The sequence below is a fragment of the Kitasatospora sp. NPDC089913 genome (genome assembly GCF_044748625.1).
Lineage (GTDB): Bacteria > Actinomycetota > Actinomycetes > Streptomycetales > Streptomycetaceae > Kitasatospora.
Map to the genome: position 1 here is coordinate 235,524 of NZ_JBIVGI010000007.1, position 114,940 is coordinate 350,463.

96 protein-coding genes, 2 tRNA genes and 1 pseudogene (1 of these 99 running past the window's edge) are annotated in these 114,940 nt (G+C 73.9%); 62 read left to right on the forward strand and 37 right to left on the reverse strand.

Annotation, left to right across the window (positions count from 1 at the left end):
• Positions 1-62 precede the first annotated feature (62 nt).
• The 3 genes from ACIPYS_RS14245 (at position 63) to ACIPYS_RS14255 (ending at position 5,207) form a co-directional block, all read left to right on the forward strand.
• Positions 63-1,340, forward strand: coding sequence for an HRDC domain-containing protein (locus ACIPYS_RS14245; protein WP_400746111.1), 1,278 nt, complete (start codon positions 63-65; stop codon positions 1,338-1,340).
• A gap of 517 nt (positions 1,341-1,857) precedes the next feature.
• On the forward strand, positions 1,858-3,075 hold the full coding sequence (locus ACIPYS_RS14250) for an acetyl-CoA C-acyltransferase (RefSeq protein WP_093860129.1): 1,218 nt from the start codon (positions 1,858-1,860) through the stop codon (positions 3,073-3,075).
• Between the two features lie 2 nt (positions 3,076-3,077).
• Positions 3,078-5,207 carry a 3-hydroxyacyl-CoA dehydrogenase NAD-binding domain-containing protein gene (locus tag ACIPYS_RS14255; RefSeq protein ID WP_400746113.1) on the forward strand — a complete coding sequence of 710 codons (2,130 nt, stop codon included), beginning with the start codon at positions 3,078-3,080 and terminating at the stop codon, positions 5,205-5,207.
• A gap of 138 nt (positions 5,208-5,345) precedes the next feature.
• On the opposite strand, the gene ACIPYS_RS14260 is transcribed toward ACIPYS_RS14255, so the two are convergent.
• The 3 genes from ACIPYS_RS14260 to ACIPYS_RS14270 all read right to left on the reverse strand — a co-directional run bounded on the left by ACIPYS_RS14260 (position 5,346) and on the right by ACIPYS_RS14270 (position 10,358).
• Entirely contained in the window at positions 5,346-6,863 is a 1,518-nt protein-coding gene (locus ACIPYS_RS14260) for a glycosyltransferase family 39 protein (protein ID WP_231978539.1), read from the reverse strand.
• A gap of 180 nt (positions 6,864-7,043) precedes the next feature.
• Positions 7,044-8,963, reverse strand: coding sequence for a 1-deoxy-D-xylulose-5-phosphate synthase (gene dxs / locus ACIPYS_RS14265; protein WP_093860131.1), 1,920 nt, complete (start codon positions 8,961-8,963; stop codon positions 7,044-7,046).
• A gap of 210 nt (positions 8,964-9,173) precedes the next feature.
• Complete coding sequence (locus ACIPYS_RS14270) at positions 9,174-10,358, reverse strand: ROK family transcriptional regulator (RefSeq protein WP_093860132.1); 1,185 nt, start codon at positions 10,356-10,358, stop codon at positions 9,174-9,176.
• A 515-nt stretch (positions 10,359-10,873) separates the two neighbouring features.
• On the opposite strand from ACIPYS_RS14270, the gene ACIPYS_RS14275 reads away from it, so the two are divergent.
• Positions 10,874-12,772, forward strand: a complete 1,899-nt coding sequence (locus ACIPYS_RS14275; protein ID WP_400746116.1) for a PQQ-binding-like beta-propeller repeat protein — start codon at positions 10,874-10,876, stop codon at positions 12,770-12,772.
• A gap of 136 nt (positions 12,773-12,908) precedes the next feature.
• Positions 12,909-15,488, forward strand: coding sequence for an aminopeptidase N (gene pepN / locus ACIPYS_RS14280; protein WP_400746118.1), 2,580 nt, complete (start codon positions 12,909-12,911; stop codon positions 15,486-15,488).
• 171 nt (positions 15,489-15,659) lie between these two features.
• Here pepN and ACIPYS_RS14285 read toward each other — a convergent pair whose 3' ends face one another.
• Together ACIPYS_RS14285 and malQ are read right to left on the reverse strand one after the other, a co-directional pair.
• A complete protein-coding gene (locus ACIPYS_RS14285) occupies positions 15,660-15,890 on the reverse strand; it encodes a hypothetical protein (RefSeq protein WP_030395011.1) in 231 nt (76 codons plus the stop codon).
• 20 nt (positions 15,891-15,910) lie between these two features.
• Positions 15,911-18,055, reverse strand: a complete 2,145-nt coding sequence (malQ, locus tag ACIPYS_RS14290; RefSeq protein WP_400746246.1) for a 4-alpha-glucanotransferase — start codon at positions 18,053-18,055, stop codon at positions 15,911-15,913.
• Positions 18,056-18,564: 509 nt separating this feature from the next.
• Between malQ and ACIPYS_RS14295 the strand changes: the two genes are divergently transcribed.
• Positions 18,565-22,683: a beta-N-acetylglucosaminidase domain-containing protein gene (locus tag ACIPYS_RS14295; RefSeq protein WP_400746120.1), complete on the forward strand. Its 4,119-nt coding sequence runs from the start codon at positions 18,565-18,567 to the stop codon at positions 22,681-22,683.
• A gap of 125 nt (positions 22,684-22,808) precedes the next feature.
• Here ACIPYS_RS14295 and ACIPYS_RS14300 read toward each other — a convergent pair whose 3' ends face one another.
• On the reverse strand, positions 22,809-23,453 hold the full coding sequence (locus ACIPYS_RS14300; protein WP_093860136.1) for an HNH endonuclease: 645 nt from the start codon (positions 23,451-23,453) through the stop codon (positions 22,809-22,811).
• 446 nt (positions 23,454-23,899) lie between these two features.
• Between ACIPYS_RS14300 and ACIPYS_RS14305 the strand changes: the two genes are divergently transcribed.
• From ACIPYS_RS14305 to ACIPYS_RS14345, 9 genes are all read left to right on the forward strand, one after another.
• Entirely contained in the window at positions 23,900-25,114 is a 1,215-nt protein-coding gene (locus ACIPYS_RS14305; protein ID WP_093860137.1) for a mechanosensitive ion channel family protein, read from the forward strand.
• A 227-nt stretch (positions 25,115-25,341) separates the two neighbouring features.
• A complete protein-coding gene (locus tag ACIPYS_RS14310; RefSeq protein ID WP_400746121.1) occupies positions 25,342-26,529 on the forward strand; it encodes an ROK family transcriptional regulator in 1,188 nt (395 codons plus the stop codon).
• A 152-nt stretch (positions 26,530-26,681) separates the two neighbouring features.
• Entirely contained in the window at positions 26,682-28,043 is a 1,362-nt protein-coding gene (locus ACIPYS_RS14315) for an ABC transporter substrate-binding protein (protein ID WP_400746122.1), read from the forward strand.
• A 45-nt stretch (positions 28,044-28,088) separates the two neighbouring features.
• Positions 28,089-29,087, forward strand: a complete 999-nt coding sequence (locus tag ACIPYS_RS14320) for a carbohydrate ABC transporter permease (protein ID WP_093860139.1) — start codon at positions 28,089-28,091, stop codon at positions 29,085-29,087.
• A 21-nt stretch (positions 29,088-29,108) separates the two neighbouring features.
• Positions 29,109-30,032 (forward strand): carbohydrate ABC transporter permease, encoded by a 924-nt coding sequence (locus ACIPYS_RS14325; RefSeq protein WP_093860140.1) that lies wholly within the window; start codon positions 29,109-29,111, stop codon positions 30,030-30,032.
• Entirely contained in the window at positions 30,032-31,321 is a 1,290-nt protein-coding gene (locus ACIPYS_RS14330; RefSeq protein WP_093860141.1) for a 6-phospho-beta-glucosidase, read from the forward strand. Before ACIPYS_RS14325 ends, ACIPYS_RS14330 begins: the two co-directional genes overlap by 1 nt.
• A gap of 196 nt (positions 31,322-31,517) precedes the next feature.
• Positions 31,518-32,537 carry an N-acetylglucosamine kinase gene (locus ACIPYS_RS14335; protein WP_093860142.1) on the forward strand — a complete coding sequence of 340 codons (1,020 nt, stop codon included), beginning with the start codon at positions 31,518-31,520 and terminating at the stop codon, positions 32,535-32,537.
• A gap of 258 nt (positions 32,538-32,795) precedes the next feature.
• On the forward strand, positions 32,796-33,416 hold the full coding sequence (locus ACIPYS_RS14340; RefSeq protein WP_093860143.1) for a hypothetical protein: 621 nt from the start codon (positions 32,796-32,798) through the stop codon (positions 33,414-33,416).
• 384 nt (positions 33,417-33,800) lie between these two features.
• Complete coding sequence (locus ACIPYS_RS14345; protein WP_400746126.1) at positions 33,801-34,727, forward strand: GNAT family N-acetyltransferase; 927 nt, start codon at positions 33,801-33,803, stop codon at positions 34,725-34,727.
• Positions 34,728-34,804: 77 nt separating this feature from the next.
• Here ACIPYS_RS14345 and ACIPYS_RS14350 read toward each other — a convergent pair whose 3' ends face one another.
• On the reverse strand, positions 34,805-35,668 hold the full coding sequence (locus tag ACIPYS_RS14350; RefSeq protein WP_400746128.1) for a hypothetical protein: 864 nt from the start codon (positions 35,666-35,668) through the stop codon (positions 34,805-34,807).
• Positions 35,669-35,698: 30 nt separating this feature from the next.
• Positions 35,699-36,271, reverse strand: coding sequence for a papain-like cysteine protease family protein (locus ACIPYS_RS14355; protein ID WP_093860146.1), 573 nt, complete (start codon positions 36,269-36,271; stop codon positions 35,699-35,701).
• A gap of 212 nt (positions 36,272-36,483) precedes the next feature.
• Between ACIPYS_RS14355 and ACIPYS_RS14360 the strand changes: the two genes are divergently transcribed.
• On the forward strand, positions 36,484-36,672 hold the full coding sequence (locus tag ACIPYS_RS14360; RefSeq protein ID WP_400746130.1) for a hypothetical protein: 189 nt from the start codon (positions 36,484-36,486) through the stop codon (positions 36,670-36,672).
• Between the two features lie 58 nt (positions 36,673-36,730).
• Here the strand turns inward: ACIPYS_RS14360 and ACIPYS_RS14365 are convergent, their stop codons facing one another.
• Both ACIPYS_RS14365 and ACIPYS_RS14370 read right to left on the reverse strand, forming a co-directional pair.
• Positions 36,731-38,530, reverse strand: a complete 1,800-nt coding sequence (locus ACIPYS_RS14365) for a glycoside hydrolase family 3 protein (protein WP_400746132.1) — start codon at positions 38,528-38,530, stop codon at positions 36,731-36,733.
• Positions 38,527-39,321 (reverse strand): tyrosine-protein phosphatase, encoded by a 795-nt coding sequence (locus ACIPYS_RS14370; RefSeq protein ID WP_400746134.1) that lies wholly within the window; start codon positions 39,319-39,321, stop codon positions 38,527-38,529. The genes ACIPYS_RS14365 and ACIPYS_RS14370 overlap by 4 nt, the downstream gene beginning before the upstream one ends.
• A 180-nt stretch (positions 39,322-39,501) precedes the next feature.
• On the opposite strand from ACIPYS_RS14370, the gene ACIPYS_RS14375 reads away from it, so the two are divergent.
• Positions 39,502-40,329 carry a GntR family transcriptional regulator gene (locus ACIPYS_RS14375; protein ID WP_400746135.1) on the forward strand — a complete coding sequence of 276 codons (828 nt, stop codon included), beginning with the start codon at positions 39,502-39,504 and terminating at the stop codon, positions 40,327-40,329.
• A gap of 10 nt (positions 40,330-40,339) precedes the next feature.
• Here the strand turns inward: ACIPYS_RS14375 and ACIPYS_RS14380 are convergent, their stop codons facing one another.
• Positions 40,340-41,029 (reverse strand): TetR family transcriptional regulator, encoded by a 690-nt coding sequence (locus ACIPYS_RS14380; protein ID WP_093860149.1) that lies wholly within the window; start codon positions 41,027-41,029, stop codon positions 40,340-40,342.
• 267 nt (positions 41,030-41,296) lie between these two features.
• Between ACIPYS_RS14380 and ACIPYS_RS14385 the strand changes: the two genes are divergently transcribed.
• The 8 genes from ACIPYS_RS14385 to ACIPYS_RS14420 all read left to right on the forward strand — a co-directional run bounded on the left by ACIPYS_RS14385 (position 41,297) and on the right by ACIPYS_RS14420 (position 49,381).
• Positions 41,297-42,865, forward strand: coding sequence for an ABC transporter substrate-binding protein (locus ACIPYS_RS14385; RefSeq protein ID WP_093860150.1), 1,569 nt, complete (start codon positions 41,297-41,299; stop codon positions 42,863-42,865).
• Positions 42,862-43,845, forward strand: coding sequence for an ABC transporter permease (locus ACIPYS_RS14390; RefSeq protein ID WP_400746137.1), 984 nt, complete (start codon positions 42,862-42,864; stop codon positions 43,843-43,845). Before ACIPYS_RS14385 ends, ACIPYS_RS14390 begins: the two co-directional genes overlap by 4 nt.
• Before the next feature lie 82 nt (positions 43,846-43,927).
• A complete protein-coding gene (locus tag ACIPYS_RS14395) occupies positions 43,928-44,767 on the forward strand; it encodes an ABC transporter permease (protein ID WP_093860152.1) in 840 nt (279 codons plus the stop codon).
• Positions 44,764-45,792 (forward strand): ABC transporter ATP-binding protein, encoded by a 1,029-nt coding sequence (locus tag ACIPYS_RS14400; protein ID WP_400746139.1) that lies wholly within the window; start codon positions 44,764-44,766, stop codon positions 45,790-45,792. The genes ACIPYS_RS14395 and ACIPYS_RS14400 overlap by 4 nt, the downstream gene beginning before the upstream one ends.
• The gene (locus ACIPYS_RS14405) at positions 45,789-46,841 is read left to right on the forward strand and encodes an ABC transporter ATP-binding protein (protein ID WP_400746140.1); all 1,053 of its coding nucleotides are present in this window, start codon (positions 45,789-45,791) and stop codon (positions 46,839-46,841) included. Before ACIPYS_RS14400 ends, ACIPYS_RS14405 begins: the two co-directional genes overlap by 4 nt.
• Positions 46,842-46,976: 135 nt before the next feature.
• A complete protein-coding gene (locus tag ACIPYS_RS14410) occupies positions 46,977-48,098 on the forward strand; it encodes a PucR family transcriptional regulator (protein ID WP_400746142.1) in 1,122 nt (373 codons plus the stop codon).
• Positions 48,099-48,322: 224 nt separating this feature from the next.
• Positions 48,323-48,739: a hypothetical protein gene (locus ACIPYS_RS14415; RefSeq protein ID WP_093860155.1), complete on the forward strand. Its 417-nt coding sequence runs from the start codon at positions 48,323-48,325 to the stop codon at positions 48,737-48,739.
• 126 nt (positions 48,740-48,865) lie between these two features.
• The gene (locus tag ACIPYS_RS14420; protein ID WP_400746145.1) at positions 48,866-49,381 is read left to right on the forward strand and encodes a hypothetical protein; all 516 of its coding nucleotides are present in this window, start codon (positions 48,866-48,868) and stop codon (positions 49,379-49,381) included.
• A 7-nt stretch (positions 49,382-49,388) separates the two neighbouring features.
• Here the strand turns inward: ACIPYS_RS14420 and ACIPYS_RS14425 are convergent, their stop codons facing one another.
• The gene (locus ACIPYS_RS14425) at positions 49,389-51,032 is read right to left on the reverse strand and encodes an FAD-dependent oxidoreductase (RefSeq protein ID WP_400746147.1); all 1,644 of its coding nucleotides are present in this window, start codon (positions 51,030-51,032) and stop codon (positions 49,389-49,391) included.
• A gap of 60 nt (positions 51,033-51,092) precedes the next feature.
• Positions 51,093-52,040, reverse strand: coding sequence for a diiron oxygenase (locus tag ACIPYS_RS14430; protein WP_093860158.1), 948 nt, complete (start codon positions 52,038-52,040; stop codon positions 51,093-51,095).
• Positions 52,041-52,270: 230 nt separating this feature from the next.
• Here ACIPYS_RS14430 and ACIPYS_RS14435 point away from each other — a divergent pair, with 230 nt between their 5' ends.
• The 3 genes from ACIPYS_RS14435 to ACIPYS_RS14445 all read left to right on the forward strand — a co-directional run bounded on the left by ACIPYS_RS14435 (position 52,271) and on the right by ACIPYS_RS14445 (position 56,956).
• Positions 52,271-54,853: a SpoIIE family protein phosphatase gene (locus ACIPYS_RS14435; RefSeq protein ID WP_400746149.1), complete on the forward strand. Its 2,583-nt coding sequence runs from the start codon at positions 52,271-52,273 to the stop codon at positions 54,851-54,853.
• Positions 54,854-55,117: 264 nt separating this feature from the next.
• Positions 55,118-56,464 carry an alpha/beta hydrolase fold domain-containing protein gene (locus ACIPYS_RS14440; protein WP_400746151.1) on the forward strand — a complete coding sequence of 449 codons (1,347 nt, stop codon included), beginning with the start codon at positions 55,118-55,120 and terminating at the stop codon, positions 56,462-56,464.
• 255 nt (positions 56,465-56,719) lie between these two features.
• Positions 56,720-56,956, forward strand: a complete 237-nt coding sequence (locus tag ACIPYS_RS14445; protein WP_093860160.1) for a chaplin — start codon at positions 56,720-56,722, stop codon at positions 56,954-56,956.
• A 78-nt stretch (positions 56,957-57,034) separates the two neighbouring features.
• Here ACIPYS_RS14445 and ACIPYS_RS14450 read toward each other — a convergent pair whose 3' ends face one another.
• Positions 57,035-58,384, reverse strand: a complete 1,350-nt coding sequence (locus tag ACIPYS_RS14450) for a glycoside hydrolase family 18 protein (RefSeq protein WP_400746153.1) — start codon at positions 58,382-58,384, stop codon at positions 57,035-57,037.
• 271 nt (positions 58,385-58,655) lie between these two features.
• Here ACIPYS_RS14450 and ACIPYS_RS14455 point away from each other — a divergent pair, with 271 nt between their 5' ends.
• From ACIPYS_RS14455 to ACIPYS_RS14470, 4 genes are all read left to right on the forward strand, one after another.
• Entirely contained in the window at positions 58,656-59,129 is a 474-nt protein-coding gene (locus ACIPYS_RS14455; protein WP_093860162.1) for a carboxymuconolactone decarboxylase family protein, read from the forward strand.
• A 109-nt stretch (positions 59,130-59,238) separates the two neighbouring features.
• Entirely contained in the window at positions 59,239-60,159 is a 921-nt protein-coding gene (locus ACIPYS_RS14460) for an RNA polymerase sigma-70 factor (protein ID WP_400746154.1), read from the forward strand.
• 247 nt (positions 60,160-60,406) lie between these two features.
• Positions 60,407-61,411: an SGNH/GDSL hydrolase family protein gene (locus ACIPYS_RS14465; protein WP_400746156.1), complete on the forward strand. Its 1,005-nt coding sequence runs from the start codon at positions 60,407-60,409 to the stop codon at positions 61,409-61,411.
• A 174-nt stretch (positions 61,412-61,585) separates the two neighbouring features.
• Positions 61,586-61,993 carry a hypothetical protein gene (locus ACIPYS_RS14470; protein ID WP_400746158.1) on the forward strand — a complete coding sequence of 136 codons (408 nt, stop codon included), beginning with the start codon at positions 61,586-61,588 and terminating at the stop codon, positions 61,991-61,993.
• A 47-nt stretch (positions 61,994-62,040) separates the two neighbouring features.
• On the opposite strand, the gene ACIPYS_RS14475 is transcribed toward ACIPYS_RS14470, so the two are convergent.
• Positions 62,041-63,150 carry an Lrp/AsnC family transcriptional regulator gene (locus ACIPYS_RS14475; protein WP_400746160.1) on the reverse strand — a complete coding sequence of 370 codons (1,110 nt, stop codon included), beginning with the start codon at positions 63,148-63,150 and terminating at the stop codon, positions 62,041-62,043.
• Between the two features lie 149 nt (positions 63,151-63,299).
• Here ACIPYS_RS14475 and ACIPYS_RS14480 point away from each other — a divergent pair, with 149 nt between their 5' ends.
• The 7 genes from ACIPYS_RS14480 to ACIPYS_RS14510 all read left to right on the forward strand — a co-directional run bounded on the left by ACIPYS_RS14480 (position 63,300) and on the right by ACIPYS_RS14510 (position 68,092).
• Entirely contained in the window at positions 63,300-64,484 is a 1,185-nt protein-coding gene (locus ACIPYS_RS14480; RefSeq protein WP_400746162.1) for a M20 family metallopeptidase, read from the forward strand.
• A gap of 32 nt (positions 64,485-64,516) precedes the next feature.
• Positions 64,517-64,843 (forward strand): nuclear transport factor 2 family protein, encoded by a 327-nt coding sequence (locus tag ACIPYS_RS14485; protein ID WP_400746164.1) that lies wholly within the window; start codon positions 64,517-64,519, stop codon positions 64,841-64,843.
• Positions 64,844-64,987: 144 nt separating this feature from the next.
• Positions 64,988-65,215, forward strand: coding sequence for a hypothetical protein (locus ACIPYS_RS14490; RefSeq protein WP_400746166.1), 228 nt, complete (start codon positions 64,988-64,990; stop codon positions 65,213-65,215).
• On the forward strand, positions 65,199-65,717 hold the full coding sequence (locus ACIPYS_RS14495; RefSeq protein ID WP_400746168.1) for a DUF6879 family protein: 519 nt from the start codon (positions 65,199-65,201) through the stop codon (positions 65,715-65,717). Before ACIPYS_RS14490 ends, ACIPYS_RS14495 begins: the two co-directional genes overlap by 17 nt.
• Positions 65,704-66,558, forward strand: coding sequence for a Scr1 family TA system antitoxin-like transcriptional regulator (locus ACIPYS_RS14500; RefSeq protein WP_400746170.1), 855 nt, complete (start codon positions 65,704-65,706; stop codon positions 66,556-66,558). The genes ACIPYS_RS14495 and ACIPYS_RS14500 overlap by 14 nt, the downstream gene beginning before the upstream one ends.
• 366 nt (positions 66,559-66,924) lie before the next feature.
• Entirely contained in the window at positions 66,925-67,485 is a 561-nt protein-coding gene (locus ACIPYS_RS14505) for a hypothetical protein (RefSeq protein ID WP_400746172.1), read from the forward strand.
• Positions 67,486-67,546: 61 nt separating this feature from the next.
• Complete coding sequence (locus ACIPYS_RS14510; RefSeq protein WP_400746173.1) at positions 67,547-68,092, forward strand: NUDIX domain-containing protein; 546 nt, start codon at positions 67,547-67,549, stop codon at positions 68,090-68,092.
• A 340-nt stretch (positions 68,093-68,432) separates the two neighbouring features.
• Here ACIPYS_RS14510 and ACIPYS_RS14515 read toward each other — a convergent pair whose 3' ends face one another.
• Positions 68,433-69,404 carry a DUF5937 family protein gene (locus ACIPYS_RS14515; RefSeq protein WP_400746174.1) on the reverse strand — a complete coding sequence of 324 codons (972 nt, stop codon included), beginning with the start codon at positions 69,402-69,404 and terminating at the stop codon, positions 68,433-68,435.
• A gap of 56 nt (positions 69,405-69,460) precedes the next feature.
• On the opposite strand from ACIPYS_RS14515, the gene ACIPYS_RS14520 reads away from it, so the two are divergent.
• Positions 69,461-70,258 carry a class I SAM-dependent methyltransferase gene (locus ACIPYS_RS14520; RefSeq protein ID WP_400746176.1) on the forward strand — a complete coding sequence of 266 codons (798 nt, stop codon included), beginning with the start codon at positions 69,461-69,463 and terminating at the stop codon, positions 70,256-70,258.
• A 13-nt stretch (positions 70,259-70,271) separates the two neighbouring features.
• A pseudogene (locus tag ACIPYS_RS14525) lies at positions 70,272-70,439 on the forward strand (transposase); the annotation flags it as partial.
• 181 nt (positions 70,440-70,620) lie between these two features.
• Here ACIPYS_RS14525 and ACIPYS_RS14530 read toward each other — a convergent pair.
• From ACIPYS_RS14530 to ACIPYS_RS14540, 3 genes are all read right to left on the reverse strand, one after another.
• Positions 70,621-70,704: transfer RNA gene (locus tag ACIPYS_RS14530), tRNA-Leu, on the reverse strand.
• A gap of 43 nt (positions 70,705-70,747) precedes the next feature.
• On the reverse strand, positions 70,748-70,888 hold the full coding sequence (locus ACIPYS_RS14535; RefSeq protein ID WP_400746177.1) for a DUF397 domain-containing protein: 141 nt from the start codon (positions 70,886-70,888) through the stop codon (positions 70,748-70,750).
• Positions 70,845-71,786: a Scr1 family TA system antitoxin-like transcriptional regulator gene (locus ACIPYS_RS14540; protein WP_400746179.1), complete on the reverse strand. Its 942-nt coding sequence runs from the start codon at positions 71,784-71,786 to the stop codon at positions 70,845-70,847. Before ACIPYS_RS14540 ends, ACIPYS_RS14535 begins: the two co-directional genes overlap by 44 nt.
• 184 nt (positions 71,787-71,970) lie before the next feature.
• Here ACIPYS_RS14540 and ACIPYS_RS14545 point away from each other — a divergent pair, with 184 nt between their 5' ends.
• Complete coding sequence (locus tag ACIPYS_RS14545) at positions 71,971-72,447, forward strand: ATP-binding protein (protein WP_400746180.1); 477 nt, start codon at positions 71,971-71,973, stop codon at positions 72,445-72,447.
• A gap of 3 nt (positions 72,448-72,450) precedes the next feature.
• Here ACIPYS_RS14545 and ACIPYS_RS14550 read toward each other — a convergent pair whose 3' ends face one another.
• The 3 genes from ACIPYS_RS14550 to ACIPYS_RS14560 all read right to left on the reverse strand — a co-directional run bounded on the left by ACIPYS_RS14550 (position 72,451) and on the right by ACIPYS_RS14560 (position 75,745).
• On the reverse strand, positions 72,451-72,951 hold the full coding sequence (locus ACIPYS_RS14550) for a cupin domain-containing protein (protein ID WP_400746182.1): 501 nt from the start codon (positions 72,949-72,951) through the stop codon (positions 72,451-72,453).
• A gap of 198 nt (positions 72,952-73,149) precedes the next feature.
• Positions 73,150-74,526, reverse strand: coding sequence for a glutamate--tRNA ligase (gene gltX, locus ACIPYS_RS14555; protein WP_231978749.1), 1,377 nt, complete (start codon positions 74,524-74,526; stop codon positions 73,150-73,152).
• Positions 74,527-74,629: 103 nt separating this feature from the next.
• Positions 74,630-75,745, reverse strand: coding sequence for an FAD-dependent monooxygenase (locus ACIPYS_RS14560; protein WP_400746183.1), 1,116 nt, complete (start codon positions 75,743-75,745; stop codon positions 74,630-74,632).
• A 218-nt stretch (positions 75,746-75,963) separates the two neighbouring features.
• Here ACIPYS_RS14560 and ACIPYS_RS14565 point away from each other — a divergent pair, with 218 nt between their 5' ends.
• Positions 75,964-76,908, forward strand: a complete 945-nt coding sequence (locus tag ACIPYS_RS14565) for a TetR/AcrR family transcriptional regulator C-terminal domain-containing protein (RefSeq protein WP_400746185.1) — start codon at positions 75,964-75,966, stop codon at positions 76,906-76,908.
• Between the two features lie 46 nt (positions 76,909-76,954).
• On the opposite strand, the gene ACIPYS_RS14570 is transcribed toward ACIPYS_RS14565, so the two are convergent.
• Together ACIPYS_RS14570 and ACIPYS_RS14575 are read right to left on the reverse strand one after the other, a co-directional pair.
• Positions 76,955-77,548 (reverse strand): hypothetical protein, encoded by a 594-nt coding sequence (locus ACIPYS_RS14570; protein WP_400746187.1) that lies wholly within the window; start codon positions 77,546-77,548, stop codon positions 76,955-76,957.
• 83 nt (positions 77,549-77,631) lie between these two features.
• Entirely contained in the window at positions 77,632-78,597 is a 966-nt protein-coding gene (locus ACIPYS_RS14575) for a GlxA family transcriptional regulator (protein WP_400746189.1), read from the reverse strand.
• Between the two features lie 86 nt (positions 78,598-78,683).
• Here ACIPYS_RS14575 and ACIPYS_RS14580 point away from each other — a divergent pair, with 86 nt between their 5' ends.
• Complete coding sequence (locus ACIPYS_RS14580) at positions 78,684-79,307, forward strand: cysteine hydrolase family protein (RefSeq protein ID WP_400746191.1); 624 nt, start codon at positions 78,684-78,686, stop codon at positions 79,305-79,307.
• Between the two features lie 11 nt (positions 79,308-79,318).
• On the opposite strand, the gene ACIPYS_RS14585 is transcribed toward ACIPYS_RS14580, so the two are convergent.
• Entirely contained in the window at positions 79,319-80,140 is an 822-nt protein-coding gene (locus ACIPYS_RS14585; protein ID WP_093860180.1) for an SDR family oxidoreductase, read from the reverse strand.
• 186 nt (positions 80,141-80,326) lie between these two features.
• On the opposite strand from ACIPYS_RS14585, the gene ACIPYS_RS14590 reads away from it, so the two are divergent.
• Complete coding sequence (locus ACIPYS_RS14590; RefSeq protein WP_231978750.1) at positions 80,327-81,262, forward strand: sigma-70 family RNA polymerase sigma factor; 936 nt, start codon at positions 80,327-80,329, stop codon at positions 81,260-81,262.
• A gap of 157 nt (positions 81,263-81,419) precedes the next feature.
• Here ACIPYS_RS14590 and ACIPYS_RS14595 read toward each other — a convergent pair whose 3' ends face one another.
• The 3 genes from ACIPYS_RS14595 to ACIPYS_RS14605 form a co-directional block, all read right to left on the reverse strand.
• Positions 81,420-82,997 carry a trypsin-like serine peptidase gene (locus ACIPYS_RS14595; RefSeq protein ID WP_400746194.1) on the reverse strand — a complete coding sequence of 526 codons (1,578 nt, stop codon included), beginning with the start codon at positions 82,995-82,997 and terminating at the stop codon, positions 81,420-81,422.
• A gap of 109 nt (positions 82,998-83,106) precedes the next feature.
• Positions 83,107-83,631 (reverse strand): DinB family protein, encoded by a 525-nt coding sequence (locus tag ACIPYS_RS14600; protein WP_400746196.1) that lies wholly within the window; start codon positions 83,629-83,631, stop codon positions 83,107-83,109.
• A 45-nt stretch (positions 83,632-83,676) separates the two neighbouring features.
• On the reverse strand, positions 83,677-84,255 hold the full coding sequence (locus ACIPYS_RS14605) for a nucleosidase (protein WP_093860183.1): 579 nt from the start codon (positions 84,253-84,255) through the stop codon (positions 83,677-83,679).
• Positions 84,256-84,667: 412 nt separating this feature from the next.
• On the opposite strand from ACIPYS_RS14605, the gene ACIPYS_RS14610 reads away from it, so the two are divergent.
• The 10 genes from ACIPYS_RS14610 to ACIPYS_RS14655 all read left to right on the forward strand — a co-directional run bounded on the left by ACIPYS_RS14610 (position 84,668) and on the right by ACIPYS_RS14655 (position 98,418).
• Positions 84,668-86,029, forward strand: a complete 1,362-nt coding sequence (locus ACIPYS_RS14610) for a hypothetical protein (RefSeq protein WP_159424880.1) — start codon at positions 84,668-84,670, stop codon at positions 86,027-86,029.
• 15 nt (positions 86,030-86,044) lie between these two features.
• Entirely contained in the window at positions 86,045-87,064 is a 1,020-nt protein-coding gene (locus ACIPYS_RS14615) for a glutamate ABC transporter substrate-binding protein (protein WP_093860185.1), read from the forward strand.
• Between the two features lie 217 nt (positions 87,065-87,281).
• A complete protein-coding gene (locus tag ACIPYS_RS14620; RefSeq protein ID WP_400746198.1) occupies positions 87,282-88,781 on the forward strand; it encodes a hypothetical protein in 1,500 nt (499 codons plus the stop codon).
• A gap of 5 nt (positions 88,782-88,786) precedes the next feature.
• Entirely contained in the window at positions 88,787-91,420 is a 2,634-nt protein-coding gene (locus ACIPYS_RS14625; RefSeq protein WP_400746199.1) for a tetratricopeptide repeat protein, read from the forward strand.
• Positions 91,421-91,423: 3 nt separating this feature from the next.
• Positions 91,424-92,770: a PP2C family serine/threonine-protein phosphatase gene (locus ACIPYS_RS14630; protein ID WP_107452545.1), complete on the forward strand. Its 1,347-nt coding sequence runs from the start codon at positions 91,424-91,426 to the stop codon at positions 92,768-92,770.
• Between the two features lie 243 nt (positions 92,771-93,013).
• Positions 93,014-94,369: a VWA domain-containing protein gene (locus tag ACIPYS_RS14635; protein WP_093864844.1), complete on the forward strand. Its 1,356-nt coding sequence runs from the start codon at positions 93,014-93,016 to the stop codon at positions 94,367-94,369.
• 73 nt (positions 94,370-94,442) lie between these two features.
• A complete protein-coding gene (locus ACIPYS_RS14640; protein ID WP_400746202.1) occupies positions 94,443-95,696 on the forward strand; it encodes an FHA domain-containing protein in 1,254 nt (417 codons plus the stop codon).
• Between the two features lie 157 nt (positions 95,697-95,853).
• Positions 95,854-96,771, forward strand: coding sequence for an ABC transporter ATP-binding protein (locus ACIPYS_RS14645; RefSeq protein ID WP_093860188.1), 918 nt, complete (start codon positions 95,854-95,856; stop codon positions 96,769-96,771).
• The gene (locus ACIPYS_RS14650; protein WP_093860189.1) at positions 96,768-97,910 is read left to right on the forward strand and encodes an ABC transporter permease; all 1,143 of its coding nucleotides are present in this window, start codon (positions 96,768-96,770) and stop codon (positions 97,908-97,910) included. Before ACIPYS_RS14645 ends, ACIPYS_RS14650 begins: the two co-directional genes overlap by 4 nt.
• Positions 97,911-98,013: 103 nt before the next feature.
• On the forward strand, positions 98,014-98,418 hold the full coding sequence (locus ACIPYS_RS14655) for a globin (protein ID WP_093864845.1): 405 nt from the start codon (positions 98,014-98,016) through the stop codon (positions 98,416-98,418).
• Positions 98,419-98,502: 84 nt separating this feature from the next.
• Here ACIPYS_RS14655 and ACIPYS_RS14660 read toward each other — a convergent pair whose 3' ends face one another.
• The 5 genes from ACIPYS_RS14660 to ACIPYS_RS14680 all read right to left on the reverse strand — a co-directional run bounded on the left by ACIPYS_RS14660 (position 98,503) and on the right by ACIPYS_RS14680 (position 104,352).
• Positions 98,503-99,201 carry a hypothetical protein gene (locus ACIPYS_RS14660; protein WP_093860190.1) on the reverse strand — a complete coding sequence of 233 codons (699 nt, stop codon included), beginning with the start codon at positions 99,199-99,201 and terminating at the stop codon, positions 98,503-98,505.
• A gap of 85 nt (positions 99,202-99,286) precedes the next feature.
• Positions 99,287-99,727, reverse strand: coding sequence for a thioesterase family protein (locus tag ACIPYS_RS14665; RefSeq protein ID WP_093860191.1), 441 nt, complete (start codon positions 99,725-99,727; stop codon positions 99,287-99,289).
• Positions 99,728-100,012: 285 nt separating this feature from the next.
• Entirely contained in the window at positions 100,013-101,677 is a 1,665-nt protein-coding gene (gene ettA / locus ACIPYS_RS14670) for an energy-dependent translational throttle protein EttA (protein WP_093860192.1), read from the reverse strand.
• Between the two features lie 308 nt (positions 101,678-101,985).
• Entirely contained in the window at positions 101,986-103,476 is a 1,491-nt protein-coding gene (locus tag ACIPYS_RS14675; protein WP_159424881.1) for a Cys-Gln thioester bond-forming surface protein, read from the reverse strand.
• Between the two features lie 360 nt (positions 103,477-103,836).
• Positions 103,837-104,352: a single-stranded DNA-binding protein gene (locus tag ACIPYS_RS14680; protein ID WP_231978546.1), complete on the reverse strand. Its 516-nt coding sequence runs from the start codon at positions 104,350-104,352 to the stop codon at positions 103,837-103,839.
• A gap of 647 nt (positions 104,353-104,999) precedes the next feature.
• Here ACIPYS_RS14680 and ACIPYS_RS14685 point away from each other — a divergent pair.
• Positions 105,000-105,075, forward strand: a tRNA-Arg gene (locus tag ACIPYS_RS14685).
• Between the two features lie 242 nt (positions 105,076-105,317).
• Here ACIPYS_RS14685 and ACIPYS_RS14690 read toward each other — a convergent pair.
• On the reverse strand, positions 105,318-105,932 hold the full coding sequence (locus ACIPYS_RS14690) for a TetR/AcrR family transcriptional regulator (protein ID WP_173862046.1): 615 nt from the start codon (positions 105,930-105,932) through the stop codon (positions 105,318-105,320).
• Between the two features lie 77 nt (positions 105,933-106,009).
• Between ACIPYS_RS14690 and ACIPYS_RS14695 the strand changes: the two genes are divergently transcribed.
• Positions 106,010-106,570 (forward strand): GNAT family N-acetyltransferase, encoded by a 561-nt coding sequence (locus ACIPYS_RS14695; RefSeq protein ID WP_093860196.1) that lies wholly within the window; start codon positions 106,010-106,012, stop codon positions 106,568-106,570.
• An 81-nt stretch (positions 106,571-106,651) separates the two neighbouring features.
• On the opposite strand, the gene ACIPYS_RS14700 is transcribed toward ACIPYS_RS14695, so the two are convergent.
• A complete protein-coding gene (locus ACIPYS_RS14700) occupies positions 106,652-108,115 on the reverse strand; it encodes an MFS transporter (protein ID WP_400746249.1) in 1,464 nt (487 codons plus the stop codon).
• 276 nt (positions 108,116-108,391) lie between these two features.
• On the opposite strand from ACIPYS_RS14700, the gene ACIPYS_RS14705 reads away from it, so the two are divergent.
• The 3 genes from ACIPYS_RS14705 to ACIPYS_RS14715 all read left to right on the forward strand — a co-directional run bounded on the left by ACIPYS_RS14705 (position 108,392) and on the right by ACIPYS_RS14715 (position 110,776).
• Entirely contained in the window at positions 108,392-109,072 is a 681-nt protein-coding gene (locus tag ACIPYS_RS14705) for a TetR/AcrR family transcriptional regulator (protein WP_231978547.1), read from the forward strand.
• A gap of 83 nt (positions 109,073-109,155) precedes the next feature.
• Positions 109,156-109,968: an enoyl-CoA hydratase/isomerase family protein gene (locus tag ACIPYS_RS14710; protein WP_400746207.1), complete on the forward strand. Its 813-nt coding sequence runs from the start codon at positions 109,156-109,158 to the stop codon at positions 109,966-109,968.
• A 208-nt stretch (positions 109,969-110,176) separates the two neighbouring features.
• Complete coding sequence (locus ACIPYS_RS14715) at positions 110,177-110,776, forward strand: hypothetical protein (RefSeq protein WP_400746208.1); 600 nt, start codon at positions 110,177-110,179, stop codon at positions 110,774-110,776.
• A gap of 71 nt (positions 110,777-110,847) precedes the next feature.
• Here ACIPYS_RS14715 and ACIPYS_RS14720 read toward each other — a convergent pair whose 3' ends face one another.
• On the reverse strand, positions 110,848-112,065 hold the full coding sequence (locus tag ACIPYS_RS14720; RefSeq protein WP_093860199.1) for an acyl-CoA dehydrogenase family protein: 1,218 nt from the start codon (positions 112,063-112,065) through the stop codon (positions 110,848-110,850).
• Between the two features lie 173 nt (positions 112,066-112,238).
• Between ACIPYS_RS14720 and ACIPYS_RS14725 the strand changes: the two genes are divergently transcribed.
• Both ACIPYS_RS14725 and ACIPYS_RS14730 read left to right on the forward strand, forming a co-directional pair.
• Positions 112,239-112,895: a TetR family transcriptional regulator gene (locus ACIPYS_RS14725; protein ID WP_400746211.1), complete on the forward strand. Its 657-nt coding sequence runs from the start codon at positions 112,239-112,241 to the stop codon at positions 112,893-112,895.
• Positions 112,896-113,067: 172 nt separating this feature from the next.
• Positions 113,068-114,522, forward strand: a complete 1,455-nt coding sequence (locus ACIPYS_RS14730) for a cellulase family glycosylhydrolase (protein ID WP_400746213.1) — start codon at positions 113,068-113,070, stop codon at positions 114,520-114,522.
• Positions 114,523-114,573: 51 nt separating this feature from the next.
• On the opposite strand, the gene ACIPYS_RS14735 is transcribed toward ACIPYS_RS14730, so the two are convergent.
• Positions 114,574-114,940, reverse strand: the 3' end of a protein-coding gene (locus tag ACIPYS_RS14735; RefSeq protein WP_400746215.1) for a M3 family metallopeptidase. 1,658 nt of this gene lie beyond the right edge of the window; only the last 367 of its 2,025 coding nucleotides appear in the window; the start codon falls outside the window, past its right edge; its stop codon occupies positions 114,574-114,576.

Below are 114,940 nucleotides of genomic sequence, written 5' to 3' on the forward strand. Positions count from 1 at the left end.
CTTCATCGGTCTGACCAGTCCGACAACACTCCCGGTCGCGGGGTCCGTCGTACCCTTGGTAGGTGACCGACGCCGTAGCAGCCATCCCAGAAGAAGCAGCCCCGGTCCCGCTCCTCGAGCCGAAGGAGGGGATCCCTCCGGTCGTGGCGGACGAGCGGGCGCTGGCCGAGACCGTCGCCGCCTTCGCCGCGGGATCCGGACCGGTCGCCGTCGACGCCGAGCGGGCCTCCGGCTACCGCTACGGCCAGCGGGCGTACCTCATCCAGCTACGCCGCGCGGGCGCCGGGTCCGCGCTGATCGACCCGATCGCCTGCCCCGACCTCAGCGGGCTGGGCGCGGCCCTCGCGGACACCGAATGGGTGGTGCACGCCGCCACCCAGGACCTGCCCTGCCTGGCCGAGGTCGGCATGAGACCCCAGCGACTGTTCGACACCGAGCTGGCCGGCCGGATCGCCGGTTTCGCCCGGGTCGGCCTCGGACCGATGACCGAGAACGTGCTCGGGCTGAGCCTGGCCAAGGAGCACTCGGCGGTGGACTGGTCCACCCGTCCGCTGCCCGAGCCGTGGCTGCGCTACGCCGCTCTGGACGTCGAGGTGCTGGTCGAGCTGCGTGACGCACTCGAACGGGAGCTGGACGCCCAGGGCAAGCTCGACTGGGCCCTGGAGGAGTTCGCGGCGATCGCCGCCGCCCCCCGCCCGGCCCCGCGGACCGACCCGTGGCGGCGCACCTCGCAGCTGCACAAGGTCCGCCGGCGCCGCCAGCTCGCCGTGGTGCGCGAGCTGTGGCTGGCCCGCGACCGGGCGGCCCAGGAGCGGGACGTCTCGCCGGGCCGGGTGCTGTCGGACGCCGCGATCGTCAACGCCGCGCTGGCCATGCCGCTGAACATCGCCGCGCTGCAGGGCGTCCAGGGCTTCGGGCCCCGGGTGCACCGGCGCCAGCTGGAACAGTGGCTGGCCGCCGTCCAGCGCGGGCGGGAGGTGCCGGAGAACCAGCTGCCGCCGGCCGCCGCACCGCACGACGGCCCGCCGCCGCCGCGCGCCTGGGCCGAGAAGGACCCGGTGGCGGCCGCCCGGCTGAGCGGCGCGCGCGCCGCGGTCACCGAGCTGGCCGAGCGCCATCACCTGCCGGCCGAGAACCTGATCACCCCGGACCTGGTCCGCCGGGTCTCCTGGGAGCCGCCCGCCGACGCCTCGGCCGCCAACGTGGCCGCCGCACTGCGGCGGCTCGGCGCCCGGCAGTGGCAGGTGGACCTGGTCGCGCCGGTGCTGGCCGCGGCCTTCGTCGAGGCCGCCAGGACCGGGGCCGAGACCAAGGCCGGTACGGCCGCGCAGCAGGGCTGAGCCGGTACGTACGACGAAGGGGATGCCGCCCGAAGCGGGGCGGCATCCCCTTCGTCGTACCCGGCACCACAACCACCCCGAGCCGACCACGCCTTGACCCCGGCCGGCTCCGAACCCGCCCCGAGCCGAAGGGGCGCGCCGGTGCCGAAAGGGAGAGCGGGAGGGAGCGACGAAGGAGCGAGGGAGCGCCGACCGTCGGCACCGGACCGAAGCGCCCCGGAGGCGAGCGGGCGAAAGCACCGCCCCGAGCCGAAGGGGCGCGCCGGTGCCGAAAGGGAGAGCGGGAGGGAGCGAAGCGAGGGAGCGCCGACCGTCGGCGCCGAACAAGAGCGCCCCGGAGGCGAGCGGGCGAAAATACAGAGTGGGCGACAACACATCCGGTGTTGCGGCTTCCGGGCCTGGGCAGGCTGGTTACCGGCGGGTAGCATGGCCGTGGGCGGCGCCGCCCGCGTCCATTCGTGCGACGGCTCGCGGCAGCCTGCCCACTGAACCGTTGGTCCCTGGGAGGAGAGCCCCCGTGCCTCGTACCGCGAGGGACGTCGTCTTCGTCGATGGCGTCCGCACCCCGTTCGGCAAGGCAGGCCCGAAGGGCATCTACCACGAGACCCGTGCCGACGACCTCGTCGTCAAGTGCATCCGGGAGCTCGTGCGTCGTAACCCCAACCTGCCCGTCGAGCGCATCGACGAGGTCGCCATCGCGGCCACCACGCAGATCGGCGACCAGGGTCTGACCATCGGCCGCACCGCAGCACTGCTGTCGGGCCTGCCGAAGTCCGTCCCCGGCTACGCGATCGACCGCATGTGCGCCGGCGCGCTGACCGCCGTGACCACCACCGCCGGCGGCATCGCCTTCGGCGCCTACGACGTGGTCGTGGCCGGTGGCGTCGAGCACATGGGCCGCCACCCGATGGGCGAGGGCGTCGACCCGAACCCGCGCTTCGTCTCCGAGAAGCTCGTCGACGAGTCCGCCCTGTTCATGGGGATGACCGCGGAGAACCTGCACGACCGGTTCCCGCACATCACCAAGGAGCGCTGCGACGCCTACGCCGTGCGCTCCCAGGAGAAGGCCGCCAAGGCGTACGCCAACGGCGACATCCAGCCCGACCTGGTGCCGATCTCGATCCGCAACACCAACCCCGAGGTCGGCGAGACCGGCTGGGGCCTGGCCACCGCGGACGAGCCGATGCGCCCGGGCACCACGATGGAGAGCCTGGCCGGTCTCAAGACCCCGTTCCGCCCGCACGGCAACATCACCGCGGGCAACTCGGCCGGTCTGAACGACGGCGCCACCGCCTCGCTGCTGGCCGCCGAGGACGTCGCCGAGGAGCTCGGCCTCCCGGTCCGGATGCGCCTGGTCTCGTACGCCTACGTCGGCGTCGAGCCCGAGGTCATGGGCATCGGTCCGGTGCCGGCCACCGAGAAGGCACTGGCCAAGGCCGGTCTGACCATCGACGACATCGGCGCGTTCGAGGTCAACGAGGCGTTCGCCGTGCAGGTCCTGTCGTTCCTGGACCACTACGGCATCGCCGACGACGACGAGCGCGTCAACCCGTTCGGCGGCGCGATCGCGTTCGGCCACCCGCTGGCCTCCTCGGGCGTGCGCCTGATGAACCAGCTGGCCCGCCGCTTCGAGCAGCGCCCGGACGTCCGCTACGGCCTCACCACGATGTGCATCGGCTTCGGCATGGGTGCCACCGTCATCTGGGAGAACCCCCACTTCGAGGGTGGTAAGTGAGTATGAGCACCACGACCGAGCTGCTGACCCGCGGCGCCGAGCTCTTCCCCGGCGAGGTCGTCACGACCGCGCACGTCCGCCACCTGGACCTGCCGCTGCAGGCCGGCCGGCTGGCCCTGATCACCCTCGACAACGGCTTCGACCACACCAAGCCGACCACCTTCGGCCCGGGCTCGCTGCTCAAGCTGTCCGAGGCGCTGGACCAGGTCGAGGCGGAGGCGGCCGAGGGCACGATCGTCGGCGCCGCGATCACCGGCAAGCCGTTCATCTTCGCGGTCGGCGCCGACCTCAAGGGCGTCGAGCTGCTCAAGGAGCACGCGGACGCGCTCGCCATCGGCAAGGGCGGCCACGAGGTCTTCAAGCGGATCGCCGCGCTGCCCGTCCCGACCTTCGCCTTCTACAACGGCGCGGCCATGGGCGGCGGCGTCGAGGTCGGCCTGCACTGCGACTACCGCACGGTGTCGGCGGGCGTCCCGGCGTTCTCGCTGCCCGAGGTCTTCCTCGGCCTCGTCCCCGGCTGGGGCGGCTGCAGCATCCTGCCGAACCTGATCGGCCCGGCCAAGGCCGTCAAGGTGATCATCGAGAACTCGATGGCGCAGAACAAGCAGCTCAAGGGCAAGGACGTGTTCGAGCTGGGGATCGCCGACGCGATCTTCGAGCCGGCCGACTTCCTGGAGCAGTCGCTGCTCTGGGCGGCCGGGGTCCTCAAGGGCGACGTCGCCGTCGCGCGTGAGGAGATCGACCGCGGCAAGGCCTGGGACGACGCCGTCGCCTGGGGCCGGATGGTCGCCGACGCCAAGGTGCACGGGGCGGCCCCGGCCGCGTACCGGGCGCTGGACATCATCGCCCAGGTCAAGGACCAGGATCTGCAGGCCGGCTTCGACGCCGAGGACGCGGCGCTGGCCGACCTCATCATGGGCGGCGAGCTGCGCAGCGGCATCTACGCCTTCAACCTGGTGCAGCGCCGGGCCAAGCGCCCGGTCGGCGCGCCGGACAAGTCGCTGGCCCGTCCGGTCTCCAAGGTCGGCGTCGTCGGTGCCGGTCTGATGGCCTCGCAGCTGGCGCTGCTGTTCGCGCGCCGGCTGGAGGTGCCGGTGGTCCTCACCGACATCGACCAGGAGCGCGTCGACAAGGGCGTCGGCTACGTCCACGCCGAGATCGACAAGCTGCTCGACAAGGGCCGCATCGGCAAGGACAAGGCCAACCGCCTCAAGGGCCTGGTCTCCGGCTCGCTCGACAAGGCCGCCGCCTTCGGCGACGCGGACTTCGTGATCGAGGCCGTGTTCGAGGAGATGGGCGTCAAGCAGACCGTCTTCGCGGACCTGGAGAACGTGGTCTCGCCGACCTGTGTGCTGGCGACCAACACCTCCTCGCTCTCCGTCACCGAGATGGCGTCGAAGCTGAAGCACCCCGAGCGGGTCGTCGGCTTCCACTTCTTCAACCCGGTCGCGATCCTGCCGCTGCTGGAGATCGTCCGGGGCGAGAAGACCGACGACGTCTCGCTGGCCACCGCCTTCGGCGTCTCCAAGAAGCTGAAGAAGACCGCGGTGCTCTGCAAGGACGCCCCGGCGTTCGTGGTGAACCGGATCCTGACCCGCTTCATGGGCGAGATCCAGGGCATCATCGACGAGGGCACCCCGATCGCCACGGTCGAGAAGGGCGTCGAGCCGCTCGGCCTGCCGATGTCCCCGATCGTGCTGCTGGAGCTGGTCGGCCCGGCCATCGCGCTGCACGTCTCGGAGACCCTGCACGGCGCGTTCCCGGAGCGGTTCACCGTCTCCGAGAACCTCGGCCGGGTGGTCAAGGCCGGCAAGCGCGGCTTCTACACCTGGGTGGACGGCCAGCAGGTCCTCGACCCCGAGGTGCTGGAGCTGCTCACCTTCGGCGACACCGTGCTGACCGAGGAGCAGGTGCTGGGCCGCGCCCTGGAGGCCGTCGCCCAGGAGATCGGTCTGATGCTGGAGGAGGGTGTCGTCGCCGAGGCGCAGGACATCGACCTCTGCATGATCACCGGCGCCGGCTGGCCCTTCCACCTGGGCGGGATCACCCCGTACCTGGACCGTGAGGGCATCTCGGAGCGCGTGAACGGCAAGCGCTTCCTCGCCCCGGGCCTGGCCTCCGTGCCCGCCTGAGGATGACGCGGAGGGCCCCGGTGACCTTGATCGGTCACCGGGGCCCTCTGTCGTTCGCCGCGGCCCGTACGGAGGCCGTCGCGGGCCTCCCCGGGAGCCCGGGCCGCCCGGGCCTCCCCGGCCCCGGGGAGGGTGTCGTCAGCGCTTGAGGCGGTAGACGACGGTGTCGGCGAAGACGCCGACCATCTCGTAGTGGGTGTCCAGCAGGTTCTCGATCTTCGGGATCATGCCCGGCTGGTACGGCGCGAGGCCGGAGTCGTCGACGACCACCTCGGGCAGGCCCTTGGCGATCTCCTGGTCGAAGGTCTGCCAGGCGTTGGCCATCGAGAACTGCTCGCCGACGTTGGGGCTGCCGTCCTTGCCGCCGCTGTAGTTGGTCAGGAAACCGGCCGTGAGGTACCGGGTGGCGGGCTTGCGGTCGGCGAGCCAGTACAGCTCCGGGTGCATGCCCCAGACCAGCACGGTGTCCTTGGGCGTGGTCTGCGCGGCGACGGCGGTGGCGACCTCGGTGGTGCGGTCCAGCCGCTCCCCCGGCCAGGCCAGCGCGAGGCCCCAGAAGACGGTGGCGGCGGCCGTGGTGTACACCAGCACCGGCTTCCAGCGGACCGCCGAGGTGGCGACCGCGCCGGTGCCCAGCAGCACCAGCGGGGGCATCAGCTGGAGGTAGTAGTGGCCGAAGAAGTGGAAGCCGACGCTGACCGCCACCACCGAGGAGAGCAGCCACATCCACAGGTCGGTGGTGGAGCCGTGCTCCTCGCCGGCGACCGGCAGCGGGCGGTGCCGGTACTTCAGCCACAGCCTCCGGCCGACCGGCAGCAGGAAGCCCAGCCCGGCGCCGATCAGGATCGCCGAGTTGCCGAGCGCCCGCCCGACCATCTGCAGCCACGCGCCGCCCGAGGTGGCGTAGTCGCCGCTGCCGGTGACCACCCAGAACAGGAAGCCCTTGGGTTTGGTCAGGATCACCGCGACCAGCGCTATCGGCAGGGTGAAGCCGAAGCCGATCTTGAACAGGGCGGGGATCCAGCGGACGCCGCGCTGCCGGGCGTCCTGGAAGAGCATCCAGAGCACCGGCAGCAGCACCGCGCCGCCGGTCTGCTTGGTCAGCGAGCAGAGCGCCACCGCGATGCCGGCGGCCAGCCAGCGGCGGCGTTCGGCGTAGCGGAAGGCGGCCACCATCGCGGGCAGCATGAAGACCTCGAAGGTCGCCGCCTGGGTGTCCTCCGGGGAGAGCCCGATCGAGACCAGCAGGTAGAGCAGTCCGGCGCCGGCGCCGGCCCGGTTGCCCCAGCGGCCGCGGGCGATCGAGGCCAGCAGGATCGCGGTGACCAGGTGGGCGGCCACCGCGAGGGTGCGCAGCGGCCAGAGCGAGGCGGAGCCGAAGACCGTGAAGCAGGCCTGGTAGAGCCAGGGCAGCAGCGGGGGCTTGCGGTCCACCACGGTGTCGTAGAGCACGCCGCCGTCGGCGAGCATCCGGGCCTGGGTGGCCAGGAAGCCCTCGTCGGGGCTCCAGACCGGGCGGACGAAGGACGGCAGGTGGGTGAGCAGCGCGACCAGGGCCAGCAGCGGCACCAGCCGCGACCAGTAACCGGTCTTCACCCGCTCCCAGCCGTCGGCCGGGGGTACCCCCAAGGGCAGGCGCTCGGTGAGCGCGGTCAAGCGGGATCGGGTGGGGGTCGGCACGGATGACAACCTACCGGGCGGAATCGGCACGGGCAGCGCCGGTCCCGCCTTTGGTGCGATTATCGGCCTCACTGTTGCAGAGCTGTCGCAGAGCCGGGGCGGAGTACCGCCGTCCGGGGCTCTCCCCCGGACGGCGGTACTCCCCCGGAGGAGCGGTCAGGCCTCGACCGTGGCGACGTCCAGCCGGGAGACCAGGGCGGTCACCTGCCGGGCGATGTCCGGGGCGGTCAGACCGATCTCGGCGAGGATCTCCGGCCGCGAGGCGTGGTCCAGGAACTCCTGCGGGATGCCGAAGTCACGGACCGGCAGGTCCACGTCCGCGTCCCGCAGCGCCTGGGCGATCGTCGCGCCGACACCGCCGACCCGGCCGTTGTCCTCGACCGTGACGACCACCCGGTGCTCGGCGGCCAGGCCCGGCAGCGCCGGGTCGACCGGCTTGACCCAGCGCGGGTCCACCACGGTGGAGCTGATGCCCTGGGCGGCCAGCAGGTCGGCCACCTCCAGGCACATCGGGGCGAGCGCGCCGACCGAGACGATCAGCACATCGGCCCGGCGGCCGTCCTCGGCCTCGCCGAGGGAGTCCGGCACGGCGGCGCGCAGGACGTCCATGCCGCCGACCGTGGCGACCGCCGGGACGGCCTCGCCGACCGAGCCCTTGGAGTAGCGGACCACCGTCGGGGCGTCCTTGACCTCGACGGCCTCGCGCAGCTGGGCGCGGACCTGGTCGGCGTCGCGCGGGGCGGCGAGCCGCAGGCCGGGGACGACCTGGAGGATCGACATGTCCCACATGCCGTTGTGCGAGGCGCCGTCGGTGCCGGTGACACCGGAGCGGTCCAGCACGAAGGTGACGCCCAGCTTGTGCAGGGCGACGTCCATCAGGACCTGGTCGAAGGCGCGGTTGAGGAAGGTCGCGTAGACCGCGAAGACCGGGTGCAGCCCGCCGGTGGCCAGGCCGGCCGCGCTGGTGACGGCGTGCTGCTCGGCGATGCCCACGTCGAAGATCCGGTCCGGGAAGGCCTCGGCGAACGGGGCCAGGCCGACCGGGTGGAGCATCGCGGCGGTGATGCCGACGATGTCCTCGCGCTCGTGGCCGAGCGCCACCATCTCCTCGGCGAAGACCGAGGTCCAGTCCTTGCCGGAGCTCTTGATCGGCAGGCCGGTCTCCGGGTGGATGACGCCGACCGCGTGGAAACGGTCCTCGTCGTTGTTCTCGGCGGCGTGGTAGCCGCGGCCCTTCTCGGTGAGGCAGTGCACGATCACCGGTCCGCCGAAACCGCGCGCCTTGGTGAGCGCGGACTCCAGGGCGGTGAGGTCGTGGCCGTCGATCGGGCCGATGTACTTGAGGCCGAGGTCCTCGAACATGCCCTGCGGGGCGATGAAGTCCTTGAGGCCCTTCTTGGCGCCGTGCAGGGTCTCGAACAGCTGCTGGCCGACCACCGGGGTGCGCTGCAGCGCGTCCTTGCCCCAGGACAGGAAGCGCTCGTAGCCCTGGGTGGTGCGCAGGGTGGCGAGGTGGTTGGCGAGGCCGCCGATGGTCGGCGAGTAGGAGCGCTCGTTGTCGTTGACGACGATGACCAGCGGGCGGTCCTCGGCGTCGGCGATGTTGTTGAGCGCCTCCCAGGCCATGCCGCCGGTGAGCGCGCCGTCGCCGATCACCGCGACCACCGGGTCGTGCTTGCCCAGCAGCTGGTTGGCCTTGGCCAGACCGTCGGCGTAGGAGAGCACGGTGGAGGCGTGCGAGTTCTCGATCACGTCGTGCTCGGACTCGGCGCGCGAGGGGTAGCCGGACAGGCCGCCCTTCGTCCGCAGCCCCGAGAAGTCCTGGCGGCCGGTGAGCAGCTTGTGGACGTAGCTCTGGTGGCCGGTGTCGAAGAGGATGCGGTCGCGCGGGGAGTCGAACACCTTGTGCAGCGCGATGGTGAGCTCCACCACGCCGAGGTTCGGGCCCAGGTGGCCGCCCGTCTTGGAGACCTCGGTCACCAGGAAGGTCCGGATCTCCTGGGCCAGTGCGGCCAGCTGTCCGGGCGTGAGCCGGTCGAGATCGCGCGGTCCCCGAATGCGGGTCAGCAGGGCCACCCGTTCCTCCTCGTTCGTGTTCGCGGACCGGAGGTCCGACGGGCGTCGCTGCCCGGTGTCGACCGGTCGAGTCTAATGTCCGCCCACCGGACGCCGGGCGGGGCGTCCGGTACCGACGGCCGGTACGCGCCAGCCACCTCGGCGGTCACTCTTTCGGGTGAACGTGGAAAACCGGCGTGTCGTTGCACCCGGCCGGGGCGGCGCCTGGACTCAGTGCCGGGCGACCGCGAGCGCGCTGGAGTCCCCCGCCTCGCTCATGACCAGGGCGAGCGCGCCCAGGACCTCGGCCCGGCCGCCCAGGGTACCGGGGACCACCGACAGCTGGCGGGCCGCGCTGGGGATCGCGTACCGGGCCACCGAATCGCGGATCGGCGCGAGCACCAGCTCGCCGGCGTCCGCGAGCTCGCCGCCGAGGATCACCCGGCGCGGGTTGAGCAGATTGCAGAGGGTGGCCACACCGGTGCCGATCTGTCGGCCGGCGTCGGCGATCACCCGGCGGCAGCCGAGGTCGCCCTGGTGGGCCAGCTCCACCACCCGGCTCAGGCTGAGCTCGGCGCCGAGGGTCGGGGTGAGCAGGTTCAACAGGTAGCGGGAGCCGACGAAGGTCTCCAGACAGCCCCGGTTGCCGCAGCGGCAGACCGGGCCGGCCTCGTCCAGGGTGATGTGACCGATCTCGCCCGCGGTGCCGCCCGGGCCCCGGTAGATCTGCCCGTTGACCACCAGGCCCGCGCCGACGCCGCTGGCCACCTTGATGTAGGCGAGGTCGCCGAGGCCCCGGCCGGCGCCCCAGACCAGCTCGCCGAGGGCGCCGAGGTTGGCGTCGTTGTCCACGTGCACCGGCATGCCGAGGCGCTCGGCCAGCTCGCGGCCGGGAGCGATCCCGGTCCAGCCGGGCAGGATCGCGGTGGAGCCCAGCGCCCCGGTCTCCACGTCGATCGGGCCGGGCACACCCAGGCCCACGCCGATCACCTTGTCCGGGCGGAAGCCGGCCTCCGCGAGCAGCCGCTCGACCAGGGCCTCGGCCCGGTCGAAGCCCTGCGCGGCCGAGACGTCGACGTCCATCGGGGCGCTCTCCTCGGCGAGGACCCGGTGGGCGAGGTTGCCGACCGCGACCCGCAGATGGGTGTGGCCGAAATCGATCCCCACCACGATGCCGGCGTCACCGCTGAGCGAGACGCTGCGGGCGCGGCGTCCGCCGGAGGAGGTGTCGGCCACCACGACGGTGCCGCTCTCCTTCAGTTCTCGGACGATGTTGGACACCGTGGCCGCCGAGAGTCCGGTCCCGCGGGCGATCTCGGCCTGGGTCAGCGAGCCGGCCATCCGCACCGCGCGGAGCACCCGCTCCAGGTTGGCCCGGTGCAGCGAGGACTGCGAGCCCGGCGTGTCCGTCGACATGATCCACCCTCCCAAGGGGGCCGGGGACCCCTCCGCCGGGTGTCCCCTTTCAACTCCTGAAGCCTAGGGCCTGTCTCCCGGATTTTGTCGGTCAGGTCGCGGCGGTGGGGTGCGTGCATCGCAAGGCGGAGGTGGGGGCACCTCCCGGCCGGAGGCTGGGGGCCATTGGCGACCGACGACAACGCGGCGAGGTGCGTGCCCCACCGCCGCGACCCCGGCAAGGGCCCGGGAGACAGGCCCTGCAGAGCCTGTCTGCCGGTGAAGGCACGGGGGAGAGTGGGCGAAGAGGTGGTGAGGGAGGAGGGGCCGCCGAGGAGCGCGGGCGGGTCGTCGGAGCGGTCCCGGCCCAGGTCGGCGGGGCGGGCCGGGGGCTGACAGCGCCGCAGGTCGGCGCGGGGTCGGCCGGGAGCTCCGGTTCCGGCGCCGGTCCGAAAACCGGCCCCCCGTACGATGGTGCCCAATCTCACCCGTCCCTGCGGCCGCGGATGCGCGCCGCTCCCGGGACGATTCCAGACATGACGGGGCATCAGATGGCAGGGGACAACCCTACACCGGGGGCTGGCGAAGCTTCCGGCGGCGGTCCGGACAACCGGGGCGTCTCGCTCGGACGCCCGGCGGGCGGCGTCGACCCGGCGGCCGTGGCCGACCAGCAGACACAGCTCGACGGGGCCGCGGTCCCCGGGCAGGCCGCACCGCCGGCCCCGGCCGCGCCGCCCGCGCCGCCGGCCGGGGCACCGGGGGCCGCCGGGGCGTACGCCTACGCGCCCACCGCCCCTGCCTTCCCCTCGCAGAGCCCGGCGGGCGCCCCGCCGCAGGCCCCGCCGGTGGGCCCGTACGACCCCTCCCCCGGCCAGCCGCAGTTCGGCGCCCCGGCCGCGGGCCAGCAGTACGGGTACACCGCCCCGCCCGCCGACGGCGGAGCCGCCGGCTACGGCTACCCGCAGCAGGGCGCGGGCTACGGCTACCCGGGTGCCCCGGCGCCCGTCGCCCCGCCGAAGCGCAACCCGGTGATGGTCTGGGGCGGCATCATCGGCGGTGTGCTGGCGATCGCCATCGTCGCCGCGCTGATCGTGCTGTTCACCGACGACAACAAGAAGAAGAACGACGAGCCGAGCGCGTCCGGCGGCACCACCGGCCAGGTCACCGGCGGGACCGGCGGGGACGCCACCGCCACCGGCGGGACGGTCACCGCGCCGGCCACCGGCGGCGGCACCGGCGGCACCGGTGGCGGCGGTGGCGGCGGCAAGGCCGGCGCCTACAACCCGGCCTGGGCGGCCGACAAGCCGGCCAGCTCGGTCAGCGGCTCCACCCGGATGCTCGCCATCTGGGGCGCCGAGAAGGTCGCGGTGCGCGCCGACACCACCGGCATCCGCGCCGTCAACACCTCGGACGGCAAGGAGGCCTGGAACATCCCGGTGCCCTCCGGCGCCAAGGAGTTCTGCTCCGCCTCGTACAGCGCCAACTCCAAGCACATCGCCGCGATCGCGCTGAACACCGGTGACAGCGACTGCTCCACCATCGCCGCGGTCGACCTCACCACCGGCAAGCTGAGCTGGACCGTGAAGGTCGGGCAGAGCCGGATGTCCTCCCCCACCCTGACCGTCACCGACAAGGTGGTCGGCATCGGCGCCAACACGGCCGCCGCGGTCAACATCGCCGACGGCTCCGCGGCCTGGTCGTTCCAGCCGCGCGAGAAGGACTGCAGCGTCTACGGCACCGTCGCCGGCGCCCAGATCGTCGTCACCGACCGCTGCTACGGCCTCAACACCACCGTCAAGTCGCAGCTGGTCATCGTCGAGACGGACACCGGCAAGGTCGCCTCGCCCGCGCCGATCACCCTGACCGGCAGCATCGAGCGGGTCGACAAGGTGCTCTCCGAGCAGCCGCTCGTGGTCTCGGTGACCAGCGGCCCGAACGGCGACTACGTGCTTCCGTTCGACAAGACCAACAAGGCCGGCACCCAGATGCCCGTCAAGGAGCCCGGCTACGACAGCCTGCGGCTCAGCGGCCTGGGCGACGCCATCACCCAGAGCGTGGTCAGCGGCACGACCCTGTACGTGCAGACCAACCCGACCAAGCCCTCGGTCAACGCCTACGACCTGAACACCGGCAAGCGGATCTGGTCGACCGACGGCAAGGCCAAGGACGGCCTGCGGCTGGTCTCCGGCACGGACAAGGAGGGCAAGGTCCGGGTCGTCATGGACATGGGCTACGGCACCGACGCCAAGCTGGCCACGCTCGCCCCCGCCGACGGCGCCGTCGGCGAGCTCGGCACCATCGCGCTCGGCAAGGACTCCTCCTCCTTCAGCATCAGCCTGAGCAGCAACGAGTTCGTGCTGAACTCGGACGGCGCGCTCTACGGGTTCTCCCGCAGCAGCATCGACCCGCCGGTGTTCAAGTTCGTCAAGAAGTAGGACACCCCGGGCGGGGCGGTGCGGGCCCGACGGCCCGTACCGCCCCGCCCGCGTCGTACCCGGGGAGTATTCCTCCGGCACTCGCGGGCGGACATGGCAGGATGCCAGGCATCAGCCCGACAAAGGAGTCCTGCGAGTGCCCGGCACCAACCTGACCCGTGACGAGGCCCGCACCCGGGCCGACCTCCTGCACGTGGACGCGTACGACATCGAGCTCGACCTGAGCTCGGCCCGAGAGGGGGGCACGTTCCGGTCCACGACCGTGGTCCGGTTCACCGCCACCACCCCGGGCGCGGCCACCTTCATCGACCTGGTCGCCCCGAGCGTCGACGAGATCGTCCTCAACGGCGTGCGGCTCGACAACAGCGCCTTCGCCGACAGCCGGATCGCGCTGCCGGACCTCGCCGCCGAGAACGAGCTGCGGGTGGTCGCCGACTGCGCCTACACCAACACCGGTGAGGGTCTGCACCTGTTCGTCGACCCGGTCGACGGCGAGACCTACCTGTACACCCAGTTCGAGGTGCCGGACGCCCGCCGGGTCTTCGCCTCCTTCGAGCAGCCCGACCTCAAGGCCGCGTTCGCCTTCACCGTGACCGCGCCCGCCGACTGGGTCGTGGTCTCCAACTCGCCCACCCCCGAGCCGGAGGGCGAGGGCGACACCCGGGTCTGGCGCTTCGCGCCGACCGGCCGGATCTCCTCGTACATCACCGCACTCGTCGCCGGCCCCTACGTCGGGGTCTTCGACAGCTACGAGAACGGCGAGCAGAAGGTGCCGCTGGGCATCTACTGCCGGCCCTCGCTGCGCGAGTTCCTGGACCCCGAGGCGATCTTCGAGGTCACCAAGCAGGGCTTCGACTACTTCCAGGAGAAGTTCGACTTCCCCTACCCGTTCGCCAAGTACGACCAGCTGTTCGTGCCGGAGTTCAACGCCGGCGCGATGGAGAACGCGGGTGCCGTCACCCTGCGCGACCAGTACGTGTTCCGGTCCAAGGTGACCGACGCCGCGTACGAGGCCCGCGCCGCGACGATCCTGCACGAGCTCGCCCACATGTGGTTCGGCGACCTCGTCACCATGGAGTGGTGGAACGACCTCTGGCTGAACGAGTCGTTCGCCACCTACGCCGAGGCGGTCTGCCAGGCCGAGGCCCCCGGCTCCCGGTGGCCCAACTCCTGGACCACCTTCGCCAACCAGATGAAGACCTGGGCGTACCGGCAGGACCAGCTGCCGTCCACCCACCCGATCATGGCCGAGATCAACGACCTGGAGGACGTCCAGGTCAACTTCGACGGCATCACCTACGCCAAGGGCGCCTCGGTGCTCAAGCAGCTGGTGGCGTACGTCGGCCAGGACGCCTTCTTCGAGGGCGTGCGCGCCTACTTCAAGCAGCACGCCTGGGGCAACACCCGGCTCGGCGACCTGCTCGGCGCGCTGGAGAAGGCCAGCGGCCGCGACCTCAGGTCCTGGTCCGCCGCGTGGCTGGAGACCGCGGGCATCAATGTGCTGCGCCCCGCGCTGACCCTCAACAGCGACGGCGAGATCGAGTCCTTCGCCGTGCTCCAGACCGCCCCGGCGCTCCCCGCCGGCGCCAAGGGCGAGGCCGTGCTGCGCCCGCACCGGATCGCCGTCGGCCTGTACGAGCTCAACGACGGCGCGCTGGTGCGCACCGACCGGATCGAGCTAGACGTCAACGGCCCGCGCACCGAGGTGCCGGAGCTGGTCGGCCGCCACCGCCCCGCGGTGATCCTGCTCAACGACGACGACCTCACCTACGCCAAGGTCCGCCTCGACGAGGACTCGCTGGCCGTCGTCACCGAGAACCTCGGCGGCTTCACCGAGGCGCTGCCGCGCGCACTGTGCTGGGCCTCCGCCTGGGACATGACCCGTGACGGCGAGCTGGCCGCCCGCGACTACCTGACGCTGGCCCTCTCCGGCCTGCCCCGGGAGAGCGACATCGGCGTCGTCCAGTCGGTGCAGCGGCAGGTCAAGCTGGCGCTCGACGTCTACGCCGACCCGGAGTGGCGGGAGCAGGGCCTGGCCCGCTGGGCCGAGGCCGCCGAGCAGGCGCTGCGCGACGCCGAGCCGGGCAGCGACCACCAGCTGGCCTGGGCCCGGGTGCTCGGCTCCGTCGCCCGGACCGACGGTCAGCTCGACCTGCTGGCCGGGCTGCTGGACGGCAGCACCGTGATCCCCGGCCTGGCCGTGGACACCGAGCTGCGCTGGGCCCTGCTGGGCCGCCTCGCCGCGACCGGTCGGGCCGACGAGTCCGCGATCGGGGCCGAACTCGCCCGCGACAACACCGCGGCCGGCCAGGAGCACGCGGCCAGCTGCCGGGCGGCGCGCCCGACGGCCGAGGCCAAGGCGGCCGCCTGGGCCTCCGTGGTCGACTCGGACGAGCTCACCAACTACGTGCAGGCGGCGGTGATCGGCGGCTTCCAGCAGGCCGACCAGCGCGAGCTGCTGGCACCGTACGCGGAGAAGTACTTCGCCGCGGTGAAGGGCGTCTGGGAGAACCGCAGCCACGAGATCTCGCAGCAGATCATCGTCGGGCTGTACCCGGCGCTGCTGGTCGAGCAGGGCACGCTGGACGCCACCGACGCCTGGCTGACCGCCGCGGAGCCGGCGCCGGCGCTGCGCCGTCAGGTCGTCGAGGCGCGGGCCGGGGTGGAGCGGGCGCTCAAGGCGCAGGCCGTGGACCGGGCCGCCGGACAGCGCTGACACCGGCGGGGTGCGTCCCCCTCCCACGCGGAGGAGGGCCGCACCCCGCACCGGGTCGCACCCCGCACCGGGCCGTGCCTCACCCGGAGCGGAGAACGCCCGAGGGGGCGCCGGACCTCGTCCGGCGCCCCCTCGGGGTCTGTGCTGGGCTCCGTGGCGGAGGGCCCTCGGCTACTTCTTCTTGTCCTTGTTGCCGTACGGCATCGCGGCCAGGCCGCCGATGATCACGAAGGCCGCGATCGGGAGCAGCACGTACAGGCCGAGGGTCTGGGCGACGCTCAGGCCGCTACCCGGGTCGTCGCCGTCGTCCCGGGTGAGGGCCATGGCGGGCGACGACAGCAGCATCATCAGCGTGACCGTGGCGGTGACCGCGCCGGCTCGCAAAGCGTTCCTCTTGTCCACGGTGCCAACTTACCCGTGACTTACGCCGGGCCGCTCGGCGGGGTCGGCCTTTCGGGAGCCGGTCCGGGCCCGGCCGCCGGTCGGGCGCCCACGGAGCGCAGCAGGTCGGCGAGGGTCCGCGCGTCCGGGGCGGCCGCCAGACCGTCCAGGGTGACCGGGCGCCCCGAGCCGTCCGCGACCGGCAGCCGCCAGTTCGGGTACTGGTCCCAGGTGCCGGGCAGATTCTGCGGGCGGGGGTCGCCGACCACGTCCGGCAGCCAGACGCCGACCAGCTCGGCCGGGGTACCGGCCAGGAAGCGGTAGAGCGCGGCGGCCGACAGCGGCTCGTCCCCGGACAGCAGGCCCAGCCGGAGCAGCTCGGCCCGCCAGTCGGCCAGCTCGGCGGCCGCCTCCGCCTGCTCCTCGCCGAGCGCGCGGGAGAGCAGGCCGAGGCGGTGGCGCAGCTCGACGTGCTCGCCGGAGAGCCGGGCCGCGGTGGACGGCAGGTCGTGCGTGGTCAGGGTGGCCAGGCTGCCCGGGCGCCAGCGCCCGGGGGGCAGGATCGCGCCCCCGCTCTGCCAGTCCCGCTCGAACCAGAGCACCGAGGTGCCCAGGACGCCGCGCTCCGCCAGTTCCTCGCGCACCCCCGGCTCGACGGTGCCGAGGTCCTCGCCGATCACGGCGGCGCCGGCCCGGTGGGCCTCCAGGGCGAGCACCGCGAGCATCGCCTCCGCGTCGTAGCGGACGTAGACGCCCTCGGTCGGGGCGTGCCCGGCCGGCACCCACCAGAGCCGGAACAGGCCCATCACGTGGTCGATCCGCACGGCGCCGGCGTGCCGGGCGGCGGCGCGGATCAGCTCGGCGAAGGGCGCGTAGCCGACGGCGGCCAGCGCGTCCGGGCGCCAGGGCGGCAGGCCCCAGTCCTGGCCGTGCGCGTTGAAGGCGTCCGGCGGCGCGCCGACCGAGATCCCGGCGGCCAGGACGTCCTGGAGTGCCCAGGCGTCGGCGCCGTCCGGGTGAACGCCGACCGCGAGGTCGTGAACCAGGCCGACCGGCATGCCGGCGGTGCGGGCCGCCTGCTGGGCCCGGCCGAGCTGGCGGTCGACCTGCCAGGCGAGCCAGCGGTGGAAGGCGACCCGGTCGGCCAGTTCGGCGGCCTCGTGCCGGACGTGCGGGGAGTCGGGGCGGCGCAGGCCCTTCGGCCAGTGGTGGTGGTCGGCGCCGTGGCGCTCGGCCAGGGCGTTCCAGACCGCGTACCGCTCCAGCCACTCGCCCTCGCGGGCCCGGTAGGCGTCGAACGCGGCCGTCCGGACGGCGCCGTGCCCGTCCGCGTACCGGCGGTGAGCGGCGTGCAGGAGCTCCAGGGCGCGGCGCTTGAGGGCCCAGACCTCGTCGCGGTCGATCAGACCGTCGTGGACCAGCACCTCGGCGCGCAGCCGGGCGGCGCGGGCGAGCAGCTCGTCGGCCTCGGCCCGCTCCTCGCCGGCCAGGTAGGCGTACTCGGGCACCTCCTCGATCCGCAGGTGGACCGGGTCGGCGAAGCGCCGGGAGGAGGGGCGGTAGGGGGACGGGTCGGAGGGCGTCGAGGGCAGGGCCGCGTGCAGCGGGTTGATCTGGACGAAGCCCGCGCCGAGGGAGCCCGCCCAGGTGGCGAGGTCCGCCAGGTCGGCGAGGTCGCCCATGCCCCAGGAGCGGTCGGAGAGCACGGAGTACAGCTGGGCGAGGAAGCCCCAGCCCCGGCCGGGGAGGGCGGGGAGGCGGTCGGGGGCGACGATCAGGTGGGCGGTGGCGGTGCGGTCCGCGGCCTCGGCGTGCAGGGTGTGCCGGCCGGGCGGGAGGTCGTCGGGCAGCCAGTGGGCGTGGCCGTTCGGCAGCCGCCACCGCTCGCCCTGCTCCAGGACGACGGTGAGCCGGGTGTCGGCGGGGAGGTCCAGCGCGGTGCGGCGCCCGGCCCGGGCGACCACGGTCGGGGGCAGCAGGCGGGCGCGCTGCTCCGCCCGGTGGCGGTCGAGGGCCTCGCGGGCGGCGTCCGGGGTGGCGGCGTCCACCCCGAGCGCGGCGAGGACGGCGACCAGGGTGCGGCCGCCGGCCGGCAGCCCGCCGGGGCCGTGGCGGGTGTCCACCCCGTGGGCCTGTGCCAGCGCCACCAGCTCGGGCGGCGGCGGGGGTGCGTCCTGGGCCGGCACCTCCAGTGCGTCGGCTCCGTCACGGTCGAGATAAGCGGCCACTCGCGGCTCCTGCGATGTCTCGGCAACGCCCAGTCAGGACAGCCACAGTCCTACCCGGGTGACGGCCCGGTGACCCGGCGCGACACGACGGGGACCGGAACCGGGAACCGACAGGGCACCACGAGCGGGTGAGTCCAGCGCCACCACCCGCGGGCGAAGTCCGGGGCAACCACCCGCGGGTGAGTCCTTGACCCCCGCCAGGCACGGCCCGCGAGCGAGCCGAAGGGGCGCGCCGGTGCCGAAAGGGAGAGCGCGAGGGAGCGACGAAGGAGCGAGGGAGCACCGACCGTCGGCGCCGGACGAGAGCGCCCCGGAGGCGAGCCGAGCCCCAAAAAGAGGTGCGCACGAAGGGTTGCAGTCGCGGGTGAAACGGACAAAATCGGCATACCCGTCGACGACGTTGACACCGTGAAACAGAGCTGGTGGGCTGTGCCGCGATGTGGTTCCGGCCTGGCTAGGAGGCTCCTGTGCAAGCCCGAGTGTCCGAGGTGGCCGGCCGGCGGTTCCGTCAGCAGCTGGAGCAGAGCCCGGCGCTGCGCGAAGTGCTCCAGCACCCGACGGCGCTCGCGGCCCGTCGGGCCACCGCACGGACGTGCCGTCAACTTGCCCCCCGGACGGCCGATCGGCTGATCGCCGACCTCAAGGGCACCTCGCCGCTGCTGCCTTCGGTCCGGGCCGAGCGCGCCCGGGCCGCCCGCCCGGGGGCGCCGAGCCGGCGGACCCTCCAGGTGGCGGCCACCCTGTCGGCGGCCGCCGTGGTCGGCGGCCTGCTGGTGAGCGGCCCGGCCGCGTACGCGGTGGCGCCCGGGTACCCGCCGGGTCCGGACGTGGTGAGCACCGCGGGCGGCGTTCCGCAGACCCCGCTCGGCAGCCTGGGCGACCCCCAGGTGTTCCCGCATCCGCAGGAGCAGCGCGTGACCGGGCGGCCGGTCACCGTGCCGGGCGCCGTCACCCTGGTCACCGCGCCGAACGCGGATCCCGGCGCGGTGGCCGCGGTGCGGGAGGTCCTCGGCATCGCCGGCGCGACCGACGTGACCGCGCGGCCGGCGCCGAACCCGCCGGTGGCCGGTTCGCTGGTGGTGTACGTCGGCGGCCCCGCCGAGGGCGCGGGCGGCGACACCGACCGGATCCTGCGCGAGCTCACCGTGGCGGCCGGCGGCACGGACACCGCCGCGCCCACCGCCGCCGGGCTGCCTTCCGGCGGCCATGTGCTGGCGGCCGGTCAGCTGCCGGTGGCCGGCGGCGGCAGCTACGGGGCGGTCGTGCTGGCCGGGACCGACGCGGCCGGCACCTTCTACGCCGCGCAGTCGCTGCGCCAGCTGCTGGCGGCCGTCCCGGCCGACCAGGGCCAGCTGCCCGGCGCGGCCGGGCTCGGGCTGCCCGGGATCGTGCTGCGCGACTGGCCGTCCGGAGCGCCGGTGCGCGGGACCGCCGAGGCCTTCTACGGCACCCCGTGGACGCAGCAGCAGCGGCTCGACCAGCTGGACTTCCTCGGCCGGTCGAAGCAGAACTTCTACCTCTACGCGCCGGGTGACGACCCGTACCGGCTGGCCCGCTGGCGGGACGCCTACCCGCAGGAGCGGGAGAACGACCTGCGCGCGCTGGGCGTCCGCGCCGCGCGCGACCACGTCACCCTCGGGTACGCGATCGACCCCGGGCAGTCCTTCTGCTTCAGTTCCGGGAAGGACGCGGACGCGCTGGTGGCCAAGCTGGACGGGCTGCGCCGGCTCGGCTTCTCGGCCTTCCAGCTGCAGTTCCTGGACGTGTCCTACGAGGAGTGGCACTGCTCCGACGACCGGTCCAGGTACGGCACCGGCCCGACCGCGGCCGCGAAGGCACAGGCGGAGCTCGCGGCCAAGGTGCAGGACCGGCTGATCGCGCGCAACCCGGGCCTGGCGCCGCTGTCGGTCGTCCCCACCGAGTACCACCAGCAGGGCTCCAGCCCGTACCGGACGGCGCTGGCCGCCGCGCTGCCCCCCGCCGTGCAGGTGGCCTGGAGCGGTGTCGGGGTGATCCCGGAGCGGATCACCGGCACCCAGGTCGCGGACACCGGCGGCCTGTACGGGCACCCGCTGGTCACCATGGACAACTACCCGGTCAACGACGCCACCCCGGACCGGCTCTTCCTGGGCGCCTACACCGGCCGGGACAGCGAGGTGGCGACCCGGTCGGCCGTCATGCTGACCGGTGCGATGCGGCAGCCGGTGGCCTCCCGGATCGCTCTCTCCACGGCCGGCGACTTCGCCTGGAACCCGTCCGCCTACAAGCCGGAGGACTCCTGGCGGGCGGCGCTGCGCTCGCTGGCCGGGCCGACCGGCGCGACGGCCACGCCGACCGGGGAGACCCTGGCCGCGGTCACCGCGCTGGCCGGGAACAGCGTGTCCTCGCCGCTGGCCAAGCAGGAGTCCGGCTACCTGCTGCCGCTGATGGACCGGTTCTGGGCGTCCGCCGAGCCGACCTCGGGGGCGGCGCCGGACCTGACGAGGCTGATCGAGTCGGCCGCCCCGCTGCGGGAGGCGTTCACGGCGATGGCCGGCGCCCAGCAGACCCTGGCGGCCGCCCAGGCGACCGCCCCGCTGGCCGCCGAGGCCGCGCCCTGGCTGGCGCCGCTGCGCGACTTCGGGCTGGCCGGGCAGTCCGCCCTGGACATGCTGCTGGCCCAGCGCGGCGGCGACGGCGGGGCCGCCTGGAAGGCCCGGGTGGAGCTGACCAAGCTGCGCGAGCAGCTCGGCCAGAGCCCGGCGACGGTCGGCGCGGGCGTGCTCGGCCCGTTCCTGGAGCGGGCGCTGCAGGCGGCCGACACCTGGGCCGGGGTGCAGGGCGGCGGCGTCACCGCGACCACCACCCTGGGCACCGCGCACGACCACCTGCCGGCGCTGATGGCCGACGGCGTCGCGGACACCTTCTACTGGAGCTCGGCACCGCCGCAGCAGGGCGACTCGGTCGGCCTGGACCTCGGCGACGGGCGCCCGGTCGGCAGTGTCACCGTGCTGATGGGCTCCTGGGGCAGCGGTCCGGACGGGCAGAGCGCGCTGGACGACTACATCCGGGACGGCGTGCTGGAGTACTCCACCGGGGAGGGCGGCTGGAAGAAGCTCGCCTCGGTGAAGAACCAGAAGTCCGTCTCGGCGCAGGTCCCGGCCGGGACGGTGGTCCGGGCGGTGCGGCTGCGGGCCACCGCCGCGCAGAAGACCGCGGTCGCGGTGCGCGAGTTCTCGGTGACCGCGCCGGACGAGCTGCCGGCCAGTGTCTCCGGCGGCCCGGCCGCGCTGCCGGGCTCCTCGGCCGCCGCCGTGCTGGACGGCAATCCGGACACCGCCTACCGCGCGGCCACCGCGCCGACCGCGCAGGACGAGCCGCTGACGGTCGAGCTGGGCGCCGCCCGGCCGCTGGACCGGCTGACCGTGCTCACCGATCCGGGGGTGCGGGCCTCGGCGGCCGTCGCGGTGCGGCACCCGGACGGCACCTGGACCGAGATCGGCACCGTGCAGCCGGGGTGGAACGAGCTCGCGGCCAGCGGTCAGCCCGCCGACGCGTTCCGGCTGGCCTGGAAGCCGGGCGGGGAGCCGCCCGTGGTCAACCAGGTGATCCCCTGGTACGCGGACGCCCCGGCGGCCCGGCTGAGCCTGGCCGACGCCTCGGTGGACGCGGTGATCGGCGAGGCCGCGCCGGTGCAGGCCCGCGTGACCGTCGAGGCCGGCCGGCCGGAGGGGGTCACCGGGGAGCTGCGCACCGAGGTGCCGGGTGTCGCCAAGGGGCTGACCGTGGCGCCGGTGACCGGGGTGAGCGTGCCGCGCGGCGGCAAGGTCGGCGTGCCGCTGCTGGTCACCGCCGGACCGGAGACGCCGTCCGGGACGTACCAGGTGCCGGTGGTGTTCGTGGCCGGGCAGACGACGGTCCGCCAGGTGCTCCAGGTGCACGTCGTGCCGCCGACCGGCGGTCCCGATCTGGCGATCACCGCGCAGGCCACCTCCTCCGGCGACGAGACCCCGAACTTCCCGGCCGCGGCGGTGGCCGACCAGGACCCGAAGAGCCGCTGGTCCTCGCCGGCGGCGGACGACGCCTGGGTGCAGCTGGAGCTGCCGAAGGCGACCCACCTGGGCTCGGCGGTGCTGCACTGGCAGGCCGCCTACGCCGCCGCGTACAAGATCCAGTCCTCGGCGGACGGGCGGTCCTGGACCACGGTCGCGACCGTGGGGGACGGCAGGGGCGGCAACGAGACGGTGCGTTTCGACGCGCCGGGCGCGAAGTTCCTGCGGATCCAGGGTGTGGCCAGAGCGACCAAGTACGGCTACTCGCTCTGGGGCGTCGAGCTGTACGCCGTCGCCCCGGTGGACCAGGTGGTGCCGCCGGTGACGCCTCCGGTCACCCCGCCGGTGACACCGCCGACCGGGCAGCCGGGCGGCGGCCAGCAGTCGGGCGGCCGGCCCGAGGGCCCGGGGGGCGGGACGGCGACCACGCCGCCGGCCGTGCCGACACCCTCGGCCTCCCCGACCGGACCGGTTCCCTCCCCGACGGCCACCGGCCCGGGTGCCGGGGCCGGCACGCCGAGCGGCAGTCCGACGGGCCCGCGGCCGAAGCCCTGACCTCCGTCCCGCCGCGCGTCCCGTACCGGGGCGGACGGCGGGCCGCCGCGCTCCCCGGTGCGGGGTGCGCGGCGGCCCATGAGGCGTACCGGGAAATATGACGGGCAAGCCCTTGTGGTGCGGACTCAGGCGGAGAGCGGTTCCGGCTGCTCACCGCGGCGGACGGGGGCGGGGTGGCCGGCGTGGGCCCGGCCGAGCGGGACCGGGTGGGCCGGGTCGGTATGGTCGTGGTGCTCGTACTCGCCCCACTGCGGGGCGCGCAGCTGGTCGTTCCCGCCGTACGGTTCCAGGTAGGGCCGCCAGCGCGGGTCCTTGATCCCGGTGCCGATGATCCGCCAGGCCAGGCCGCTGGGCGGCGCGGGTGGTCGTTTCATCCGCCAGCCGAGCTCGGTGAGGTGGCGGTCGGCCTTGGTGTGGTTGCAGCGGCGGCAGGCCGCCACCACGTTGTCCCAGCGGTGCTGGCCTCCCCGGCTGCGCGGGATGACGTGGTCGACGCTGGTGGCGGCGGCCCCGCAGTAGACACAACGACCGTGGTCGCGGGCGAACAGCGCCCGGCGGGTGAGCGGGACCGGCCCGCAGAACGGGACCCGGACGAAGCGGGTCAGACGGACGACGGACGGCGCCGGAAGGGCGCTGGTGGCGCTGTGCAGAGTGACCCCCGAGTCCTCCAGGCTGACCGCCTTGTGATTGAGGACGAGGATGAGTGCGCGGCGCATCGATACGACGCCGAGCGGCTCGTAGGACGCGTTGAGGACCAGGACATGCGGCACGGATGCCTCCTTGGACGCCTGCGGCGCGTGGCTCGCGCCGGGACGAGCGGTTCGATCGCGCAACGGGTGCGTGATCCACCCCAGTGTCGCCTTACGCCTTTGTACGGCGCCACCACTCCTGTGTAACGGACCCGGTGTGAACTCCGGGTGTGGGTTCTGTCATACCCGGTATGCCCGGGGGAAGCGCGGGTTGCACTCCGGTGCCCCGCCGGGGTACCGCTGGGCCGAGCGGAGCAGCGCGGAACCCGGCGTGCGGACGCGTTGACGGGGCGTCCGGACGGGTGCGCGCGCCTTGCGGCGGACCGGCCCGGACCGTTCGGCGTGTCGAGCCGGCGGCCGGACGGCGGCTAGGGTAGACGGACGGTCCGCAGGCCAGGGGCGTGCCAGTCCCGGGCGGGCGCCGCGGCGGCGGACCGGGTCACGACCCCTGCAGGAAGGTCCCGTACGTGTTCCGCTCCGGTGCCGCCGGCCTCCTCGCCGACGCGTCCACCACGACGCCGGCCTCGACGCCCGCGCCGTCCCCGACCCCCACCGCTCCGGAGTTGCCGGACCTCAGAATCCCGACCAGCGCGCAGGAGGTCTCCGACACCACCCGGCAGGCCGCCAGCTGGTTCGACTCGCACTGGCAGGACTGGCTGGCGAGCGGTGTCCGGATCGTCTTCATCATCGTGCTGGCCCTCGTGCTGCGGGCGATGGTGCGCAAGGTGATCACCCAGCTGATAACGCGGATGGTGCGGCCGGGCGAGAACGAGGACGAGCCCAGCCGGCTGGGCGGGCTGCTGGCCAACACCGGGGTGGTCAACCCCGAGCGGCGCCAGCAGCGGGCCGAGGCGATCGGCTCGGTGCTGCGCAGCGTCGCGTCGTTCTCGATCCTGGGCACGGCGGCGCTGATGGTGCTGTCCGCGCTCGGGGTGAACCTGGCGCCGCTGCTGGCGAGTGCCGGTGTGGCCGGTGTGGCGATCGGTTTCGGCGCCCGCAACCTGGTCACCGACTTCCTCTCCGGGGTCTTCATGATCATGGAGGACCAGTACGGCGTCGGCGACGAGATCGACACCGGGGTGGCCACCGGCACGGTGCTGGAGGTCGGCCTGCGGGTGACCAAGCTGCGCGGCGCGGGTGGCGAGATCTGGTACATCCGCAACGGCGAGGTGAAGCGCATCGCCAACATGAGCCAGGGCTGGTCGACCGCCTCGGTGGACGTCCAGGTCGGCTACAAGGAGGACCTGGAGCGGGTCGAGGCGCTGATCAAGGACACCGCCGAGGCGCTGGCCAAGGAGTCGCCGTTCGACGAGCTGGTCTGGGCGCCGTTCTCGGTGCTGGGCGTGGAGTCGGTGGCGGCGGACTCGGTGGTGCTGCGGGTCGAGGCGCGGACCGCCCCCGGCAAGTCGCTGAGCGTGGGGCGGGCGCTGCGCCAGCGGCTCAAGCAGGTCTTCGACGAGGCCGGGATCAAGGTCAAGGAGGAGGTCGGGCCGGCCGTCGCCGCGGGCGCGGCCGCCGGGACGGCCGCCGCGATGGTCCTCGGCGCGGCCGCGGCCCCGGCGCCGGGCACCGATCCGGCCCCGCCGTCCGCGCTGGCCGACCCGTCCTCGGCGGGCTACAAGGCGGCCACCCCGATACCGGCCCCCGTACGCCCGCCCGACGACGGCACCAAGGCGCCCTGACCGATCGGCGCAGGCCTCCCGGAGCCCCGCTTCCGCAGCACTCGGAGGCGGGGCTCCGTGCTGTCCCGGGGCCGTCGGGTAACGAGTCGGCATCCTCCGTGCGAAGGGCCATTGACACTCCGCTGACGGGGCCCGTACGGTCCTGTCCCAAGCGACTGGAAAGTTTCCTAACAGTTCGCGCCTGGCCCGACCGGAATCCCGGCCGCCCCGAGGAGGAGGATCGTCCCGTGACCAGAAGCCACACCAAGACCCCCCTCGCCGGCACTCCCAGCCTCCTGCGGGCCATCAACGACCGCGCCGCGCTCGAACTGCTGCTGGCGAACGGGCCGCTCTCCCGCACCCAGATCGGCACCCTCACCGGGCTCTCCAAGCCGACCGCCTCCCAGCTGCTGGCGCGGCTGGAAGCGGCCGGGCTGGTGCTGCCGGTGGGCACCACGGCCGGCGGACCGGGGCCCAACGCGCAGCTGTACCAGGTGAATCCCGCCGCCGGCTACGTCGCCGGACTGGACGTCACCAACAGCCACGTCCGGGTCGCGGTCGCCGACATCAGCGGCACCACCCTCTCCGAGCACGTCGTCCCCACCAAGGGCTGGCAGGCCGCCGCGACCGTGCCCCGGGTGGCCGACGCGGTCGCCGGGGCGGTCCGCGCCGCCGGGCTCGCCGAGGGCGCCCTGCACACCGTGGTGATCGGCGTCGGCGGCGCGCCCGACCCGGTCACCGGCAAGCTGCGGTACGCCTCGCACCTGCCCGGCTGGCACGCGCCGCGGCTGGCCGAGGGGCTGGCCGGGGCGATCGGCGCGCCGGTGACGATCGAGAACGACGTGAACCTCGCCGCCGTCGCGGAGCAGTCCTCCGGCGCGGCCGGCGGCTTCGAGGACTTCGTGCTGCTGTGGGCGGGCGAGGGCACCGGCGCCGCGATCGTGATCGCCGGCCGGCTGCACCGCGGCTTCACCGGCGGCGCCGGGGAGGTCGGCTACATGCCGGTGCCCGGCTCGCCGGTCCGGGACGCCCGCCGGCGCAACTCCGGCGGCTTCCAGGAACTCGTCGGCGCCCCCGCCGTCCGGGCCCTGGCCAAGGAGCACGGGATCGCCGCGCCGAGCGCCGAGGAGGCGGTCGCCCGGGCCCTCGACACCCCCGGCGCGGGCGACTCCTTCCTCACCGAGCTGGCCGCCCGGCTGGCCGTCGGCCTGGCCGTGATCGTCGCCGTCGTCGACCCCCGGCTGGTGGTGCTCTCCGGCGGGGTCCCGACCGCCGGCGGCGAACGGCTGCGGGCCCTGGTCGAGGAGGAGCTGGCCAGGATCTCGCCCGCCCGGCCCGAGGTCCGGGGCAGCACGCTGACCGGCTCGCCGGTCCTGATCGGCGCGCTGGCCCGCGCGCTGGCCGCCGCCCGCGAGGCGGTCTTCTCGACCCACTGACGTCCCCCGCACACAGGCCCACGCACACAGGCCCACGCACACAGCCCGACGCACGGCCCGCACCGCTCGACCCTGCACCCACCTCTCCCCATCCCGAACGCGGGACCCGAGGCAATGACGCCTGCCCGCGGCACCCCCAGGAGGACCTCGAAGTGCAATCCACCACCTCCCCCGCCCGCAGAAGCCGCCGGACGCTCGCCGCCGTCACCGGCAGCGCCGTCCTCGCCCTGCTCGCCACCGCCTGCACCGGCAGCAGCGACGGCGGCTCCGGCGACGACTCCGCCAGTGGCAAGGACGTCACGATCACCTTCTGGCACGGCTGGAGCCAGGACTCCGAGGTGAAGGCGATCAACGACAACATCGCCGCCTTCGAGAAGGCCCACCCCAACATCCACGTCAAGGCCGTCGGCAACATCGCCGACGACAAGGTCAACCAGGCCCTGCGGGCCGGCGGCGACGACGCCCCCGACGTGGTGTCCTCCTTCACCACCAACAACGTCGGCATGTTCTGTTCGACCAAGGCCTTCGTCGACCTCAAGCCGCTGCTGGCCAAGGACGGCATCGACGCCGCCAAGACCTTCCCGGCCGCGATGCTCAACTACACGCAGTTCCAGGGCAACCAGTGCTCCCTGCCGCTGCTCGGCGACGCCTTCGGCCTGTACTACAACAAGAAGGCCTTCGCCGACGCGGGCATCACCAACCCGCCGAAGACCTTCACCGAGTTCGCCGAGGTCGCCAACAAGCTCACCGTCCCCGAGGGCGACGGCTACAAGCAGCTCGGCTTCATGCCGCTGTACCACGGCTACGAGTCGACCACCGAGCACTTCCTCGGCCAGTACGGCCCCACGTACTTCGACTCCGCCGGCAAGTCCACCGTCGCCACCGACCCGAAGGTCGCCGCGATGCTGAAGTGGCAGAAGAGCATGGTCGACAAGCTCGGCGGCTACGACAAGCTGGAGAAGTACCGCGCCACCTTCGGCGAGGAGTTCAGCGCCAAGAACCCGTTCCACACCGGCCAGGTCGCGATGGCCATCGACGGCGAGTGGCGCACCGCCTCGCTCGCCACCGACAAGCCGGACTTCGACTGGGCGACCGCGCCGTTCCCGGTGCCGGACGACCAGCAGGACACCTACGGCCGCGGCTACCAGACCGGCACCATCGTCGGCATCGCCAGCACCAGCAAGAAGCAGGCCGCCGCCTGGGAGTTCGTGAAGTTCCTGACCACCGACACCGACGCGGTCGTCTCCTTCGCCAACGCGATCCACAACGTGCCGAGCACCTTCGCCGCGCTGGAGTCGCCGAAGCTGGTCGCCGACGAGAACTTCAAGACCTTCGTGAACATCGCCAAGCACGCCAGCTCCGGCACCACGCCGGCCGTCGTCAACGGCGGCGGCTACCTGGTCTCCGTGCAGAACCTCGGCTACGACTACGAGTCCGGCAAGCAGACCGACCTCACGGCCGGCCTCGCCGCCACCGCCAAGGAGATCGACGCCGCCATCGCCCAGGCCAAGTAGCGCGCACCCCGCACCCCGCACGCCCGGCCCGTCCTCGGAGCTCCCATGTCACTCGCGTCCGCCACCCGCAAGGGGGCCGGAGCGACCGCCCCGGCGGCGCCTCCCGTGCAGCAGCTGCTGCGCCGGAAGCGCCGCCGGGCGGCGGCCCGCACCCTCGCCTTCCTCTCCCCCTGGCTGATCGGGTTCAGCGTCTTCTTCCTGTACCCGCTGATCTCGACGATCTACTTCTCGTTCACCAAGTACAACGGCTTCGGCTCGCCCACCTTCACCGGCCTGAAGAACTGGGACTACGTCTTCAACGACCTCCCGGCGTTCTGGCAGGGCCTGCGCAACACCCTGTGGCTGGTCGTCGTCATGGTGAGCCTGCGGGTGGCGTTCGGACTCGGCATCGGGCTGCTGATCACCAAGATCAAGACCGGGGTCGGCTTCTTCCGCACCGCCTTCTACCTGCCGTACCTGGCCCCGCCGGTGGCCGCCACCGTCGCCTTCGCCTTCCTGCTCAACCCCGGCACCGGCCCGGTGAACCACTTCCTCGGCGAGATCGGTCTGCCGCAGCCCGGCTGGTTCGCCGACCCGAACTGGTCGAAGCCCGCGCTCACCCTGCTCGCCATGTGGGGCGTCGGCGACCTGATGGTCATCTTCATGGCCTCCCTGCTGGACGTCCCGAAGGAGCAGTACGAGGCCGCCGAGCTCGACGGGGCCGGCCCGTTCCAGAAGTTCCGCTACGTCACCCTGCCGAACATCTCGCCGATCATCATGTTCGCGGTGGTCACCGGCGTCATCCAGACCATGCAGTACTACACGCAGGCGTTCGTCGCCGGGCGGGTCGCCGCCGGCAACGCCGGCAACTCCGGCCAGCAGTTCGAGCCCGGCTACCCGAACGGCTCCACCTGGACCCTGCCGCAGATGGTCTACAACCTCGGCTTCCAGCGCTTCAACTACGGCGCGGCGTGCGTCGTGGCCCTGGTGCTGTTCGTCATCTCGATGGCCGTGACCTCGGTGCTGATGCGCCGCAAGTCCGGCTTCATGGCCAGCGACGACTAGCGGCCCAGTGAGGACACGATCATGACTCTCAGCTCGACCCTCCCCTCCGAGGCCCCCGGGAAGCGGACCGGCCGGGGCGCCACCCGCGGCCCCGTCACCGCTGCCGAGCGGGTCGCCCGCCGGCGCGCGCTGCTCAACTGGGTGGCCGTCCACTCGCTGGCGATCGCCGCCGGCCTCTTCTTCCTGCTGCCGTTCGTCTTCGTCTTCCTCACCTCGGTGATGACCGACAGCCAGGCACTCACCACCGACTACTGGCCCACCTCCTGGAACTGGGGCAACTACGGCAAGGTCTGGAACACCCCCGGCTTCCTGACCTGGTGGCGCAACACCCTGCTCTACGCGCTCGCCGGCACCGTGCTGACCATCGTCTCCAGCCTGCCGGTCGCCTACGCGCTCGCGAAGTTCCGCTTCCGCGGCCGCAACCTGGCGATGATGGCGGTCATCTCGATGATGATGCTGCCGCCGCAGGTCACCATCATCCCGATGTACCTGTTCTGGGCGAAGCAGCTGGGCCTCGGCGGCTCGCTCTGGCCGCTGATCATCCCGATGGCCTTCGGCGACGCCTTCTCGATCTTCCTGCTGCGGCAGTTCCTGCTGACCATCCCCAAGGAGTACATCGAGGCGGCCCGGATCGACGGCTGCGGCGAACTCCGCACCCTGCTGCGGGTGGTGCTGCCGATGGCCAAGCCGGCCATCGCCGCCGTCGCGCTGTTCCAGTTCTTCTACTGCTGGAACGACTACTTCGGCCCGCAGATCTACGCCAGCAGCAACCACGACGCCTGGACCCTCTCCTACGGACTGGAGTCCTTCAAGGGCGCCCACCACACCAACTGGAACCTCACCATGGCCGCCACCCTGCTGGTGATGGCCCCGGTGATCGTCCTCTTCTTCTTCGCACAGAAGGCCTTCATCGAAGGCGTGACACTGACAGGGGTCAAGGGCTGATGTCCGCACTCAAGCTGGCCATCATCGGCGGCGGTTCTACGTACACCCCGGAGCTGATCGACGGCTTCGCCCGGCTCCGGGACACCCTTCCGATCGGCGAACTCGTCCTCGTCGACCCGGCCGCCGACCGGCTGGAGCTGATCGGCGGGCTGGCCCGGCGGATCTTCGCCAAGCAGGGCCACGGCGCGGTCGTCACCACGACCACCGACATCGAGGCCGGCGTCGCGGACGCCGACGCGGTGCTGCTGCAGCTGCGGGTCGGCGGACAGGCCGCCCGCGACAAGGACGAGACCTGGCCGCTGGAGTGCGGCTGCGTCGGCCAGGAGACCACCGGCGCTGGTGGCCTCGCCAAGGCGCTGCGCACCGTCCCGGTGGTGCTCGACATCGCCGAGAAGGTCCGCCGCGCCAACCCGGACGCCTGGATCGTCGACTTCACCAACCCGGTCGGCATCGTCACCCGCGCGCTCCGGAACGCCGGCCACAAGGCCGTCGGCCTGTGCAACGTGGCCATCGGCTTCCAGCGCCGCTTCGCCAAGCACCTCGGGGTCGACCCGGAGCTGGTCCGCCTCGACCACGTCGGCCTCAACCACCTCAGCTGGGAGCGCGGCGTCACCCTGCTGGACGCGCCCGGCGCGGCCGGCGGCCGGGAGGTGCTGCCGGAACTGCTCGCCGGTTTCGGCAAGGAGATCGCCGACGACATCCGGCTGCCGCAGCGGGTGGTCGAGCGGCTCGGCGTCGTGCCGTCCTACTACCTGCGGTACTTCTACCAGCACGACCTGGTGGTGGAGGAGCTGAAGGTCAAGGGCTCCCGGGCCGCCGAGGTCGCCGAGATCGAGCGGCAGCTGCTGGAGCTGTACGCCGACCCGGCCCTCGACACCAAGCCGGAGCTGCTCGACCGGCGCGGCGGCGCGTTCTACTCCGAGGCGGCGGTGCAGCTCATCGCCGCCCTGCTCGGCACCGGCGGCGGGACCTCGGTGCAGGTGGTGAACACCCGCAACGACGGAGTGCTGCCGTTCCTGCCCGACGACGCAGTGATCGAGGTGCCGGCCGAGGTCGACGCGGCGGGCGTGCGCCCGCTGCCGCAGCGCCCGCTGGAGCCGCTGTACGCCGGCCTGGTCGCCGCCGTCACCTCCTACGAGCACCTGGCCCTGGACGCCGCCCTGCGCGGCGGTCGCGACCGGGTCTTCGACGCACTGCTCGCCCACCCGCTGGTCGGCCAGATCGAACTCGCCGACCGGCTCACGGACCGGCTGCTCGCCCACAACCGCGAGCACCTCGCCTGGGCCTGACCCGCCCGGCCTCCGTGCCGGTCCCGTCCCGGCGCCGGACCGGGCCTCGGTCCCCCGGCCCGCACTCCGTGGGGGGAGTGCGGGCCGGGCCTCCCGCGGCCCGGCGCCCGGCGCCCGGCGGAGACCGGGAGGAGAAGCCATCCCCGGCCGGGAAAGACCCCCGGCCGGGCCACGTACGACGAGCCGCGGGGACCCGATGACCCACCAGCCCGAACCACACCTGCCCGGCGTCCTCGCCATCGACGCCGGCAACTCCAAGACCGACGTCGCCCTCGTCGGCGCCGACGGCCGTGTTCTCGGCTCCGCCCGGGGCGGCGGCTTCACACCGCAGAAGACCGGCGGCGCCGCCGCCGTGGCCGGCCTCGCCCCGCTGGTCGAGGAGGCCGCCGCGGCCGCCGGGCTGACCGGCTGGACCGGCCCGCTGACCAGCCACGTCAGCGCCTGCCTGGCCAACGCCGACCTCCCGGTCGAGGAGGAGGCGCTGCGGGTGGCCCTGGAGTCCCACCCCTGGGGCGTCAGCAACACCGTCGTGAACGACACCTTCGGCCTGCTGCGGGCCGGCACCGACGGCCCGCGCGGGGTCGCCGTCGTCTGCGGCGCCGGCATCAACTGCGTCGGACTGCTGCCGGACGGCCGCACCGCCCGCTTCCCCGCCCTCGGCGAGCTCACCGGCGACTGGGGCGGCGGCGCGGGCCTGGCCGTCAGCAGCATGTGGCACGCCGTCCGCGCGGAGGACGGGCGCGGCGGGCCGACCGCGCTCGCGCCCGCGATCGCCGAGCACTTCGGCCTGCCCAGCGCCGGTGCCGTCGCCGAGGCCGTCCATCTCGGCCACCTGCCGTTCGCCCGGCTGCACGAGATCGTGCGGGTGCTGTTCGCGGTCGCCGGGGAGGGCGACCGGGCGGCGCTGGAGCTGATCGACCGGCAGGCCGACGAGATCACCCGGCTGGCGCTGGTCGCCCTGCGTCGCCTCGACCTGCTGGACACGCCGACGCCGGTGGTGCTCGGCGGCGGAGTGCTGGCCGCCCGGCAGTCACTGCTGCTGGACAACCTGACGGCGCGCCTGGCCCGGGAGGCACCGCTCGCCGAGCCCCGGATCGTCGTCGCGCCGCCGGTGCTGGGCGCGGTCCTGCTGGGCCTGGACCACCTGCGGGCCGGGCCGCAGGCGCAGGAGCGGGTGCGGCGGGCCTACGACCCGGCGCACTCCGTGGCCGCGTAGCCCCGTTCCCCCGCTCCGTCCGCTCCGTCCGCCCTCCGTCCTCCGTCCCCGCCGGGCCCGCACGCCCGGCGGGGACGGTCCTGTGCACGGGCGATCGTGCGTACGGGCGGTCCTGGGTACGCGCGGTCGTACGTCCGGGGCGGTCGTACGTCCGGGGCGGAAACGGTGGACGGCGGATTCGGTGGAGCGGAACCGGTCGGACGGATTCCACCTGTACGCGGGTGTCTCCTCCGGTCACGTTCCTGGAAGACTCGTCCCATGACCGCGCCCCGCCGCCTCCTCCTCGCCGTGCTGCTCTGCTGCGCCGTCACCACCGGCCTCGCCGCCTGCACCCCGATCGACGAGGACCCGACCCTGGCGATGTCCTCCGACGAGGTCGGCGACGTGCGCGACGCCGAGGACGCCGACGACACCGAGGACGCCGCGGAGGACTGGTACCCGGACACCGAGGAGTACTGGGCGGCCCCCGAGGCCGGGGCCGACCTCGACCTCGCCTCCCCGGCCGCCTCCCCCGCCGGCGTCTCCCCCACCGCCGTCTCCCCCACCGCCTGCGAGACCGGGGCCGGTCGCCGGGTGGTCCAGGTCCTCGACGTCCGGGACGGCCGGCTGAGCGTCCGCCCGGTGTCCCCGGGCTGCCCCGCCGACGCCGAACCGGCCGACCTCGCCCTGGCGGCGCACGCCACCGCCACCCTGGTCGACCTCCCGCACGACGAGCCGGCCAAGGAGGTCCAGCTGCCCGTCCTGCTGGACCACCTCGACACCTGTCTGTCCGGCGGCGAGCCCGAACCCCCCTACGCCTGCTACGGCGACACCTACGACCTGGTCGTGGACGCCCGCGGCCGGATCACCCGGATCCGGGAGCTGCGGGCGTCCTCCTGAGCCGTCCTGCCGGGCCGTCCGGGGCGGTCCTGCGGGGCGGTCCTGCGGGCGGCGGGACCGGGCCTCCCGGCGGCGGGGCTTGACCTCATCCGCGGTTGAGGTTGTCGGATGGGGACGTGACCCGGACGCCCGGTCGCCCGACCGGCGCGTGACGGATCGCGACCGGTCCGAGCCCCGCGGTCGATGCCCAGTCAGCGGCGTGGTCCAGGACCGGTCCGTCCCGGGGGCCGCCTCCGATCTCCTGCGATCGTGCCAGGAGGCGGCCCCCTCCTCCGTCCCCGGGCCCGACCGGGCCACCGGGTCGGGGCCACCGGACCGGTCTGCCGAACCGGTCCGCCGAATCCGGTCGACAGGACCGGCGCGGGTGGCGCAGAGTCAGGACGCATGACCGACCTCGCCGGACTCCCGCCGCTCCCCGCCCAGTACCGGTCCGCCCCGGCCGCCGTCGCCGACGCCCCCGCCGTCGCCCGGCTGGTCTCCGCCTGCGAGCGCGACCTGCTCGGCCGGCCCGAGAGCACGCCGGGCGAGGTCGCCGCCGACCTCGCGCACCCCGGCCTCGACCCCGCCCGGGACACCCTGCTGGTGCGGGACGCCTGCGGCGAGGTGGTCGGCTGGGCGTGGGTGCGCGGGGGACGGCGCAGCCGGGTCGACGTCCACCCCGGTCACCGGGGCGCCGGGCTGGGCGGGTGGCTGCTCGACTGGACCGAGGACCGGGCCCGGCGGGCGGGCGGGGAGCGGCTCGCGCAGGCCGTGGAGGACGGCGACCGGGCCGCCGTGGGACTGCTGCGCTCACGCGGCTACCTGCCGTTCGTCTCCCAGTGGCAGCTGGGGATCGCCCTGCCCGCCGCCCCGGTGGCGGCCGGACCGCCGGCGGGGATCTCCGTGCGGCCGTTCCGCCCGGGCGACGAGCGGGCGGCGCACCGGACGACCGAGGACGCGTTCGACGAGTGGCAGGTGCGGCGCAGTCCCTACGAGGAGTGGGCACCGCGGACGGTCGGGCACGACGCCTTCGCGCCCGCGCTCTCCCGGGTGGCCTTCGCCGGCGGGGACATGGTCGGCGCGGCGCTGGCCCTGGACCTGCCGGACCGCGGCGAGGGCCAGGTCGAGCGACTGGCGGTCCGCCGCGACCACCGGCACCGGGGGATCGCGCGGCTGCTGCTCGGCGAGGTGTTCGGCGCGCTCCACCGGCACGGCCGGGAGCGGTGCACCCTGTGGACGCACTCGGAGACGGGCGCGCTGCCGTTGTACCAGCGGTTGGGGATGACCGTCCGGCGCACCTCGTCGATGTACGGCAAGGCTCTCGGCGCCTAGAGCCTGTGCGCGAGGAGCCCGGGGAGCCGGCCGCCGCCCGGGCCGCCGTGGGACGGCGGCCCGGGCGGCGGCGGTGCTCAGACCGTGCCGCGGCGGCGGCGCCGGGACCGGCCGAGGGCGGCGGCCCCGCCCGCGAGCGCCAGGGCCGCGATCGAACCGCCCGCGAGCAGGGGCGTGCGGTCGGACGGCTCCGCCGCCGTGCCGCCGGGCCCGTAACCGCTGGACATGCCCCGGGTGTCGTACTCGGAGCCGGGCAGCTTGTCGGCGTAACGGCCCTTGACCACCTGCTGGTAGTCGGCGAGCGACATCGACGACCGGCCGCGGAGCCCCTCCCTGGCCTGGTCGTTGAGCGGCTCCACGGTGGAGAGGGTCAACCGGTACCAGCCGCGGATCTGCGGCTCGGTGAAGACCAGGGAGCCCGGGGTCGCGCTGCCCGCGTACCCGGCGTCGCTGTCGCCGTCCCGCACGCCCGCCAGGTGCCAGCCGCCGCCCTCGGTGGGGGCGAGCAGCACGGTGGCGGTGCGGTCGTTGACGGCGGCGCCGAGCGAGGAGACCAGGTTGCTGAGCCTGACCGCCGAGGTCGGCACCGGCAGTGCCGTGCCCGCGGCGAACTCCGGGGTGATCTCGTGCACCGCGAGCGGGTCGTTGAGGGTGAACGCGGGCAGGCCCGCGCACGGGTGCGGCGTGTCGGGGACCGTCACCGCGCCGCCCGGCCCGCCGTCGGGCCCGGCGGCGGGCAGCGGGGTGGCGAGGAAACGGCAGACGGCGTCGTGGACGCCGGCCGACCGCACCAGGTCCAGGGCAGCCTGGAAGTCGGGGATGTCGGCCGCCCGGGCCGGGCCGGCCGCGGACAGCAGCACGGACGCGCCCAGCGCCGCGACCAGGGACAGCCGGGAGAACCGGGGGGACTTCCGGCCGGCGGACTCGACTCGGTCACGCATGTGTCGTCACTCCTTCTCTGTCTTCTCGGTCTAGCGGGAGATGCCGGTACGGGAGTGGGTCCAGCGGAACGAGCTGTTGTTGACGTAGTCGTTGTAGTTCCACCACGTGTAGGTGGTGGTGTCCGGCCACGGGTCGCCGACGGCGATGGTGTTGTTCGAGGTGTCGAAGCCGTAGACGACGTTCATGTGGCCGCCGCCGGACTTCCAGCCGATCCGGGCGCCGATCGGCCGGGCGGCCTTGACGTCGCTGGTGACCTCGGCGAACGACGCCGCGCGCACCAGGCCGGTGCCGGGGTTGGCCATGCCCAGGTCGTACCAGGCGTTGGCCATGTCCTCGAGCCTGGCGGGCTGGTTGTCGCAGCTCGGACCGCCGGCGTACGAGGAGGCGCGCCTGCAGAAGTCCGCCTGGGTGCTGCCGTAGCCCTGGAACTTGGCGATGGTGAGCCCGGAGGCCGACCAGCACCACTGGGTCTTCTCCTGCTTCAGCATGGTGATCTGGTCGTAGCCGGCTTCCGCCCTGGCCGTACCGCCCGCGGCCAGGAGGACCGCCGAGGCCGCGAGGGCCAGCGCCGAGCCGGTGACGGTGTGCCTGAATCTCCTCATGTTCCTGCCTTCCCGTGGGGCGTGGGATGCCCAGCGCCATGACAGCGCGGACCGCCGCCGTTCACCGGACGGCTCGTCGGAGGCAGGGCCGAAGGGATGGTTAGCCGTATAAGATCCGGATGGCTGGAAACATTCGTAGCCGGAGGGCCCTTGGGGCGCGTGGACACACGGCGCCGGGCGACCCGTCGACAACTCCCGGAGTCATCGGCGTCATGTACCGACACCTTCGCCCGACCGGCGTCACGGGCGTCGACCTCGAGCAGTGGGTGGACGTCGACGGCCGGACCCGATACGCGGAGAAGCGCTGGACGAGCAACGGCACAGCGGTGCTGGTCACGATGGAGTTCGGCGACTACGGGCCGCCGGAGGTCTTCGACTCCCCGATCCCGAGCACGGCCTGACGCAGCGGCGCCCGCCGGACGGGAGGCCGTCCGGCGGCGCCGCGCGGTGCCCGCCCGGTCAGCCGGCGCTGCCGCGCGGGGCGGTCGGGTGGCCGAAGCGGAACAGCGGGTCGGCGGTGTCGAAGGGGACGTCCTCCCGGGCGGCGTCGACGGCCGCGTCGGAGCGCGGGAGGTCGAAGGGGAGGGTGCCGGTCATCGGGGTGCGGCCGAACACGGCGTCCAGGACGATGTCGTCGGCGGCGCCGAACTCGCCCACCAGCAGGGCCGCGTGGGGTGCCAGCGGGGTGAGGACGGCGGGGCGCTCCAACTGCGCGACGAGCGCCGTGGGCAGTGCCCGGGCCAGTTCCGCCAGCCGGTCCGCCTCGGCCGGTTCGAACTCCAGCGAGCCGGAGTGGAAGGCCTGTTCCAGCAGCCCTTCGCGCTTCTCGTAGGGCGTGGCGAGCCGGAGCACCGCGAGCTCGGCGTCCTCGGGCCGGTCGACGACGGTGCCGTAGCGGGCGGCCACGGCCGGGTCGACGCCCTCGACGTAGAGGCGGGTGCCGGTGAGCGGGCGGCCGGCCAGGTGCACCAGCGAGCGGGCCTGGACCTCGCGGCCCAGCGCGCGTCCCCCGGGTGCGCCGACCAGTTCGACGGCGGCCTCGACGTCCACGTACGGGTCGTCGAAGAGGCCGAGGCGGAACTTGTCGCGCAGGATCCGGCGGACGGACTCGTCGAGGCGCGCCTCGGTGACGGCTCCGGAGCGGACCACGCCGAGGATCAGTTCCGGGTCGGTCTCGCCGCCGAGCTGGTCGGCCCCGGCGTGCAGGGTCAGCGCCACCTGCTCCGGCACGGACAGCTCCTCCACGCCCCAGTGGCGCGGCGGCAGGCTGACGATGCCGGGGACGTCCATGCCGGTGATGGCGTTGAAGTCGGTGCAGACCACACCGTCGAAGCCGTACTTCCCGCGCAGCAGACCGGTGATGACGTCGTGGTTGAAGTTGGCGCCGACCTCGGCCAGCCCGCTGCCGGAGGGGATCGCGTAGGCGGGCATGATCTGCGCGGTGCCGGCCTCGAACGCGGCCTCGAAGGGGCGCAGGTGCCGGTCGAGCGCGCCGCCCGGGTAGACCAGCCGGCGGCCGGCCGCGAAGTGCGAGTCCTCGCCCTTGAACTGCGGGCCGCCGCCCGGGAAGTGCTTGGTCATGCAGGCGACGCTGTCCGGCCCGATCCGCTCGCCCTGGAGGCCGCGGATGTAGGCGGCGATGATCCGGGAGGCGCGGTCCGGGTCCTCGCCGAAGGTTCCGCTGATCCGGGCCCAGCGCGGTTCGGTGGCGAGGTCGGCCATCGGGTGGATGGCGACCCGGATGCCGACGGCCCGCAGTTCGCGGCCGATCAGCGCGGCGTACCGCTCGACGAGTTCCGGGTCGTCGGTGGCGGCAAGGCCGATCGGCTCGGGGCCGGTGGAGAAGCCGCCGCCGGTGAAGGCGGTGGCCGGGTTGGCGGTGAAGCCGTGCCGGGGGTCGGAGGCGAGGGTGACCGGGATGCCGAGCCGGGCGGCGGCGGCGAGGTCCTGGACGTGGTTGTTCCACTCGGCCATGGCGCGGGCGTCGGGGACGGCCATCATGCCGAAGGCGGTGAGGCCGCGTTCGGTGATGAGGTGCTCGCCGGAGGGGAAGGGGCCCTGGTTGCCGGGGAGCATCCGGCCGTGCAGCATCTGGGCGGCCTTCTCCGCCGGGGTCATCCGGGCCAGCAGGTCCTCGACCCGCGCCTCGACGGGCAGCCGGGGGTCCTCGTAGGGCTCCATCGTGCCGTTGTGGTTGAGGTCGCGGAACGGTGTGCCGTCGGTGTGGCGCAGCAGCGGCGGGCGGCTCACGGTGCTCACGCCGTCACCCCGGCGGGAGCGGCGGCGGGCCCGGCGGGGACGGCGGGGACGGCGGGGACGGTGGCGGGAGCGGCCTTGGCGCGGAAGGCGGCGACGGTCGCGGCGTCCACGCCGCAGTGGGCGAGGAAGCCCTCGGTGCCGCCGTAGCGGCTGCCGACCAGCTCCAGGAAGGCGGCCATCGCGCCGGCCGGGGCCTCCAGCAGCGGACGGGGGACGACCAGGTTGCCGGTCGTGTAGTCGTTCAGCGCGGCCCGGTTGCGCTCGGCCAGGCCCTGGAAGATCTGGGTCAGCGCCGCGCCGGTGCGGGCGTAGTCGGCGACGATCTCCTCGGCGGGCACGCCGAGCAGGTCGAGCAGCAGGGCGGTCAGGAAGCCGGTGCGGTCCTTGCCCGCGGCGCAGTGCAGCAGCACCCCGCCGGGGCGGGCCGCGGCCTCGACGGCGAGCCTGACGGCCTCGGGGGCGGACTCGGCCATCAGCAGGTAGAAGGCGCCGAGGTCGGCGTCGGTGACCATCGCCTGCATGGCCGCCTCCAGTTCCGCGGTGGTGGGCTGGATACGGGCGGCGACCACCTCGACGCCGTCGGCCGCCGACACCGCCCAGTCCTCGTCCCGCGCCTCGCCGTCGCCGCGCAGGTCGACGATCGTGCGGACGCCGGCGGTGCGCAGCTGGGCGGCGATCCCGGCGTCGTCCTGGGGGAAGGGCTGGGCGGAGCGGTGCAGGACGCCGGGGCGGATCCACCGGCCGGCGGGGTCGGCGAGGGTGGCGGGGTCGCGGAAGTTGACCAGGGTCATGACGGGGGCCTTTCGGTGGGGGGACGAGCGGGAGAGCGGGAAAGCTGGGGGACAAGACATCTAGATGTCAAGACATCTAGATGTCTACCCGGACGATCGGGGCCGGGGCAAGCGACGCCGGGGTGAACTTCCGGACAAGCCCGGACGGGAGGCGCCCCACGGCTCCGTAGGATCGGGCGCGTGGCAACGCACCGAAGCGACACCCCGCTGTACCGCCGGCTGGCCCGGCAGCTCCAGGAGCGCATCGACGCCGGGACGTACCCGGCGGGCTCCCGGCTGCCCAGCGAGCCGGAGCTGAGCGCCGACTTCGGCGTCAACCGGCTGACCGTCCGGCAGGCGGTGGCGGAGCTGGAGCGGGCCGCGGTGCTGGAGATCCGCCGGGGCGTGGGGACCTTCGTCCGCCCGCCGTCGGTCCGGGTCTCGATCGCCGTCGACCCGCGCAGCCAGCGGTTCGACCTCGGCAGCGTCCACCGCGCCCTGCCGTTCGGCACCGAACTGCCGGACGGGGCGGCGGGAACCGTCGAGGGCGACGGCGAGGCCGTGGTGGCGGCACCGGCCGTCGGCGGCTCCGCCGAGGACGAGGAGGCCGCCCGGCACCTGGGCCGCGCCACCGGGGAGCTGTCCCGGGTGGACACGGTGATCCGGATCGGCGGCCGGCCCCGGGTGGCGAACAGCTACTGGGTGCCGACCCGGCCGCTGCCGGCCGAACTGCTGCAGCCCGGACGGCCGGGGAACATGGTGCCCGCCCTGGCCGGGGCGGCCGGGGTGGAGCTGGAGTACGACTGGCGGGCGTTCGGCGCGATCGGCGCGGACCTCGCGGACGCGGAGCTGCTCGGGGTGCCGCCGGGCACCCCGCTGCTGGTCCGCGAGGGCGTCAGCTGCACGCCCGACGGCACGCCGGCGCTGTACGTGCGGCGGCGGATCGACGGCAGCAGCGCGCGGTTCGTGCTGCACTACCGCGAGCCGGGCGGGACGGCCGGCACCGGGGGGTCCGGGCCCGCCCGGTAGCCGGGCGCGCTCACCCGGCGCCACCGACGGGTGCGGAGGCCACCCCGGGCCCGGGCGACAGCGGAACGGGCCCGGGACCGGGCACGCCCCCGGGCTCCGCGAGCGGCCCGAGCAGTTGCCGGAACGCCACCGCCCAGTCCTCCAGCGGCCGCCCCTCCTCGCCGTTGACGACGTGCCGCCGGGTCATGCCCGCCAGCAGGGCAGCCAGGGCCTGCGGCCGCAGGTCGGCGGTCACGTCCACGCCCAGCCGGTCGGCCGCGATCGCCGCCGCCCGCTGCGAGAACGCGTCGATCATGATCAGGGCGAAGTCGTGCACGCTGCGGATCCCGATGAACCGGCGCCGCAGCTCCCGGCGCCGCACGGTGTGCTCGGCCAGCTCCTCCAACTGCCCGTCGGTGGTGACCCTGGCGTGCTCGAAGGCCTCCCAGATCCCGAGCCCGGAGGGCGCGGCGGCGAAGGCGTCCAGCAGCACCAGCCCGAAGTCCATGCCGAAGAGCAGGGCCTCCTTGCACTCGTAGTACCGGAAGAAGGTGCGGTGGGCGACGTCCGCGCGCCGGCAGATCTGGTCCACCGTGGTGCTCTCGAAGCCCTGCTCCTCGAAGAGGTCGAGCCCCGCCGTACGGATCGCCTGCCTGGTCCGCGCGCGCTTGCGGTCGCGCAGCCCGGGCTCCGCCGCGGTGTCCGTCCCCTGCCCCTGCATCCTGCTCGCTCCTCGTCAACTGCTCTGCCGCGAACGGCCGTAGTCGTACCGAATCACGCCCGGAGCAGCCGCTCAAGCCGCGCGCGAACTCGTCGTCAGCTCGTCATGTGAAGTTTGCACAACTGCCAATTGGCAGTTGTGCCACTTCCAAAAGCTGGGCACCGACGGCGACCGGTCCGGTCCGGACCGCTCCCTCTCCCCCGGCTTCCCCGGGCTCTCCCCCTTGCCCGGCCCCTCCACCGCCCCCACCGAACCCCACGAGGAACCATGAAGCGGCACACGCACGTTCTGGCATCCGCGGTCTGCACGGCGGCCCTCGCCCTCACCGCCGTCGCCTGCTCCGCCTCCGACGACACCCTCTCCGGCGGCGGCGCGACCGGCTCCGCGCCCAAGGACGACGGGCCCGCCGTCGACGGCGGCACCCTGAGAATCGGCCTCGACCGGCCGTTCACCAAGCTCGACCCGGCCGACGGCGGACTCACCTCGATGCCGCTGATGATCCTGGCCAACGCGCTCTACGACCCGCTGATGGTCAACGCCGACAACGGCGCCGTCCAGCCCCACCTGGCCAAGTCCTTCACCCCGAACGCCGACGCCACCGCCTGGACGCTGGAGCTGCCCGAGGGCGTCACCTTCAGCGACGGCAAGCCGCTGGACGCGCAGGCCGTCGTCGACCACGTCGACCGGCTCGCCAAGCCCGAGGCCAAGTGCGGCTGCGCCGTCGACGCCGCCACCATCGGCGCCATGACGGTGAACTCCCCGACCTCCGTCGGTTTCGCCCTCAAGACCGCGAACGCCGCCTTCCCCAACCTGTTCACCCGTTCCCTCGGCTACATCTCCGAGGCGCCCGCCGCCGCCGACAGCCCCGCCGTCGGCTCCGGCCCGTACACGGTGGAGAGCGTGCAGCCCGGCGTCTCCGCCACCCTGGTGCGCAACCCCGCCTACCGGGGCCCCAAGGGCCACGCCGACAAGCTCGTCTACAAGGTGCTGCCGGACACCGACAGCCGCTACCAGTCGCTGCGCTCCGGCGACGCCGACCTCGTCTGGACCGAGACCCCCGCGCAGTACAAGCAGGCCGCCGGCGACGGGCTGCGCGCCGCGACCGGCCCCGGCTCTACCTCCACCGTGCTGTTCAACACCAAGTCCGCCCCCTTCGACGACCCGAAGGTCCGCAGGGCGCTCCAGTACGCCGTGGACCGCACCGCCGTCGAGCGGGTCGTCCACCTCGACCAGGGCAAGGTCTCGGACGGCCCGATCGGCTCCACCTCGCCCTACCGGGGCAGCGCCGACCCCGGCTACCCCGCGCACGACGCCGCCAAGGCCAAGGCCCTGCTCGCCGAGGCCGGCCACGCCGACCTCGCCTTCGACTACCTGGTCGACAGCCGGCCCGAGGCCCAGCAGCGGGCCACCGTGCTCCAGCAGATGTTCGCCGAGGCGGGCGTGCGGATGACCATCAAGCCGCTGGACCCGGCCGCCCTCGGCACCGCGATGTACCAGCGCCAGTTCCAGGTGATGGACTTCGTCACCAGCATGTTCGGTGACACCGACACCGCCCTGACCAGCCTGTACCTGCCCAACTCCCCCTACAACTTCATCGGCTGGAACAACCCGAAGGCCGCGCAGGCGATCACCGCCGGACACGGCACCGTCGACCCGGCCCAGCGGGCCCGCGCCTACCAGGAGGCCGCGCGGGAGATCGTCGCCGACGCCCCGATGCTCTTCCTGACCGAGAACCCGGTCGGCCTGCTCGCCTCCGCCAAGGTCGGCGGGCTGCCCGACGTCTCCAGGCGGACCGTGGTCAGCGTCTCCCCCGCCGTGCTGTGGGTGAAGAAGTGACCTCCACCCCGCCGGCGCCCGCCCTCCGGACGGCGGGGCGCGCCGCCGGACGGGCCGGGCGGGCCGCCTCGGTGCTGCTGCTGGTCACCGTCTCGGCGCTCGCCCTGCCCCACCTGATGCCCGGCTCCCCCGCCCTGGCCGCCCTCGGACCCACCGCCACGCCCGAACAGGTCGCCGCGTACGAGGCCCGGCTCGGTCTGGACGACAACGTGCTCGCCGCCGCCTGGCGCTGGCTCGGCGACGCCCTGCACGGCGACCTCGGCCACTCGCTCTCCACCGGCGCCGCCGTCACCGCCGAACTCTCCGACCGGATCCCGGTCACCCTCGAACTCTTCGTCGCCGCCCAGCTGGTGGCACTCGGCCTGGCCCTGCCGGTGGCCCTGTACTCGGCCTGGCGGCCGGGCGGCGCGGTCGACCGGATCGCCACCGCCGGCGCGTTCGTCTGGCTCGCCGTGCCCGGCTTCGTGCTCGGCCTGGTGCTGATCTGGCTCGCCGCCGTCCAGCTGCGGATCCTGCCCGCCACCGGCTGGACGCCGTTCACCGAGGACCCGCTCGACAACCTGCGCCACCTGGTGCTGCCCGCGCTCACCCTCGGCCTCACCGAGGCGGCCGTGTTCACCCGCACCCTGCGCGGCCAGCTGATCGACACCCTCGACCAGACCTACGTGGCCGCCGCCCGCAGCCGCGGCATGGGCACGGTGCGACTGCTGCTGCGGCGCGCGCTGCGGCCCTCCTCGCTGCCGCTGGTCACCCTGGTCGGGATCGGCATCGGGATGTCGCTCGGCGGCTCGGTGCTGGTCGAGTCGCTGTTCGCGGTGCCGGGCGTCGGCACCCTCGCGGCCACCGCGATCGCCGGCCGCGACTTCCCGGTGGTGCAGGCCGTGGTGGTGGTCAGCGCCGTCGGCGTGGTGGCGGCCACCGTTGCCGTGGACCTGCTGTACCGCACCGTCGACCCGAGGATCGCCGATGAGCGCCGCTGAGACCGCCCTTCCCGAAGCAACGGAAGCAACGGAAGCAACGGAAGCGACCGGACCGACCGGACCGACCGGACCGACCGGAACAGTGACCGGGGCGACGGCCGCGGGCCGCCGGACGGCGTCGCGCCGCCCGGCCCCCGGGGTCCTCGCCGCCGGGACCTGGCTGGCGCTGGTCGCGCTGGCCGCCCTGCTGCTCCCGCTGCTGCCCGGGTTCGACCCGCTGCACGGCGACTTCGCCCACCCCGCCGCCGCCCCCGGCCCCGGCCACTGGCTGGGCACCGACGCCGCCGGGCGGGACGTCCTGCAACGGACCGTGGCCGGCGCCCGCGCCTCCTTCGCCGTCGCCGGGCTGACCATCGCCGTCGGGCTGCTCGGCGGCGGGGCGCTCGGCCTGGCGGCGGGCTGGTTCCGGGGCCCGGTGGACAAGGTGATCGGCTTCGCCACCGACCTGCTGATGTCGGTGCCCTCGCTGATCCTGGTGATGATCACGGTCGCGCTGCGCGGCCCGAGCCTGACCGTGATCGGCACGCTGATCGGCCTGTTCACCGTGCCGCACTTCACCCGGGTGGTGCGCGCCGTCGTCCTGTCGCTCAGCGAACGCGGCTTCGTCCAGGCCGCCCGGATGATCGGCACCGCACCCCTGCGCATCCTGCGCCGCGAGGTGGTCCCGCACGTCGCACCCGTCGCGCTCACCTTCGCGTTCACCGCCACCACGGTCGCGATCGTCGCCGAGGGCTCGCTCAGCTTCCTCGGCTTCGGCCTGCGCCCGCCGGAGCCGTCCTGGGGCGGCATCATCGCCGAGGGCCGGACCACCCTCGGCAGCGCGCCGTGGATCTCGCTCGCCCCGGCGGCGGTGCTCTGCCTGACCGTCCTCGCCCTCAACTACTTGGGCGAGCAGCTCCGTTCGAAGGGAGGCCGGGGATGACCACCCCTGTCCTGGAAGTCCGCGCGCTGGACACCACCCTGCACACCCCCGACGGCCGGACCCTGCACGTCCTGCACGGCATCGACCTCAGCATCGACGTCGGGGAGTGCCTCGGCGTGGTCGGCGAGTCCGGCTCCGGCAAGTCCGTCCTGGCCCGCACCGTGCTCGGCGTCCACCCCCGCACCACCCGGGCCACCGCCACCGGGCGGATCCTGCTGAACGGCGAGGACCTGCTCACCGCCGCCCCGCGCCGGCGCGCCGAACTCCTCGGCACCGGCGTCGCCATGGTCCACCAGGACCCGATGACCTCGCTCAACCCGGTGGTCCGGATCGCCGACCAGGTCACCGAGTCGCTCACCAACCGGCGCCGGATGCGGCGCCGGGAACGGCTGCGCACCGCCGCCGAACTGCTCGCCGCCGTCGACGTGCCCGACCCGGCCCGACGCGCCCGCGCCTACCCGCACGAGCTGTCCGGCGGGCTGCGGCAGCGGGTCGGCATCGCCGCCGCGCTGGCCGGCTCCCCCGCCCTGCTGCTCGCCGACGAGCCCACCACCGCGCTCGACGTCACCGTCCAGCGCACCGTGCTCGACCTGCTCGACCGGCACCGCGGGACGCGCGGCCTCGCCACCCTGCTCATCACCCACGACATCGGCCTGCTGTACGGGCGGGCCCGGCGGATCGCCGTCATGTACGGCGGGCGGATCGTCGAGACCGGACCCACCGAGGCCGTCACCGAGGCGCCCGCCCACCCGTACACCGCCGCGCTGCTGCGCTCGGTGCCGAGGGTCACCGGGCCGCTGCGCCGCGTCCTGCCCGCCGTGGCCGGCTCGCCGCCGGACCTCTCCCGGCCGGCCGTCGGCTGCCCCTTCGCGCCGCGCTGCGAGCGCGCCGGGGCGGTCTGCTCGACGGACGCGCCCCCGCTCCACCGGGCCGGCGACGGACACACGGCCGCCTGCCACTTCCCGCTCTCCGCACCGTCGGCCTCGTCGGCCGTGTCCGTGACGAAGGCCCAGGAGACCGCATGACCACCGTCGCCCCCACCCCCGGACCGTCCCCCGTCGTGCTGCGGGCCACCGGCCTGTCGGTGGTCCACCGCACCCGTTCCGGCCCGCTGCACGCCGTCAGCGAGGTCGACCTGACCCTGCGCGAACGCCGCACCCTCGCCCTGGTCGGCGAGTCCGGCTCCGGCAAGAGCAGCATCGCCAAGGCCCTGCTCCGGCTGCCCGCGCCCACCGCCGGCACGGTCACCGTCGACGGCACCGACCTGGCCGCCCTCGCCCCCCGCGCACTGCGGGCGCTGCGGCCCCGGCTGCAGATGGTGTTCCAGGACCCGGTCTCCTCGCTCAACCCGCGCCGCACCGTCCGCGACCTCGTCGCCGAACCGCTCGACGCCCACCCGGACCCGGCGGTGGACCGCGCCGCCGTGGTCGAACGCCAGCTGGAGGCGGTCGGGCTGCCGCTCGCCCTGTTCGGCGGACGCCGGCCCGGCCAGCTCTCCGGCGGCCAGGCGCAGCGGGTCGCCATCGCCCGGGCGCTGGCGGCCGAACCCCGGGTCCTGATCGCCGACGAGGCCGTGTCCGCGCTCGACGTCTCGGCCCAGGCCACCGTGCTCAACCTGCTGCGCCGGCTCACCGAGGAACGCGGCCTGGCGAGCCTGTTCATCTCGCACGACCTCGGTGTGGTCCGCGCGGTCAGCGACGACGTCGCGGTGCTCCAGCTCGGCCGGCTCTGCGAGCAGGGCCCCACCGAGGAGGTGCTCGCCGCCCCGGCCCACCCCTACACGGCCGCGCTGCTCGCCGCCGTCCCCGAGCCCGGGCGGCCGCTCGGGGACACCGGGCTGCTCCCCGCCGATCCGCCCTCGCCGCTCGACCCGCCGTCCGGCTGCCGGTTCCGCACCCGCTGCCCGTTCGCCGACGAGCGGTGCGCGCTCGAGGTGCCGGAGCTGCGCGAGGTGGCGCCGGGGCGGACGGTCGCCTGCCACCGGCCGCTGCTGCCGGTCGCGGCGCCGATCGCGGCGGCCTCACCGGCGGCGGCCTCCCCGGCGGCCGGGGGCGGCGGCCGGCCGACCCGATAGCATTCCCGGGCTGGGTGGCCGGCCGACCGGCCCACGGCCCGGCGGTCCGGCCGACCGGCGGAGAGGCCGATCGGCCGACCGGACGGCCCGCCGGACGACCGCACCGAACCCACGGGCCGGGGCGGACACGACACCATGACGGCGGCCAACGGAACCGGCACCCCCGACATCCCCGGCCGGCTCGCCGACCACTGCCTCGCCCTGCTCACCGAGGTCTCCCGCACCGGCCGTCTGCTCCGCCGCGCCGAACTGGAACGCCTGCGGGACCTCGGCGAACGCGCCGCCGAGGCCGGCCACGGCCTGCGCGACCTCGTCGGCGTCTGCCTCGGCGCCACCCGGGCGTCCTGGCAGACCTTCCCCGGCCTCACCGCCGTCACCACCGCCGAGGTCCGGCGCACCGGCGACGCCGTGCTCGCCGCCACCCAGGCCGCGCTGGGCGCCGTCGCCGAGGGCCACGAACGCGCCCAGCGGATGGCCGTCCGCCAGGAGGAGGCCAACCGGCGGGAACTCGTGAACGACCTGCTGCACGGCCGCACCGACCTCGGTCGGCTCGCCGAACGCGCCGAACGCTTCGGCCTGCGGCTCGCCGCCGGCTACACCGTCGCCGTCGCCGTCGGCGCCGAGGCCTACCTGGAGGGCGCGCCCACCCCGCACCGGGTCCTGCGGGAACTGACCGGCCGTTACGACGACCGCACCCTGCTGCTGGCAGTCCGCGACGGGCGGCTGGTCTGCATCGCCTCCGACGGCGAACAGGCCGTGCTCGCCGCCTTCACCGACCTCGCCCTGCGCCCCGGACCCGGCTACCCGCCGGCCCTGCGGGTGGCCACCGGCCGCCGGTACGGCGGCACCGGCGGCATCGTGCGCAGTTACGAGGAGGCGCTCGCCACGCTGGAGTACGCGGAGCGGCTCGGCCTGCCCGCGGCCCGGCTGCGGGCCGAGGAACTGCTGGTCTTCCCGGTGCTGATGCGGGACCGGGAAGCCATGGCCGACCTGGTGCGGACCGTGCTCGGTCCGCTCACCACCGCGCGCGGCGGCGCCCGTCCGCTGCTGAGGACCATCACCGTCCAGGCCGAGGCCGGGTACGTGAACGCGGAGACCGCCCGGCGGCTCGGGCTGAGCGTGCGCGCCCTCGGCTACCGGCTGGAACGCATCCGCGACCTCACCGGCTACGACCCGGCGGAGGCCCTGCACCGCTACACCCTGGAGACCGCCGTGATGGGCGCGCGACTGCTCGACTGGCCCGACCAGCCGCTGTGATCCGTTCCGTCAGACGTTTCGGACCGCCCCGCGTTGCTTGCGTTTTCCGGATATTTTCAGGGTGTCAAAGCATCGTCAAGATTGCCGGATCCTGGCAGTGTGCGGATGCCTTCGCCCTGACAGGATCACTGCGGCGCACGGGGGATCCGGCGCTGTAGGAAGAGTCTGGGGGGGCGGGGCGGTTGCGGGGGAATTTCAGAGCCGCACCCGGCTTTCCGACTCTGGTGGCGACCGCTGAGTACTGGATGCTGGCCCTGCTCAGCGGCCTTGGCGCCGACGTCGTGTCCGGGGGACACGACGTCGGCCACGCCACCGGGACCCGGAACGGGGGGTGCGGCGCCGATCCCCATGTCGACGCCGTGCCCGGGGTTCTTCCCGACGAGCTTCCCGGCGACCTGCTCGCTTCCGAACCCTTCCCCTTGGTCGGCCGCTCCTGTTTCGTCCTCCCGGGCGACGCCACCGCCGCCGGCGGCTGGGCCGAGGTCACCGCGGACGACGGCTCGCCGCTCCTCGTCGCGGTCCGCACCCCGCCCGGCGACCCCACCGTCCCGGCCGGCCGCACCGCCCTCCTGCACGCCCACGACGCGTCCAGCGACAGCTACCTGATCACGCCGCTGGACCTGAGCGCCCTCTTCAGCTGACGGGCATTCGGAGGATGATCCGACTTGTTCGAGCCCGGGCAACCGAGGCACGGGCGGGGGGTAGGTTCGGGCACGGCGTTCCCGCGGTGGCGGATTCCGCGCGCCCGGCCGAATCGAGGCACCACCATGAGCGCTCGCCCCGGGAGCCCACGGACCATCCGCGAGTTCCGCGAGCCCCTGACCGGACCGGACCTCGCCCGCTTCGAGGCCGAGGTCGAGGACGTCCCCCTGGACGAGCTGGAGGGCTACCTCAAGGGCTGGCAGCAGTTGCTGCACCTGCGCACCGCCCCCGAGACCGGTCACGCCCTGCGGACGGCCTTCGACCGGCCGGGAACCCTGTTTCCCACCGAGCCCTCCGTGCGGATCCCGCTCGCCGAGTTGCGGCGGGTGCTCGACGTGCTCGTGCGCCGGGCCGAGGCGCAGGCCTCCGAGGGACGGATCGCCGTGGCGGATCCGTACTGGTCGGTGCCGACGGCGGAGGCGGCCGACCTCTACGGGGGACCACCGCAGCTCACCCTGGGGATGACCTCCGAGGCCTGGGAGCAACTGCGGCGGATGGCCGAGGACGAGTCGCGCACCGTCGGGTACGGCTTCGTGTGGCTCGGCGACGTGCTGCGTGCCGTCGGGGCCGAGGTGGTCTGAACGCGGGTCAGCGGCGGGCCGCCGCCAGGAGGGCCGGGACGGTGGGGAGTTTGACGCGGGGGCGGCCGGTGGCCTCGCCGCGGGCGCGTTCGGCGCGGTCGATGGCGCGGAGCTGGCGCAGGCCGAGGGCGTCGGGGCGGCGGGTGCGGACCAGGCGGTCGAAGGCCCTGCGGTCACCGGTCGGGTGGGGCAGGGTGCCCGCGACGGCGTCGTCCAGGAGGGCGTGCACGGTTTCCTCGGCGCACGCGCGGTTGGCGCCGATGCCGCCGGAGGGGCCGCGCTTGGCCCAGCCGACGAGGTAGGTGCCGGGCACCGGCCGGCCGGTCGCCGGATCGAGGACGCGACCGCCCCGGTGCGGGACGCTCGCGGTGGCCTCGTCGAAGGGCAGCCCGGGGAGCGGGACGCCGCGGTGGCCGATGGAGCGGACCACCAGGGCGGTACTCAGGGGCCGGTCGTCGCCGGCCAGGCGGACGGCCTCGACCCTTTCCCCGCCCAGGAGTTCGACGGGTGCGGCGTGGAAGCGCAGCACGATGCGGCGGCCCGGCCGGGGCGGGGCGGCGCCGTCCAGGCGTTCCCTCGGCAGTGCGGCGAGCAGGGCGAGCTCGGAGCCCGCGGGGGCGTCGGCCAGGGCCGCGCTCACCTCCGGCCGGTCGTCCACGACGATCTCGACGCCCGGGAGCCGGGTGAGGGCGAGGAACTCGGGGGCGGTCCAGGCGGCGTGCTCGGGCCCGCGCCGGGCGGTCAGGACGACCTCGCGGAGCGGGCTGCGGCGCAGCGCGGCGAGGGCGTGGTCGGCGATGTCGGTGGCGGCCAGCCGGTCCGGGTCGGTGAGCAGGATCCGGGCGATGTCGACCGCGACGTTGCCGTTGCCGACGACCACGGCCCGTTCGGCGCCGGGGCCGGTTCCGGCGCCGAGGGCGACCGCGTCGGCGGGCACGGTGGGTTCGGCGTTGTACCAGCGGACGAAGGTGGTGGCGGGCAGGCTGCCGGGAAGGTCCTCGCCGGGCACGTCGAGCCGGCGGTCCGCGGCGGCGCCGACCGCGTACACCACCGCGTGGTGGTGGGCGGCGAGTTCGGCGTGGTCGAGGTCGGTGCCGACCTCGACGTTGAGGTGGACCCGCAGCCGGGGGTCGTGGAAGACGGAGGCGAAGGTCTCGGCGATCCGTTTGGTCGACTGGTGGTCGGGGGCGACCCCGTGCCGCAGCAGTCCGCCGGCCACCGGCAGCCGGTCGATCATGGTGACCTCGGCGCCGGTGGTGCGCAGCAGGGCCTGCGCGGTGTAGCTCGCGGACGGGCCGGTGCCGACGACGGCGACCCGGAGCGGGCCGGTGCCGAGGTCGAGGCCGGTGGGCAGGCTGCGCGGGAAGACGGGCGCGCCCCAGGCGTGGTCGGTGGGGTGGTCGCGGTACCAGTCGCGGTTGAGGTCGGCGTAGACGGCGTCGGGGCCGGCGAGCCGGTCGACCGGGAAGATCGCGTCGACCGGGCAGGCGTCGGCGCAGGCGCCGCAGTCGATGCAGGCGGCCGGGTCGATGTAGAGCAGGTCGGTGCGGCCGAAGTCGGGCTCGTCGGGGGTGGGGTGGATGCAGTTGACCGGGCAGACGGACACGCAGGAGGCGTCGTTGCAGCAGGACCGGGTGATCGCGTAGGCCATGGCGGGGGCGGGGTTCCTCGCTGGGTGGGGGTCGGCGTGCGGGGATGCGGGGCGCGGTGCTCAGAGCATGTGGATGCGGCGGTAGAGCTTCGTCGACGGCCCGGTGAGCAGGCCGTTCTCGGCGAGGAAGGCCATCAGGTGGCGGCTGCTGGTGCGCATCATGGCGCGCCGGTGCTCGCTGGCCCGGACCTCGGCGAGGGCCCGGGCGACGTCCAGTCCGGCCGCCTTGTACACGGACGGGTGAACCATGCTGGTGACGATGACGTAGGCGCCGGCGGCGATGCCGAAGGCGGCGTTGCGGCGACGCAGGGTACCGGCCCCGCGCAGCCGTTCGCGGATCTCCTGGCGGGCGAACTTCATGTGCCGGGACTCCTCGACCACATGGATCCGGGAGGTGCCGCGGACGATGTCGAGGACGTTCTCGCCGCGCATCCAGTCGCGCTGCATCACGTCCAGCACCTCTTCGGCGACCAGGATGCCGCCGTAGGCGAGTTCGCCGCGGGCGAGCGCCTTGTAGGCGCGCCCGGCCTGGGCGACCAGCTGGTTGGGCTTGTACTGGGGGACACCCATCTTCTCGCAGGCCCGGGCGAACATGATCGAGTGGCGGCATTCGTCGGCGATCTCGGTGAGCGCGAAGCGGAACTCGGCGCTGGCCGGGTCCTTGAGGTACTGGTCGCGCAGCACCATCTGCTGGAGGATCATCTCGAACCAGATGCCGGTGGTCATGATCGAGCCGACCTCGTGGCGGGTGAGCACGACCCGCTGCTCCTCGGTCATCTCCGACCAGAGCGGGGTGCCGTAGAGGGTGCTCCACTCCGGGTTGAGCCCGTAGTGCCCGGGCTCCAGCGGGGCGTCCCAGTCGATCTCGGTGGCCGGGTCGTAGGAGAGCGTCGCGGCCGAGTCGAGCAGCCGCTCGGACACGTCGTCGTCGGCGGCGCTGTGGGACCGTCCGCGGCCGCCTGGGGCGCCTGGGGTGAGGGTGGGGGTGCGTTGCGCCGAGTGAGCCATGGCTGCCTCCGTCAGGTGCGTGGCCTGCGCGGGGACTCGCCTCCGCGGCGTCGGCCCGCGCTTATTGACGGAGATTACAATAAGAGCCGACGCCCGAGAACCCCCCGTGCACCGCCTCCTGCACGACGGGGGCCGCCGACCGGGACCGGCGGGAACTGGCGGGCACGGCGGGCCGGAGGATGATGGAGAGATCGCGGCCGTGATCCCGCCGACGGAGAGGAGCCGACCGGATGAGCACGGCGGACCCGCTGCAGCGTGGCCGATCCCCGTTCGTCGACAACGCCGTCGGCGCCCTGCTCGACGCGGACGGCCGGATCGTCCGCTGGACCCCGGAGGCGGCCCGGATGTTCGGCCTCGGCTCCGGGCAGGTGCACGGACGGCCGGTGCACGAGCTGCTCGCCGACCCCTCGGGGTGGCCGGCGATGTCCGAGCTCACCGAGGGGCAGCGGGCGGCGGGCTGGTCCGGCGAGGCGGTGTTCCGCTCCGGCCGGGGCGAACTGCTGGGGCTCTCCTTCCAGGTCCTGCCCCTGGACGCTCCGGCGGTCGCGGACGGCTCCGACACGGCCCGCTACCTGGTCCTCGCCGCCCCCACCCCGCAGATCGCCCGCTGGCGCCAGGACCAGGCGTTCACCAGCGAGCTGTTCCTCCAGGACCGGGTCGGCCTGGCCGTCTTCGACGAGCGGCTGCGCCTCGTCCGCACCAACACCCATCTGCTCCCCTACAGCGGCCTCCCCCCGGACCTGCGCGGCCGGCGGCTGGGCGACTTCCTCCAGCCGCAGGACGCCGCCGCCGTCGAACGCGGGCTGCACGACGTGCTGCGCACCGGCCGGCCGCTGATCGGCGCGGAGGAGATCGTCCGCACCATCGAGGACCCGGCCGGCGGAGCGGTGATGGCCATCTCGGCGTTCCGGCTCCAGGCCCCGGACGGAGAGGTGATCGGGGTCACCGCGCTGTTCACCGACGTCACCGAACTGCACCGCTCGGGCGAACGGCTCGCCCTGCTGCACCGGGCCACGGCCGCCGTCGGCGGCTCGCTCTCGGTCGCCGGGACGGCGGAGGAACTGGCCGCCGTCCTCGCGCCGCCCGCCGCCCGGACCGGACCGGGCGGCGCCGACCCGGCCGCCGAGCCCGCCCCCGGCCTGGCCGACCTGGCGGTGGTGGACGTCGCCGAGGCGGTGTTCACCGGCGGGGAGCCCTCGCCCGGGCGGGACGGGCGGGTGCTGCTGCGCCGCGCCGCCGTCGCGGTGTCGGCCCCGCCCGGCGAGCCCGCCGCGGGCCCGGGCGGCCCGGTCGCCCCGCCACCACCGCCACCGGTCGGGGGCGCCGTGCACGCCCACCCCGACGAGCAGGGCGTGCACACCGACTTCCCCGCCTCGATGGCCGTCCCGCTCCGGGCCGGCGGCCGGCTGCTCGGCCGGGTGGCCGTCCACCGGGCCCCGCACCGGCCGCCCTACCTGCCGGCCGACCTGGAGCTGCTGCGCGAGATCGCCGACCGGGCGGCACTCGCCCTGGACAACGCCCGCCGCTACGCGCGGGAGCACCGGGCCGCCGTCGGCCTCCAGCGCAGCCTGCTGCCGCCCTCGCAGGCCGAGACCACCGCCGTCTCCACCGCCAGCGTCTACCTGCCCACCGACACCGCGAGCGGGATCGGCGGCGACTGGTTCGACGTGATCCCGCTGTCCTCCGCCCGGGTGGCGCTGGTCGCGGGCGACGTGGTCGGGCACGGTCTGGCCGCCAGCGCCACCATGGGGCGGCTGCGGACGGCGGTGCGGACGCTGGCCGACCTCGACCTGGAACCGGACGAACTGCTGGTCCACCTGGACGACCTGGTGGCCCAGCTGATGGTGGAGGCGGAGCGGCCGGACGAGGACGAGGACGAGGGGCCGGACGACCTCGACGCCGGGACCGGCGCCCTGGACGGCGCCGGCGCGGCCTCCCGGCCCCCGGTGGGCCACGGCGTGTGGTCGGACGGCACCGGGGACGGCACGGACGAGCAGCAGACCGTGCCGTTCGGCGCCACCTGCGTGTACGCGGTGTACGACCCGGTGTCCCGGCGCTGCGCGATGGCCTCCGCCGGGCACCCGCCGCCCGCCGTCGCGGCGCCGGACGGCCGGGTGACCTACGTGCCGCTCCGGCCCGGACCGCCGCTCGGCGTGACCGGACTGCCGTTCGAGGTGACCGAGGTCGAGCTGGAGCCCGGCAGCCTGCTCGCGCTCTACACCGACGGGCTGCTGCTGGGGTACGCGGACGACCTGGAGGAGGGCATGGACGCGCTGGCGCACCGGCTGGCCGCCGCGGCCTCCCCGCCGGAGGGCGCCGTCACCCCGGCCGGGGCCTCGCTGCGGCAGCTCGGCCGGGACCTGGTCGCCGACCTGCCGGCGCACCGCCTCACCGACGACGTCACCCTGCTGCTCGCCCGGACCCGCGCGGTGCCGGCCGCGGACACCGCCGGCTGGACCCTGGAGGCGGACCCGTCGGGGGTCGGCCGGGTCCGCGAGGCCGCCACCGCGCAGCTGCGGCAATGGGGGCTGGAGGAGCTGGAGTTCACCACCGAGCTGGTACTCAGCGAACTGGTCACCAACGCCATCCGGTACGCGGGCGGCCCGGTCGGCGTCCGGCTGATCCGGGCCGAGCGCCTCACCTGCGAGGTGTCCGACCCCAGCTCCACCCAGCCCCGGATGCGCCGGGCCCGGCTCACCGACGAGGGCGGCCGCGGCCTCTACCTGGTCGCCCAGCTCACCACCCGCTGGGGCAGCCGCTACACCCGCCGGGGCAAGACCATCTGGGCGGAGCAGGAGATCCCGGCCGGCTGAGGCCGGAAGGCGCCGGGGGCGGGGTCGGGCCGGCCGCTCCGGAGCGGAGGCGGTTGTCGGCCGCGACAATTCCCGGCGTTCGAGCACTGTCCCGGCTTCCATGGTGGGACGGGCACGCCGAGCGGCATCGTGGAGGCAGCTCAACGGCAGCCCGACTGCGGCTTCACCCCGGCGGCGAGCGGCTTCGACCGCGTCCGACCCCGCGTCCGGATTCTCCGCATCCCCCGTGCTGCCCCGCCATTCGCAGCACCAGGAGCCCCGAGGATGACCAGCCCCAGCCCGAGCCGCGCCCACGACGAGGACGGCGCGGCGACTGTCGGAACCGACAGCACCGCCGCAGCGGACACGCCCGGGACACCCGCACCGCCCGCACCGCCCGGGACACCCGGGACACCCGGGACGCCCACCGCTCCCACCGCTCCCACCACCGGCAAGCGCCGCAGGCGCAACCGGGTGATCACCGTCCTGGCCTCGGTCGTCGGAGCGCTCGCCGTGCTGGTGACCGTCCTGATGACGGTGCCCGTCCCGACCAGCGCCACCGCCCTGGCCACCCTGGCCGCCGACGCCCTGCACGAGGGCACCCTGATCGCCGTCCTCGTCTGCGCCGTCCTCGCCGTGGTCGCCCGACGCCGCCGGGCCCGGGCGGCGACGCTGATCGCCGGTGCGAGCGCCGTCCTGATGGCGGTCATGACGGCGGTCCCCGCCGTGGCCCTGATGCGGGAGGCCGACCGGCAGCACGTGGACGTCTCGATCGGACGCTTCCTCACCCACGGCCTGGTCCAGGACAACGGCCGCCCGAAGGGTGCCGAGACGCTCACCTACGGCACCGCCGGCTCCACCGAGCTGAAGCTCGAGCACATCCCCGGCCAGGGCCCGGCCCGCAACCCTGGCGGCACCCGCCCCGCGGTGATCTACGTCCACGGCGGCGGCTGGAAGATCGGCGAGCGCTCGGACGGCTACCCGTGGAGCAAGTGGTTCGCCGAGCGCGGCTACGCCGCCTTCACCATCGACTACCGCCTGCTGCCGCACGCCGACTGGCAGACCGGTCCGGGCGACGTGAAGGCCGCCGTCGGCTACGTCCGCGACAACGCCGCCCGCTTCGGCGTCGACCCCTCCGACATCACCCTGTTCGGCGAGTCCGCCGGCGGACACCTCGCGATGATGGCCGGGTACACCGACGGCGACCCGATGTTCCCGCCGACCAACCCGCACGCCGACACCTCGGTGCGCCGAGTGATCAACTTCTACGGCACCACCGACCTCGACGACGTCTCCGCGCACTCGACCGCCCCGAACATCGTCCGGCAGGTCACCCGCGAGTTCATGGGCGGCACGAAGGAGCAGCGCCCGGAAGCCTGGAACGCCTCCTCGCCGCTGCACCACGTCCGCCCCGGACTGCCCGCCACGCTCAGCGTGCACGGCGCCGACGACCGGCTGATCGCCCCGTCCCAGCTGCGCCTGCTGGACCGGGCCCTGGCCGACGCCGGCGTGCCGCACCGGAGCGTCGAACTCCCCTGGACCAGCCACCTGTTCGACCTCACCCGGGGCAACCTGACCACCCAGATCGCCGAGGGTCTGATCCAGCAGTTCGACCGGCAGACCGCGCGCTGACCGTGCCACGGGCCGCCCTCCCCGCACCGGGAGGGCCGACCCGGTGCCACCCCGACCCGAAGCACCGGGCCACGGCGGCGTCCCCCGATCCGACGGCTCCGGATCGGGGGACGCCGCCGTCGTCCGGCCGGGCGACGGGACCCGTCCGGCCGAACACCCGGGACACGCCCGCGTTCCGACCAATCCGGGGGGATCGCGGCCCTCCACCGGTGTGATTGGTGCTCTGATCTGCCAACTCATCCACCAAGGAGAGACATGCGCACTCGCACCGCCCTCGCCGCCGGCGTCCTGGCCGTGGCCGCCCTGCTGGCCGGCGCCGGCACCGCTTCTGCCGACGCCTCCGCCAACGGCCTGGCCTTCGGCTCCCCGGGCGTGCTGTCCGGCAACCAGATCCAGATCCCGGTCCACATCCCGATCAACATCTGCGGCAACTCGATCAACCTGGTCGGTGCGCTCAACCCGGCGTTCGGCAACACCTGCATCAACGCCTGATCCACCGGCCGCAGGCTGCACGACGCGGGTCCGTCCCTCCCGAGGGGCGGACCCGCGTCCGCGTGCGCCGGGGCGCGACTACCGGCGGCTCAGGCCCTTGTCGATCGCGGTGATCAGCTCGCCGTTCGGGGTGTCCCCGTCCAGCGACCAGATCATGGCGCCGCCGAGGCCCTCGCGGCGCACGTACTCGGCCTTGGTGCGCAGCACGGTGGCGTCGTCGTACGTCCACAGCGTGGTGCCGTCGAACAGCCAGGCGTGGCCGTTGCGCTGACCCCGGTACAGCTTGTAGGTGCCGGAGTCGGCGAGCTTCTTCAGCGCCTTGTAGTCCTCGGTGCCGGCCGTCCAGGTCGCCGGGGCGGGCCCGGCGGCCGGCTGCCCGAGACCGTTGCCGCCGCCCGTGACGCCGGTCCAGCCCTGACCGTAGAAGGGCAGGCCGGTGACCAGCTTGCGGGCCGGGGCGCCGCGCCGCAGCCAGGCGTCCACGGTGCCGTCCAGGCTGAAGTCGTCGCGCGCGTACAGCGCCGACTGCTGGGCGGTGGTCTTCTCGCCGGAGACGTGGAAGTCGTAGCCCTGGAGGTTCACGAAGTCGAAGTCCTTCATGATCTTCCGGACCTCGAAGCCCGCGTCGATCTTGGCGGGCGCGGTGGGCACGTACGCGCTCAGCTCGAAGTGCTTGCGGCCCTTCAGGGTCCGGGCGTAGGCGTCCACCTGGGTGCGGAACTCGTGCACCAGCTTGGTGAAGTTCTGCTTGTCCTCCGGACGGATCCCGTTGCCGGGGTTGCCCTCGGAGCCCGGCCACTCCCAGTCGAGGTCGATGCCGTCGAAGATCCCGGCGGCCGCGCCCGCGCCGCCCCGGACACCGTCCTTGGGCAGGTTGCCCTTCAGGTAGAGGTCGATGCAGGAGGAGACCAGCGCCTTGCGGCCCGCCTCGGTGCGGACGGCGTCCGAGAAGTACGCCGAACCGCTCCAACCGCCCAGCGAGATCATGACCTTGAGGTCGGGGTGCTTGGCCTTGAGCTCGCGCAGCTGGTTGAAGTTGCCCGCCAGGGCCTGGCCGTCGGTGTCGGCGACGCCGTTCACGGCCTCCTCCGCGCCGACCGGCCGGACGTAGTCGGCCCACCCGTCGGAGCCCGGGCCGCCGATCTGGCAGGTGCCGGCCGGACCGACGTTGCCGAAGGCGTAGTTGATGTGGCTGAGCTTTCCGGCCGTGCCGCTGGTCTCCAGGTCCTTGACGTGGAAGTTGCGGGCGTAGATGCCCCACTGGATGAAGTACCCGACCCGCTTGTAGGCGGCCCCGCCGTGGCGCGCGGAGTCCGCCGCCCCGTCGAGGTCGGCGGCCGCGGCCGCCGGGGCGAGCGGGGCCAGCAGCGCCAGGACGGCCGCGGTGGCGGCGCCGAAGGTCAGGCGGGTGGAGAGTCGGTCACGCATGGACGAGATCACCCCTAGTGCGGTGGGCCGCACGATCGTGGGAACGGTGGACGGCGCAGGGAGTCCGCAGGGTGCGCCCGGTACTGGGCGGCGACGACTCAACACGCCAAGGTCTATACCTGTCAACGGACTTCGCAAAGGTTTTGCAAAACGGGGCGGGATCGACGGAGTGACGCGCGTCACTCCGGACCGTGTCACAGCGAGCCGGGCCGTCCCGTCTTGAGGGTGAAGCACCCGAGCGGAGCACCGACCACCACCGAGGAGCACCCCCATGGACGCGCGACTGAACTTCTTCGGCAACCCGACCGGCGCCAAGGCCATCAAGGTCCTGATGGGGCTGGGCAAGGAGATCAAGGCCATGCCGCTGCCCGCCGCCACCCAGGAACTGGTGGCGCTGCGGGTGAGCCAGATCAACGGCTGCGCCTTCTGCATCGACATGCACACCAAGGACGCGGCGGCCGCCGGCGAGAGCGCGGTGCGGCTGAACCTGGTCGCGGCCTGGCGGGAGGCCAAGGTCTACACCGAGGCCGAACGCGCCGCCCTGGCCCTCGCCGAGGAGGGCACCCGGGTCGCGGACGGGGCCGGCGGGGTCCCCGACGAGGTGTGGGCGAAGGCCGCCCAGCACTACGACGAGGAGCAGTTGGCGGCCCTGGTGATGCTGATCTCGTTCATGAACCTCGCCAACCGGGCGAACATCATCACCCAGCAGCCGGCCGGCGACTACGTGGCCGGGCAGTTCCACTGACCGCCCCGGGCCCGCCGGGCGCCGGGGCGGCGAACCCGGGCCGGGCGGGCCGGGCGGGCCACCGGCATGATCGTTTCGACAACCGTCCGTTCGAGGGGAGGAAACCGGCGTGAACAAGGTCGAGGAGTTCGAGGCGCTGCGGCCGCTGCTGTTCTCGATCGCCTACCGGATCCTCGGCGGCGTCGGCGAGGCCGAGGACGCGGTGCAGGAGGCGTGGCTGCGCTTCGACGCCTCACCGACCCGGCCGGACTCGGTCAAGGCCTTCCTCTCCACCACGGTCACCCGGATCTCGATCGACGTCCTGCGCCTCGCCCGGGTCCGGCGCGAGGCGTACGTCGGCCCGTGGTTCCCCGAGCCGCTGCTCACCGACCCGTACGAGGACCCGGCCAGGGCGGCCGAGCTGGCCGACTCGGTGTCGATGGCGGCACTGCTGCTGCTGGAGCGGCTCAGCCCGCTGGAACGGGCGGTGTTCGTGCTGCGGGAGGTGTTCGGCTTCGGCTTCGACGAAGTCGCCTCGGCGGTCGGCCGCTCCGAGCCGGCCTGCCGGCAGCTGGTGGTGCGGGCGCGCAAGCACATGCGGGACGGCCGCCCCCGCTTCGAGGCCGAGCGCAAGGAACGGGACGAGCTGGCGGCGCGCTTCTTCGACGCCCTGCGGGAGGGCGACATGGCCGGCCTCCAGGACCTCCTGGCCGCCGACGTGTCGATGGTCGGCGACGGCGGCGGCAAGACCCCGCAGCTCGCCCGGGCCGTCGCCGGCGCGGCCGACGTCGCCCGCCTGCTCGCCGCGATCGTCCCGCTGATGGCGCGGATCGACGTCACCTTCGAGGTCCACGAGGTCAACGGCGAGCCCGGCGCCGTCTTCCGCGACCACGACGGCCGGGTGCTGACCGTCCTGGTCCTCGACGTGCTGGACGGCCTGGTCCGGAGCGTCCGCTCGGTGACCAACCCCGACAAGCTCGCCCACCTCGGCCCGGTCGCCGACGCCTGGGCCGTGCACGAGGAGCTCAAGCGGGCCCGCCGCGCCCGCTGAGGCGGCGGCCCCGGGCTCCTGACAGCACGGAACCCCCGGGGCCTTCCGGGGTCCTCCCGGGCCGTCCGACCGGGCGGCCCCGAAGAGCGGGATCGGCCCGGCTGTGCGGGGATGGGCATTGCGGCACAAGGGTCGTTCCCGTGCGCACCGCCTGCCGTCCGGGGCCGCGCCCCGACCCGGCCCCGTCCCGCGCCATGGAGGAACCGTGCGACACCCCGCGAGCCGTCCGCGCGCGCGAGCAGCAGTGGTGGGACTCTCCCTGCTGGCGGCGACCCTGCTGCTGCCCCCGGTCGCGGCCGAGGGCGGCGGTGACCGCTACGAGTGGGCCGCGCTCGGCGACTCCTACACCGCCGGCCTCTTCGTCGGCGACCCGCGGCCCGCACTGGGCAGCACCGCACGGGACGGGTGCGACCGGACCACCGGCTCCTACCCCGACCGCGTCCGGCGGGCGCTCGCCGCCCGCCCGCCGGACCGGCCCGTGCACCTGACCGACGTCAGCTGCGACAACGCCGCCATCGGCGACATCGCCGACGAGCGGCAGCAGCCGACCAGCCCGGTGCAGCCCCCCGGTGGCGACCCCGCCGGGTGGCCCCCGGTGGATCCGCAGCTCCTACGGGCCCGGCTCGACGGCCGCACCGACGTCGTCACCGTCGGCGTCGGCGCGATCGCCCTGCCCTTCGGCGAATGCCTGGAGCTCACCCTCGCCCACATCCCCTGCGCGGCGTACTACGCGAATCCGCCGGAGGGCGTGGAGGGCCTCGACGCGAAACTCGCCAGGATCCGCGAGGAGTACGGCCGGATGCTCGACGCGATCCACCGCGCCGCTCCGCACGCCGGGGTCATCACGGTCGGCTACCCGGCCGTCCTGCCGGAACGGGGCAGCACCTGCGGCGGCGGCCCCGCGCAGCTCGGCCCGATCGGCCACGCCGACATCGACTGGCTGCGCGAGGACGCGCTGAAGCCGATGAACACGATCATCCGGACGGAGGCGGCGAAGCGCGGCGACAGGTACGTCGACCGCTACACCTCCAGCGTGGGCCACGACGTGTGCGCCCCCGAGGGCACCCGGTGGATCGAGGGCATCTGCGGCGACGCCGCGCCCTTCTGGCCGGCCACCGTGCCCGGCGGCCTGCCGTTCGACTGCGCCGCCATCGGCAAACGCGCCACCCTCCTGCACCCCAACGCCGGGGAGCACGCCAACGCCGCCCCCTTGGTGGAACGCGCCGTACGCGACGCCCTCCGCGAACGCTGACGGCCTACCGAGAGCTCGGATTCGCGCCATCGAGGGGTCGAATCCGGTACTCCTGCGGGGAGTTCGGGCCGATCAGGGGTGGAGTCCCGCACACATGGAAAGCATCTGACATGTGAAGCGTGACATACCACAAGAGGGCCGCGGCTCCTCCTGTCCTCGAAGGAGAGAACTCCGATGAAGCGTTTCGTCGCCGTCCTCGCGGCCGGTGCCGTGCTGTCCGGGCTCGGCATCGCGGGGGCCGCCGAGGCCACCGCCCGACCCTCGGGCACGACCACCTGCGGCTACGCCGTCGGGGCCCAGGTCTGCCTGACGATCGACGGCCGCCTTGCGTCCGCCACCGGCCAGGCGTCGTCGGCCGGCGGGCCCGCACAGTTCGCCTCGTTCGAGCTGGAACTCCGCACCACCGGCGGCAGGAGCCTGGAGCGCGAGAACCTCGGCGCCGTCGTGCCGCCCGGCGGAATCACGGTCGGCCCGGTGGCGAGCACCGTCCCGTGCGGCACCGGCATCACCGCCGTCTTCACCACCACCGGGTCGGGCCGGCCGCCGGCCATCGCCACGGTCACGGTGCCCGCCGTCTGCTGAACCCCTCCGGTCGGACCTCGTGACCGCCGCCGTCCGGCACCCCGCCGTCAGGGAGCCGCCTGGACCGGGTCCCGCCAGATGTCCATCGGAACGGCGCGGACGGCGCGGCCGTCCGCGCCGAGGATCCGGCCCATCCGCTTCACCGTGCGCAGCGCCACGCGGCGCTCGGCCACCCGCAGGTCGGGGAACCTGCGGGCGAGCGCGGCCTCCAGCCGCTGGACGTCGGCGAGGGAGCGCTGCCAGACCGAGAGCAGGAGGTTGTGCGCGCCCGTGACGGACACGCACAGCCGGACCTCGGGGAGCCTGGCGAGCTGGGGGCCGACCTCGTCGAGCCGGTCCGGGGGGAGGTCGGCCCGGAAGGTCGCCAGGACCGGCCGGCCGGCGTCGCGGGCCGCGATCTCGCAGCGGAAGCGGATCGCGTCGGAGCCGGCCAGCCGGTCGAGGCGGCGGCGCAGCGTGGACGGGCTCAGCCCGGTGGCGGCGGCCAGCCCGGCCTGGTCGAGGCGGCCGTCGACGCCCAGCCTGATGAGCAGCTCCCGGTCCTCTGCACGGACTTCCGCTCGCGCGGCGAACGGCTTCCCGGCGCCCGCCGGTTGGTCGTCGTGCAGCTCCACGCGCTGGGCCGGGTCCAGCGAGTCCAGGCGCCAGCGGACCCCCTCGGCGTAGTAGCCGGTGGTCAGGTGGACGCGGACGGCGTCGACCCCGGGGATCCGGCCGAGCCGTTCGGCGGTGTACCGGGAGAGCGCCGCCAGGTCGGTGAAGGCCGCGGTGAGCGCGAGGTCGCAGCCCTGGGAGAAGTGCTCGACGCTCAGCACGTGCGCGTCCTCGGCCAGTTCGCCGGCGATCCGCCCGATCCGGTCGGGGGCGCAGTCCAGGTCGAGGTGGGCGACGCACCCGGGGTCCTCGGGGTGCGGCAGGCCGTAGGCGGTCACCCAGGCGATCCCGGCCTCCGCGAGCCGCCGCCAGCGGCGGGCCGCGGTGACCGGGCTGATCCCGAGGGTCTGGCCGAGCAGCGACCAGGGCGCCCGGGGCCGCAGCTGCAGCGCGTTCACCAGGGCGAGGTCCAGCTCGTCGACCGTCACCTTTGTGCCGGTCACGTCCGCGCCGGTCATCTCTCTGCCGGTCACGTCCGTGCCGGTCGCCTCTCTGCCGGTCACCGTCGACTTCCGGACGATTCGTTCATTGGAGGGCCCCTTCATGGCGTGATCCTGCGAAATCGCGGGAGACTCCCGCCGCGGCACCCAGAATCCCGGTACGAGACCGCTCCGTACAAATCCCGCCGCCCGCGGGTCCGATGGAGGTACCTGTGTCCCTGCTCGACGACGCCCTCGCGCTGGCCCCCGACCTGGTCCGGCTCCGCCAGGACCTGCACCGCTTCCCCGAGGTGGGCCTCGACCTCCCGCGCACCCAGGAGCGGGTGCTGCGGGCCCTGGACGGGCTGCCGCTGGAGGTCGGCCTCGGCACCGGCCTGAGTTCGGTCACCGCGGTGCTGCGGGGCGGCCGGCCGGGACCGGCCGTGCTGCTGCGCGGCGACATGGACGGCCTGCCGGTCGTGGAGAAGACCCCGGTGCCGTTCGCGGCCGAGAACGGCGCGATGCACGCCTGCGGCCACGATCTGCACACCACCATGCTCGCCGGCGCCGCGCAGTTGCTGGCCGCGCGGCGGGAGGAGCTCCACGGCGACGTGGTCTTCATGTTCCAGCCCGGCGAGGAGGGTTGGGACGGCGCCGGCGCCATGCTCGCCGAGGGAGTGCTGGACGCGGCGGGCCGGCGACCGGTCGCCGCGTACGCCCTGCACGTGTCGTCGACCATGCCGCACAAGGAGTTCAGCTCCCGGCGCGGACCGATCCTCGCCGCGTCCGCCGCGCTGCACGTCACCCTCCACGGTGCGGGCGGCCACGGCGCGGTGCCGCACCGGGCCAAGGACCCCGTACCGGCGGCCTGCGAGATCGTCACCGCCCTGCAGACCATGGTGACCCGCCGCTTCGACGTGTTCGACCCGGTGGTGATCACCGTCGGGGTCCTCGAGGCCGGCACCCGGCGCAACATCATCCCCGACACCGCCCGCTTCGAGGCGACCGTGCGCACCTTCTCCGCCGAGGCACAGGCCAAGGTCGCCGACGCCTCGGTGGAGCTGGTCCGGGCCATCGCGGCCGCCCACGGCCTGCGCGCGGAGATCGAGTACCTCCCCGAGTACCCGGTGACCGTGACCGACGGGACCGAGACCGACTTCCTGGCGGACACCGTCCGGGAGGTCTTCGGCGAGGAGCGCTTCCGGAGCCTGCCGAACCCGATCCCCGGCTCGGAGGACTTCTCCCGGGTGCTCGAAGCGGTCCCGGGCTCGTTCGCCTGGCTGGGCGCCGCCCCGAAGGGCAGCGACCCCGACAGCCAGCCGTCCAACCACTCGCCCCACGCGGAGTTCGACGACGCGGTGCTCCCCGACGGGGCCGCGCTCTACGCCGAACTCGCCGCTCGCCGCCTGGCGGCCTGAACCCGTACGCCGAAGAAGGAACGATCAAGCACATGACCGAACCGCGCGACGTGGTCGAGCGGCAGCTCGCCGCCTACAACAGCCACGACATCGACGCCTTCGCCGCCACCTACGCCGAGGACGTCACGGTCCGCCGGGCCGACGGCAGCCTGCTGCAGGGCAGGCAGGCCCTGCGGGACCGGTACGCCGGGCAGTTCGCCGCAGGCCGGTGCCGGGCCGAGATCGTTGGGCGGCTCACCGAGGGCGACTGGGTGGTCGACCAGGAGATCGCCCACGGCCTGGCCGACACGCCGGTCCGCGTCCTGGTGGCCTACCGCGTGCGCAACGGCCTGATCGACCGCGTCGACTTCCTGGGCTGACCGGCGCGATCGCCCCTCACCATGCCGTGAGGGGCGATCGGCCGGAGATTATGCGAGAACGAGAGTAGAAGACCGCTGCCCTTGTGACGATCCGTGGACAGTCCGTAGCGTACTGATCACGGCTACGGAGGCAAGGGGAGGCCAGTGGGAAACGAACTGGAACTGACGATGATCGCCGGTGGGCCGTGCGGGCCGTCCGGCGAGGACGACAAGTGCGGCAACGGCGACTGCCCGACGATCTTCGCCACGAACCTGCCGGGGATGCTGGCGGTCCAGGGCTACACGACCGACCGCACCACCCCCGACGGCGAGGCCATCGTGACCATTCCCGAAAGCCTGCTCCGGGAGGCCGTCCGTGCTCTTGGACGGTGAGGAGTGGCAGCGCTACTTCCGGGACTTCGAGCGGTCCGCCTTCCGGCTCGAGGTGCATCAGATCTACACCATGCCCCTCGAGGCCGAGACGCTCGCCGGCTTCCTCGCCGGCGACCCGATGCCCGAAGGCTTCAACTCGGAGTGGCACGAGTGCATCCGGGGCCACCGCGCAGCGGGCCGGACGATGACCCGCGCCAAGCTGGTCCGCCTGCCGCTCACCGACTACAGCCGCTACCTGTTCGACTGGTGCATCCCCGGCAACGTCGCCGCCGGTGAGGACTACCGGATCGTGGACCTGACGACCGGGGATCTCGACCTGCCGGTCCAGGACTTCTGGCTGTTCGACGAGTCGGTGGTCGTCGACATGAACTACCGGCCGGACGGGACACAGATCAACCGGACGCTGGTCGAGAACCCGGACATCTCGAAGTACCTGCGCTGGCGCGACCTGGCGATGTCCGAATCCGTCCCGTTTGCAGAGTGGAACAGTGCTCGAACCTGAACATCAAGGAGATCGACGGAAGGACCTGGCGGAGGCACTTCGGAGCCTCCGTTCGGCGTCCGGCCTGTCCGGCAGTCGGCTGGCCGTCCGCTGCCACATGAGCCAAGCGAAGATCAGTCGGATAGAGACCGGGAGCACCCTTCCGAGCGTCATTGATGTCGAACGGATTCTCGCCGCGCTGGACGTTCCGGAGGAATTCGCCCGCGAGCTGCTGGAGCTCGCTCGCGCGGCGAATGTGGACTACACGGCTTGGCGTACGCATGCCCGCCTCGGGCTTCATCAAAAACAGGCCGAGCTGAGGGCCCTCGAACAGTCGTCGACCCTCATGCGGCACTTCCTTCCCGCCGTCCCCAGCGGGCTGCTGCATGTGCCCGAGTACGCCGCCGCAACGCTCCGGCCCGGCGTGCGGAGCGAGCCGGCGCGGGACGTACCCAGGGTGGTCGAGGCACGCATGGCCCGTCAGGCCGTCCTGGACGACCCGGGACGCCGGTTCGTCTTCCTGATGACCGAACAGGCTGTCAGGTGGCGCCGTGCGCCGCTTCCGGCGATGGCCGCGCAGGCCGCCCACATGGCCCGGATCTCCGAGAAGCCGAATGTGGAAATCGCGATCATTCCGCAAACGGTCCGAGTTCCGGTCACTCCCATGAACATCTTCGTCGTCTACGACGACAGGCTTGTGACGATCGAACTGTTTTCCGGGGAAGTCGCCCTGCGTACGCCGCAGGACATCGGATACCACCTCGAGCTGTTCGAACTCCTACTGGGGCACGCACTTACCGGAACCGAAGCAAAATCATTCCTGCTCGATCGGGCCGACGAGTTCATGCGGGAACGCGAATAGCTCTGGGTCGCAGCATCCGGCACATTTAGTGTTGTTTTTCAGTAACGCCGAACGCCCCGGCACCGACCGGCATTCGGCTCCACCCCAGTGCGAGGAGTCACCGGCATGACGACTCCCGGCCCCCACAGGCCCCCGGGCCCGGGCCCGATGCCGCCGGACGGCGGCAGCACCGACACCGCCCACGACGAGTAGGAGGCCAGTTCCATGAGCACCATCACGATGAAGCACAAGGGCAACGAGAAGCCGCCGCCGAAGCACGCGGGCAAGCCGGCGCCGGAACTGCCCGCCCCGGACCCGAAGTAGTCGACCGACACGGTGGTGGGCTCCCGCCGCACCGGCGGGAGCCCACCGTCCGGAGGGAACCGCATGGACCCCGATCGCCTCCACATCTCCTATGCCATGCGGCAGTTCGCGGACGAGACGTGGACCGGGCGGGCAGAGCGGTGGACCGCGAAGTTCTACGTCCCCGGCGAGACGATCGGCACCGCCGAGATCACCCGTGTCGTCCCGGGTGTCACCCCGAACCCCCGCGCCGCCCTGGAGGACGACCCCGGCCTGCTCGACCGCATCCCCCGCGTGGTCTTCGCCGAGGACGGCAGCCTCGCCCCGGCCGTGTCCGCACTGAGTCCCGTGCTGTTGCTGCTGCTGGAGTCCGTCCAGGTCTCGGAAGCCTGGCGCGGCACAGGAGTCGGGATGCGCCTGACCGTCACCGCACTACGACGCCTGGCCGTCCCCGGTACGGTGGCCGTGTGCTACCCGGCACCGATCCACGACCACGGACCGGACGAACCGTGCTCCTACGAGTCCGACGACCCGGAGGTGCGGCGGCCGGACGAGGAAGCGGCGGAGAAGCTCCGACTCGCCTGGGAGCGACACGACTTCCGGCCGCTCGACGATGGCGTCTACGCCCGGAGGATCGACCCGTGAGCCATGGGCGCCGACGGAAGACCGCCGGCACACCACCGTCCCCACCAAGGAGAACCGACCCATGAGCACCACCGGAGCAACGACACCCGCGCCGTTCAGCAGGATCAAGGTCCGCGTCACCGGCCTGGTCTTCTGCGGCGACGACGTCGCGCTGCTGCGACGGGACCGGGCCGACTCCGTGCACTACACCACCATCGGCGGCAACGTGGAGGACGGCGAGGACTACCGCGAGGCCGTCCTGCGCGAGCTCGAAGAGGAACTCGGCCTCGAACGAGACCCGGCGTCCACCGAGCCGGAGCTGATCTGGATGGTGGACGCCCGGATCAGCCGGCCCGGCCCGACCCCGCCGCCACGCAAGTTCCACCTGATCTACCGGCTCCACGTCACCCCCGAGGTCCGCGCACAACTCGCCACCCAGGAGCTCGACGAGCTGCCCGACGGCAGCCACGAGGTCGGCACCGTCGAGTGGCACGACTACCGCAAGGTCGACGCCCTCCCGCTCTTCCCGCCGATCGGCAAGCAGATCGCCGAGCTCGACAGCCCCACCGCCCCGGTGAACAGGTTCGAGCTGGCGCCGATCACGGACGAGAACTACACCTGGATCTGACCCCGACCGGCCCCAACCTGCGCCGGCACCACGAGACACAACCAGAACGGCCGGTCGGATCCCCGGATCCGACCATGATCCTTGGAGGTCATCTCAATTGGGCCGTTGAGTCCTGTCCGGCCGTGCAGAAAGTCACAGGTCTGGTGCTGGGCGACGGTCGGGAGTTGTTCCGGCAGGCGATGGCGGATGCTTCCGACGGGTCCGTCGAGCGGTAGCCGGCGGCGATTCGGGGAGCGCGCACTGTCCGATCGCCACACCGGTCCGAGCCGGAACACGGTTGGGGCGGGCCCGGGCGTGCCGTCGTCACGTCGTTGCCTCTCCGCAATGCGAGAGGGCGCGTTCAGGTGTGGAGCTGGTCGCCGAGTGGGCTGCGCAGGTAGAGGACGAGGTGCCCGTGGCGGGCGCGGGTGACCAGTCCGGCGCGGTGCAGGACGCCGAGGTGCTGGCTGACCGTTCCGGGGCTGACGTTCAGCCGGTGGGCCAGCTCGGTCGTGCCCACCGGTTCTGCGAGGTGGCTGAGGATCCGGGCGCGGGTGCGGCCGAGCAGGTCGGCGAGTGCTGCCGGCGGTGCGGTCGAGGTGCTGTGCCAGGCAGTGGCGAGGCCGCGGGCCGGGTACCAGATCCGGGGCGGCAGGCCGAGGTCGACGACGGTGACGGCGTGGTCGCAGAACAGGGAGGGTGTGAACGTCACGCCGTGTCCGTCGACGACCAGGTCGTGGTGCTCGGCGGGGAAGGCGTCGACGGCCAGGGTGCCGGGGTCCGGCTGCCAGGTGAGGCCCGGGTCGATGTCGGCGAACAGGGCGGCCGCGCCGCCGTCGGTGAGGCGGCGCGCGCGGTGGAGGACATCGGCGCGCAGCACGGCGTGCATGCGTGGCCAGTGCGGTGCGATCACCAGGAGCCAGTAGGTGTGCAGGGCCTGGGCGATGCGTTCCAGCAGGCCGAGCGGGTCTGCCTGGGCGTCGGACAGCAGCGGGTTCAGGGGGTGGCCGTCGGCGGCCTGGAGCAGTTCGTGTGTCACGCGCCGCGCCGGCGTCGAGCGCAGGGCGGCGAACTCGTCGTCGATGTCGGTGTTCGGCCGGGGCGGGTGGGGGGTGAGGAAGTCGGGGGTCAGCCGGGTCGGGCCGACCAGTGCCTGCAGCAGTGGCCAGTCGAGGTGCCGGAGGCGGGGTGCCGCCTGCCGCAGTAGCGGCTGGTGCACGGCGTAGCGGGTGGGGCTGCGCCAGGCCCGCAGGCTCTGGACGGTCTCCTGCAGGGGGGAGCAGGCGAACCGGACCGAGGCCAGGGCTTCCACATCGAGCCGGAGCAGCAACATTCGGCCCATACTAAATCTCTCGCCCGGCCGGGGACCGTGGTGGTGGACTCCGGCTCATGACTTCTGCTTCTGCTGCCGGGGGGACCCCGGCGACGGCGGTGTACGACCGCATCGGTGTCGGCTACCGGGCTGTCCGCCGCCCTGACCCGCGCCTGGCCGATCTGATCCACCGGGCGCTGGCCGGAGCGCGTACGGTCGTCAACGTCGGTGCGGGCGCCGGATCCTACGAGCCGTCCGACGCCGAGGTCACCGCGGTGGACCCCTCGCGGGTGATGCTGGAACAGCATCCCGGACGGCGCAAGGTCCTGGCCGGTGCGGAGGAACTTCCCTTCGAGGACGGCGCGTTCGACGCTGCGATGGCGGTGATGACGGTGCACCACTGGCCCGACCTGCGCCGCGGCCTGGGCGAGCTGCGGCGCGTCGCGCGCCGGCAGGTCGTCTTCACCTGGGATCCCGGGCACCGGCCCGGGCTGTGGCTGGTCGAGGAGTACCTGCCCGAGATCCGCCGCCTCGAACAGGCCCGTTTCACGCCCCTGTCCACCGTGGTGGAGGCGCTGGGCGCGCACACCGTGCTGCCCTTCGAGATTCCGCAGGACTTCACCGACGGCTTCCAGATCGCCTACTGGCGGCGGCCGGAGTGCTACCTCGATGCCGCGATCCGGCAGGCCAGTTCGACGTTCGCCCAACTCCCGCCGTCCGTGGTCGAACCGGCGATCGGACGACTGCGCGCCGACCTCGCCTCCGGGGCCTGGCGGCGACGCCACGCGGACCTGCTGGAGCGGGAGTCCGTGGACTACGGCTATCGCCTGCTCATCGCAGGAAGCAGCGGGGAGGCAACCTGTTCGGGTAGCTGAACGGGCTGTTTCCGTGACGATCGTGGAGCGTCTCGTCCCGGACGAGTTGTGGGAGCTGTTCCGGTTGGTGGTGCCGGAGGTGCCGATTCGGCCGCAGGGTGGTGGTCGGCGCCGTTACGGGGACCGGGAGGTGTTGGCGGCGGTCGTGTTCGTCGCCACCTCGGGGTGTACATGGGCCCAGGGCTGGACCGGTCGAGGTGCGCGGTCGACTCGGTGAACATGAGGGCTTCGGCGGAAGGGGCTTCACCACAAGCAGCAGTGTGGGTCGGGTGCGCTCGACCCGGCCCGGGCGAGTAGGCCGGGCCGGGGGTGGAAACAGAACGGCCGGTCGGACCCGAGGGTCCGACCGGCCGTTCTCTGTGTGCGCGAGGGGGGAGTTGAACCCCCACGCCCTTTCGGGCACTGGAACCTGAATCCAGCGCGTCTGCCTATTCCGCCACCCGCGCAACTGGGTGATGGGTAAATAGTAGCCCATCCCCGGGGGTGGTCTTAACCAACCGGGAGGGAACCGTCCCGGAGGGCGGAGACGAAGGAGTCCCAGGCTGCGGCGGGGAAGAGGAGGACCGGACCGGAGGGGTCCTTGGAGTCACGCACCGGGACGAGGGCGGGGGTAGGGGACGTGAGGGCCACCTCGACGCACTCGCCCCCGTCGTCCCCGCTGTAGCTGCTCTTGCGCCAGCCGACAGTCTCGAGATTGACGTTCCTCATAGCGGTACTCCTCCATCGCATCGGCGATCAGGGCACTGGATTCACCGACCGAGAGTACATCTCCCCGCACGAGGTCGAAGTCCCGCCGAGCCTCGGCCACCACAGCCGGGGCGTCACTCATGTGCCCGCGGTACAGGCTCTCTGAGTAGACCCACTCCCTCCCGTCCGGCAGCAGGAGCAGGGACAGGGAGGTGGCGGGCATCTTCGTCACCGGGCGCGCGAACGGCGCCACCTGGATGAAGATGTTGTACCGCTCGCCGACGGCGAGGAGGTGCTCCATCTGTCGCCTCATCACACCCGGTCCACCGACGACGGTGCGGATGGCGCTCTCGTGGAGGGTCACCAGCAGTGTCGGCCCACCGGCGGCCAGGAACCGGCGCTGCCGACTCAACCGGGTGGCGACCCGCTCGGCCACCATTCGCGGGTTGTTGCGGGCATCTCCGAGACTGAAGATCGCATGGGCATAGTCCGCGCACTGCAACAGGCCATTGAGTCGGCAGTACTGGAGCACACGGACAGCCTCGGCTTCCTCCTCCAGTTCGACGTACTTGTGGAACCAGTCGGGATGCTCGATATCGGCTTGCCAATCCACCCGCTCCCAGAGCGTTCGCAGCAGCCCTCCTGTCCCGAGGATGTCGTCACAGGCGATCACCGTGTCGAGGTGCATCGTCCGGCGGCCACCCTCGATACGCGTGACCACGGTCCGGTCACAGTGAAGAAGCTTCGCCAGCGCCTCCTGCGTCAGCCCCGCCCGTTCCCGAGCGAACCGCACTGCCTCCCCGAAGAGTTCCGCCGGACTCGCTGTGGGTGCGGCGCTCACCTTCCGATGTGCCACCTCGGTCCCCCTCTTGTGCCTTGGCCTCGTACACCACGAATCGGCAGTCACCGTACCCAGGGAGCGGCGATGATTGACACCGGAACGCAGTTATTCGCTTGCACAGCGTGAATATCGCGCCCCACTCGCGAGCCTGTTCCACTCCCCCCTCTCACCCGAAGGCTTCGCCATGCCCTGTCTCCGCATCCCCCGCCGGCCCCGCGAGTTCGCCGCCCGGTTCCCCTCCCGGGCCGACTCCGCCCCCCTCGCCCGCTCTTTCCTCCGCGCCTACCTCGCCGGACTCCCGCGTGGTGAACGCTATTCCGACGTCGCGGAGTTGCTGCTCGGCGAACTCGTCACCAACGCCGTCCGGCACTGCGACGCCCCGCCGGACCGCCTGATCGAGGTCCGGTTCGCCGTCGTCCCCGGCGACCGCCTCCGGCTGGAGGTGCACGACGCCGGTACCGGGCGCCCCGTTCTGCGCGCCGCCGTCGACCCCGAGGAGGAGTGCGGACGCGGCCTCCTCCTCGTCGACGAACTCGCCGAGCGCTGGGGCTGGTGCCCCCGCGCTGGCGGGATCGGCAAGTTCGTCTGGGTGCTGGTCACCCCCGCGCCCGGGTCCACCGATCTCGTCTTCGGCCGGTCGCCGAGGCTCGTGACGGTGTGAGCGTCACTTCCCGGCCGCCGCCTCCAGGGTGGCGCGCCACAGCGGGCTGTCGACGTAGTGGTTGTCGTACAGCTCGGACGAGTCCTTGATCTCCTGCGGGCTCGCCTCGCCCCGCATCACCCGGCCGAGCAGGCGCAGGTAGTCGAAGCGCGGCATGCCCGGGGTGAAGACGAACAGCACGTCGGCCTCGGAGCCGGGCGCGGCGGCGAAGGCGTGCGGGGTGTGCGGCGGGACGAGCAGGAAGTCGCCGCTCTCCAGGGTCTCGACCTTCTCGTCCAGCAGGACCTGGAGCTGGCCGCCGATGACGAAGAACAGCTCGGAGGCCCGGGTGTGGAAGTGGGCCGGGGCGCCGACCGCGCCCTTGGCGAAGGTGGACCGGTAGCTGGTGACCGGGCTGCCGTCGGTGCCGTGGTCGGCGAGCAGGGTCATCACGCTACTGGGGTCGCTGGTGGTCTCGGCGGTGGCGGCGCGGGTCAGGATCGGCTTGGTCGGGTTGGCGTTCATGGTGGTGCTCCCCGTCTCGGGCGGCTCCGGCTCCCCTGCCGTCGCCTTGTGATGATCACTCTATGAGCCCGATCGACCGGCGGAGGGGTGCATTCCGACGACAGAATCATGGGTCAATCCGGCGCACGACCACCCCCGGGAACGCCCGAGGGCCGTACCCCGCCCGTGCGGGGTACGGCCCTCGGAACAGCGCTCGCGTCAGGCTGCGGCCAGGCGCTCCGCCGCCGCGTCCAGACGGGCGAGGGTCCGCTCGCGGCCCAGCACCTCGATCGACTCGAACAGCGGCAGGCCCACGGTGCGGCCGGTGACCGCGACCCGGATCGGCGCCTGCGCCTTGCCCAGCTTCAGCCCGTGCTCGGCCGCGACGGCCTCCAGCTCGGCCTTCAGCGGCTCGGCCTTCCACTCACCGAGGGCGGTGAGCTTCTCGCGGGCGGTGCGCAGCAGGGCCAGCGCGCCGTCCTTGTCCTTCATGGCCTTCGCCCAGGACTGCTCGTGCTCCACCGGCTGCGGCAGGAACAGGAAGTCGACCTGCTCGACGATCTCGCCCAGCACCGCGATCCGGGACTGCGCCAGCGGGGCCAGCTCGGCGAACGCGACCGGATCGAAGTCCTCGGCGGCCCACGGCGCGCGGTCGGCGGCCAGGAACGGCGCGCAGGCGGCGATGAACGCGTCCACCGTCAGGGCGCGGATGTACTCGCCGTTGAACGAGCGCAGCTTCGCCACGTCGAAGAACGCCGAGCCCGCGTTGACCTCGGAGATGCTGAACAGCTGCTCCAGCTCCGCGTACGGGCGGATCTCGACGTCGTCCTTGGGGCCCCAGCCCAGCAGCATCAGGTAGTTGACCATCGCCTCGGGCAGGTAGCCCTCGGCGAGGTAGTCCTCCAGCGCCACCTTGTCGCGGCGCTTGGACAGCTTCTGCCGCTTCTCGTTGACGATCACCGGAAGGTGCGCCCAGACCGGCGGGGTGGCGCCGAGGGCCTCCCACAGCAGCTGCTGCTTCGGGGTGTTGGACAGGTGCTCCTCGCCGCGGATGACCTCCGTGACGCCCTGCTCCAGGTCGTCGACCACGTTGGCGAGCAGGAACACCGGGCTGCCGTCGCCGCGGGCGATCACGAAGTCCTCGATCGCCGAGTTCGGGAAGGCCGGCTCGCCGCGGATGAGGTCCACCACCACGGTGGCGCCCTCGTCCGGGGTGCGGAAGCGCAGGGCCCGGCCCTCGGCGTACTCCAGGCCCCGCTCGCGGCAGAAGCCGTCGTAGCCGGTCTGGGCGGAGCCGGTGCGCTCGGCGGTCTGCTCGCGGGTGCAGTCGCAGTAGTAGGCGCGGCCGGCCGCGTACAGCTTCTCGGCGGCGGCGCGGTGGGTGCCGGCGTTGGCGGACTGGAAGTACGGGCCCTCGAAGGCGGCGTCGCCCTCGTGGATGCCGATCGCGGCGAGGGCACTGATGATGCCGTCGGTCCACTCGGGCTTGTTGCGGGCGGCGTCGGTGTCCTCGATCCGCAGGACGAAGACACCGCCCTGCTGTCGTGCCGTCGCCCAGTTGTACAGCGCCGAGCGGGCACCGCCGACGTGGAACATGCCGGTGGGGCTCGGGGCGAAACGGACGCGGACGGGACGGGAAACCTCGGTCATGGAACCAAAGGGTATCGGGCGACCGCGGTACGTCCGGCACGCGGCCCGGCTACGCGGCGTCCAGGAGGATGGCGTTCTTCGCCCGTTCGACGGACTCCTCGGCCGCCGGGCCGCCCGGGTTCTCGGTGGCGAGGGCCTGGTTGAGGGTGACGAAGGGGCGCATCCGGCGCTCGTAGCTGCCGTAGGCCGCGCGGTGGCCGGTGCCGTGGTCGCGGGCCCGGCCGAGCTCCTGGGCGAGCACGTAGGCGCCGACCAGGGCCAGGCTGGTGCCCTGGCCGGAGAGCGGCGAGGCGCAGTAGCCCGCGTCGCCGAGCAGCACGGTGCGGCCGGCGGACCAGGAGTCCAGGTGGACCTGCGCCATCACGTCCGCGTAGAAGTCCGTCGAACGGTGCAGGGCGTCCAGCAGCCTGGTCCGCTCCCAGGGCAGCGCGGCCATCCGGTCGGCGACCGCCTTGCGGGCCGCCTCGGGGTCGCGCTCGGCGGGCGCGTCGCTGCCCCAGCCGAAGACGATGCGCAGCTCGGTGTTGCCGCGCACCGGGTAGATGCCGTAACCGGCGTCGCCGTCGCGCTGCCAGACCTGCCAGTCCTCCAGGCCGAGGAAGTTGTCGGCGCCGAAGATCGCGAGATGGGTGCCGAGCGGGCTCAGGAACCGCTCCTCCGCGCCGAAGGCCAGCCGGCGCACCCGCGAGTGGAGACCGTCCGCGCCGACCACCAGGTCGAAGGTGCGGGGCCGCCCGTGCGCGAAGGTGACGTGCACCCCGCGTGCGTCCTCCTGGAGCGAGGTGACGCTGTCGCCGTGGACGAACTCGACGCCCGCCGGGGTGTGGTCGTAGAGGATCTCCAGCAGGTCGGAGCGCAGCAGTTCGACGTCCTCGCTGTCCAGCCGGCCGCTGCTGTAGGTGGACTCCTCCGAGCGGTGCAGCTCGGTGCCGTCGGCGCCGAGCACGGACATGCCGCGCATCCGGGTGCGGACGGCCCGGACCTGCTCGGTGAGGCCGGTCCGCTCGATCACGTCGAGGGCGACGCCCCGGATGTCGACGGCCTGGCCGCCGGTACGCGGGCCGGGGGCCAGCTCGACGACGGTGGGGGCGAAGCCGCGGCGGGCCAGCCAGTGGGCGAGGAAGGTGCCGGCGATGCCGCCGCCGGAGACGAGGACGTTCTGCATGACTGCTCCCTGGTTCGGTGTGCCGGTGCGGCGTCGTCCGCCGCGAACAATCTGAATGTACGCTGTACATACAGAGCCCCGCAAGCACGAAACCCGCAGGTCAGAGCCGCTTCTGAGCTAGGACAGAGGGCGGTTCGGGCCTGATTCCCCTGGTAGCGTCTGCGCTAGTACAGGCCGGGCGCGGCCGCGAAAAGATTCCCGAACAGGAGGGCGCCGCCGTGGCACCCGAGACGGACCCGCCGTTCCGCCGCATCGCCGCCGACCTCCGCCGCCGGATCAGCGCCGGCGAACTCGCCCCCGGCGCGCGCGTCCCCTCGAACCGGCGGCTGGCCCAGGACTGGGGCGTCGCCCTCGCCACCGCGACCAAGGCACTCACCGTGCTCCGCTCGGAGGGCCTGGTCGAGGCCCGGCCCCGGGTCGGCACCGTGGTCGCCGCTGCCGCTGCCGCTCCCTCGTCCCCCGCCACCCCCCGACCGGCGCCCCCCGAGGGCGAGTTGAGCCGCGACCGGCTGATCGCGGCCGCCCTGGAGATCGCCGACGCGGAGGGGCTCGCCGCCCTGTCCATGCGCGCCGTGGCGGCCCGGCTCGGCGTCGCCCCGATGTCCGCCTACCGGTACGTCACCAGCAAGGACGAACTCGTCCTGCTCGCCGCCGACGCCGCCTTCGGCGAGGCCGGCTACCCCGCCGACCCGCCCGCCGACTGGCGCCCCCGGCTCGAACTCGGCGCCCGCACCCTGTGGTCGCTGTTCCGCCGCCACCCCTGGCTCGCCGAACTCGGCCCCGTCACCCGGCCGTTGCTCCTGCCCAACCTGCTCACCCACGCCGAATGGGCGCTCGCCGCCCTCGACGGCCGCGGCCTCCCGGCCGGCACCGTCCTCGACATCCACGTGCTGTTCTACAGCTACGTCGAGGGCCTCGCCGCCAACCTCGAACGCGAGGCCCGGGCCCAGGCCGCCACCGGCCTCACCGGGGACGAGTGGACCGACACCCGCTTCGCCGCCTTCGACGCCCGCGCCGCCGCGGCCCGTTTCCCGGTCTTCACCCGCCTGACGGCCGAGTTGGACGAGGGCTACGACCTCGACCTCGACACCCTCTTCGAGTCCGGCCTCACCACCCTCCTGGACGGGCTCACGCCCCGGATCGAGGGCGCGGCCCGCGACTGAGGGCGCGGCGGCGGCCTGCGGCCGAGGCCCCTCCCCGGGTGCGGTCTCACCACCCGAGCTGCGGCTCGCCCAGCACCTCGCCGCCGACGGCCTCGGCGAGCTCGCGCGCCCGCCGCTCGTCACCGAACTTGCCCGCATGGACGAAGACGGTGTGGTGGGCCGCCCACGCACCCCACTGGGCCGAATCGCCGTGGAACACGATCTGGACCCCGTCGTACTTCGGCGAGCCGACGCTGCCGGTCTCCGGGTCGTCCGGCCACCGGCCGCGCCAGTCCACGGCGGCCGTGCCCCGGCCCCGGCCGACGGCCGCCGCGAAGCGCTCCTCCACGCTCCCCGTCGGGACGTCCACCGTGACATCCAGGGGGAGGTGCGGCTCCAGCGCGGCATCGTCCGCCGTGCGGGGGTCGAGCTCGAACCGGAGGTACTCCCCCGTCGGACCGGTCCGCGCGTCCACGTAGTGGAAGCGGGCACCGGGCAGGACCTCGGCCGTCCGCCGGACGTCGGCGGCCGTCAGCAGTTCGGCGCCGAGCCCGACCTCGTCCTCGCAGTGGGCCAGCAGCGCGCGCAGCCGCTCGCCCCACGCGTACGCCTCGGCCGCGTCGGTGGTCCGCAGGACGGGGTACGCCGTGGAGTTGCCCATGGGCCGACCGTCGCACACCGGTTCCGCCCCCCCACCACCGAATTCCGCGCGGCGGCGCGGCGGCGCGGCCCGCGCTCCGGACGTCAGCCCACGTCGCGCCCGCGGAACGTCCTGCGGTACTCGCGCGGCGGGACGCCGAGGCGGGTGGTGAAGGGCGGGCGGAGGGAGACGGCGGAGCCGAAGCCGCAGCGGACGGCGACCGCGTCCACCGGGAGGTCGGTGTCCTCCAGGAGGCGCTGGGCGGTGAGGATGCGCTGGTCGAGCAGCCAGCGCAGCGGGGTGGTGCCGGTCGCGGCGGCGAAGCGGCGGGCGAAGGTGCGTTCGGACATCAGGGCGAGGGCGGCCATCCGGCGGACCGTCCAGGCGGTGTCGAGGGCGGCGAGGACCTCGGTGCGGACGCGGGCGAGCGGGTCGTCGCCGGCGGGCGCGGGCTCCGGGACCGGGGAGGGGATGAACTGGGCCTGGCCGCCGGAGCGGAAGGGCGCGGTGACCATCGCGCGGGCGATCGACGCGGCCGCCCGTTCGCCGTGGGCCGCGCGGACCAGGTGCAGGCAGAGGTCGATGCCGGCCGCCACCCCGGCGGAGGTCCACAGCCGGCCCTCGCCGGTGAACAGCACCTCGGGCCGCACGTCGACCGCCGGGAAGCGCTCCGCGAGGTCCTCCGCGAGGGCCCAGTGGGTGGTGGCGGTGCGGCCGTCCAGCAGCCCCGCCTCGGCGAGGACGAAGGCGCCCGCGCAGAGCGAGGCGACGGTGACCCCGCGCGCGTGGGCGGCGCGCAGCGCGGCGAGCACGGCCGGGTCGCGCGACTCCTCCGGCCGCTCCACGCCCGGCACGACCACCAGGTCGCAGGCGGCCAGCGCGTCCAGCCCGAAGTCCGGGACGCGTTCCAGCCCGCCGCCGAGGCGCACCCGGGCGCCCTCGGGGCCGCAGACCCGCAGGTCGAAGGCGGGCACCCCAGGTAGGCCGGCCCGGTCGGCCCAGACCTCGCCGATCACCGCGTAGTCGAACGGCCGCACCCCGTCGAAGACCAGACACCCCACCGTGCGCATGGGGGGAAGCGTAGTGGCAGGATCGTATCGACGGGTGGCTCCACCGCCGCTCACGGGTGCGCCCGGGCCCGCCGCAGCATGGACGCATGACGAACACCAGCGCCTTCGACGCCCCGCTCACCATCGACACCGACGCCGTCCTGGTCGTCATCGACGTCCAGAAGGGCTTCGAGGACACCGCGTTCTGGGGCGGGCGCGACAACCCCGGGGCCGAGCAGCGGATCGGCGAACTGATCGACGTGTGGCGGGCCACCGGGCGGCCGATCGTGGTCGTCCAGCACGCCACCACCGGCGGCCCGCTCGAACCGGGCACCCCCGGCTACGAGTTGAAGGACTTCGTGGCGGCGGTCGAGCCCGCGCTGCACATCACCAAGACGGTCAACAGCGCCTTCTACGGCACCCCGGACCTGCACGCCTGGCTCCAGGAGCGGGGCGCCCGGCAGGTGGTGGTGACCGGGATCATCACCAACGTGTGCTGTGAGACCACCGCCCGGATGGCGGGCAACCTCGGCTACGACACGGTCTTCCCGGTCGACGCCATGCACGCCTTCGACCTGACCGGGCCGGACGGCGTGACCGTCCCGGCCGCCGAACTCGCCCGCGCCACCGCCACGGTGCTGCACGCGATGCGGTTCGCGAAGGTGGTGCCGACCGCCGTGGTGGCCTCGGCGGCGAAGAGCGGCGAGCCCGCCGCCGTCACCTGGTCCTGACCCGGCGGACGTCAGCGGGTACCGACCTTCCCGGCGGCCGCGGTCGCGCCCGCCGGGAAGGTCTCGGCGAGGAACGCCTCCCAGGTGCGGGTGCCCCGCGCGGCGCCGGGCCGGGCGAGGTTGACGCCCTCCCGGTAGCAGCGGCCGACCTTGCCGGGGGCCCGCAGCGGCAGCATCGGGCGGCGCTTCCCGGCGGCCAGCAGGTGGTCGCGGGTGAGGTCGCCGAGCGTGCGGACGGCCGGGCCGGCGAGGTCCGGGACGAGCCCGGCGGGCGCGGCCAGGGCGAGTTCGACCAGGCGCTCGGCGACGTCGCGCGAGTCCACCGGCTCCCAGCGGATGCCGCCCAGCTTCGGCACGACCGGCAGCTTGGCCATCGCGGCCGCGGTCTTCAGGGTCAGGTCGTGGAACTGGGCGGCGCGCAGCGTGGTGTACGGGATGCCCGATTCGGCGACCAGCCGCTCGGCGGCGTGCTTGGCGCGGAAGTAGCCGAGCGGCACCCGGTCGGCGCCGATCACCGAGATGTACACCAGGTGCTTCACCCCGGCCCGCCGGGCGGCGGCGACCAGGTTGCGGGTGGTGGCCTCGTCGTTCTTGGCGTCGCCGGCCAGGTGCAGGACCACCTCGACCCCGGCCAGGGCCGCGTCCACGCCCTTGCCGTCGGCGCCGGTGAGCAGGTCGCCGGCCGCGTACTCGACGCCGTCGGCAGCCGGGCGGGGGTTCCGGGTGAGCACCCGGACGTCCCGGCCGGCCGCCCGCAGCAGCGGCACGACGTGGCGGCCGAGGGTGCCGGTGCCGCCGGTCACGAGAACGGGGGCGCTGGTCGGGAGAGTCATGATCGTCACTCCTTGGGCGAACGGAGGCCGCGCTTCCGGCGGACCCGCTAGGTTTCGTGCTTCCGGAGCTTTGACCCACGGCGGCAGAGGAATGTGACACGGGTGGACGAGAACTTTCTGGCGGCGGGAGCAGCGGACGACGCCGGCACCGCAGGAGGCGCCGGGTCGGGGGACGCCGACACCGCGGTGGGCGCCGGGTCGGGGGACGCGGAATCGTTCGAGGCGCACCGGCCGCACCTGCGGGCCGTCGCCTACCGGATGCTCGGATCGATCGCCGAGGCCGAGGACGCCGTCCAGGACACCTGGCTGCGCTACGACCGCACCGACACCTCCGCGGTGGAGAACCTCGGCGGCTGGCTGACCACGGTGATCGGACGGATCTGCCTCAACCAGCTGCGCTCGCGGGCCCAGCGGCGCGAGGAGTCCTTCGAGGGCCGGTTCGCGGCCGGCGGCGGGGGCGGTGACGTCGAGCCGTCGCGGATACCGGACCCGCTGCTCCGACGGGCGGACGCGCCCGACCCGGAGCAGGAGGTGCTGCTGGCCGACTCGGTCGGGCTGGCGCTGATGGTGGTCCTGGAGTCGCTCTCGCCCGCCGAGCGGGTGTCCTTCGTGCTGCACGACATGTTCGCGGTGCCGTTCGAGGAGATCGCCCCGCTGGTCGAGAAGACGGCGGCGGCCACCCGGCAGCTGGCCAGCCGGGCCCGGCGCAAGGTGCAGGGCCGGGCGCCCGCGCCGGACCGGGACCTGGCCCGCCAGCGGGTGGCCGTCGACGCGTTCTTCGCCGCCACCCGCACCGGGGACCTCGACGCACTGCTCGCGGTGCTGGACCCGGACGTGGTGCTGCGCGCCGACGGCGCCGCCGCCGGGCGGGAGCAGCGGCGTCCGGTGGTGCTCAACGGGGCCCGCACGGTCGCGGGCCAGGCGGTCATGTTCCGCAGCCTGTCGCCGTACGCGCGGCCGGCGCTGGTCAACGGCGCGGCGGGCGTCGTGGTGATCGGGGCGAACGGGCGGCCGGTGTCGATCATGGCGTTCACCGTGGTGGACGGCCTGATCGCGGCGATCGACGTGCTCACCGACCCGGAGCGGCTGGCCGCGCTGGACCTCACGGCGTTCGCCGACTGAGCCCGGTCGCCGGCCGAGCCGGTCCGCCGACCGAGCCCGGTCGCCGGCCGAATCCGGTCGCCGGCCGAGTCACCGGGTCGGGCGTGAACGCGGCCGCCCCCGCACACCGGAGTGCGCGGGGGCGGCCGTCCTGCGTCCGGCGGGCGTCCGGCGGGCGTCAGCCCTTCTTGGAGATGAAGTCGTACGCACCGGCGGCGACGTCGTCCAGGTACGGACCGGCCTGGTACTTCGGGTCCCCGACGTGCTGGCCGACCGAGACATTGCTGACCAGCGCCGGCTTGCCGTCCTTGACGGCCAGCCAGCCACCGCCGCTGGAACCGCCGGTCATGGTGCAGCCGATGGCGTGCATCGGCGGGCGGGCCGGGTCGTAGGAGATCCGGCTCGGCCGGCCGCTCTCGCAGCGGTTGAGCTCCATGCCGTCGAACGGCGGGGCGGCCGGGAAGCCGTACTCGGTGATGCTGAGCTGCTCGCGCGGGGCGTTGAACCAGACCGGCACGGCGTCGCCGACCGTCTCCTCCAGCGACTTGCCGCCCTCGCCGGGCTGCACCCGGATGATCGCGAAGTCGTACTGGGTGGCCGGCGAACCGCCGTCCCCGCCCTCGGCCTTCCACTGCGGCGAGGTGACCGCCTGGGTGGCGTTCCAGATGCCGAGCGGCGCGTACTGCGCCTCCTCGGCCTGCTTGCCGCCGCTCAGCGCGCCGCTGCTGTTGAACGCCGGGATGAAGGAGATGTTGCTGAAGTACTTGCCGCCCTTGCCCTGGTGGATGCAGTGGCCGGCCGTCCACACCAGGTTGCTCCTGCCGGGGTGGGCCGGGTCGGCGACCACCGTGGCGGAGCACTGGTAGTGGTTCAGTCCGGCGGCGGCCTCGGCACCGCTGCCCGGCGCGTCCGCGAACAGCTTCCCGTGCACGGCGAGCTTGGTGTACGGGTGCGGGAGCGGCTGGGCGTTGACGGTCTTCGGCAGCGGGTCGTTGCCGTTGTCGGCCGGCTGCGCGGGCTGCGCCGGGGCCTGGGTCGGCTGGGCGGGCTGCGCCGGGGCCTGCGACGGCTGCGCGGGCTGCGCCGGGGCCTGCGACGGCTGGGCGGGCTTGGCCGGCTGCGACGGCTGGGCCGGAGCCTGGGTGGGCTGCGCGGGCTGCGGCGGGGCCTGGGTGGGCTGGGCCGGCGGGGCCGGGGCCTGCGAGGCCGGCTGCTGGGTGTTCGACGGCTTCGGCGCCGCGGGCGGCGGGGTCGGGTGCCCGGGCTGGGTGGGCTGGCCGGCCGGCGGCTTGGCGGGCGCCGTGGCCGGGGCGCTGGGAGCGCCGGGCGCCGTCGGCTGCGCGGGCTGGGCCGGCGGCTGGGTGGGCTGCCCGGGCTGCGCCGGGGCCTGGGTCGGCTGCGCCGGAGCGGCCGGCGGCGCGGCGGGCAGCGGCGGGAGCGGCTCGTTGGGCTTGGCCTTGAGCAGCTTGTCCAGCGTCCAGAAGCCCTTGGCGGCGGCCGGGAGGGCGTAGTCCTTCGCCCACTTCTCCCAGTCGTCGAACTTCCACTTCTTGAGGTCTTCGAGGTTGGCCGGCAGCCCGAGGTTCGGCGCCGCGGCCGCACCCGCGCCCGCGGTGACGGCGGTGTCGGCCGAGCTGTTGTCCGGGCCGCAGGCCGCGGTGGTGAGCAGCGTCAGCACGAGCGCCGAGGCGCCGAGTGCCGTCCTGGCGGCGTGCGCGGTGCGACGGCGCCCGCTGCTTCTGTCAGAAAAAGACATGAACTTGTATTCCCCCTGTGTGAAAAACACCCGGCGCCGCCGGAGCGGCGCCGGGTACTGCGCGGGGGAGTATTCCACTGTCCGTCAGGGCGGCGGCCACCCGCCCCCGTCAGCGGCCGACCGAACCGTCCAGCAATTCCCGCAGGATGTCGGCGTGCCCGGCATGCCGGCCGGTCTCCTCGATCATGTGGACGAGCAGCCAACGCATCGACGGAGCCTCGGCGTTGGGCCGCAGCGAGCGCACGCCCGGCCGGTCCGGCCAGGCCGCCGCGGAGACGATCACCTCGTTGGCCCGGGCGATCGCCTCCCGGTAGGCCGCCACCGACCCGGCCACCGTCTCGTCGCCGGGCGAGGGCGCGTCGTCGTCCCACGGTTCGACGTCGTCGCCGCGGTAGGCCCAGAGGAACCAGTTGAGTTCGACGGCCGTGAGGTGGCGCACCAGCCACAGCAGGCTCGTCCCGGAGGCGACTCCTGGCCGGCGGGCGTCCTCGTCGGACAGCCCGTCGGTCTTGGCGATCACACAGGTGCGCAGGTAGTCGAGGAAGGTGAGCAGCGTGGTGTGCTCGTCGGCGTTCAGCCCCGGCGGCCGGAGGTCGGCCCGCTCGGGCGCGGGGGCGTCGGTGTTCTCGGTCACCGGGTCACCCTAGGGGTCACCGCCCACAGCGAGGTCCCCGGACCGTCACCACCCCTGGGCGTGCAGCCAGTCGGCCAGGTGACGGGCGCAGTCGTCGACCGACTCCCGCCAGGCACGGGCGGCGCCGTCGCCCGCCTCGTCGCTGACGTGCTTGACCAGGCGGACCGGCAGACCGGCCCGGTGGGCGACCGTGGCGACGGCGTAGCCCTCCATGTCCACCAGGTCCGCGTGCTCGGCGAGGCGGTCGCGGGCGGCCGGGTCGGAGACGAAGAGGTCGCCGGTGGCCAGCACCGGCCCGTCGCCGCCCTTGCCGACGACCAGCGGCGCGCCGTAGGTGCGGCCGGTGAGGGCGTACAGGGTGGGGGTGTCCAGGTCGTGCTGGATCACCTGGGTGACGGTGTGGGTGCCCTCCCAGCCGGGCCGCAGGGCGCCGGCGGTGCCGAGGTTCACCACCTCGGAGGGGTGCCGCCCCCCGGCGAGGACGGTGGCCAGCGCAGCCGCGGCGTTGACCTTGCCGATGCCGGTGAGCAGCACCGGAAGGCGGTCGCCGAGGTGGGCGGCCTCCTCCCGGACGGCGACGACGAGCAGCGGACGGTCGGCGGAGATCGTTCCCAGAAGGCGCATGGCGTCATCGTACGAAGGACCGGGCCGGCGGGCCGCCGGACCGGACCCGCACCGCCCCGGCCGGGGGCGCGTGCCCGCCGGGACACGTCGGCCGGAGCGCCGCCGCGGACGCGGCCTCCACACAACCGGACCCCGATCCTCCGGTCAGCTCGGGAACCGCGTAGGGTGCGTGCCGCGTCGACCCGTTCGCCGCACGGCCCGAGGGGGGACCCGGGCCGGGCGGGCGAAGCAGGGACGGACAGCTCAAGATCCGCGCAACTCGGGTGTGGCCGCGGGGAGTGACGGCCATACTGCTGGCAACGGCCGGGCCCCCGAGACGGGGGGCGGGCCACAGGGGAGGGGGTGGCTGGTGGCGACACCGGTACGCACGGAGGGGCCGGGCCCGGACACGCCGGGACGGCCCACGGGTACGGTGCCGGCCCAGCGACGGGCCGGCGGCACGGGGGCGGTGGCCCTGCCGAACGGGCCGCTCGCCCGGCTGGGACGGGCCACCCGGACGGCGCCGGGGCGGCTGCGGCTGGCCGGAGCGCTGCTCGCGGTACTGACCCTGGCGTTCGGCGCGCTCACCGCCGTCCAGGTGAACTCCCGGGCCGCGGCGGCGGAGCGGGTGGTCGACAACAGCCACCCGCTGAGCCAGGCCGCCGCCGACATCAACCGCTCGCTGGCCGACGCGGACGCCACCGCCGCCACCGGCTTCCTGCTGGCGGGCGCCGAACCGCGGTACGTACGGGACCGCTACGAGCAGGACCTCAGGACGGCCTCCCAGCTGATCTCCGAGTCCGCCTCCCGCACCCCCGCCGCGTCGCCGCTGCGGGAAGTGCTCTCCAAGCTGAACCAGCAGGTGCCGGTCTACGCCGGTCTGGTGGAGACCGCCCGGGCCAACAACCGGCAGGGCTACCCGCTCGGCGGCGCCTACCAGCGGTACGCCTCCGAGCAGATGCGCACCGTGCTGCTGCCGGCCGCCGCGCAGTTCTCGGCCGCCGAGAACGCGCTGCTGGCCGAGGACATGAAGGCGGCCCGGGCCACGCCGTGGGCCGGGTACGCGCTGGGGCTGCTGGCGCTGACCGGACTGCTCTGGGTCCAGATGGCGCTGTTCCGGCGGACCAACCGGGTCTTCAACATCGGGCTGGTGGCCGCCACCGCCGCCGTGCTGGCCGCGGTGCTGTGGCTGACGGTGGCCGCGAACGGCGCCGCCTCGGCCCTGGCGCGCGGCGACCGCGAGGGCGGAGTTCCGCTGCGGGCGCTCAACGCGGCCCGGGTGGACGTGCTGACGGCCCGCCTCGCGGAGAACCTCCACTACGTCGCGCGCGGCTCCAGCGGCGTCTACGCCGACCTGTGGTCGAAGACCACGGAGCACCTGTTCACGACCGATCCCGGGCGCGACACCGGGCCCGGCACCCTGGTGCAGGCCCGGTCGCTGGCACCGCCGTTGGCCCGGTCCGCCATCGACCGGGCGCTGGCGGACTACCAGCAGTGGCGCGAGCGGCACACCGCGGCGACCAAGCTGGAGAACGACGGCGACTACCAGGCGGCACTGGACGCCACCGTGACGGCCCGGGAGGCGGACGCGCCGGGGACGGCCGAGGCCGCGTTCGCCGCCGCCGACCGGGAGCTCGTCCTCGCGTCGACGCTGGAGGAGGGCGAGTTCCGGGGCGCCGCACTGGGCGTCGACAAGGATCTGCGCACCGCGGCCGCGGCGATCGCGGTGCTCGGCCTGCTGGCCGCCGCCGCGGCCCTGCGCGGCCTCGGCCGCCGACTGGCCGAGTACCGGTAGAGGGGGGACGGAAGCATGGACACGGACACGGACACGAGCGCGCACACGGGCACGGACCGGGGCCGGGGCCGGGCGGCCGCGCTGCGCGGGGCACGGACGGCGGTGGCGCTGGCCCTGCTGGCGAGCGGCGCCCTGGTCCTGGGCGCGGGCGGGCCCCGGGAGTCCTCCCCCGCGGCCGGCGCGCCGCGCCAGGTACCGCTGGCGGCGCAGCAGGAGCAGGCCGGACTGTCGGAGCAGAGCGGGCAGGCCGACTGCGACCTGTACCGCAGCGTCCCGCCGAGCACCGAGGACGGCCCGGCGGTGAAGGCCGTCAAGGCCAAGCGCAGCCTGGTCGTCGGCATCGACCTGAACAGCTACCGGTGGGGCTCGCGCAACCCCAACACCGGCCAGGTGGAGGGCTTCGACATCGACCTCGCCCGGGCGATCGGCACCGCGATCATGGGGGACCCGGACAAGGTCGTGCTGAAGGCGGTACCGACCGCCGACCGGATCAAGTTCATCCAGGAGGGCCGGGTCGACATCATCGTCCGGACCATGTCGATCACCTGCGAGCGGATGGAGCAGGTGGCGTTCTCCCGCCCCTACTTCACCACCAGCCAGCGGGTCGTGGTGCCGAAGTCCTCCCCCGCGAAGACCCTGGACGAGGCGCTGAACGGCACCACCGCCTGCGCCGCCTCCGGCTCCTCGGCCGAGGAGGAGCTGAAGACCCGTCCGGTCAAGCAGCTCGTCACCGTGCAGAACCACCTCGACTGCCTGGTGCTGATGCAGCTGGGCAAGGTCGACGCCACCATGACCGACGACGGGCTCGCGGCCAGCCAGGCCGCGCAGGACCAGACCGTCCGGGTGCTCGACGGCGAGGTCCGGCCGGGCGTGATGGGCGTCGCGATGCTGAAGACCAGCACCGATCTGACGGCCCGGGTGAACCAGGTGCTCAACGACTACTACACCGGCGGCAGCTGGCGGCGGGCGTACGACACCTGGCTGAAGCCCTACCTGCTGGACGACGCCGACCGGCACTGGCCGACGCCCCGGTGACGGGCCCGACGGGCCGCACCGACGGTTCCCCGGTGACCGGGCCCGGCCCGCCGGCGGGGGCGCGCGCTAGGGTCGGGGCGGACTCCCGGGGAACCGGAACGGCCGGGCCCGGAAGCACCGGACACGGCGCGGCGGAGCACCGCCCACCAGGGCACCGCACAGCAGAGCACGACACAGCAGAGCACCGCACACGGCAGGCGGAGGAGGGGAGGGAACGATGGCGGCTTCGGCCGGCCCGGTACTGAGCCGGGAGGAGGTGGACCGCGCGCTGGCGCGCCTCGGCGCGGAACGCGACGCGGTCGAGTCCGCGCTGCTCTCGCTCCAGGACCACCCGGGCCTGCGCCTGCTCGACGGCGCCGGACTGACCGGGCGGACCCAGGAGCGCTGGTCCGTCGTCGGACAGGGCCTGCCGCTGCTCTGGGCGCTGTTCGACCGCTACTCGGAGGCGCTCGCCTCGGCCCGCGCGGTCCGGGCCCGCAAGGCCCGGCCCGGCGGCCCCGAACTCGCCGAGCTCAGCGAGCTGCTGACCGGCGACGCGGTCACCGTGCCCGGCGGCGCGCCGGACGGCCCGCAGCGGCTGGGCGCCCCCGCCCGGCTGGTCGAGCGGGTCAGCCTGGACGAGCTCATGGAGCGGATGAACTCCTGGTACGCCACCGTGCTGGAGGTGGTCTCGGCCGCCGACGCGGTCTGGACGGCGCTGCCGGCCCGGATCGACCTGCTGATCGCCGAACTGCGCCGGGTGCAGACCCTGGCGGCCTCGCTCGGCGTGCGCTCCGGCACCCACCCGCTCGGCGACGACCTGGAGGCGCTGGACGCCGACCTGGACGGGCTGCGGACCGAGGTCCGCGCCGACCCGCTCGCCCTCTGGCGGCCCGCCCGGGTCCCGGCCCAGCGCGGCGCGGTGCCGGACGGCGGTGCGGCGGCCCTGCCCTCCGGGGTGGTGGACACCGAGCGCTTCGACCGGGCCGGTCGGGCGCTGGACGGCGTCCGGCAGGAGCTGGAGAACCTGCTGCGGCTGCGCGACGACGCCGAGGAGCGACTGCAGGGCGTCGGCGACCTGCTCCAGCGGGCCGACGCCACCCTGGCCGAGGCCCGCCGGGCGCGCGGCGAGGTGCTGGCGAAGATCGCCGCCACCGAGGTGCCGGCCGTCCCCGGACCGGCCTCGGCGCTGCGGGAACGGATCGTGCTGGCGCTGGACCTGCGCCAGAACGGGCAGTGGTACCGGCTGGCCCCGCTGCTCGACGCGCTGGAGGACGCCGCCGCCAAGGAGCTGGCCCGGGCCCGGCAGTCGCTCACCGAGGTGACCCAGCCGCTGGCCGTCCGGGCCGAACTGCGCGGGCGCCTGGACGCGTACAAGGCGATGGCGGCCCGGCTCCGGGTGGCCGAGGACCCGGTGGTGGTGGAGCGCTACGAGAAGGCGCGCTGGCTGCTGTGGAGCGCGCCGTGCGACCTGCGGGCAGCGGCCGGCGCGGTGGCCCGGTTCCAGCAGGCACTGCGACCGGCACCGGGCGAGCCCGGGTCGGGCGCGGTCGCGGCGGAGCCGGGCGGTGCCGGGTACGACGGCACCGGGTACGACGGCACCGGGTACGACGGTGCGGTGCAGGACGCGATCGAACGGAACGGGATCGGGCAGGACGGGATCGGGCGGGGCGGGGCGGCGGCCGGCGGGGAGCCGGCCGACGGACAGGCTGTCGACGGACGGGTACAGGGGGGCTGACGGTGATGGGCGAGACGTGCGTACGACCGGAGTGCGGCACCGGGACGATCGACGCGGACGGCTACTGCGACGAGTGCGGCCTCGCCCCGGCGAGCGCCACCTCGACGCGGGCGGGCACCGGGTCGACACCCGCCGGCACCGGGTCGAGCCGGACCGGGACCGGCACGGCGACCGGGACCGGCGGCGGAACGGCCGCGGGCCGGAGGTCCGTCGCCGGACCGGGTGACCCCTGCCCGCGCGACTGCGCCGGGACGGTCGACCCCGACGGCTACTGCGACGAGTGCGGCCTCGGCGCCGCCTCGGCCCCCCTGACCGGCGGCCGGGACACCGGCCCGGCCCACAGCTCCTCGGTCCGCGGCACCTCGGCCCACAGCTCCTCCGTCCGCAGTTCCTCCGTCCGCAGCGGTTCGGCCCGTTCGCTGTCCGGCCGGTCCCGCTCGCACCGCTCCACCCGCACCGGCAGCGGCCGTTCGGTCTCGGTGCGCAGCAGCCGAGGCAGCAGCTCCACCGGCCGGCACCGGCTGGGCGCCGGCTTGGTGACGGTGCCCAGCGTCCCGGCCGCCGACCCGTCGCTGGCGGTCCTGGAGAACCCGGAGGTGCCGGAGCGCAAGCGGTTCTGCTCCAAGTGCGACACCCCGGTCGGCCGGGACCGGAACGGCCGGCCCGGCCGCCCGGACGGCTTCTGCACCAAGTGCGGCACCCCGTACTCGTTCACCCCCAAGCTGCGCCGCGGCGACCTGGTCGGCGGGCAGTACGAGGTGGTCGGCTGCCTGGCGCACGGCGGGCTCGGCTGGATCTACCTGGCGGTCGACCGGCGGGTCAACGACAAGTGGGTGGTGCTCAAGGGCCTGCTGGACACCGGGGACGAGGACGCGCTGGCGGTGGCCGTCGCCGAACGCCGCTTCCTCGCCGAGGTGGACCACCCGAACATCGTCCGCATCATCAACTTCGTCGAGCACCCGGACCTGCGGACCGGCGCCACCGACGGCTACATCGTGATGGAGTACGTCGGCGGCAAGTCCCTGAAGGACATCGCCAACGAGCGCCGCCTCCCGGACGGCCGGCGCGACCCGCTGCCGGTCGAGCAGGCGATCGCGTACGGGCTGGAGGCGCTGCCCGCGCTGGGCTACCTGCACTCCCGGGGCCTGGTCTACTGCGATTTCAAGATCGACAACGTGCTGCAGAGCGGCGACGCGCTCAAGATCATCGACATGGGCGCCGTCCGCCGCCTCGACGACGACGGCCCGATCTACGGCACCATCGGCTACCAGGCGCCCGAGATCGCCACCGACGGCCCGTCCCCCGCCTCCGACCTCTACACGGTGGCCCGCACCCTGGCCGTCCTCAGCTTCGACTTCCAGGGCTACTCCACCACCTACCGGGACACCCTGCCCGGCCCCGAGTCGGTCCCGGTCTTCGCGGCCTACGAGTCCTACTACCGCCTGCTGGTCCGCGCCACCGACCCGGACCCGGCCCGCCGGTTCGGCTCCGCCGAGGAGATGGCCGACCAGCTCACCGGCGTGCTGCGCGAGGTGCTCGCGCTCCAGGACGGCAGGGCCCGGCCCGCGCAGTCCACCCTGTTCGGCCCCGAACTCCGGGTCGTCGACACCGAGCTGGTGGCCGCCACGGTGCGCCCCGGTCAACTGCGGCTCACCGCCGTCGACCCGGCCGCCGCCGCGCTCGCGCTGCCCGTCCCCCGGGTCGACCCGGCCGACCCGAACGCCGGCTTCCTCGCCACCCTGCTGGCCGCCGACCCCGGCGAGGCGCTCACCGCGCTGGACGGCGCCCCCACCGACTCGGTCGAACGGCGGCTGCGGGCCCTGCGCGCCCTGCTCGAACTCGGCCGGCCGCACCAGTCCGCCGAGGCGCTGGCCGCGCTGGAGAAGGACCACCCGGACGACTGGCGGGTGGTCTGGTACCGGGGCCTGGCCTCCCTGGTCGCCGCCGCCGACCCAGACCCCGGCCCCGGGACCGGTGGCGGAGCCGGAGCCCCGGCCCGCGAACAGGCCCTGCGCGCCGCCGCCGAGGCCTTCGACGCCGTCTACGACGCCTTCCCCGGCGAGGCCGCCCCCAAGCTGGCCCTCGCCGTCTGCGCCGAACTCCTCGGCGACGGCGGCGACGCGGCCGAGTTCTACCGCCTGGTGTGGAGCACCGACCAGAGCTACCTGAGCGCCGCCTTCGGGCTGGCCCGGGTCCGGCTCGCCGAGGACGACCGGGCCGGCGCCGTCGCCGCCCTGGAGACCGTCCCGGCCACCTCCAGCCAGTACACCGCCGCCCGGATCGCCGCCGTCCGGGCCCGGCTGCGCGAGCGGCCCACCACCGACCCGCTCGGCGCCGACCTCGGCGCGAGCTCCGAGCAGCTGACCGCGCTGCGCCTGGACGACCGCCGCCGCGAGGAGCTCGCCGTCGAGGTGCTCGGCGCGGCGCTCGGCTGGGTCACGGCCGGCTCCCCCGGGGGGCCCGGCGCGGGCCCGGCAACGGGCGAGGTCAGCGTGCTGGGACGGCCCGCGGTGGAAAGGGAACTGCGGTTCGCCCTGGAGCAGTCCTACCGGGTACTCGCCCGGTTGGCCGACCGGGCCGAGACCAGGATCGAGATGGTGGAACGGGCCAACCGGGCCCGTCCCAGGACGTGGGTGTAACTGATGCCGCAGCAGACCGTGTGCCAGAGCTGTGCCGAGCCGATGGACCCGGAGGACGTCTTCTGCGGGTCCTGCGGGGCCGGGCGGGACGGCCGTCCCGCCCCCGGCGCGATGCCGGCCGGCTGGTCCGCCGCCCGGGCCGGCGCCGGGGACGACCACCCGCCGACCCTGCCCAACACCCCCTCCGTGCCCGCGCAGGCCGACCGGAGCGCGGTCGCCTGCGCGCACTGCGGGCTCCACCAGGTGACCCCCGACGGCTACTGCGAGGCCTGCGGCCGCGCCCAGCCGCGCCCCCGCGACCACATGGAGAAGGCACTGGCCGGCGTCGCCGGCGTCAGCGACCGGGGCCTGCGGCACCACCGCAACGAGGACTCCTTCACCGTCGCCGCCTCCTCGCTGCCCGGCGGCGAACCGGTCGTGGTGGCCGTGGTCTGCGACGGCGTCTCCTCCTCCGACCGGCCCGACGAGGCCTCCGAGACCGCGGTCGACGCCGCCTCCGAGTCGCTGCTCAGCTCGCTCGAGGCGGGCACCGACCCGGCCCGGGCGATGCGCCGGGCGATCGCCGACGCGGCCGACGCGGTGGCCGCCCTCGCCACCGACGGCACCCGGCCGCTCCGGCCCGACGTCAACGCCCCGGCCTGCACCTACGTCAGCGCGATCGCCTCCGGCGGCCGGATCACCATCGGCTGGGTCGGCGACACCCGGGCCTACTGGATCCCCGACGACCGGGTCGCCGCCGAACCGTTCCGGCTCACCCAGGACGACTCCTGGGCGGCCCGGATGGTCGAGGCGGGGCTGATGGGCGAGGCCGAGGCGTACGCCGACCCGCGCGCCCACGCCATCACCGGCTGGCTCGGCGCCGACGCCGAGGAGGTCGTGCCGCACACCCTCGACTTCACCCCGCACGTGCCCGGCGTGCTGCTGGTCTGCACCGACGGCCTGTGGAACTACGCCGAGGCCGCCACGGACCTGGCGTACTACGTCCGGCCGGACGCCCGGACCGAACCGCTGGCCGCCGCGCAGTCGCTGGTGAAGTTCGCCGTCGCGGCCGGCGGGCACGACAACATCACCGTCGCCGTGCTGCCGATCGACCCGCCCCCGGCGGCCGCGGCCACCGGGGAGGACGCCCGGACCGCGACCGCGCTGGACCTGCCGGTGATCACCGCGACCGGAGCGGCGTTCGGCGGCGGCGCGGCCGACCAGGACGAGGACGAGGACCACGCGCCGACCCTGCCGGACATCCCGGTGATCGGCTCGCCCGCCGCCCCGCTGCCCCCCGTCCCGCCGCCGCCCGCCGTGCCGCCCCGCCCGCCCGTGCCGCCGGCGCCCCAGGTGCCTCCGGCCCGCTGAACCGCCCGCGCCACCGGGGCCCGCGCCCCCCACGGCGCGGGCCCCGGCGCGCGGTCCGCAGCGCGCGGTCCGCGACAGGTCGCGGGCACCGCACCCCGACGCACCGGACCCCCACGCACCGGACCCCGACGCACCGGGCCACCCGCCCGGGCCGCAAGCACCGAGCGACCACCCGCGCCCCGTCCCACCGGCGCGGCCACCACCCCGCGCACCATCCGACGATCCGACGGGAGCCACCGGCCCATGGCAACACTGGCGAAGCCGAACCTGCCCAGGTTCGATGTGGAGATCTTCCAGAACGAGTACCTCGCGGACGGCGCCCGCGAGGTGAACGCCATCGTCACCGTCACCGCGACCGGCGGCGGCACCTCCGGCGGCCGCCCGCTCGGCGTCACCGACGCCCCGGCCGGCGGCGACGGGCAGTCCGCCGCCGTGGTGATCCTGGTGGACTGCTCCGGCTCGATGGACTACCCGTCCAGCAAGATGCGCGGCGCCCGCGAGGCCACCGCCGCCGCCGTCGACACCGTCCGCGACGGCGTGGCGTTCGCCGTGGTCGCCGGCACCCACGAGGCCCGCGAGGTCTTCCCCGGCGACGGCACCCTCGCCATCGCCTCGCCGGAGACCCGGGCCCGGGCCCGGGAGTCGCTGCGCCGGCTCACCGCGGCCGGCGGCACCGCCATGGGCAGCTGGCTGACCAAGGCCGACCAGCTCTTCCTCACCCGCCGGGACATCCCGATCCGGCACGCCATCCTGCTCACCGACGGCAACAACGAGCACGAGACCGCCGCCGAGCTGGAGCGCGCGATCGGGCGGGTCAGCGGCCACTTCACCGCCGACTGCCGGGGCGTCGGCACCGACTGGAAGGTCGAGGAGCTGCGCAAGATCGCCTCCGCGCTGCTCGGCACCGTCGACATCGTCCCCGAGCCCTCCGGCCTGGCCGAGGACTTCCGCTCGATGATGGCCGGCGCGATGGGCAAGCAGGTCGCCGATGTCGCGCTGCGGATCTGGACGCCCGCCAACGCGGTGGTGAAGTTCGTCAAGCAGGTCGCCCCCGCCCTGGAGGACCTCACCGGCCGCCGGGCCGAGGCCGGGCCGAGGGCCGGCGACTACCCGACCGGCTCGTGGGGCGACGAGAGCCGCGACTACCACGTCTGCGTGGAGGTCCCGGCCGCAGCCGTCGGCAACGAGATGCTGGCCGCCCGGATCAGCCTGGTGCTGCCGCCCCCGGTCGCCGGGGGGACGCCCGAGGTGCTGTCCCAGGGTCTGGTCAAGGCGGTCTGGACCGACGACCTCGCCTCCTCCACCCGGATCAGCCCGCAGGTCGCCCACTACACCGGACAGGCGGAACTGGCCGCGGCGGTCCAGGAAGGCATGGAGGCGCACCGCGCCGGGAACGTCCACCTCGCCACCGCCAGGCTGGGCACCGCCGTCCGGATCGCCCACGCGACCGGGAACGACGGCACCTTCAAGCTGCTGCAGAAGGTGGTGGACGTGGTGGACCCGAAGGAGGGTACCGTTCGGTTCCGTAAGAACGTGAGCGAGGCCGACTCGATGATCGTCGAGACCCGGTCGACCAAAACCGTCCGTGTGAAGAAGTGACCGCCGAAGCGCCGACCGGGCCGCGAACCGGCCGGGCCCAGCCCCGGCCGAGCTGGAATTGAGGGGGGACCTGATGCCGATCTGCCCGAGGGGCCACGAGTCGCAGGCCGAGGACTGGTGCGACTTCTGCGGATTCCCGATGACACCGCCGCAGCCGCTGCCGCCGCCGCCCGGAGCGCACCCCGGCGCCCCGGGGGCGCACGGGGCTCCCGGCGCGCCGTACGGTGCCACGCTCCCCCCGGGCGCGTACCCCCCGCCGCCGCCCGGCTCGATGCCGGCACCGGGTCCGGTGCCGCAGCCCCCGCCGCCGGCCCCGCAGGGCTTCCCCGACCTCACCGAGGGCCTGGTGATCTGCCCGATCTGCCGCAGCCCGCAGACCGGGCGGTTCTGCGAGGAGTGCGGGTACGACTACGACCTGTCCTCGCCCCAGCGTGCCCAGCAGCCGCCGTTCCCGGCCCCGGCCCCGCCGCCGGCGCCCGCCCCGCTGAACATTCCGGCGGCGTACGGCGGTGCCCCGGCGGCCCCGCCGGCGCCGCAGCTCGCCGAGGCCCCGCCGCTGCCACCGCAGCACCAGCAGCACGGCGCGCCCGCCGGCTACGGCTACCCGCCGCCCGCGCACGGGCAGCAGGCCGCGGCGCCCGGCCCGGTCGAGGCGCCGCCGTACGGACCTCCCGCCGAGGCGCCCTACGGCCCGCCGGCCGAGGCACCGTACGGACCTCCCGCCGAGGCGCCGTACGGGCTGCCGCCGGCTCCCCCGGAGCCGCAGCGGCCGCCGGTCCCGCGCGAGGACTCCGGCCCGGTCTACGCCCAGCCCGGACCGGCCCGGCGCGGCGACGAGTTCGGCACCTCGTTCCACCTGGCCCCGCCGGTGCCCCCGCAGGCCGAGCAGCCGCCGGGCCCGGTTGCCGAGCCGGTCCGGACCACCTGGTTCGCGGTGATCGCGGCCGACCGCCAGTACTTCACCGACATGATGGCCCGCAGCGGTCCGGAGGCGGCCGGGCTGTTCTTCCCGCCGTACTGCCCCGAGCGGCGGATCCCGCTGACCGGGCGCGGCCAGCTGCGGATCGGCCGGCGCAGCCAGCACCGCGGCACCGTGCCGGAGATCGACCTCTCGGTCGCGCCGGAGGACCCGGGCGCCTCGCACCAGCACGCCCTGCTGGCCGAACAGCCGGACGGCACCTGGGTGCTGGTCGACCAGGACTCCACCAACGGCACCACGGTGAACGGCGGCGCGGAGCCGATCTCCCCGCACACCGCGATCCCGCTGGGCGACGGCGACCGCGTCCACATCGGCGCCTGGACCACGATCACCCTGCACCGCGCCTGAGCGGGTACGAACGGCGGTGCGCCGGTGCGGTCCGGGATCTCCCGGACCGCACCGGCCGTCCCAGGGGTCACGGCTCAGCGGCACCTTGTAAAAATGATCATCAAATGGTGGTTCTGCATCTCCCCGCGGTGCCCCCGCAGCCCTACCCTCAGTCGCTATGACTGCTGCAATATCCGCCGACGGCATCCGTCAGCGGTACGGGGACGTACAAGCCGTCGACGGAGTGTCACTCACCGTCGAAACCGGCGAATTCTACGGAATCCTGGGCCCGAACGGCGCCGGGAAGACCACCACACTGGAGATCCTGGAGGGGATCCGCAAGCCCGACGAGGGCCGGATCGAGCTGCTGGGCCTGACGCCCTGGCCGCGCAACCCCCAGCTGCTGCGCCGCATCGGCGTCCAGTTCCAGGCCTCCGCCTTCTTCAACCGGCTCACCGCCCGGGAGACCATCCGCACCTTCGGCTCCTTCTACGGCGTCGGCCCCAAGCGCGCGGACGCGATGCTGGAGCGGGTCGGCCTGACCGAGTCGGCCGGGGTGATGACCGACAAGATGTCCGGCGGCCAGGCCCAGCGGCTCTCGATCGCCTGCGCCCTGGTGCACGGACCGGAGCTGGTGTTCCTCGACGAACCCACCACCGGCCTCGACCCGCAGGCCCGCCGCAACCTCTGGGACCTGCTGCGCGACATCAACTCCGAGGGCCGCACCGTCGTCCTGACCACCCACTACCTGGACGAGGCCGAGGTGCTCTGCGACCGGGTCTCGGTGATGGACCACGGCCGGATCCTGCGGACCGGGGCACCCGCCGCGCTCATCCGCGAGATCGACGACACCGTCCGGATCAGCGTGGAGTCCGGGCAGCTCGCCGTCGACACCGCGCGCGAACTGCTCACCGCCGCCGGGGCGGAGACCACCTCGCTGGAGGACGACGGCGTCTCGCTCTCGCTCTCGACCCGACTGCCCGCGCCGGTGCTGTCCGTACTGGCCGACCGGGGCGCCCTCCGGGGCCTGGAAGTCCGCGGCGCCACCCTGGAGGACGTCTTCCTCCAGCTCACCGGACGGGAGTACCGCGCATGACCGCCGAGCCCACCACGGCCGCGCCCGCGCAGGCCCCCGCACCGGACAGCGCTCCCCCGGCCGAGCGCGAGCGGGTCTCCGCCTTCGCCAGCCTCTCCCGGGTGATGATCGTCGCCTTCGTCCGCGACCGCAGCGCGCTGTTCTTCGTGCTGCTGTTCCCGCTGATGTTCCTGCTGCTGTTCGGCACCCTGCTCAAGGGCGCCTCCAGCCCGCACGCCAAGGTCGAACAGGTCGGCGCGGTCCGGGTGCTGGACTCGGTCCAGGGCGAGGCCCGGAGCGGCCTGGAGCAGGTGCTGACCATCACCAGGGGCGACGACGAGGCCGCCGCCCTGGAGAAGGTCCGCAAGGGCGACCTCGACGCCATGATCAAGGAGGGCCCGGACGGCAAGGTGGTGGTCCGCTACAGCGCCGCCGACCAGGTCCGCTCCGGCTCCGTCCAGGGCATCGTCAACTCCGTGGTCCAGCAGGCCAACCAGGCCGCCACCGGCAAGCCCCCGGCCTTCGTCATGGAGAGCAGCCAGGTCGAGGACGGATCGCTCAAGCCGATCCAGTTCCTCACCCCCGGCCTGCTCGGCTGGGCGGTGGCCACCGGTGCGGTGTTCGGCGCCGCACTGACCCTGGTCGGCTGGCGGCAGAAGAAGGTGCTGCGCCGGCTGCGGCTCGCCCCGGTGAGCGCCGGGTCGGTCATCGCCTCCCGGGTCGCGGTCTCCGTCCTCACCGCGCTGACCCAGACCGCCGTCTTCCTGGTGGTCGCCACCACGCCGTTCTTCGGGCTCAAGCTCACCGGCGACTGGTGGCTGATCGTCCCGCTGGTGGTCTGCGCGACCATCGCCTTCATGTCGATCGGCCTGCTGGCCGGTTCGGTCGCCAAGACCGAGGAGGCGGCGAACGGCATCTCGCAGATCATCGTGCTGCCGATGTCGTTCCTGTCCGGCTCGTTCTTCCCCACCGACGGCATGCCGGGCTGGCTGGACGCGATCTCCCGGGCGCTGCCGCTGCGGCACCTGGTCACCGCCTCGCAGTCGGTGCTCTCCCGGGGCGGCGGCGTGATGGACGCGCTGCCGACCATGGGCGGCCTGCTGCTGTTCGCGGCCGTGCTGACCGGCATCTCCTGGAAGCTGTTCCGCTGGGAGGACTGACCGTCCGCCCCTCCCCCGGCCGGCCCGCGCGGGGTCGTACGCCTCGGGTCCTGGTCCCCAGGTCCCGGTGTACGGCCCCGCCGCCGTCTGCGACCATGGTCCGGTGAACGAGATCCGGCGTGGCACGCCCAGCGAGGAGACCTTCTTCGAGCAGGTCGGTGGCGAACCGACCTTCCGGCGGCTGGTCCACCGGTTCTACCAGGGCGTCGCGGAGGACGAGTTGCTCCGGCCGATGTACCCCGAGGAGGACCTCGGGCCGGCCGAGGAGCGGTTCACGCTCTTCCTCATGCAGTACTGGGGCGGCCCGCGCACGTACAGCGAGCAGCGCGGCCACCCCCGGCTGCGGATGCGGCACGTGCCCTTCAAGGTGGACCGCGCCGCGCACGACGCCTGGCTGAAGCACATGCGGGTGGCCGTGGACGAGCTGGCGCTGCCGGCGGAGGCCGAGCAGCAGCTCTGGGACTACCTCACCTACGCCGCCGCCTCGATGATCAACACCGAGGGCTGACCCGGGTGCCACAGCCGGGGCCGCGCGGGGCCGCCCGGGCCGACGAGGGCCTCGGAACCGCGCCCCGGCAGTGCGCCGGTGCGACTACGCGGGGCGGACCGGGCTGAGGCCCAGGCCCGCGCCCGGCGCGGCCGCCGTGCGGAGGGCCACCGAGCCCGCCGGGGCGGAGAGCCTCAGCCAGCCGCCCGCCCGGTGCACCGTGAGCGGGGCCACCGGGTCCAGGAAACCGATCACCCGGGCCGCGTGGGCGGCGCGCAGCGGCAGTGCGGGCAGTGCGGTGAGCGGGCGGGACCAGATCTCGTCGGCCAGCGCGTCGAGCACCGACCGGGTCCGGTGGTGCTCCGGGACGGCCTCGCTGCGCGCACGGAACTCCCGTACCGCGGCCATCACTTCGCCGTACACCTGGGCGGCGGGCGGCTCGCCGACCGGCCGCCAGCCGGTGCGCGGCGGCAGCAGCCCGGCCCAGGCCGGGCCGGTGACCGGTCCGGGCAGGGCGAGGGTGTTCGCCGCGGTGTCGACGCCCTCCAGCAGCTGACCGGCCGAGACGGTCAGGTCGACCGGCCCGTCCAGCCCGGCCAGCCGGGCGGTGCGCACCGCCAGCACACCCGAACCACCCAGCGGCAGCCGCCCGAAGACCGCCAGCACACCGCTGCCGTCCGGTTGCGGCACTCCTTGCGACCGGACCGCCGCCGCCCGGTCGAAGCGGAGCAGTCGGACCAGGAAGGCGGCCAGGTCGGCGGCCTCCCCGGCGTCGGCGAGGGCGAGGGTGGCGGTGCTGTTCAACGCGGCGGCTCACATCCGGGGCTTCGGGCGGGCGGAACGGTCGGTCGGCGGGGACGCCCGGGGGCGGTCGGCCCACCGGGTGCGGTCAGACCGCGACGGCCGGCTCCTCGTCCACGAACCGCGACAGGAACTCCCGCTCCACCGGGCTTATCCGGCGCGGCCGGCCCTCGGCCAGGTCGTAGGGGACGACCACGGTCGAGGCTCGGACGTAGACCGTCTCGGTGCCGTCGTCGGCGGTGTCCTTGATCTCGTAGGAGACCGTCAGCGAGGCGCCGCCGATCCGGGTCACCCAGGTCTCGATGGTGACCGGCTCGGGCCGGTGCACCAGCGGGCGCTTGTAGTCGATCTCGTGGCGCGCCACCACCGAACCGCCCGCGAACTCGCCGGCACCGGCCTCGGCGGCCTGGGTGAACATGAAGTCGATCCGGGCCTCCTCCAGGTAGCGCAGGAAGACCACGTTGTTGACGTGCCCGAAGGCGTCCATGTCGGACCAGCGGAGCGGGCAGGCGTAGATGTGGCGTGACACGGGTGTTCTCCTAGGGCGTGACTTTCGGATCACGTCGGACAAGCGGGCGTCGTTGGGGTGCGTGCATCGGCGGTGCGGAGGAGGGAGTCCATGCGGAGCATCGGCGACCGACGACAAGCCGGCGAGGTGCGTGCTCCGGCGGCGACCGCCCGGCGCGATCCGAAAGTCACGCCCTGGACATCCGGTGCCCGCCGGTGTTGGGTGCCGGTCGGGCCGGTCGGGCCGCGGCCCGGCAGGCCCGCCCCCGGTGGGGCGGATCTGCCGGGCCGTCGTCATGGCTGACTGTCAGCCGCGGGTCAGCTTCTTGTAGGTGGCACGGTGCGGACGGGCCGCGTCGGCGCCCAGTCGCTCGACCTTGTTCTTCTCGTACGACTCGAAGTTGCCCTCGAACCAGAACCACTTGCTCTCGCCCTCGTAGGCGAGGATGTGGGTGGCGACCCGGTCCAGGAACCAGCGGTCGTGGGAGATGACCACGGCGCAGCCCGGGAACTCCAGCAGCGCGTTCTCCAGCGAGGAGAGGGTCTCGACGTCGAGGTCGTTGGTGGGCTCGTCGAGGAGCAGCAGGTTGCCGCCCTGCTTCAGGGTGAGCGCCAGGTTCAGGCGGTTGCGCTCACCGCCGGAGAGCACGCCGGCCGGCTTCTGCTGGTCCGGGCCCTTGAAGCCGAACGCCGAGACGTAGGCGCGGGACGGCATCTCGACCTGGCCGACGTTGATCCAGTCCAGACCGTCGGACACGACCTCCCAGAGGGTCTTCTTCGGGTCGATGTTGGCGCGCGACTGGTCGACGTAGCTGATCTTGACCGTCTCGCCGACCTTGACCGAGCCGCTGTCCGGGGTCTCCAGGTCCTGGAGCATCTTGAACAGGGTGGTCTTGCCGGCGCCGTTCGGGCCGATGATGCCGACGATGCCGTTGCGCGGCAGGGTGAAGCTGAGGTCGTCGATCAGGACCTTCTCGCCGAAGGCCTTGTTGAGGTTCTCGACCTCGATGACGACGCTGCCCAGACGCGGGCCCGGCGGGATCTGGATCTCCTCGAAGTCCAGCTTCCGCATCTTGTCGGCCTCGGCCGCCATCTCCTCGTAGCGGGCCAGACGCGCCTTGGACTTGGCCTGGCGGCCCTTGGCGTTGGAGCGGACCCACTCCAGCTCTTCCTTGAGCCGCTTGGCGCGCTTGGCGTCCTTCTGGCCCTCGACCTTGAGACGGGACTGCTTGGTCTCGAGGTACGTGGAGTAGTTGCCCTCGTACGGGTAGGCGCGGCCGCGGTCGAGCTCGAGGATCCACTCGGCGACGTTGTCCAGGAAGTACCGGTCGTGGGTGACGGCGACGACGGTGCCCTTGTACTTCTCGAGGTGCTGCTCCAGCCAGTTCACCGACTCGGCGTCCAGGTGGTTGGTGGGCTCGTCGAGCAGCAGCAGGTCGGGGGCCTCGAGCAGCAGCTTGCAGAGCGCGACCCGGCGCTTCTCGCCACCGGAGAGCTTGGTGACCGGCCAGTCGCCGGGCGGGCAGCCCAGGGCGTCCATGGCCTGCTCCAGCTGGGCGTCCAGGTCCCAGGCCTCGGCGTGGTCGAGGTCCTCCTGGAGCTTGCCCATCTCGTCCAGCAGGGCGTCCGAGTAGTCGGTCGCCATCAGCTCGGCGATCTCGTTGAAGCGGTTGAGCTTCCCCTTGATCTCCTTGACGCCGTCCTCGACGTTCTCCAGGACGGTCTTGGACTCGTCGAGCGGCGGCTCCTGGAGCAGCATGCCGACGGTGAAACCGGGCGAGAGGAAGGCGTCGCCGTTGGAGGGCTGCTCCAGGCCGGCCATCATCTTCAGCACGGTGGACTTACCGGCACCGTTGGGACCCACGACGCCGATCTTCGCCCCGGGGAGGAAGCTGAGCGTCACGTCGTCAAGGATGACCTTGTCGCCGTGCGCCTTGCGCACCTTGCGCATCGTGTAGATGTATTCCGCCACGTGAGATCGCTCCGGCGTCGTCGGGAGTTATTCGGCTTGCAGCCTTCCATTGTGCCGCACCGGAACGGGAGCCCCGAACGGCTGCTCCCCCTCGGCCGCCGGCCGGCGCCCACCCGGCACGGTCCGGCCCCGCCCGGTGCCGCGCAGTGCCGCTGCCGGAACGCGCGACGGCCCGGCTCCCCGCACACGTGGTGCGGGGAGCCGGGCCGTTACGGGCGGTTCGGCGCCCGGTGCTCCCGGGTCAGTGCCCCGGTCCTACCGGATCGGCCTCGGGCCGGTGCCTCGGGCCGGTGCCTCGGGCCGGTGCCTCAGGCGGCGTTGCCCTGGCGGCGACGGCGCAGCAGGAAGACCGCGGCGCCACCGGCCACGACCAGACCGCCGGCGACGGCGGCGATGACCGGGGTGGCGTCGCTACCACCGGTCTGGGCCAGACCGCCGGTGGTGCCGGGGGCGGTGCTGGTCGGCGCCGGGTGGGCGGCCGTGGTGGTGGCCGAGGCGGACGGGGTCGCGCTCGGGGTGACGACCGGGGCCTTGGTGGTCGGGGCCGCGGTGGTCGGCGCCGGGGTCGACGGCTTGGTGCTCGGGGTGGTGGCCGACGGGGTCGGGGTCGGCGTGGTCACGCTGGTGTTCTTGCAGTCCAGGATGCCCTTGAAGTTCTTGCTGAAGCCGTTCGGGCCGGTGACCGTGATGTCGTAGGCGGTGTCCTCGGCGACCGGGACGATCACGGTCTCGATCTTGCCCGGCTGGACGGTGATGTCCTTGCCCGGCTTCACCGAGACGGTGGCGGCCTCGTCGCCGCCGTTGGCCACGGAGACCTTGACGCCGTTGGAGACGCACTCCACCACGGCGGTGCTGTCGACCAGCGGGCCCTTGGCGGCCTTCCAGGTCGCCTTGGCGGTGTCCTTGACCGCGAGCTTGGTGGAGCCCGCCAGGATCATGGTCTGGCTGTGCTTCTCCGGGGTGTAGCCCTTGCTGAGGAAGACGCGACCGCTGGGCACGACCGTCTCGGCGTTGGCGTTGATGCTGGCGGTGCCGTCCGGGGTGCCGGCCGGGACGTCCAGCCACAGCTGGGTGTCCTTGGCGATCGGACCGGCCAGGTCGGAGACCGGCTTGTTGTCCTTGTCGACCAGCTTGACCTTGTCGGCGGCGTCGCCGGCGAGCGCCAGCTTCACCTCGTTGGCGCTGGAGTTGAGGGTGAACGGGCCGAGCTTGGTGCCCGGCTTGCCCGACACCGAGTCCGGGGTGAGGCTCAGCGAGGGCTTGGGCTCGGCGGCGATGCCCTTGTTCTTCTCGCTGACCAGGTAGTCGCGGAGCTGCTTGGCCTCGGCGTCCACCGGGACGGCGTTCTTGCCGTCGGAGAACTTCCAGATCGCCGCCTGGGTGCCGGCGGCGGCGTCCTCCTTGGTGAGCTCGCCCTTGACACCGGCGTCGGCGGCCAGCTTCTTGAGGTCCGTCACCTGCGGGTAGGAGTTCTCCAGGATCCAGCGGATCTTGGAGGCGTCCTGGGCCTTCTCCGGGCGGCCGAGCGAGCTGGACTTCCAGTCGGACTCGCGGTACTCGATGGCCTTGGTGATGTCGACCGGGTGGTCGATGTCGATGCAGTACGTCTTGATCTCGCCGTCGGCCGTCTTGAGGGTGAACAGCCCGCCCTGGATCGAGTGGCTCCCCTCGATGGCGATCTCCTCGCTCATCAGGGTCGGCTGGACCACCGCCGTGACACCGCCGCCGGGCTCGTCGGCCGCAGTCGCCGCACCGGCCGCGAACAGGCCCCCGGCCAGCGCGGTGCTGGTCGCGAGCATGACAGTGGTTATGCGGGGAAGCGCCCGCCCCTGCCTCTGGAACATCTTGGGATCCCTTCGGGCCGGGCCATGCCGGTGGGCAGCCCGCCTTGCTTGCCGCGCCCCCTGTGGCGCAGCTTCACGATGTGAACCAGACGAATCCTATGGAGCCCCGGAGGCCCGGAAACCCCCATGCGAAATTAGGACGATTCCGTATCTGGATCGTTATCAACCCTCCCACTATCCACACAAGCTGACGGACAGCCAGAATTAGCGGATCATTCCGCTAACCGGAACAGGATTGCGCGTGCGGGCGCAACGGCCGTCTCGATTCACATATTTGTCGACAGTCGGACGACCCGTCGGACACCTCGTGGGCCGCTAGGTGTCACCCCCGCTTTCCCCCTCCGTCGCCGGCCCGTCGTCACCCTCCACCGCCCGCCGCCCCCGCAGGGCGTCCACGATCCACCCGGGCACGGCCTCGCCGAAGGCGGCCCCGGCGCCGCCGCCCGCCTCCTCCGGCACCCCGCCCCGACCCCCCGGTGCCCAGCTGAACCTGGCCGTACCGCGGCTCAGATCGTGCCCGACCGACCGGGCGTCGATCTCGACCCGACTGCGCTTCACCTCCCCCTCGGCCCACTCGCGCACCCTCAACCGCCCGCTCACCACCACCGGGTCGCCCTTCGCCAGCGAGTCGATCAGATGCCCCGCCAGCGACCGCCACGCCGTCACCGTCAGCCACTGCGTCTCGCCGTCGACCCAGGCCTCCCGCGCCCGGTCGAAGCGCCGCTCGGTCGAGGCCAGCCGGAAGTTCGCCACCGGCACCCCACCGGGGGTCAGGGCGTACGTCACCTCCGTGGCGACATTCCCGATCACCGTCACCTGCGTACCGTTCACAGCCACACTCCGTTCCCCTTGTTGCACCGTACGGAATCGACCGGCACACCCGCAGAGTGCGCTTCTCGGGAAATACGCGCAGCAGAGTTCGGAAATCCTGTGGACAAATCGGGCCTGTGGAAAACCGCTGTCGCCCGCAGGGGTGAATTTCGGCCTTTGTGCGACCGCCGAACCCTCGTTCTGCGGGGCCATGACAACAATCCCGGGGCCGACTCCGGGCCCCGGCCACCCCCGGGGGTGGCCGTACCGACCGTCCGCGCACGTCATCCGACCGAAGGAACCCGAATACGGCCCCCCACCCGCGTCGATGCCACCCCCGGCCGCGGTGCTTTCTCCGTGCCGAATCCATAACGGGTGGGCAGACAGCCCCGTAACGAGTGCACAACGTCCGGCGCCGAAGGCCGCCAGACCGCTGCACACACGGCGTTCACCTGCGATTATCGGACCGCTCCACCTAGGCCGACACACCAACGGCGGTGTCGTAACGCCCGGCCGAGGAACGGAGCACCCTTATCCTGTCCCCTGACAGGGCAGGGACCCGCCACCCCCCACACCCCATCCTCACGGTACGGGGACGGACAGCGGGCGCCGCGCGCCCACCGCCCGATCCCGGCAACGGTCACGCCCTCGCGGGCGCCGCCCGTCCCGCCCCCATAGCTCAGCGGATAGAGCACCCGCCTTCTAAGCGGTAGGTCGCAGGTTCGAATCCTGCTGGGGGCACCACGCGCCTCGCGACGCCGTCCCACCGGGCAGTTCGCGTATTACCCGTACCGGTCAATTGCGGCGCCCCGCCGAGCGGCCCACCGCTCTTCGGCACCCAGCGCGCATAACCCGTGACCATGCGTGTCATGCACTCTCCGAAAAGTCCCCGCCCGGGAATTCCGGCGCTGTAAACACCACCGGCGATCGCCCGCCGCGCACCCGGCCGCACCCTCCGTCGGCACCCCTCGGTCGGCACCCCTCGGTCAGGGCGCGGCCAGTCCCGCGAGATAGGTGTCCAGCAGTTCCACCTGCCGCTCCGCCGGAAACTCCTCCGGGGCGAACAGCACCTGCACCACCAGCCCCAGCACGAAACCCAGCGCGCCCGCCGCGACCGGATCCGCCGCGGGTCGGGCCGGCAGCTCCCCCAGGCGCTGGGCGTCCGCGACGCACTCCGCCAGCACCCGGCGCGAGCGCGCGTAGCGTGCCGCGTGCGCCGCCGCCAGCTCGGGGTCGGCCAGCGCCACGTCCCACGAACCCACCCAGATCCGGTTCCCCGCCAGACCCGGCCCGTCCAGCGGCAGGATGTCCAGCAGCGCCGCCCGCAGCCGGGCCGCCCCCGCCGCCGGCGGCGGCCCGCCGTCCGTCGGCACCAGCCGTCGCGGCCGCTCCTGCGAGCGGCGGTCCAGGAGTTCCAGCGCGTGCGCCAGGAGCGCCTTCTTGCTCGGGAAGTAGTGCGTCAGCAGCCCGGTGGTGGCCCCCATCTCGGCGGCCACCGCACGCAGGGTCAGTGCCTCGAAGCCCCGGGTGGACAGCACTCGCCACACCGCCTCCGAGACTTCGGTGCGGCGGGCTTCATGGTCTCCACGGGCGGGTGTCATGCGAGTATCTTACGTACCAAACGTTTGTTACGCATGATGTACCGGTCCGACCGACCCTCGTCGCGAAAGGCACGCCCATGTTCGCCGTCCCCCTCTCCGAGAACGCCGAGCTCCGCCCGCTGGAGCCGTGGCAGGCCCCCGAGTACCTGGAGCACATCGAGCGCGGCCGGGCCCACATCGACGCCTGGATCAACTGGGCCGCCCTCGCCACCGACCTCGACTCGGCCCGCGCCGTCCTCCAGCGCTACGCCGACCGGCAGGCCGCCGACGCCGCCCGGCTGTACGGGATCTGGCTGGACGGCACCCTGGTCGGCGGCGTGATGTTCGTCCAGTTCGACGCCAAGGCCGGCACCTGCGAGATCGGCGTCTGGACCGAGCCCGCCGGCCAGGGGCGGGGCCTGGTCGGCACCGCCGTCCGGCACCTGATCGACTACGCCTTCACCGTCCGCGGCATGCACCGGATCGAGTGGCACAACAAGCCGGACAACCTCCGCAGCCGGGCCGTGGCCCAGCGGATGGGCTTCACCCTGGAGGGCGTGCTGCGCGAGAGCTACCTGCACAACGGGGTGCACCAGGACGGTGAGGTCTGGTCCCTGCTCACCCACGAGTGGAAGCCCCAGGGCGCCCCCACCGGCTGAGCACGCGCAGACCGGCGGGGCCCGGTGGACGGATCCACCGGGCCCCGCGCCGCGTCCGCCCCGGAGGGGGCGCGTCCGCCCTCAGGCGGCCCGCTCCCGCTCCCCGCCCGCCGCGGCCCCGCCCGGCCGCAGCCGCAGCGCCAGCAGCAGGGCCAGCACCATCACGCCGGCCGCCGAGAGGAAGACCGTGTCCACCGCGGCCACGAAGCCCGCCACCGCGTGCTCCCTGGCCGCGCCGGACAGCCGGCCGACCGCGCCCAGCGGCACACCGGGCTCGTTCGCGGTGAACACCCGGGCCAGCACCGTGCCGAAGACCGCCGCGCCCAGCGCGCTGCCCATGGTCTGGAAGAACCGGACGCCGGTGGTGGCCACCCCCAGCTGGTGCGCCGGGGCGGCGAGCTGGACCACCGTGATCAGGTGCCCGATCAGCTGGCCCAGACCGACGCCGAGCAGCAGCAGTTCGGCCCGGACCAGCCACAGCGAGGTCCCCGGCCCGCTCAGCCCGAGCAGCAGCAGCGCGGTGGCGGAGCAGACGGCGCCCGCGGCCAGCACGGCGCGCACCGACACCCCCCGCGCCTCCAGCCGGTTGACCACCAGGCCGATCGCGGTCATGCCGACCGCCATCGGGATCAGGTAGAGGCTCGCCGAGGTCGCGGCGACACCCCGGGCGACCTGGAGGTAGAGCATCACGTACATGATCGCGCCCATCATCCCCATGCCGACCAGGCCCTGCAGTGCGAAGCCGATCCGGATCTCCGGGATCCGGAACAGCGACAGCGGCAGCACCGGGTCGGCGGCGGTGGCCTGACGGCGGAGGAAGAGCAGGAACACCAGCACGGTGGCCGCGGCCAGGCCGAGCAGCTGCGGGGAGGTCCAGCCGAAGGTCCGGCCGCCCCACTCGGCGACCAGCAGCAGACCCGTGACGGAGGCGGCGGCCAGGGTGGCACCGAGGAAGTCCAGCCCGCGCCGGCCGGACCCCGCGGGCAGCCGCAGCACCAGCGCGGCCCCCACCAGGAGCAGCAGGCCGACCGGCAGGTTGACGTAGAAGATCCAGCGCCAGTCCAGGTGCTCCGCGAGCAGCGCGCCGATCAGCGGGCCGACGGCCATACCGCCACCGGCGACGATCCCGCCCGCGCCACCGCCGCCGCCGGCCTCGTCCGGGTTCCTCAGCTGGGCCATCACCACCATGGTCACGCTCATCAGCCCGCCGCCCCCGATGCCCTGGACCGCCCGGAAGGCGATGAGCTGCTCCATCGAGCCGGCGGCGCCGCACAGCGCCGAGCCGACCAGGAAGGTGCCGACCGCGCCGATCAGCACCCGCTTCGCCCCGTAGAGGTCGCAGAGCTTGCCGTAGAGCGGCAGCAGCGCGGTGGCGGCCAGCGCGAACGCGGTGACCAGCCAGGGCAGCCGGTCGACGCCGTGCACCGGGTCGAGGTCGCGGACGATCGGCACGGTGGCCGCCGACACGATGTTCGTGTCGAGCACCGCCAGCACGATCGTGACCAGGCAGAGCAGCATGCCCAGCTTGCGCTGCGGCTCGGTCATCAGGGCCGGTGCGGTCGGCCCGGACCCGGTCGGCGCCGGTGCGGTCGACGTCGGAGCGGTCGACGTCGGAGCGGTCAGTACCGGCGCGGTCGGCACCGGAACGGTCGGTGATGCGGTCACGGCCATCGGAAGTCCCCCTGGGATCGCGGAGTTCGGGCGACAGGACGCCCGGCGCCGGACCGGTCCGACCCGGCGGCGCGGCACCACCATGACAGGCTTTTTTGACCCGGTCAATTCTTCGGCCGGATACATCTTTGATCCTGGTACAGTCATGGCATGACGAGAATCGAGGTCGACCCCGGGGCCGACATGGCCGGACTGGGCCTGCGGGAGCGCAAGAAGCTGCAGACCGCGATCCGGATCTGGCGGACCGCCGTCGCCCTGTTCGCCGAACGCGGCTTCGACGAGGTCTCGGTGGCCGAGATCGCCGCCGCCGCCGAGGTGTCCAAGATGACCGTCTTCAACTACTTCGCGACCAAGGAGGACCTCGTCCTCGGGCCGATGGAGCAGCACATCGACGAGCCCGCCCGGGTGGTCCGCGAAGCCGCCCCGGACGTCGCGGCGGTCACCGCGCTGCACTCCCAGTACGTCGCCGCGCTCGCCGCGTTCGACCCGGCGTCCGGTCTGAGCGACCAGCAGCAGGTGGTCGACGTGATCCGCCTCGTCCACAGCACCCCCGTACTGGCGCAGCGGGCGCAGGCCGGGTTCGGCGCCGGGGCCCGGACGGCGCTCGCCGCCGAACTGCTCGCCCGGGACCCGGAGCACGACCCGCTGCTCGCCCGGGTCGCCGCCGCCCAGCTACTCGGCACCCGGCTGACGCTGACGGAGGAGAACCAGCGCCGGATGATGGCCGGCGACCGGGCGGCGGACGTCCTGCCCGAGGCCCTGGCCAACGCCGACCGCGCCTTCGGCCTGGCCGCCGACGGTCTCGGCGACTACGGCGCCACCCGGTCCTGAGCGGCACCCCGGGCGGCACCGCCGGACTCCGGGAGACCGGACTCTGCGAGAGTGGCCGCACCCACACCCTCCCGGAGGTGCCCATGGCCACCCGGCCGCCGCTCACACGCGACCGCGCCCCGCTGCCCACCGAGACCGAGGGCCTCAACGCCCACGTCGGCGAGGACGGCGTCGCGGTACTGGAGTTCGACCGCCCGCACCGGCGCAACGCCGTCACCCTGGCGATCTGGCAGGCCCTGCCGCAGGTGCTGAAGCGGCTGGCCGAGGAGCCGGGTGTGCGCGCGCTGCTGGTCACCGGCGCGGGCGGCACCTTCAGCGCCGGTGCCGACATCGACGAACTGGCCGGGGTCTACGGCGATCCGGACCGTGCCGACGCCTACCACGCGATCAACGTCGCCGCCGAGGAGGCCCTGGCGGCGTTCCCGAACCCGACCATCGCCGTGGTGCACGGCGCCTGCGTCGGCGGCGGCTGCCAGCTGGCGGTCGCCTGCGACCTGCGCTTCGTCGCCGCGGACGCCCGGCTCGGCATCACCCCGGCCAAGCTGGGCGTGGTGTACCCGGCGGTGCCCACCCTGCGGCTGGCCCGGCTGGTGGGTCCGGCCCGCGCCAAGTACCTGCTGTTCTCGGGCGAGTTGCTGTCCGCGCCGGAGGCGGCCGCCCTCGGACTGGCCGAGCGCGTCCTGCCGGCCGCCGAACTTGACGCCGCGGCACTGGAGTTCGCCCGGCTGCTGACCACCCGCTCGCCGCAGACCATCGGCGCGGTCAAGGCGGCGCTGGCGGTGCCGCCGGAACGGGCGGCCGAGGCCCTCGCTCCCTGGGAGCGCCGCTCCCGCGAGGCCCCGGACGTCCGCGAGGGGCTCGCCGCCTTCCTCGAACGCCGCCCGCCCCGGTTCTGACCGGACGGGTCCCGGGGCCGGGGCGGGCCGGCTCCGGTCCGGGGCGGCACCGGGCCGGAGCGGCACCGGGCCGGAGCGGCACCGGACCGGAGCGGCACCGGGCCGGAGCGGCACCGGGCCGGAGCGGCACCGGACCGGAGCGGCACCGGACCGACGGATACGATCATGCGACCGATCCGCAGCCGAACCAGCCCGGAGCGCCACCGCGATGACCGCCGCGACCACCACCGACACGCCCACGACGACCCGGGCCCGCCGGATCACCGACGGCCTGGAGCCGAAGAACGTCATCATCGCGATGCTGCTCCTGCTCGGCGGCCTCCGCTACGGCTGGACCGGCCTCGCCTGGGCGGCGTTCGCGGCCGTGTTCACCGCCGTGCTCCCGACGCTGTTCATCCGCTACGGCATGCGCAGGGGAACCGTCGGCGACCGCCACGTCGGCCACCGGCAGCGGCGGCTGACGCTCTTCCCGCTGATCATGATCTCGGTCGCGGCCGGACTGGTGGTGATGCTCGCCGCGGACGCCCCGCGCGACCTGACCGCGACGGTGGTGGCGATGCTCGCCTCGCTGGTCCCGATCCTGGTGATCACCGTCTGGTGGAAGATCTCCGTGCACACCGCCGTGGCGAGCGGCGCGACGGTCTGCCTGGCCGTCGCGCTCTCGCCCTGGTGGCTGCTGCTGTACCCGACGGTCGCGGCGATCGGCTGGTCCCGGGTGGTGCTGCGGGACCACACCACCGCGCAGACGGTCGCCGGCACGGTGGTGGGCGCCCTGTCGGCCGGGCTCACCTTCTGGGCCGCCCGCTGACCCTCCGGCCCGACCGGGTCCGCCCGTCGGCCCCCGTCGGCCCCCGCCGGCCCCGGCCCGGCCGCCGGCCGTCAGCGGATCGGCAGCCCCGAGACGGCCCGGGCGATCACCAGCCGCTGGATCTCGCTGGTCCCCTCGAAGATCGAGTAGATAGCGCTGTCCCGGTGCATCCGCTCGACCGGGTACTCCCGGGTGAAACCGTTGCCGCCGAGGATCTGCATCGCCTGCGCGGTGACCCACTTGGCGGTCTCGCCCGCGTAGAGCTTGGACATCGAACCCTCGGCCGAGGTGAACGGCTGGTTGGTGGCGGCCATCCAGGAGGCCCGCCAGACCAGCAGCCTGGCCGCGTCGATCCGGGTCTTCATGTCGGCCAGCTGGAACGCGACGCCCTGGTTGTCGATGATCGGACGGCCGAACTGCACCCGGGTCTTCGCGTAGTCGAGCGCGACCTCGTAGGCGGCCCGGGCGATCCCGATCGCCTGCGCGCCGACGGCCGGCCGGGAGGCCTCGAAGGTGGCCATCGCGGCGTTCCGCCCGGACTTGCGGACGCCCTCGCGGGCCCGGGCGAGGCGCTCGTCCAGCTTCTCCTTGCCACCGAGCAGGCAGTGCCCGGGCAGCCGGACGGAGTCCAGCACCACCTCGGCGGTGTGCGAGGCCCGGATGCCGTGCTTCTTGAACTTCTGGCCCTGGCTCAGCCCCGGCGTTCCCGGCGGCACCACGAAGGACGCCTGCCCGCGCGCGCCGAGCGCCGGGTCGACGGCGGCCACCACCACGTGGACGGCGGCGATCCCGCCGTTGGTGGCCCAGGTCTTGGTGCCGTTCAGCACCCACTCGTCGGTGGCCTCCTCGTACACCGCCCGGGTGCGCAGCGCGGACACGTCGGAGCCGGCGTCGGGCTCGGAGGAGCAGAACGCCGCGACCTTGACGTCGTCCGGGGTGCCGAACATCTGCGGCGCCCAGGTGCCGATCTGCTCGTCCGTCCCGTTGGCGAGGACGGCGACGGCGGCGAGGGTGGTGCCGACGATGGACAGGCCGATGCCCGCGTCGCCCCAGAACAGCTCCTCCATGGCGATCGGGATGCCGACGCCGGAGGGGTCGAAGTACTGCTGGGCGTAGAAGTCCAGCGAGTAGATGCCGAGCTTGGCGGCCTCCTGGATGATCGGCCAGGGGGTCTCCTCGCGCTCGTCCCACTCCGCGGCGGCGGGCCGCACCACGTCCGCGGCGAAGCCGTGCAGCCAGTCGCGGACGGCGATCTGGTCCGGACCCGGGTCCAGCGAGAAGGTGCTCATGGTGGGGGCCTCCGAAGATGGGTGCGACCCCAGAGGGGCGCGTCCGAGGATTCGACCGAAAGTGCGACCGACCGGGGTGTTACCACCGGTAACATCGTCGGAGTCTGCTACTGCTTGGTAACCGGTGTCAACGCCGGTGCCGGAACCCCGGCACGGAAGCGAAGGAACAGCGCATGGACCCAGAGCCCCGCCGCGAGCAGTTGCTCAACGCCGCCGACCGGGTCATCCAGCGCGAGGGGCCGGCCGCGAGCATGAACGCCATCGCCGCCGAGGCCGGCATCACCAAGCCGATCCTCTACCGGCACTTCGGTGACCGGAACGGCCTGATCCGGGCCCTGACCGAGCGCCACACCGGTGGACTGCTGGCCGCCGTCCGGGCCGCGCTGGCCGAACCGCTGGAGCGCCGCGACCGGGTCGAGCACGTCCTGGACACCTATCTCGCCGGGATCGAGTCCCGCCCCCAGGTCTACCGGCTGCTCACCCACCCCGAACCCGGTGACCCCAGCGGCGCGGGCAACGCACTCGCGCCGGCCCTGCGGCAGATCGCCGAGGAGATCACCCGGGCCGTCGCCGGGCAGGTCGACCTCGGCGCCGACCGCGAACTGCTCGCCGAGGCCTGGGGGCGGGGGATCACCGGCATGGTGCTGGCGGCCGGCGACTGGTGGCTGGAGTCCCGCCCCTGCTCGCGCACCCGGATGGTGCAGGCGCTCGCCGACCTGCTCTGGGGGCGGCTCGCCGCCGCCGCCGACCTGCCGACCGCCGCCCTGCCCGGCGGAGCCGCCCCGGCCCCGGCCCCGGCGACGGAGCCCCCGGACCGCCCCACCGGCTGACCGGCCGACCGGCTGAGACCGTCCGACCGCCTGACTGGCCGAGACCGCCTGACCGCCCGCCAACGGCTCTCCCCCACGACCCCGTTCCGCTCCGGTCCCGCACCGCTCCCTTGCGCGGCGCGGACCCGGCGGGCATCATCGGGCCCCACCCCCGCCCGCCCCGGAGGTCCCGATGCGCCCGCCCCGCACCGCCGTTGCCCTCCTGATCACCGCCGCCCTCGCCCTGCCCGCCGCTCCGGCCCGGGCCCACTCCCCGTCCCGCGCACCGGCGTTCCCCACCGGCACCGCCACCGCCCCGGACGGCCGCACCGACCTCACCGACGCCGCCGGCCGCCGGCTCCAGCTGCGCGGCTTCAACCTCGACAAGTACGCCGAGGCCACCGAGCGGGACCTCGGATCGATCGCCGCCCAGGGCTTCACCCTGGTCCGCCTGCCGGTCTCCTGGACCAGGCTGGAGCCGACCCGGGGCCGCCTCGACCCGGCCGAACTGCGGCGGCTGCACGGGCTCCTGGACGCCGCCGACCGCTCCGGCCTGCTCGTCCTGGTCGACCTCCACCAGGACGTCTACGGCCCGTACTTCGGCGGCGGCGACCGCGGCATCCCGCCCTGGGCCACCCGCGACGACGGCCTGCCGTTCGAGCCCGACCCCGACGACTGGTTCGCCGGCTACTTCCAGCCCGGCGTCCAGGCCGCCTTCCGGCACCTCTACGACGACCCCGACCTGCGCGCCTGGCAGGCCGACTTCTACACCCGGCTGGCCCGCGAACTGCGCGGTCACCGCTCGCTGCTGGGCTACGACCTGTTCAACGAGCCGTTCGGCCCGGTGGACGGCGACCCGGCCGACCCGGAGGTGCTCGCCCGCGCCGCCGCCGAGCTGGAACAGGGCCGGCTGGCCGCCATGTACCGGCGGCTGATCACCGCCGTGCGCCGGGCCGACACCCGCGCCTGGCTGTTCGTCGAGCCGACCGTCCTGGTCGGCCAGGGCGTCCCCACCCGGCTGCCCGGCTTCACCGACCCCCGCCCCGGCGCACCCCGGCTCGGCTACGCGCCGCACTTCTACGACACCGCCGTCGAGTCCGGCGCCGACTGGGACCCGGCCGGCGGCTTCGTCGAGCGCTACACCGCCGCGATCACCGCCTACCCGAACGCCCGCCGACTGCCGGTCCTGGTCGGCGAGTGGGGCCCGCCGAACTCCCGCACGCCCGGCAACACCCTGCTGGTCCGCCGCCAGGTCGAGGCGATGGACGCCTTCGCGGACGGCTGGACGCTCTGGTACTGGTGCCGGGGCAACGGCGGCTACTGCGCGCTCGACCCGGCCGGCCGGCCCGCCCCCGGCGAGGAACCGGCCTTCGGCCCGTACCCGGTCGCGACCGCCGGCACGGGCGCCCGCACCACCTCGGACGGCGCCCGGCACACCGTCCGCTGGACCGCCGACGGCACCGGCCGGAGCACCGAACTCGCGCTGCCGGCCGCCGCGTTCCCCACCGGCGTACGCGTCACGGCACGCCCGTCCGGCGTCCTGGTCGAGCTCGACCAGCCGAGCGGCGACCGGGCCGGCCACGCCCGGATCCGGCTCCCGCACGCCCGCCCCGGCACCCCGGTCACCGTCGTCCTCGAACCCCGATGAGCGACGGCCGGGCGGCGCGGGACGCTCCGCACCGCCCGGCCGTGCTTCCCGCTACAGCAGCCCGCGCCGGGCCAGCAGCGGGGCGGTCTCCGGGTCGCGCCCGACCACCGCGCGGAAGGAGTCCAGCGCGTCCCGGCTGTCGCCGCGCGCCAGCAGCTCGCGCCGGAACAGCTCACCGCTCTCGCGCACGCTCCGCCCGCCGTCCTTGAACCACTCCACCGTGTCGGCGTCCAGGACCTCCGACCAGATGTAGGCGTAGTAGCCCGCGCTGTACCCGCCGGCGAAGATGTGCCCGAAGTAGGTGGTCCGGTACCGCGGCGGGACCGCCGCCAGCGCCAGCCCGGCCTTCGCCAGCGCCGCCGCCTCGAACTCCTCGGCGTCCGCGACCTGCTGGCCCTCCGGCAGGGTGTGCCAGGCC

Coding starts and splice junctions, on each gene's coding strand:
- ACIPYS_RS14725 (WP_400746211.1), top strand. CDS start 112,239: ATGGACCCAGAGCCCCGCCGCGAGCAGTTGCTCAACGCCGCCGACCGG.
- ACIPYS_RS14340 (WP_093860143.1), top strand. CDS start 32,796: ATGACCGCGCCCCGCCGCCTCCTCCTCGCCGTGCTGCTCTGCTGCGCC.
- ACIPYS_RS14440 (WP_400746151.1), top strand. CDS start 55,118: ATGACCAGCCCCAGCCCGAGCCGCGCCCACGACGAGGACGGCGCGGCG.
- ACIPYS_RS14380 (WP_093860149.1), bottom strand. CDS start 41,029: ATGCAGGGGCAGGGGACGGACACCGCGGCGGAGCCCGGGCTGCGCGAC.
- ACIPYS_RS14320 (WP_093860139.1), top strand. CDS start 28,089: ATGTCACTCGCGTCCGCCACCCGCAAGGGGGCCGGAGCGACCGCCCCG.
- ACIPYS_RS14420 (WP_400746145.1), top strand. CDS start 48,866: ATGAGCGCTCGCCCCGGGAGCCCACGGACCATCCGCGAGTTCCGCGAG.
- ACIPYS_RS14505 (WP_400746172.1), top strand. CDS start 66,925: ATGGACCCCGATCGCCTCCACATCTCCTATGCCATGCGGCAGTTCGCG.
- ACIPYS_RS14350 (WP_400746128.1), bottom strand. CDS start 35,668: ATGCGTGACCGAGTCGAGTCCGCCGGCCGGAAGTCCCCCCGGTTCTCC.
- ACIPYS_RS14675 (WP_159424881.1), bottom strand. CDS start 103,476: ATGCTCGCGACCAGCACCGCGCTGGCCGGGGGCCTGTTCGCGGCCGGT.
- ACIPYS_RS14650 (WP_093860189.1), top strand. CDS start 96,768: ATGACCGCCGAGCCCACCACGGCCGCGCCCGCGCAGGCCCCCGCACCG.
- ACIPYS_RS14720 (WP_093860199.1), bottom strand. CDS start 112,065: ATGAGCACCTTCTCGCTGGACCCGGGTCCGGACCAGATCGCCGTCCGC.
- ACIPYS_RS14695 (WP_093860196.1), top strand. CDS start 106,010: ATGTTCGCCGTCCCCCTCTCCGAGAACGCCGAGCTCCGCCCGCTGGAG.
- ACIPYS_RS14435 (WP_400746149.1), top strand. CDS start 52,271: ATGAGCACGGCGGACCCGCTGCAGCGTGGCCGATCCCCGTTCGTCGAC.
- ACIPYS_RS14400 (WP_400746139.1), top strand. CDS start 44,764: ATGACCACCCCTGTCCTGGAAGTCCGCGCGCTGGACACCACCCTGCAC.
- ACIPYS_RS14585 (WP_093860180.1), bottom strand. CDS start 80,140: ATGACTCTCCCGACCAGCGCCCCCGTTCTCGTGACCGGCGGCACCGGC.
- ACIPYS_RS14715 (WP_400746208.1), top strand. CDS start 110,177: ATGACCGCCGCGACCACCACCGACACGCCCACGACGACCCGGGCCCGC.
- ACIPYS_RS14515 (WP_400746174.1), bottom strand. CDS start 69,404: ATGTTGCTGCTCCGGCTCGATGTGGAAGCCCTGGCCTCGGTCCGGTTC.
- ACIPYS_RS14690 (WP_173862046.1), bottom strand. CDS start 105,932: ATGACACCCGCCCGTGGAGACCATGAAGCCCGCCGCACCGAAGTCTCG.
- ACIPYS_RS14645 (WP_093860188.1), top strand. CDS start 95,854: ATGACTGCTGCAATATCCGCCGACGGCATCCGTCAGCGGTACGGGGAC.
- ACIPYS_RS14325 (WP_093860140.1), top strand. CDS start 29,109: ATGACTCTCAGCTCGACCCTCCCCTCCGAGGCCCCCGGGAAGCGGACC.
- ACIPYS_RS14370 (WP_400746134.1), bottom strand. CDS start 39,321: ATGACCCTGGTCAACTTCCGCGACCCCGCCACCCTCGCCGACCCCGCC.
- ACIPYS_RS14485 (WP_400746164.1), top strand. CDS start 64,517: ATGACCGAACCGCGCGACGTGGTCGAGCGGCAGCTCGCCGCCTACAAC.
- ACIPYS_RS14730 (WP_400746213.1), top strand. CDS start 113,068: ATGCGCCCGCCCCGCACCGCCGTTGCCCTCCTGATCACCGCCGCCCTC.
- ACIPYS_RS14335 (WP_093860142.1), top strand. CDS start 31,518: ATGACCCACCAGCCCGAACCACACCTGCCCGGCGTCCTCGCCATCGAC.
- ACIPYS_RS14640 (WP_400746202.1), top strand. CDS start 94,443: ATGCCGATCTGCCCGAGGGGCCACGAGTCGCAGGCCGAGGACTGGTGC.
- ACIPYS_RS14605 (WP_093860183.1), bottom strand. CDS start 84,255: ATGCGCCTTCTGGGAACGATCTCCGCCGACCGTCCGCTGCTCGTCGTC.
- ACIPYS_RS14705 (WP_231978547.1), top strand. CDS start 108,392: ATGACGAGAATCGAGGTCGACCCCGGGGCCGACATGGCCGGACTGGGC.
- ACIPYS_RS14550 (WP_400746182.1), bottom strand. CDS start 72,951: ATGAACGCCAACCCGACCAAGCCGATCCTGACCCGCGCCGCCACCGCC.
- ACIPYS_RS14255 (WP_400746113.1), top strand. CDS start 3,078: ATGAGCACCACGACCGAGCTGCTGACCCGCGGCGCCGAGCTCTTCCCC.
- ACIPYS_RS14355 (WP_093860146.1), bottom strand. CDS start 36,271: ATGAGGAGATTCAGGCACACCGTCACCGGCTCGGCGCTGGCCCTCGCG.
- gltX (WP_231978749.1), bottom strand. CDS start 74,526: ATGTTCCACGTCGGCGGTGCCCGCTCGGCGCTGTACAACTGGGCGACG.
- ACIPYS_RS14560 (WP_400746183.1), bottom strand. CDS start 75,745: ATGCAGAACGTCCTCGTCTCCGGCGGCGGCATCGCCGGCACCTTCCTC.
- ACIPYS_RS14700 (WP_400746249.1), bottom strand. CDS start 108,115: ATGACCGAGCCGCAGCGCAAGCTGGGCATGCTGCTCTGCCTGGTCACG.
- ACIPYS_RS14570 (WP_400746187.1), bottom strand. CDS start 77,548: ATGGGCAACTCCACGGCGTACCCCGTCCTGCGGACCACCGACGCGGCC.
- ACIPYS_RS14615 (WP_093860185.1), top strand. CDS start 86,045: ATGGACACGGACACGGACACGAGCGCGCACACGGGCACGGACCGGGGC.
- ACIPYS_RS14625 (WP_400746199.1), top strand. CDS start 88,787: ATGGGCGAGACGTGCGTACGACCGGAGTGCGGCACCGGGACGATCGAC.
- ACIPYS_RS14710 (WP_400746207.1), top strand. CDS start 109,156: ATGGCCACCCGGCCGCCGCTCACACGCGACCGCGCCCCGCTGCCCACC.
- ACIPYS_RS14510 (WP_400746173.1), top strand. CDS start 67,547: ATGAGCACCACCGGAGCAACGACACCCGCGCCGTTCAGCAGGATCAAG.
- ACIPYS_RS14275 (WP_400746116.1), top strand. CDS start 10,874: ATGACGGGGCATCAGATGGCAGGGGACAACCCTACACCGGGGGCTGGC.
- ACIPYS_RS14385 (WP_093860150.1), top strand. CDS start 41,297: ATGAAGCGGCACACGCACGTTCTGGCATCCGCGGTCTGCACGGCGGCC.
- ACIPYS_RS14545 (WP_400746180.1), top strand. CDS start 71,971: ATGCCCTGTCTCCGCATCCCCCGCCGGCCCCGCGAGTTCGCCGCCCGG.
- ACIPYS_RS14630 (WP_107452545.1), top strand. CDS start 91,424: ATGCCGCAGCAGACCGTGTGCCAGAGCTGTGCCGAGCCGATGGACCCG.
- ACIPYS_RS14620 (WP_400746198.1), top strand. CDS start 87,282: ATGGCGGCTTCGGCCGGCCCGGTACTGAGCCGGGAGGAGGTGGACCGC.
- ACIPYS_RS14330 (WP_093860141.1), top strand. CDS start 30,032: ATGTCCGCACTCAAGCTGGCCATCATCGGCGGCGGTTCTACGTACACC.
- ACIPYS_RS14345 (WP_400746126.1), top strand. CDS start 33,801: ATGACCGACCTCGCCGGACTCCCGCCGCTCCCCGCCCAGTACCGGTCC.
- ACIPYS_RS14595 (WP_400746194.1), bottom strand. CDS start 82,997: ATGTCTTTTTCTGACAGAAGCAGCGGGCGCCGTCGCACCGCGCACGCC.
- ACIPYS_RS14575 (WP_400746189.1), bottom strand. CDS start 78,597: ATGCGCACGGTGGGGTGTCTGGTCTTCGACGGGGTGCGGCCGTTCGAC.
- ACIPYS_RS14425 (WP_400746147.1), bottom strand. CDS start 51,032: ATGGCCTACGCGATCACCCGGTCCTGCTGCAACGACGCCTCCTGCGTG.
- ACIPYS_RS14520 (WP_400746176.1), top strand. CDS start 69,461: ATGACTTCTGCTTCTGCTGCCGGGGGGACCCCGGCGACGGCGGTGTAC.
- ACIPYS_RS14635 (WP_093864844.1), top strand. CDS start 93,014: ATGGCAACACTGGCGAAGCCGAACCTGCCCAGGTTCGATGTGGAGATC.
- ACIPYS_RS14470 (WP_400746158.1), top strand. CDS start 61,586: ATGAAGCGTTTCGTCGCCGTCCTCGCGGCCGGTGCCGTGCTGTCCGGG.
- ACIPYS_RS14455 (WP_093860162.1), top strand. CDS start 58,656: ATGGACGCGCGACTGAACTTCTTCGGCAACCCGACCGGCGCCAAGGCC.
- ACIPYS_RS14410 (WP_400746142.1), top strand. CDS start 46,977: ATGACGGCGGCCAACGGAACCGGCACCCCCGACATCCCCGGCCGGCTC.
- ACIPYS_RS14405 (WP_400746140.1), top strand. CDS start 45,789: ATGACCACCGTCGCCCCCACCCCCGGACCGTCCCCCGTCGTGCTGCGG.
- ACIPYS_RS14450 (WP_400746153.1), bottom strand. CDS start 58,384: ATGCGTGACCGACTCTCCACCCGCCTGACCTTCGGCGCCGCCACCGCG.
- ACIPYS_RS14445 (WP_093860160.1), top strand. CDS start 56,720: ATGCGCACTCGCACCGCCCTCGCCGCCGGCGTCCTGGCCGTGGCCGCC.
- ACIPYS_RS14580 (WP_400746191.1), top strand. CDS start 78,684: ATGACGAACACCAGCGCCTTCGACGCCCCGCTCACCATCGACACCGAC.
- ACIPYS_RS14360 (WP_400746130.1), top strand. CDS start 36,484: ATGTACCGACACCTTCGCCCGACCGGCGTCACGGGCGTCGACCTCGAG.
- ACIPYS_RS14430 (WP_093860158.1), bottom strand. CDS start 52,040: ATGGCTCACTCGGCGCAACGCACCCCCACCCTCACCCCAGGCGCCCCA.
- ACIPYS_RS14270 (WP_093860132.1), bottom strand. CDS start 10,358: ATGTCGACGGACACGCCGGGCTCGCAGTCCTCGCTGCACCGGGCCAAC.